Genomic DNA, 113,433 nt, shown 5'->3' on the forward strand with positions numbered 1-113,433 from the left:
ACGTCTTGCCATGGTCAACGTGGCCGATCGTGCCAATGTTAACGTGCGGCTTGTTGCGCTCAAACTTACTCTTTGCCATTTGAATGCTTCCTGTGAACGTAAAAGGTTGACGCGGCGAACCGGTTTAGTGCCGCCGTTTAAGGCTTTCGTAGAGATTGCGCAAGCCATAAATGCGCAAGGCCGGACGTGGGAGCCCCTGGCGTATCCAACGCGCGCTAAAGACGCGTGCCTTCAGCCCGAAACAATTGGCAAATACCAAAAGCCGGCCAGAATGAAGCATATATCTATCAATGAGATAACTGGAGCGGGTAGCGGGAATCGAACCCGCGTATTCAGCTTGGAAGGCTGCTGCTCTACCATTGAGCTATACCCGCGGCGGTTTTAGATCCAGGTGCGAAATGGTGGAGGGAGTTGGATTTGAACCAACGTAGGCTGAGCCAACGGATTTACAGTCCGTCCCCTTTAACCACTCGGGCATCCCTCCAGTATTTCGACCGGATCAAGCAACCAAGCTTACTAATCCCGAACCCGGCTGAGCTGGTTAAGCTCGGTGCGCCGCGATCCGTGGCGGCTATATGACGGGCCAAAACGGAGATGTCAACACGCGTCCTGTGGAAAATTTCCAAGTTTTTTCACCATCGGCGTGAGTGGCAAAGCCGGTCCTCATATCGCCGCTCATCCGAGAGCTAGTGCGACATCTCATTGTATGCGCGGATCGCTTTGACACTGTGGTCCCTAGTTCTCACGTTGCCTTCCCCCACAGCCGGCTCACAATCTTCATCTAGGTATTTTTTGGTTTTGCCTCGGATTTTCCGAAAACCGGTTCCCACTTTTCAGCCCAATGCTCTATAAGGCCGCATGAGCAAAGATAACCCCACCGATAAGTCCGACCGCGACAGCCATTACGCCACCCTGCGCCGCCAGGTGCGGGATGCGAAGCGTGAGCGCGGCGAAATTCCGACGCCCCAGCCGCAGAAGCGCCGCAAGTCCAATGCAGACTGGACACCGCCGCCTGTCGCCCCCGATCAGGTCTTCCTCTACGGCCTGCATACAGTGCGGGCAGCCCTCGGCAATCCCGAGCGCAAGCCGATAAAGCTGTCGCTCACTCAAAATGCACTGGTGCGGCTGGAAATTGGCCCAGTCGAAGCCCTGCCCTTCCCCGTCGAGATCGTCACGCCACAGGATCTCGACAAGCATCTGGGTCCTGAAGCGATCCATCAAGGCGTGATGCTGGAAACCAAGCCGCTGCCAACGCGCCGGCTCGAGGCCCTGAAGGAAAGCCCGCTGATCCTGGTGCTCGATCAGGTCACCGATCCGCACAATGTCGGAGCGATCATGCGTACGGCCGTTGCCTTCGGTGCTGGCGCCGTCATCACCACAATGCGCCATAGCCCGACCGAATCAGGTGTGCTGGCCAAATCTGCTTCCGGCGCGCTAGAGCTGATCCCGTACATCCAGATTACCAATCTTTCGGACGCACTGGGCGAATTGCACAAACTCGGCTTCGTGTCGCTCGGACTTGATTCGGAAGGGCCGGAGGCACTGGAAGACAGCTTCAGCGGCGAGAAGTTAGCATTGGTGCTGGGGTCGGAGGGCAAGGGCCTTCGTCAGAAGACCCGCGATACCGTGAACGCACTGGCGCGACTGGATATGCCCGGCGAAATCAAGTCGCTGAACGTCTCGAATGCCGCGGCCATCGCGCTCTATGCCTCGCGCCAATATCTGCTGCGCAAGAGCTAAGCTGACATAGTTAGTCCCGGCAATCAAAGGCCGGGACCAAACACTCACGCCTTCTTAAGGAACTCTGTGCGCAGCACCAAGCCCTTGATCTTGGCATGGCGGCAGTCGACCTCATCAGGATTATCGGTGAGATGAATGCCCTTGATGATAGTGCCGCGCTTTATCGTCTCTGATGTACCCTTGACCTTGAGATCCTTGATAAGAGTGACATTGTCGCCCTCTTGAAGGATGGTCCCGTTTGAATCCCTGACGTCCATTACCGTTCTCCATTTCGATAAATGGCGCTTATCTCTCCAAAGGACACGAGTCCAGCGGCCACGCTGTCGCGGGATGAGAGAAAAGTCGGAACCAATCCGGCAGGCATCGGTTTCTCTCAAGACAACAGTCAAAGGAGGATGATCATGCCAACGACAATCCCCGAAAAGCCCGAGGACACGACGCGAGGCCCGCAGGGCACGCCGGGCATTCCCGACCGCTCTCAGGACGGGGCCATCAAGCCACCCATCCAGGATGGAGACGACACAAAAAATCCGAACGATCCGGTGCCGACCCCACCGCTACTGCCGATTGGCGATCCTGCCGGCATGGCATGATCGTAAATACCACGACAAAAGATCCCCGGCACATGAGCGCCGGGGATTTGTTTAGGGATGACGCGCGTGTGGACAAGCTCGCTTTTCCGATGACTCGTAACCATGCCGCAAGCTTTACGTGGAATAAATGCCGCCGATCATGCTTCAAACGAAGCGCATGAGGGAGGCCTTGATGAGCGATAACGTCATAAAATTCCGCAAACCCGCACCACCGCCAAAACAGCCCCGGCCCGGCCTTCGCAAGCTGGTGATCGGCCTCTGTGTGGTCGCTGCGTTCGGGCTGGTTTGGGCTTACTTCGCTTTTGTGGCGCCGGGTGGACTGTAACGAGCAACTTTTTACGGGGGCAGCAGCATCTGCTGTTACATATCTGCATAACGTCAGATATGTCTGGAACCGCACCTCGTTAAATTAGATAATGACGACCATCTGGCGCGCTCCAATGGGACGAGATGCCATTTTGGTCGGCTTAGTTCTCAAAGCTTCTTTCTTACCAGGCATTTTTTTGTTCGGTCAGTCTCTCTCAATAACCCTGCTTGATTTCGATGCTACGTGCGACATCGTCGAACGCGGGTTTAAGCGTATCAAATTGGTCCTGGTCCGCTATAGCGGTCACGACGACACTGCGACCACTTGGCGCGATAGCAAGATACATCGCGAACTTTTTCGGTCGCGGAGGACCACCGACCTCTCCGTCATATGCACCGCTTAGGACAATCCCGGCAATTCCAGCGACAGTTGATTTCTCCCTGGCGTCAACATGCGCATTCACGTAGCGGCGCGGATCTACCAAATGGCTCTCGGCCACTTGTTCAAGAGTCTGCAGGTTGGCAACAGGCTGGACCTCATAGCTCACTATGATCCACGGCTGGATGTTTTCCGGATCAACATCTTTAGGACCAATGGTCATGCCAATGGAAGCACCACCATGAGCCGGGCCGAATCGAAAAGGAGCGACAAGCTTGAGGTCAAACGGCAATGCCGCGATCTGCTCCTCCAAGCTCACAGGCCCTCCCGCTCGCACGGACATCATCATTTTTTTCACAGCGGCTTCACTGTCTTTTGCGCTTAGAGATTGTGCGGTGACCAGAACCGTCTGCTGACCCTTGAAAAGTGCGGCCCACTTGGAGAAAGGGCCTTGCCTTCCCGTCAGCAACAGAAACTTTTCGCCGTTGTCGGCAGTCATTTCTTCAACTTGCTGCAGATCAATGTCCTCCTCAGCCAGAAGAGGTGCCAGTTCTTTTACAGGATTTTTTGCCGCCTGCATAAACTGCTCATAAACCTCAGGAGCAAGTTCATCCACCATGATGGCATCGCCATCATCGCCAATGAGACCCGCAAAACCAGCCGACGACTTCAGACCGTCCATTGGCACCAGGGAAACGCTGGTTCCTGGAATCCGTTGGAGATCATTCGCCATAACCGAAAAGGAGCACGCCAATAGCGCAATCGAAGCGATTACCAATGATGAAAAAAGAGTTTGGCGAGCGCAGATTTTCATTGGAAAATCCCTTTCAAGCGTTCCAAGAACGACACCTGCATACAAAGGGATCGGGACAAAAAGTTCGAAATACCGGCTTTAAAAGCCCGATACCCGTTTCTAGGACAAACCTAGGTGTCTGCTGATAATCCTGCCGAAATTCCCTGGACCAACAGGGTTACCGACTCCCATAAAATGGAGCCAACGTCAAACAATCATCACTCTATCGACATGTCGAGAAAAATGGTGCCCCCGGCAGGGTTCGAACCCGCGACCCCCTGATTACAAATCAGGTGCTCTACCAACTGAGCTACAAGGGCAATGGCGTCTGACTACCAGATTTTCCGTCGCTGTAAAGCAAAAAAGCCAAGAAAGCACTGCATTCGTTTCTACACGAAGGATCGGATGAAGGCTTGGCCATGGCAACGGCTTAAACAGCGAAAAGCCTTGGCGTGGGGCGGGTTTATCATGTACGAAGTAGGCCTCTTCAACAGGTTCTTTTGCATGGCGCGCTCCTTTCGGTCGCTTTCCTTTGTCGCAACAAATACGCCGGAGGCGCTCGCATCCCGTGAAGAGCTGATTCGCACTTACGGCTATACCCCGCCGGAAGAGGCTGATGTGCTTGTCGTGCTCGGCGGTGACGGCTTCATGTTGCAGAACCTGCATGACACGATGAATTCCGGCCGGCTGATTTATGGCATGAACCGCGGTAGCGTCGGCTTTTTGATGAACGATTACCGGGTGGACGACCTGCCGGAGCGAATCGCCATTGCGACCGAGAACGATTTTCATCCTTTGAAGATGACCGCCTATGGCGAAGACGGCAGCGAAACCATAGCGCTTGCCATCAACGAAGTTTCACTGCTGCGGCAATCCTATCAGGCGGCGAAACTGCGGGTTCTGATCGACGGTCACGAACGGCTCGACGAGTTGATCTGCGACGGATTAATGGTGGCGACGCCTGTCGGCTCGACCGCCTACAATCTCTCTGCCCACGGACCGATCCTGCCGCTCGACGCGCCGCTTCTGGCGCTGACGCCCGTCTGCCCCTTCCGGCCACGCCGTTGGCGCGGGGCGCTGCTGCCCGATCGGGTCAAGGTGTCTGTCGAAATCCTCGAAGAGCGCAAGCGGCCGGTCAACGCCGTCGCCGACAATATCGAGGTAAAGTCGGTGCTCAAGGTCGAGATCGAGCAAGCCAAAGACATCACAGCCCGCATTCTCTCGGATCCGGATCACTCCTGGTCGGAGCGAATCCTGGCCGAGCAATTCGCCAATTGACGATGATCCGCTGGAGGACGACAGCGCGATGAGAAAAAATCAGGCCTATCCGAGCGCTTACCGTCGTCTCACTTCAGCGCTTTTGTTGAGCGCCTGGGTGCTGAATGCAGCCCCTTCTATTGCCGGCGAGATCAATGTCATTCCTGCGACACTGACCTTCTTGATCAGTGGTGGCTATTGGGAAGATCCGGGCGCGGTGGCCAGCAACGGTATCGTCAAGAGCCCAACGGTCATTGACGATGCGAAAGATGGGCTGCGGCGCGGCTACTACCGGCTCTATGCTCTGCGCCAGCCCGACCGCACGGCGAAAGTCTATCTCAGCCAGGTCGCCACGTCGGATAAAGGGCTTGAGATCATCGATTCGGTGGAGTTGCAGGAAATCTCCGATTTGCACGCCTACGTCACCGACATCAGGAGTGAAGACCCATCCGGCGTTAACAGAGGCTTCGGCCTTTCGGCCACCGTCTATCTCAAGCGCGACCCACGCTCCAATGACCCCGAAAGCTGGTCGGTTGTCGTCGATGAGTTCGGCGATATCAGGGTCGAGCCGGAAAGCCATTGATGAGACCTCGTCAGGCACCGGTTGAAGCTTGCATCACACGTGGGAAATCGCTTGCTTGAACCCGTTCAAGCGGCCGACGATCAACTCCGCGTAGTCATCGAGGCCGATTTGCCGGTCTTCCACCTTCGTCAGCCCGCGAGAGACGGGCACCAGCAGATCACCGGGAAGCGCGCCTCGCAGGGCGTGGATGGCGCGCGGATCGCCGCCCTGAGCGCCCAGCCCCGGAGCAAGGATAATCGAGTGCGGCATGAATTGCCGAAGGCGGCGACCTTCCTCGGGAACGGTCGCACCAATCACCGCGCCGATTGGCCCGAGCTCGCCCGCCTTGCCTGAGGCAAAGCCGCCGATCAGCCCGGCCAGCCGGTCGGAAATCAGCTGATTGCCGGTCATTTTGTCCTGAAGCCAGCCGGCGCCGGGATTTGAGGTGCGGCAGAGCACGAAGAGGCCTTTGCCATAGGTGCTCGCCGCCTCGACGAAGGGCGTCAGCGTATCCGGCCCCATTAGAGGATTGACGGTCAGGCAATCAGCTTCGAAATCACCGCTGCCGCCATCGCGTTCCGGCACCAAATAGGCTTTGGCATAAGCTGATGCCGTTGCACCGATATCGCCACGCTTGGCGTCAAGAATCACGCCCATACCAGCCGCCCTCGCCTGCTGCATTGCCAAGGATAGGGCCTGCAAGCCAGCGAGCCCACAGGCTTCGAAATAAGCCGTTTGGAATTTGACGAAGCCGACATGGCCAGTGATCGTCTCGAGGACGAAAGATACGTAATCGCCGATCCAATCACCTTGCCCGTCGCCCCGCGCGAAAGCTTCGGGAATGTCGGCGAGTGACGGATCGATGCCTGCGACCAATTCGCCATACCGGTCGACATTATCGGTCACGATATCCACCCATGCCACCATGTCTTCGTCCCTTCGTTCAATCCGTTATCCAGTGGTCGTCAGCATCTGGAGCAGCGCATAAAAAAACCGCCTGCGACAGGCTCGCAGGCGGTTCATGACTTCCAAATCCGCAGCATGTCCATTTGGAGATGGGCTGCGATGGTCGTTCCATCAGTCGATATCCGAAACCAGATCAGCCTTGCCGCTGATTCGATGCGCCAGCGCCGCTTCCATGAAAGGGCTGACGTCGCCGTTCAGGACGTCGTCAGGCGCCGTGCTTTCGACGCCGGTGCGCAGGTCCTTAACCAGCTGATAGGGCTGCAGCACGTAGGAGCGGATCTGATGGCCCCAACCGATTTCGGTCTTGGAAGCTGCTTCGGCATTGGCCGCTTCTTCCCGCTTCTTCAGCTCGACTTCGTAGAGACGCGCACGCAGCATTTCCCAAGCCTTGGCCTTGTTCTTGTGCTGCGACCGTTCCTGCTGACACGATACCGCAATCCCGGTTGGGATGTGGGTGATACGCACCGCCGAGTCCGTCGTGTTGACGTGCTGACCGCCTGCGCCCGAGGACCGGTAGGTATCGATGCGGCAGTCACTTTCGTTGATGTCGATCTGAATCGAATCATCGACGACGGGATAGACCCAGATCGAGGAAAACGACGTATGGCGCCGGGCATTGCTGTCATAGGGCGAAATGCGCACCAGACGATGCACGCCCGATTCGGTTTTCATCCAGCCATAGGCATTGTGCCCCTTGATCAGGATGGTCGCCGATTTGATGCCGGCTTCTTCGCCGTCATGGACTTCAAGCAACTCGACCTTGAAGCCACTGCGCTCGGCCCAGCGGGTATACATGCGCAACAGCATGTTGGCCCAGTCCTGGCTCTCCGTGCCGCCGGCGCCTGAATGGACTTCGACATAGGTGTCGTTGCCATCGGCTTCGCCAGACAGCATGGCCTCGACCTGCAGTTTGCCGGATTCGGTTTTCAGGGCTTTGAGGCCGTCCTCGGCCTCCTTGACGATGCTCTCGTCGCCCTCTTCCTCGCCCATCTCGATCAGCTCGATATTGTCCTGCATCTGCTGTTCGAGGCGGCGTACGCCGGCAATGCTGTCTTCCAGCTGCTGGCGCTCGCGCATCAGCTTCTGGGCCTCATTGGCGTCGTTCCAGAGGTTCGGGTCCTCTGCCTTGTTGTTCAACCAGTCCAGTCGTCTCAGCGCCTGATCCCAGTCAAAGATGCCTCCTCAGCAGGCTTATGGCCTGCTTGATTTCGTCGACGACATTTTCGATTTCGTTACGCATTGGTGCTTCTCGGGTCCTTCTCGGAAACCTGTCTTTTTAGATTGTGTCCGGTGCATAAAGGCCGCCGTCCCGGAAGTAAAGCCAGGACGGCGGCCAATAAAGAGATGCGATCAGAACAGGCCGGGGGTTCCGGACTGGACGGCCTGATTGACCTGCGGCGAGCTTTTCATGATCTCGTCCGGCTGCATATTGCTGTCCATACCGATGACGGACAGACTGTCGGCGGGACCGGTGCCGGGCTTGAAGGCCTCGACGATCGTATCGGGATCACCCTCGACAGCAGCCATGCCGGTCTTGCGGTTGACGGCGATCATCTGCATGCCATCAGGTACCTTGAACTTGCTCGGCGGCGTGCCTTTGACGGCGGTCTGCATGAATTCGTTGAACACAGGCGCGGACATCGAGCCGCCGGTCGCACCACGGCCCATAGGGGTCGGGTTGTCGTAACCGATGTAAACGCCAGCGACGATATTCGGTGTAAAGCCGACAAACCAGGTATCCTTGGCATCGTTGGTCGTGCCGGTCTTACCGGCGACGTCACGGTCCAGCTTGATCTTGCCGTAGGCGGTACCGCGCTGGATAACGCCCTGCATCATCGAAGTGATCTGATAGGCGGTCATCGGATCAAGCACCTGCAGTCGGTCATCGGCAACCACAGGCTCGTCCTGGTTATGCCAGTCCGGCGCATTGCAGCCTTCGCAGACACGCTCCTCATGCTTGAAGATCGTCTTGCCGTAGCGATCCTGGATCCGGTCGATCAGGGTCGGCTTGATCTGTTTGCCGCCGTTAGCAATGACGGCATAAGCCGAGACCATGCGCATGACAGTGGTTTCACCGGCGCCAAGCGACATCGACAGCACCGGCTGCATGTGATCATAGATCCCGAAACGCTCGGCATATTCGGCGACCAAGTTCATGCCCATGTCATTGGCAAGTCGAACCGTCATCAGGTTGCGCGAATGCTCGATGGCAAAGCGCAGCGTTGCCGGGCCAACAGAGCCGCCGCCATCGTTCTGCGGCCGCCAGACCTCGCCACCGGACACGAACTCAACAGGCGCGTCGAGCACCACGGACGCAGGTGTATAGCCGCTATCGAGAGCCGCTGCGTAAACGAAGGGCTTGAAGGACGAACCGGGCTGGCGCATCGCTTGGGTCGCGCGGTTGAATTCCGACTGTGCATAAGAGAAGCCACCGACCAGGGCCAGAACACGGCCGGTATGCGGGTCCATAGCGACGAAACCGCCCTGCACTTTCGGTGGTTGGCGCAGCCGATAATTGGTGGAGGTCTCACCGCCAATGCGCTCGGCATAGACGACGTCACCAGGCTGCAATACGCCGTCGGGAGACTTCGCGGTCTTACGGTCGCCACGGCCGGAGCGATAGGCCCAGTCCATGGCATCCGCCTTGATCGTGCCGCGCAAGCGCTCCGGCACAACCTTGCCAGCGCCGTCGCGATCCGGCTTCAAGCCGATCTGGACGTCGGTTTTCGACGTCGAGAGAACAACGGCGACTTCCCACTCGGGAACGTCACCAAGGCTCGGCACGTCGGCCAGCGGCACGCCCCAGTCCGAGCCCATATCGATATGAGTGACCGGGCCGCGATAGCCGCGCCGCTCGTCATAGCTGAGCAGACCGTCCTGCAGCGCCTTGCGTGCGGCGACCTGCAAATTCGGATCGAGCGACGTGCGCACCGACAAGCCGCCCTCATAGAGCGCCTTGGTGCCATACTTGTCGACGATTTGACGACGGACTTCTTCGGCAAAGTAGTCAGAGGCAAAGACATTGCCGCCGCCACGTCTCAGGTTGACACCAAGATCTTCCTTCTTGGCGGCTTCGCCATCGGCCTGACTGACGAAGCCGTTTTCCACCAGCCGGTCGATAACCCAGTTTCGGCGATCGAGCGCAGCCTGGGTATGGCGATAGGGATGGTAATTGGCAGGGCCTTTGGGCAACGATGCGAGATAGGCGGTTTCGGCGATCGTCAGTTCCGTTACCGGCTTGTCGAAGTAGGTCAGAGAGGCCGCAGCGATGCCGTAAGAATTCAGCCCGAAGAAAATCTCGTTGAGATAGAGTTCGAGGATCTTGTCTTTGGAATAGGCTTGCTCAATGCGGAAGGACAGGATCGCTTCCTTGATCTTGCGGTCCATGGTCTGGTCGGACGACAGAAGGAAGTTCTTGGCGACCTGCTGGGTGATGGTCGAGGCACCAACCGGACGGCGGCCGGAACCGAAATTCTGCAGGTTGACGAGAATGGCGCGGCCGAGACCCCAGAGATCGACGCCAGGATGGGTGTAGAAGTTCTTGTCTTCCGCCGACAGGAAGGCTGCCTTGACCCGGTCAGGAATGGCCTGGATCGGCAGGAACAACCGGCGCTCATGGGCATATTCGGCAATCAGCGCGCCATTGCCGGCGTGGACGCGAGTCATGACCGGAGGCGCGTAACGGCTCAACACCTCGTAATCAGGCAGATCCTTGGTTACGGTGGTCAGATAGACGGCCGCAACAGCAGCCGCGGCCAGCGCGGCTACGGATGCCAATCCGAAAAGATATCCAATCAGTCTTATCATCGTGAAACTACCGGCAATCGCTTTCGGGACGCATGCGCCTGTCTAGTCTTCGTTTGTCTTTACGGAAAACCGGCAACCACTTTTCCCTGACAAACTCTATCGAACATCGCTCATGTGCTAGGCTCATGTGCTGGCGTTTTGCACACGACGCCGCCAAATACAAGGGAGGAGCCACATCGAACTCCTTTGCCCCGCTATTATCAGGTGTTCTTTCGACAATGTGCGGAAAATAGGGCCATTGTCGTATTCCGCACAGCTTTGGCGATCAACTTTCGTTCCAGCGTCTTGCGGTTCCGCAAGTATGCCGCCATTTCAAATTACTCACCCGCCCTTGGCCACCAACGGCTGCCGATAGGTTTTAACCGCGTCGGCGATCAGGCGCACCACCTTGGTGCGCCAAGCGGGCTCGAGCAGCAGTTTCTCATCCTCCTTGTTGGAGAGAAATCCGAGTTCGAGCAGCACTGAGGGCACATCCTGCGCCTGCAACACGCGGAAGCCGGCGAAACGGTGCGGATTGTTGATCAGATTGACCTGGCCTTCGAAAGATTTGACCACGGATGTTGCGAGCGCGATGGAAAAGGCCTGCGTCTCGCGCCGGGTGAGATCGGCGAGGATATCGGAAACCTCCTGCGGCTCAGCCGATGCATCGACGCCGCCGACTTCGTCCGACTGGTTTTCGCGGGCAGCGGCGGCTTCGGCCAGATGGTCGGATGCCTTGTCGGAAATCGTGTAGACGGTGGCGCCGCGAATATTGGACTGTCCCAGCATATCCGCATGCAGCGAAATGAACAGATTGGCACCCTTTTGCCGCGCCAGTGTCACCCGCTGCGACAGAGACAGGAAACTGTCGTTATCGCGCGTCAAGAAGGCTTTCACGCCCTTCTGGCGGTTGAGTTCTGCGGCCAGTGCCTTGGCGAAGGCCAACGTGACGGTCTTCTCAGGGGTATTGGTGGTTTTGCCTATTGCACCTGTGTCGATGCCGCCATGGCCAGCATCGACGGCGATCAGAAAATCGCCATCGGTCGCGGGCGCGGCCTGCTCGATGCGCGGGCTCTTACCGCTCGCGCCATTGTAGGCGTCCGCATCCCAGGCCTGAACGGCGACCAATTTGGTGAATGTGTCTGCGTCCGTCATTTCAGCGTCAAGAATCAGACGGAAGCCCCGCCCCTCCTCGTTTTTCTTGACATCGGTCAGCACAAGCTTCGCCGGCCGGGCAAGAGTTAGCACCAGCCGCGAATGGGCTGCATCGATCGAGCCGAAGCGGATGTCCCGGTAAAGGCCGCGTGCGGCAAGATCTGCCGCAGGAAAGGAAAACACTGTCGCCGGCAGTTCCACGACGATGCGATCGGGATTGGCGATATAGCGCACCGTTGCGTCGGGCTTGTCGTCGAAGTCCATCACGATACGGGTACGAGCATCGTCACCGGCAATGCGCGCCGCAAAAGCCGCCGAACGCTCCGCCGATGAAGCCGAAAAAGCTCCAGCCCATAACGCGAGACAGGCAATCAGGAGGCGGCCGACCATCGCGCCCATGGATGAGAATGCGGCATTTCTTCTGCCGGACACTGTTCTCTTCACGCCATTCCTCTCACGCAAACCGTTCCACATCGTAACGGTCACAATGCCTCGAACCATCGGCGAATCCGCTTCTGATACAGAGCGAAACAACCCAGGACTGTCTCAATCCAACACCTTAAACCGAATTCGAAGTAGGCCCCTCACCCATTGCCACCGCTCGCCACCACCCGCAAGTGCAGCAGTTCTAATCTATTGGTCTTATCAATATTATGGCCCGGCGGGCTTTGCCGCTTGCCAATGTGACACAGACGACATACAACACAAATAAGGGTTAAAATTGTCGACGGGATAGAGTCTTCCGACGGCTGCCAACCATTACCGGACCTGGCGCCATTTGTCTGATTTTTCATCCGCCGCCAAGGCATTTTTGTCCCGAAACTGAATCGTCCAGCCGGATTGTCCGGCGAAATACGGGGTGGGAGACCACCAACCGCTCATTTGAGCATTCATTGGGTCTTATCAAGAGACCTTTGTCATTGTCGCTTTTGTTTTGGTATTTGATGTCGTTGCAGCAGCCTTTGTCCGATGTCGTCCGCCTTGAGGCCCTTCGTGGCCTGCGTGCTGACGGACTGCTGCCAGGCAAACTACCTCTGACGAGAGCACCGATATCCGGCGCATCGCTTACGAGATCAGCCCCGCTTGGCCTGCGGCCTGCGGCATTGCTCGCTACCGGTCGCGCCGAGGAGCAGAGCTTACATGGCAGACAAAATGCTAATAGACGCGTCTCACGAAGAAGAGACGCGCGTCGTTGTCGTTCGCGGTAACAGGATCGAAGAATTCGATTTTGAGTCCCAGCACAAGAAACAGATCCGAGGCAATATCTATCTGGCCAAGGTGACCCGGGTCGAGCCCTCGCTACAGGCCGCCTTTGTGGATTACGGCGGCAACCGCCACGGCTTCCTGGCTTTTGCCGAAATTCACCCCGACTACTATCAAATCCCTCTCGCTGACCGTCAGGCTTTATTGAAAGCCGAAGCCGAAGAGCATGGCCGCCATGACGATGGCGATTTCGAGCCGGCCCGCAGCCAGGATCCTGGCCAGAGCGATCAGCCCGTCATTGCCGATCCGGCAGAATTTGCCAACGAAGCAGAGGAAGTGGCAGGCCTTGCCAATCGCCAGTCGAGCGAAGATCACGCAGAAGTAAGCGAAAGCCAGCCTGCTGCCGTTGAAGCCGCCGCTGAGCCGGAAGCTGATGCTGCCGCAAAGCCGAAGGCCCGCCGCCCCCGCAAGCCGCGCAAGAAGGCTGGCGAGACTGAAGCATCCGCAGAAGCGGAAGCCCAGGCGCCGGTCGCAGCAGAAGAGGCCCCGGCCGCCGTTGAAAGCGACGAGACACCGGATGAAGGATCGAATGGCGGCAGCATGGCTGCCATGGTCGATACCGACTCGATTTCGGAAGAAGCCGATAGCCGTCATCGCAACGATGACGATGATGATGACGACGACGATGACGGCGAGAAGGAAGAGATCGAATCCGTTGGCGCCGAAGACGCCATGGAAGAGGTTCCTGACCGCGTTCGCCGCACGCCGCGCAAACAGTACCGCATCCAGGAAGTCATCAAGCGCCGGCAGATCCTGCTGGTGCAGGTTGCCAAGGAAGAACGCGGTAACAAGGGCGCGGCGCTGACAACCTATCTGTCTCTCGCCGGCCGTTACTCGGTGCTGATGCCCAATACCGCCCGTGGCGGCGGCATTTCACGCAAGATCACCAACCCCGCCGACCGCAAGCGGTTGAAGGAAGTGGCACGCGATCTGGAAGTGCCGCAGGGCATGGGCGTGATCTTGCGCACCGCCGGCGCCAACCGCACCAAGGTCGAAGTCAAGCGCGACTTCGAATATCTGATGCGCCTTTGGGAAAATGTCCGCACCCTGACGCTGAATTCCACTGCACCTTGCCTGGTCTATGAAGAGGGATCGCTGATCAAGCGGTCGATCCGTGACCTCTACAACAAGGATATCAGCGAAATCATCGTGTCCGGTGAAGAAGGCTATCGTGAAGCGAAAGACTTCATGAAGATGCTGATGCCGAGCCATGCCAAGGTGGTTCAGCCTTACCGCGATATTCATCCGATCTTCTCGCGCTCGGGCATCGAGGCGCAGCTCGACCGGATGCTGCAGCCGCAGGTCACGCTGAAGTCGGGCGGTTACATCATCATCAACCAGACGGAAGCTCTCGTCGCAATCGACGTCAACTCCGGCCGGTCGACCCGCGAATATTCCATCGAAGACACGGCGCTGCAGACCAATCTGGAAGCGGCGGAAGAAGTGGCTCGCCAGTTGCGCCTGCGCGACTTGGCCGGTCTTATCGTCATCGACTTCATCGACATGGAAGAAAAGCGGAATAACCGCTCTGTCGAGAAGAAGCTGAAGGATTGCCTGAAGAACGACCGTGCCCGCATCCAGGTCGGCCGTATCTCACATTTCGGCCTGCTGGAGATGTCGCGCCAGCGCATCCGCGCCAGCGTGCTGGAATCGACCACCCAGACCTGCCCGCACTGCTCGGGCACGGGCCTGATCCGCTCGCAGTCGTCGGTTGCCCTGCATGTTCTGCGCGGCATCGAGGAATATCTGCTGAAGAGCACGACGCACGACATCACCGTGCGGACCCTGCCGGAAACGGCGCTCTACCTGCTCAACCACAAGCGCGGCACCATCGTCGATTACGAAAACCGCTTCGGTGTGGCTATCGTCATCGACTCCGACAGCAGCGTCGGCCACCAGCATTTCGCCATCGATAAGGGCGAGCCGGTTGCCAATCCGGTTCGGATCGAAACGCTGATGCCGTTGATCAGCGAGCCGGAAGAGGAAGACCCGATCATCGAGATCGAGGAAGAGGAAGACGAGGATGTCGTCGCGACCTCTGCTCCGCAGGCTGAAAAAGTTGCGGGCAACAAGGATGCATCGGCTTCGGAAGATGGAAATCGCAAGCGCAAGCGCCGCCGCCGTCGTCGTGGCAAGAATGGCAATGGTCAGGGCGAAGGTAATGGTGACGGTCATTCCGATGGCTATCAAGCCGATGCCAGCAAGAATGACGAAGAAGGCGATGAAGGCGACGACGAGGCCGATGATGCGGCTGAAGAGCGCGACGACAGCGTCGAGGCATCGGAAGGCAGCGAAGGCCAGCGCCGTAAGCGCCGTCGCCGCGGCAAGCGTGGCGGTCGTCGCGGTCGTGACGAAAATGGCGTCAACGCCGATGCCGATGGCAGCGACAATGATGTCGAGGGTGGCGATGACGCTGAAGACGCAGACGGCGAGACGGTCGTTGCTGACGCAGCCAATAGCGTAACGGAAGCGCCGGAGGTCGTCGTTGCGGCCGAAGCGCCAGTTGCTGAGGAAGCTGTTGCAGCCAAGCCGCGTCGGTCCCGCAAGGCAAAGGCTCCGGCGAAAGCAGAAGTCTCTGAACCGGCTGAAGTGGTTGTTGAGACTGTTGCTGCCGCCGAACCTGTGCTCAGCGTCGAAGCTGAGCCTGTCGCAGAAAGCGCTCCTGTAGAGGCAGCGAATGAACCCGTAAACCAGCAGGCACCGGCGCCGGAAGCTGTCGCAGAAGAGCCGGCTGCACCGCCCGCTGATACGGTGGAATCAACGGCCGATAAGCCCGTCCGTGCCAACCGTTCCTCGAATGTCAGTTCATCTGAGCCGGTCGTCACCTCGGTGACCTCAGGTGACGAAGCGCCGAAGCCCAAGAAGGGTGGCTGGTGGCAGAAGCGCGGCTTCCTATAAGCCACGCGTTTCAATCCGATCTTAAATGACACACGGCCACGCTCTGCGTGGCCGTTTCTGTTTATCGCCCCTGGTTCGGTGATTTATTGTCCGCGGGCAGCTAATTGGAATGCAAACCAAGCATAACGCCCGGAGCGATGCGGACTCGCACGGAGGCGGAAAAACTACCACCTAGCCGCCTCTTCCTTCAGTGGCAGCGGCTAACGTTATCCGTCAAACCACCATGGGCCGGCTTCGGTGCATAATCAAAGTCGGCTGGTCTCGATAGCTGGCATCGCAGCGCTTGCTGAAACCATTCTTTTCCGCAACACGGATCGATGCCTGATGCTGCGGATCGAACAGGCAGACCGTTAGGTCACCCGGAAAAATCCGGTCGCCCCAGGCGAGCACCGCTGCGACCGCCTCCGTGGCAAAGCCTTTGCCATGGGCTTCCGGCGCCAAGACCCAGCCGATTTCGGGAATGCCGTCGAGTGGCGGCGTGATCTCGCGCTTGTAATCGGCAAAGCCGACATCGCCGATATAGGTCCCAGTCTGGCGATCCTCGACTGCCCAATACCCGAAACCCAGCGCTTGCCAATGGCCCATATAGGCGAGTAACCGCGTCCAGCTTTCATTGCGGGTCGACGGTCGGCCGGAAATGAACCGCACAACGCGCTCGTCCGCCCAGATGCGGGCCAACGTGTCGAAATCGTCGCGGCGATGGCCCCGCAATCTGAGCCTATCCGTTTGAAGTTCCGGCACGGCAACGGGCTGCTGTCGGGTCTGCATCGCGGGTTCTCCTGTTATCGTCTCTGGTGAGAGCGATGACTGCGTGTTGACGGCTGACGGCCTCGGCGATCCCGTTCAGACTTTGATTCAAGCGCTTACCATCTTGATTCCGCGGGAGCCGCCAAGTCTTTGAAAACGCGCTAGGTTAAAGCATCGAATCCAAAATCAGCGTCGGTACAATGCTCTAACGTTTTATTTGCGCATCGGATGTTTGCGAAAGCCGGTTCCCACTTTTCGGTCCGATGCTTTAGCGAAGCCAGTCTGCAATCCTACCTGTCGCCTGCTGCATATCCTCAAGCGTGCCGGCATAGGAGATGCGCATGGCGCGATGACCTTCCAGCGGATCGAAATCGAGGCCTGGCGTGGCGGCAACGAAGGTCTCGGCCAGCAATCGCCTGGCGAAATCCATACTGTCATTGGTGAAACGGCTGACATCGACATAAGCGTAGAAGGCACCGTCGAGCGGCGACAGCAGTGGCAAGCCCAGTTCCGGCAGGCGGGTCGCCAGAAAATCCCGATTGGCACGGCAGGCGGCGCGGTAGTCTTCCAGTTCGGATCCGGCATCGAGCGCTGCACAAGCGGCGATCTGCGACAGTTCCGGTGCCGATATATAAAGGCTCTGGGCGACGCATTCGACGCCGCGCACCAGCGCTTCGGGCAGCACCATCCAGCCGATCCGCCAACCCGTCATCCGGTAATATTTCGAGAAGGAATTGATGACGATGGCGTTTGGCGCGAATTCGACGGCACTCGCCTCCTCCGCGCCATAGGTCAGGCCGTGATAGATCTCGTCAGAGATGAAGGCGATGCCGTTGTCGTCGCACCAGAGCGCCAGTTGCTGCAGCGCGGCGCGTCCCGTGACCGTGCCGGTCGGATTGGCGGGGCTTGCCAGAAGCACGCCCTTCAGCCGCACGCCGGCAGCCTTTGCCGCGCGCTCGAGACTGTCAGGCGTCAATGTATAATTGGTCTCAGGCCCGACCGGCACTTCGATCACGACAAGGCCGAGCGCCTTCAGGATGTTGCGATAGGCGGGATAGCCGGGCCTTGCGATTGCCACCGCATCACCGGCCTCAAACAGGGCGAGGAAGGCAAGGTTGAAGCCCGCCGAAGAGCCTGTGGTCACCATGATCCGTTCCGGCGCCACCGAAGCACTGTGGCGGCGCTGGTAATAGGCAGACAGCGCCTGGCGCAGATCGACGCGGCCAAGCGCATCGGTATAGCCGATCTGTCCGGCCCTAAGGGCCGTTTCAGCGGCCTTGATTGCCTTCTCTGGCGCCGGAGCGCCGGGCTGGCCGACCGCGAGCGAAATCACGGGGTGGCCCGCTGCCTTCAGGCGATTGGCCTCGGCCAGGATATCCATGGCGTGAAATGGTTCGACGGCACTACGGGTAGAGAGCATGACCAAGGCACTGTGTCTTTCTTTTAAGTAAAGGCTGCAAAGGCGGGTCGCGCCCGACATTTGCCGTATTGCATCCCCTATCACAATGGCGAGAGCCGGGCGGCAGCGCGTTTTTCACGCTTTTCCCGGCAAACAAAAGAATTAACCTGTGTCAGGCGTTTCCAAAGTCGTGGATGGTGAATATCGTCAAGCCGGACTGGACTGAAACGTCCGTGACTGTCAAAACGCAAGCCTTGAGCTTGTCGATCGCCCGGGCATCACGCAATTGGCCCGTTGCCATAAGAGGCCTGCGGCCATATGAGGCCCGTCGCTATAAGAGGATTGAGATGAAGACATTGTTGATGCGCACCACCATGCTTGCTGCGCTGCTGGCCTGCACAGGCTTCACCTCCTCTGCCTATGCGCTGGACGACAAGCAGAAGCAGGAAATCGGCGCCTTCATCAAGGAATACCTGATCGCCCATCCCGAAATCATGCTTGACGTGCAAGATGCCCTGCAGAAGAAGCAGGAAGAGGCCCGCGCTGGCCAGGCCTCCGCCGCCATTGCCGCAAACAAGGCGGAAATCTTCAACGGTAAGGACGACATTACGCTCGGCAACCCCAAGGGTGATGTCACCGTCGTCGAATTCTTCGACTATAATTGCGGCTATTGCCGGCATGCGCTCGCCGATATGGATACGATCGTCGAGAGCGACAAGAATATACGCTTCGTGCTGAAGGAATTCCCGATTCTCGGGCCGGATTCCGTTGCCGCCCACCGGGTAGCCGACGCATTCCGCAAGCTCGCCCCTGAAAAATACAGCGAGTTTCATCATGCCGTTCTCGGCGGCAGCGGCCGTGCAACTGAAGACAGCGCCATCGATGCCGCTGTGACGCTCGGTGTCACCGAAGCCGCGATCCGCAAGGAAATGGCTGACAGCCCCAACGACAACTCCGTCAAGAAAACCTATCTTCTTGCCCAGGATCTCGGCATCAATGGCACGCCTGCCTATATCGTCGGTGACGAGCTGATATCAGGGGCAATTGGCGCCGATGCACTGCAAGATAAGATCAAGAAGGTGCGCACGAGCCTTCAGGCCTGTGGCAAATCAACCTGCTGAATCTACCAGATAGTCGCGATATACAGCTGATTTTACAGTGTAGCCATTGAGAGAAAGGCGCAAAGGGCTTTTCCTCGACCCTATGCCGGTTTATAGGAGGCGGTCGAAAACGCGACGGAATAGCGATGAGCAGAACAATTTTCGTGCTGAACGGGCCAAATCTGAATGCGCTCGGCAAGCGCGAGCCTGGGATTTACGGCGGCAAGACTCTGGCCGACATCGAGGCGGATTGCATCCGGCTTGGAACGGAACTCGGTCTTGCTGTGGAATGTCGCCAGAGCAATCACGAAGGCACTTTGGTCGACTGGCTGCATGAAGCCGGCGATCGGGCGGTGGGCGTAGCGCTCAATGCCGGTGCCTATACGCATACGTCGATCGCCTTGCACGACGCCATGCGGGCCATCGCCGTTCCGGTGGTCGAAGTGCATATCTCGAATGTCCACGCGCGCGAAGAATTCCGGCATACCTCAATGATAGCGCCCGCCGCCAAGGGGGTCATATGCGGCTTTGGTCCGTATTCGTACCTCCTGGCGCTGCATGCGCTTGATAACCTCACACGATAAAACAAGAAATTCAGGGACAACCTCCATGGCAGCAGAGAAGAAAACCGGCATCGATCAGGCGCTTATCCGCGAGCTGGCCAATATCTTGAACGAAACCGATCTCAGCGAGATCGAAGTGGAGCAGGATGCGATGCGGATTCGCGTGTCGCGGGCCGCACCGCAGATGGTTGCCATGCCGCAGATGCAGTACGGCGCACCCTATGGTGCACCGGCCCCTGCCCCTGCCCCAGCCGCCGCTCCTGCCGTTGCAGCACCTGCCGCACGCGACCTTTCGAAGGCCGTCACCGCACCGATGGTCGGCACGGTCTACATGTCGCCGGCGCCGGGCTCTGCACCGTTCATCACTGTCGGCGCCACGGTCAAGGAAGGCCAGACGCTGCTGATCATCGAAGCCATGAAGACCATGAACCAGATCCCTTCGCCCCGCTCCGGCAAGATCGTCGAAATCCTGATCGACGATGCAAGCCCGGTCGAATACGGCGAAGCAATGGTCATAATCGAGTAAGCCGATGCCAGCCATTTCCAAGATTCTCATCGCCAATCGCGGCGAAATTGCCCTGCGCGTGCTGCGCGCCTGCAAGGAACTCGGCATTGCTTCCGTCGCCGTGCATTCCACTGCGGATGCCGATGCCATGCATGTGCGGCTTGCTGACGAGAGCGTCTGCATTGGCCCGCCGCCCTCGCGCGACAGCTATCTGAACATTCATCAGATCGTCGCGGCCTGCGAAATCACCGGGGCGGATGCCGTCCATCCCGGCTACGGCTTTCTTTCGGAAAACTCCAAGTTCGCCGATATTCTGGACGCCCATGGCATTACCTTCATCGGGCCGACCGCCGACCATATCCGGCTGATGGGTGACAAGATCACCGCCAAGGAAACGGCAAAATCGCTCGGCATCCCCGTCGTTCCGGGTTCTGCCGGCGAAGTGAAGCCGGAAACCGCGCTGGAAATCGCCCGCGAAATCGGTTTCCCGGTTCTGATCAAGGCCACCGCCGGCGGCGGTGGACGCGGCATGAAAGTGGCGCGCACCGAAGAAGAACTGTCGGAAGCCGTTTCGACCGCCCGCTCTGAAGCGGCAGCCGCCTTTGGCAATGACGCTGTCTACATGGAAAAATATCTGGGCAAGCCCCGGCATATCGAAGTGCAGGTGTTCGGTGACGGCGAAGGCAACGCCATCCACCTCGGAGAACGCGATTGCTCGCTGCAGCGCCGTCACCAGAAGGTGCTGGAAGAGGCCAACTCACCGGCGCTCAACCACGAGCAGCGGATGAAGATCGGCCAGGTCTGCGCCGACGCGATGAAGAAGCTAAAATATCGCGGCGCGGGCACGATCGAATTCCTCTATGAAAACGGCGAGTTCTATTTCATCGAAATGAACACCCGTCTTCAGGTCGAGCATCCCGTGACTGAAGCCATTACCGGCATCGACCTGGTCTATGAACAGATCCGTGTCGCTTCCGGCCAGGGGCTCTCGGTTAGCCAGGAGGATGTCGTGTTCCGTGGCCATGCCATCGAATGCCGCATCAATGCGGAAGATCCGCGCACGTTCACGCCGTCGCCAGGCACAATCACCCATTTCCATGCTCCGGGCGGGCTTGGCGTGCGGGTGGATTCGGGCGCCTATGCCGGCTATCGCATTCCGCCCTACTATGACAGCCTGATCGGCAAGCTGATCGTGCATGGTCGTACTCGCGAAGAATGCATGATGCGTCTGCGCCGGGTTCTCGATGAATTCGTCATTGACGGGATCAAGACGACCCTGCCATTGTTCCAGGATCTGATCAACAATCCGGATATTGCCAAGGGCGATTACGACATCCACTGGCTGGAACACTATCTGGCAGAGACGTCCCCGAAATGAGGTAGGAAAATGGGTCGGCGCCGCGGCAGGGATACAAGTATTACACCCGATGTCCTGCTGCGCGCCTACTCGATCGGCCTGTTTCCCATGGCCGAATCCAGCGACGATCCGGAGCTTTTCTGGGTCGAGCCTGAACTGCGGGGCATTATTCCGCTCGACACCTTCCATTACTCGAAGAGCCTTGCGAAGACGATCCGGCAAAAGCCGTTCGACATCCGCTTCGACACCGCTTTCGAGCAGGTTCTCGACAAATGCGCTGAACCAGCGCCGGACCGCCCCAGCACCTGGATCAACCAGACCATCCGCGATCTCTACACCTCTCTGTTTCGCATGGGCCATGCCCACAGCGTCGAAGCCTTTGAAGGCGACGAACTGGTCGGCGGACTCTATGGGGTATCACTTGGCGGCGCATTTTTCGGTGAGAGCATGTTTTCGCGGCGGTCAAACGCTTCCAAGATTTGCCTTGTCCATCTCGTGGAAAGGCTGAAGCAGCAGGGCTTCGTGCTGCTCGACACGCAGTTCACCACCGAGCATCTGAAGACCTTCGGCGCTATCGACGTGCCGAAGACCGAATATAGCCGGATGCTGCAGCAGGCCATGATGATAGAGCACCGTCCGTTCCTGCTGGCTGGAGAGACGAACCAGGCCATCTAACAGGTCCTTTATGTCACGCTAGAGTGCCGTTCAGCTCGTTTGGCTGCTGGTGCCCGGCCGCTAACGCGATCTTGAAGCATCTTCGCCCTAGCCTTACATATAATCACTAGGACGGCAAAGTCAGCGCCCTGGCGCGTGCTGTGCGGCGACGGAGGACGACCTTCGTTAGATCGGATGATAGAGCGGGACGACCCGATTGTGGAGACAATCATGAATTGGGTCTATCTGACTTTAGCAGGACTTCTGGAAATCGTCTGGGTGATCGCGATGAAGCAATCGAACGGCTTCACGCGGCTTGTTCCGAGCTTGGTGATGGCGGTGGCTATGGCAGGCTCTTTCAGCCTTCTTGCCTTGGCAATGCGCAGCCTGCCGCTCGGAACTGCTTATGTTCTTTGGACAGGGATCGGCGCAGTTGGCGCCTTTACGGCCGGCATTGTTCTATTTGGCGATAGCTTGTCTGCAAGCCGCGTTATCGCCGCCGCGCTTATCGTGACCGGCATGGCCATTCTGAAAATGTCCTGATGTAGGCAGCATACTACTTTACCGGCGGCTTCGGCACGTCTGACGTCTGCTTGCAGTCCTTCAACCACACGTCATAGATCGGATGCTCAATAGCGTTCAACGCCGGGCTGTCGGCAAACATCCAGCCGGAAAAAATTTGGCGGATACGGCGATCAAGAGTGATCTCATCGACCTGGACGAAAGCATCGACATGCTGGGCTTCAGTCTCGTCGCGGGAATAGCAAGCCTTTGGCGTCACCTGCAGGGCGCCGAACTGTACCGTCTCATTGATATAGACGTCGAACTCGGTGATCCGGCCGGTGATTTTGTCGAGCCCGGAAAATACCGCAACGGCATTGGAGATACGAGCAGCATCGGCGGGTGCCGTCGCCATGGTCGAGAGTGCGACAGTCACGCTGGACACGGCCACAATTGCTCGCAACACCCTTTTCGCCTGTCTCACAGATCGTATTCCTGTCGTTTCCGGCTATTCATCGATCATGCAGTTCCGACGTAGGGATTGCTCGAAAGCCTATTGCCCTGCCCTGTCGGATAGCCGATCACGGCAGAGATATGATCACTCATTGCGGGAACTCTATGGCCAAAAACCGGAAAAGGCGCAGCATGGGAGATTACCCTTGCGCGCCTGTTGTTCCGTCTCAGTTACCAGGCGTCCAGGCGTCGTAGTCGCCGGTGACACGCGGGCGCTCGCCAGTGGCAGCAATCGAACCCTGCGGACGATAGGCCAGGGCAGAACCGGTGAGGTTCGCCTGATGCGGCTTTTCCCATTCGCGGGCAACGTAGTTGTCCTTGGTCGGCGGCACATCAGTGCGGTGGTGCATCCAGCCATGCCAGCCGGGCGGGATCGCCGATGCATCGGCGTAGCCGTTATAGACAACCCAGCGGCGCGGCAGGCCGAAACTGCTCATGCCACCTTCGTAATAGATATTGCCCTCGGCGTCTTCGCCGACGCGCTTGCCCTGGCGCCAGGTGAAAACACGGGTTCCGACGGTCTGACCGCTCCACCAGGTGAAAATCTGCAACAGAAGCTGCTTCATGTCTTATCCTCGGCTCCGCCTTGAGGCGGCTTTCAATTGTCTCTCGCTTATGACGCCTCGATTGGCGCTTGTCCAGAGTTTTGGACCCAAAGCCCTGTTCATTTCAGCTTGAACTTGAAGCCGAAATGGCTCTTTTTAAAGCCCAGCCGCTCATAAAAGCGATGGGCGTCCAGCCTTGCGGCATTGGATGTCAGCTGGACCTGAGCAAGGCCGCGCTCCCGCGCCTGCTCAAGGCAAAATCGGATCATGGCAGCACCGATCCCCTGCCCCCGGCAGTCCGGCCGCGTCTGCACAGCCTCGACGATCATGGAAGAAGAGCCGCGCCCCGACAGCGTAGTGGTGATCATCGTCTGGAACGTGCCGACCACCTCTCCGTCACGCTCGGCCACATAAAGCGTCTGGCTGTCCGATGTCGCTATACGGCGGAAGGCGGCGAGATATTCGGGAAAGGCCTGCGGATCGCTGGTGTCGCCATGGCCACCAAGCTCATCGGCAGCAAAAAATCCGATGATGGTGGCGAGATCCTCTTCCCCCGCTTGGCGAATCGACAGCTCGGTCATACCGGACATCCTGTTTAGAATGGACCGGAGAGAACATTCACCAGCGGCTTTTCCATGATCATCGCCTCGATACCGCTGCCGGCAGCGCCACAATTCTTGGTCATATCGACCTCGACGAAGCCATGCCTGGCATAGAAGGCGATGGCATTGGCATTCTTCGCCTCGACTTCCAGCCGCAGGATCTCCGCGTCGGGAAAGCAGGTTTCCAGCTCGGTGAGGATGTCGGTGCCGATCCCCTGCCGCTGCAGGTCCGGGTGAATGTAGAGTTGGTGCAGCATGGCGGTCTTGGCCATATTGTCGGCCATGGCGGCAAAGCCCATGCCGCCGATGCGCTTGCCATCGTCGGCGACGAGAAACTCGCCGCCCTTCTTGGCCAGCCGCGCCTTCAGCGCGGCCGCCGAATGCCAGGTATCGATGATCTTCTGCACCTTCGGCACGCCATACAGGCCGTCATAGGTGGCATGCCAGGTCTGCGCCAGCAGCATCCGCACCTTTTCCAGATCGCGATCATTGGCGGTGCGGACGAAGAACATTGCTTATTCCTCCAGGCCGAGCTTTGCCTTGACGAGGGCCTGCACCGCCTGCGGATTGGCCTTGCCACCGGTGGACTTCATGACCTGGCCAACGAACCAGCCGGCCAGCGTCGGCTTGGCCAGGACTTTGGCGACCTGATCGGGGTTGGCGGCGATGATCTCGTCAACAGCCTTTTCGATGGCGCCGGTATCCGTGACCTGTTTCATGCCACGGCTTTCGACGATTTCAGCCGGGTCGCCGCCCTCGTTGAAGACGATTTCGAACAGGTCCTTGGCGATCTTGCCGGAAATGGTTTCGGCCTTGATCAGGTCGATGATGCCGCCAAGCTGGGCGGGAGAAACAGGAGTCTCTTCAATGCCTTTACCGGCTTTGTTCAAGGCGCCCAGCAAGTCGTTGATAACCCAGTTTGCAGCGGTCTTGCCGTCGCGACCGGCAGCGACAGCCTCGAAATAGTCGGCAATCGCCTTCTCGGACACCAGAACCGAGGCGTCGTAGATCGATAGGCCAAGCTCGGCCACGAAGCGGGCCTTCTTGTCGTCTGGCAGTTCCGGCAGGTCTTTCTTCAGGGCATGCACGAAGGCATCGTCGAATTCGAGCGGCAGCAGGTCCGGATCGGGGAAGTAGCGATAGTCATGCGCGTCTTCCTTGGAGCGCATCGAGCGGGTCTCGCCCTTGTTGGGGTCGAACAGCCGGGTTTCCTGGTCGATGGAGCCGCCGTCCTCAAGGATGGCGATCTGGCGGCGGGCCTCATATTCGATGGCCTGACCGATGAAGCGGATGGAGTTGACGTTCTTGATTTCGCAGCGCGTGCCGAAACCCTCCCCCAGGCGGCGCACGGAGACGTTGACGTCGGCGCGCATCGAGCCTTCGTCCATATTGCCGTCGCAGGTGCCGAGGTAGCGCACGATGGAACGCAGCTTGGTCATATAGGCCTTGGCTTCGTCGGACGAGCGCATATCCGGTTTGGAGACGATTTCCATCAGCGCCACGCCGGAGCGGTTGAGGTCGACATAGGACATGGTCGGATGCTGGTCATGCATCGACTTGCCTGCATCCTGTTCCAGATGCAAACGCTCGATGCCGATCTCGATATCCTCGAAATTGCCCTGCCGGTCGGGGCCCAGCGAAATGATGATCTTGCCTTCGCCGACGATCGGGTCCTTGAACTGCGAGATCTGATAGCCCTGCGGCAGGTCGGGATAGAAATAGTTCTTGCGGTCGAAGATCGAGCGCTTGTTGATCTTGGCCTTGAGGCCAAGACCGGTGCGCACCGCCTGCTTGACGCATTCTTCGTTGATAACAGGCAGCATGCCGGGCATGGCGGCATCGACCAACGACACGTTGTCATTCGGGGCATTGCCGAATGTGGTGGAGGCGCCGGAAAACAGCTTGGACTGGCTCAAGACCTGGGCATGGACTTCCATGCCGATGATCACTTCCCAATCGCCGGTGGCGCCGGGAATCAGGCGTTTAGGGTCCGGGGTGCGCGTATCGACAAGGGTCATGACATGCTCTTTTCAGATCCATTCCGGTGGCCGTGAGCGCAAGGCGCTCTGCCTGACGAAATGCATATATGGAAGGGGCCGGAGCGGTCGGCGACCTCGAAGAAACGCTGCGCTCCGACTGTGATTTTCAGCTTCCGGGTTAAAACAATTGCAGCCGAGGCGCAAGTCGCGGCATCACCCTGTCATCAGGCTATTCTCGGTCCATTCATCTTAGCTAACGCCTCCAATAGGGCAAAATCGCATCGCTCCTTGCAAATTGCCGGGTAAAGCCACGACAACAGCCCTGCAAGGCGGATGACGCGCCAGGGAAAACAGGCTATGGGGGCGGCTGAAAACACGTTTGGAACCCCTAGATGACCGCGTCCATACCCAGTTTTGCCGTTGTCGTGCCGATGAAGAACGAAGCCGACAATATCGACCTCATGATCAGCGAGATCGAAGCCGCCTGCCAGGGTGCCGATTTCGAGGCGATTTTCGTCGACGACGGTTCGACGGATGCGACGCTCGCCCGACTGAAACAGGCGGCCTCGGTCAAGCCCTGGCTGCGGGTGCTGCACCATCCTAAGTCCGGCGGCCAGTCGGCGGCGGTGCATTCAGGCGTGAAGGCGGCGCGCGCACCCGTCATCTGCACCATGGATGGCGATGGCCAGAATCCGCCTGCGGAAATCCCGCGCCTCGTCGCCCCGCTGCTCGATGCCGCAGCTGCACCCGATCTCGGGCTGGTGGCCGGCCAGCGCGCCCGTCGGCAGGATACGCTGTCGAAAAAGCTTGCTTCGCGCTTTGCCAACGGCATCCGCCAGCGTATCCTGAAGGACAACACCCGCGATACCGGCTGCGGGCTGAAGGCATTCCGTCGCGACGCCTTTCTCGACCTGCCGTTCTTCAACCACATGCACCGCTATCTGCCGGCGCTGTTTTCGGCCTACGGCTGGGGCGTAGCGCATGTCGATGTCAGCCATCGCCACCGCCATGCCGGCACATCCAATTACAACAATCTGCAGCGGGCCCTGGTCGGCATCCACGACCTGATCGGCGTCAGTTGGCTGATCAAGCGGCGCAAGACCGTTCGCCCGCAGGATATCGGACCCTCATCTCATGAATGATCTTCTCGCCTATTTCAAAATCCACGACACCGCCGACCTGATCTGGCTGGGGCTGGGTGTTGTCGCACAGCTGATGTTCTCGCTGCGCTTCATCATCCAGTGGCTTGTCTCGGAAAAGCAGAAGCGCTCGGTCATTCCCGCCGCCTTCTGGTGGTTTTCGGTGATTGGCGGTATCATGCTGCTGGCCTATGGCATTCATCGTGGCGAGCCGATCATCATGCTCGGTCAGGGTCTGGGCATCGTCGTCTACATCAGAAACCTGATGCTGCTGCATCAGGGTCGCAAGACAGACCTGCCTTCCGAAACCAAGTCCTGAGCAGGTCACACCGATGCAGATCACCCTTCGCACCAGCCTCCTGCTGATATCAGCCATTACGGTCTACCGGATCGTCATGCTGCATTTCGACGGCACCGACCTGTTTGTCGATGAGGCGCAATACTGGCTGTGGTCGACCCATCTCGATTTCGGCTATTATTCCAAGCCGCCGATGATTGCCTGGGTGATCCATCTTTTCACGGCAATCGGCGGCGGAAGCCAGGATATCTTCTGGATCCGCGTGGCAAGCCCGCTTTTCCACATGGCAACCGCCATGCTGCTGATCCCGGCCACGACAAGGCTGACCGGATCACAACAGGCCGGCGCCTGGACCGGCTTGAGCTATGCGACCCTTCCCGGCGTGGCGCTGTCGTCGGTGTTCATGTCGACAGATACGATCCTGTTTCCCTTCCTGGCGCTGACGCTGCTCTGCTATTCGCATCTGATCGAGCGGCGCTCAATGGGTTATGCTGTGCTGATGGGCGTTGCCATCGGCTGCGGCACGCTTTCCAAATACGCAATGTTGTATTTCGCGGGAACTGCGATCATTGCCGCCATCGCCCTCCCGAAGGCGCGGATCGCGCTGCGTGATGCCGCACTGGCTGCGGTTGCTACGGTCGTCGTGATCGCTCCAAACATTTGGTGGAACGCCACCCATGGCGGTGCGACCCTGAAGCACACGTCGGAAAATGCGGACTGGCACGGGCTGAACTTCAAAGTCGGTAAGGCCGTCGAATTTATCGGTAGCCAGTTCGGCGTGGTCGGCCCAGTTTTGTTTGCGGCGCTGCTGATCGTCTTCTACCGGCTGGTACGGGGCCGAGCTTCAACCACCGAAAAACATCTGTTCATTCTGTCCTGGCCGATCATCCTTGCTATCATCTTCCAGGCGCTGATGTCGCGTGCCTATGCGAACTGGGCGGCCACCGCCTATGCGGCAGGCACAATGCTGGCGGTCTATTATCTGCTGAAGGCTTCGCCGCGGGCCCTCACCGCTTCGCTGGTTATCAACGGCATCATTGCCCTTCTCTTCCCGCTGCTGACGACCATCCCGCGCGACGTGACGCTGCCGAACGGCCAATCAGTGCTTGCCCGCTATCTCGGGCGCTCCGATCTCAGCTGGGCCATCGCCAGCACCGCGGCCCGGGCCGGCACCGCAACTGTCGTGGCAGACAATCGCGATATCCTGGCCGATCTCTTCCACACGTTGCGTGACGAGCCCTTCACCATAAAAGCCCGCACATCAGGTGGATTTCCGCGCAATTATTATGAGCAGGAATTTCCGCTGACCTCTGCGATGGGCAATGAGACTGTGCTTTATGTGACCGGCGCCAATCTTGTATGCCAGGGGTCGGTCGTCGATCCTGTGGCGGATCTAACGCCGAAGGACGGCTATCTCGCAGGCCGCAAGCTGAAAGCCTATGCGGTGCCGGCAAGCTGCCTCACCAACCAGGTGACCTGATTGTTGGCGACGGCTTATTCGAAGCCGCCGCCCGGGCCATAGGTATAGTTGCGTTTCGCAACGAGCCGCTTCGACATACCGACCGTCTCAACATCGCGGTCGAGCTTGGGATTGTAGACCACCGACAGCCAGTGGACGCTATAGCCATGGTGCTCAAAGAAGCCGACTGCCTGGCGGTTGCGGGCATGGGTTTCCAGATGTGCCTCATCGAAGCCGAGATGGACAATATCTTCTTCGATGGAGGCCAGCAGTGCCTTGCTGTAACCCCGGTTCTGATAATCCGGATCGATCCAGAAGTCAGAAATCTTGTCATCGAGATTTTCCCGCGCCGCCCAGCCAACAGGATGACCGGCATGCTCGACGACCGAGATGGAAATCAGATGGGACCGGGTGAAATTGGTAAAGGCGCTGCGGGCATTGTCGACCATAGTCCGCGTTTCGCCGACAGGGATCATCGCCTGTTCCCAAGCGCGAAAGCCGATATCGGCCAAGATGCCTGCCTCTTCGGAATGCGCGCTGCGAATCGTCGCCATCGGCTCCTCACATTGGTGATCGCCTGAGTAGAGCATTGGCAAGGCATCAAGACCAGAGGGTTAATATTTTATAAACATCTTGCTTGACAGCGGCAGCGGATGGCGTCGACAGGCAATCAATAGAGCAGACGCCGCAGCCGCACCTTGGGAATTTCCAGCCCCATGATGCTATCGCGCTCCATGCCCTGCCAGAGAAACTGGAAGCCGCAGCTTTTGTAGAGCGCCTGAGCCGCGAAATTGTTCTGGTGGGTGGAAATCCGCGCCTGCTTGACCCCCTCGCCCCGCATGGTGTCGCACAGGTGCTGGACAAGCGCCCGGCCGATGCCGCGTCGCTGCCATCGCGGTGCGATCCAGATGTCGCTTATTTCGTCTACAGATGTTTCGCGCGCGCCCCAGCCTGCAACGACGCCATCGACGTCTGCCACCGCGATCTGAAGCGCCGGCGCAAAGGGAAAGCGCAGGAAGGCCGCCTTGACCTTCTGGGCAATGGCGGGATTGGTCATCACCCGGTCGAGCGGACCGGTGGATTGCCAGCTTTCCCAGCCGACCAGACCGACCGCATCGCGGTCGGCCTCGGCCATGGGCCTTAGGATCAATGGGGTCTTACCACCACTTTGGGGCGGTGAATTTTCCGGCGGCCTGTTCGATGACATGGGCGGTCTTGAAAAGCGTTTCTTCTTCGAAGGGCTTGCCGATCAGCTGCAAGCCAAGCGGCAGACCCTTGGCATCCAGACCGGCGGGAACCGAGAGACCCGGCAGACCGGCCATGTTGAGCGTCACCGTGAAGATATCGTTCAGATACATTTTCACGGGATCGGCTGCCATGTCCTGGTCGCCAATCGGGAACGCAGAAGACGGAGTGATCGGCGTCAGGATCGCATCCACACCGCCGTCGAACACCTGCTCGAAGTCGCGCTTGATCAGGGTGCGGACTTTCTGGGCGCGCAGGTAATAGGCGTCGTAATAGCCGGCGGAGAGCACATAGGTTCCCATCAGGATACGGCGCTGCACTTCCTTGCCGAAGCCGGCGGCGCGGCTCTTTTCGTACATTTCGGCAATGTCCTTGCCGTCGACACGCAGGCCGTAGCGCACGCCGTCGTAACGGGCGAGGTTGGACGAGGCTTCGGCTGACGCCACGATATAATAGGCCGGCAGCGCATATTTCGTGTGCGGCAGGCTGATATCGACGATTTCGGCACCGGCGTCCTTCAGCCAGGCAATGCCCTTCTGCCAGAGCGCTTCGATCTCTTCCGGCATGCCATCAACGCGATATTCCTTGGGAATACCGATCTTCATGCCCTTGATCGACTGGCCAACTGCGGCCTCATAATTGGGGGCGAGCAGATCGACGGAGGTCGTGTCCTTCTCATCGATGCTGGCCATGGACTTCAGCAAGATAGCAGCATCGCGTACATCGCGGGCGATCGGGCCGGCCTGGTCGAGCGACGAAGCATAGGCGACGATGCCCCAGCGCGAGCAGCGACCATAGGTGGGCTTGATGCCGACGGTGCCGGTAAAGGCGGCCGGCTGGCGGATCGAGCCGCCAGTATCGGTGGCGGTGGCGCCAGCGCAAAGCTGGGCTGCAACGGCGGCAGCCGACCCACCCGACGAGCCACCGGGCACAAGCTTTTCCGTCGAACCCTTGGCGCGCCACGGGTTAACAACAGGGCCGTAGTGGGAGTTTTCGTTGGACGAGCCCATGGCGAATTCGTCCATGTTGAGCTTGCCCAGCATGACGGCGCCGTCGTTCCAGAGGTTCTGGGTGACCGTCGATTCGTATTTCGGCTTGAAGCGGTTCAGGATGTTCGAGCAGGCCTGGGTATGGACGTCGCGAGTGGCGAACAGGTCCTTGACGCCGAGCGGAATGCCTTCCAGCGCGCCGGCCTTGCCGGAGGCGAGCCTTGCATCCGACGCCTTGGCCATGTCGCGGGCGATCTCAGGCGTCACCGTCACATAGGCATTGATCGCATCATTGGCCGCCTCGATGGCGCCGAGATAGGCGTCGGTCAGTTCAACGGCAGTAATGTCCCCGGCAACCAGCTTGTCGCGGGCTTCGGCAATGGTGAGACTGGTGAGTTCGCTCATGATGAATTCGCTTTACGGTTTGGCGCAGTAAAATGGACGGGTCGCTTGGGACAGAGGTTCTGACGAACCTAGATGCCTATTCGACGACCTTCGGCACCAGGAAGAAGTGACGATCAGTTTCCGGCGCGTTGGCGACGATATCATCGGATTTGCCGCCATCGGTCACGGCGTCCTTGCGCTTGCGCATTTCCATCGGCATGACCGAGGTCATCGGCTCGACGCCATCGACATTTACTTCCGACAATTGTTCGACAAAGCCGAGAATGCCATTCAATTCGCCCATCACCCGCTCGGCCTCATCCTCGGGCAAAGCAATACGGGCAAGTTTGGCGACACGCTTGACGGTGGCGAGATCAACGGACATCGGCATTCTCCAGATCGATTATCAGACCGCTATAATGGCCCGACCGCGCCGGCGCAACGGGGAGGAGTTGCCGCAAACGTATTTTCACCTCCCGGAGGATCGCTCCGGGAGGTGGCGGGCCAAGGCCGGATCATAAGAAACAAGTTTAGAGCGACAGCGTCTCACCCGGCTTCGGAGCCTTGACCTCAGTCTTGGAGCCGTCCATGCCCGCGACGAACTTTTCCGGTGTCTGGTCGATGATCGGGAAGGTGCCGTAATGGGCGGGGATCGCCGTCTTGAAGTTGAAGAAGCGCTGGCAGGCCAGCGCCGCCACCGCACCACCCATGGTGAAGCGGTCGCCGATCGGCACGATTCCGATATCGGGCTGATGCAATTCGTTGATCAGCGCCATGTCGGAGAAGATGTCGGTATCGCCCATATGCAGCAGCGAGGCCTCATCTTCGAAATGCAGCATCAGGCCATTGGCATTGCCCAGCGCGTGCGACACGCCGTCTTCGGTGATCTGCGCCGAGGAATGCAGGGCATTGGTGAAGGTGGCGGTAAAGCCGCCGAGATTAATGGTCCCGCCGGTATTGCCCATCTCGATCTTAGAGACGCCCTTGGAGCCGAGCCAGGCGGCAAGATCGGCATTGGCCAGCACCACGGCACCGGTTTCCTTGGCAATCGCAACGGTATCGCCGACATGGTCGCCATGGCCGTGAGTCAACAGAATATGGGTGACACCCTTGCTGACATCCTTCAGGTCCTGCCCGGCAAAACTGGCGTTATGGGTGAGAAATGGATCGATCAGGATGGTGGCCTTGGCGGTTTCAAGCCGGAAGGCAGCATGTCCAAGCCAGGTGAGCTTCATGGATTATCCTTTACGCTATGATGAAAATGATTTGACCGCCAAGACATATGGCATAAGCAGCACAAGAAAAGGCCTTCGCGGCTGACATACCCAGTCCAATTAACACAATGGCTTGAACACAGCATTCACAGTTGAGAGACGACATGACGGTTCTGACCATCGAAGATCTGGCGCAAAGCCTGCAACCGGGCCAGGCGGTGGCCGGCCTCGATCTCGGCACCAAGACCATTGGGCTTGCGATGTCTGACCTCGGCCGCCGGTTTGCCTCGCCGCGCACGGTGATCAAGCGGGTGAAATTCACCAAGGACGCAGAAGTGCTGCTGGCTTTTGCCGCCAAGGAGAAGGTCGCCGCCTTCATCATCGGCCTGCCGATCAACATGGATGGCTCGTCGGGGCCGCGCGTACAGGCGACCCGCGCCTTCGTGCGCGCCATGAGCGAAAAGACCGATATTCCCTTCGCCTTCTGGGACGAGCGGCTATCGACAGTGGCGGCGACACGAGCCCTTCTGGAAATGGATGTGTCGCGGGCCAAGCGCGCCGAACGAATCGATTCGGCGGCGGCGAGTTTTATCCTTCAGGGTGCGCTGGACAGGCTCTCGGGTCTCGCCGCAACGCCCTGAAGCTGGCGGGCTTTCCACCAGGCGGCAATCTGCTTGCGGCGGCGAAAGGCAACGAGGCTGAACAGCACCGTGCTATCAACCGCGATGGCGCGCATTACAAGCGGCGGAATGCTTTCCGGCGCGATGCCGAGCACATTGCCATAGATGGCAAAGACCAGATCATGGGTTTTGCGGGTCAGCATGAAGAAGCCGAAGCTCATGTCGTTGAGCGAAAGATAATACCAGCTGCCGAGCAGCAGGATCGGCCCGGCCCAGAAGAGTAGCAGATACTTCATGCTGGCCTCCCCCTGGATGCCGCACCCGGAGCGAGGGACAACCAACCAAGCACGCGCTCAAGCAGGTCGTCCGGCGCCTTCAGCACCAGCCAATTCACCGCCGCCATGGCGCTGAGCACCAGCGCCGGCACCGTAATGTCAAGCGCGAGAGCGGCAAAGAACGCCATCATGACGCCGAGTGCCGCATATTTCCGAAGGCCAGTCATCATCGCCGCCCCTGTTGGTTTCCTTAACCAGCAGAGTTAACGCTTACTGAATGCCGCACAATCGAAAGCTTTTGTTAAGGTTAATTTTGAGGGATGGGGCTGTGGATAGAGCGTCCCCGCATCAAGCGGACCGCAAGGTCTAGTCCCTACCCAATCATCTTTGTTAATTTTAGCTCGACAGTGCCGTATCCGAAGGTGCTGCCGGCCTGCACGCTGACGTCGAGCTCAACAGGCCCTTCAAGTTTGATTTTTTTGATGAGTCGATATGTGAACGACACACTCTTCAAGCACGCTCGCTCGCAGGATCTCATCTTGCAAAACAGGCATTTTTCCACGATTGACGATGCCATTCAGGAAGCGTTCCTACAATCTTCCCTTCTCTTCTTATAGTGCAACGGCAGCTCTGGCTTGGCCACCATTGCTCAAGGGCAGCATAATAAGCTTCATTCGTTAGGAACCAATTTTTTAGATATCTCTTTTCAGTGACGCTTTAAAGCCTCCATTCAACACGTCTGAAATATTCTATTATCGACATGAGAACGAATATAACAAATACGGCAATGGACAAAAGACGCGGCAGACCGTTCAATTCAGCGCGACAGAGAGCGTTCACCACGGTGTACATCATGATCCCAATTAGAAATGACGGTGCTATCCATCGGGATTCCTGGGTCGAAATTCGCTCTTGCGCATTTTTGGGATTATTAATTTTCACTAAAAACGGACTAATTTTGTAATCTATTGTTTTCGTACGGACCACGAACATAATAACCAGGCAAATTAATAGATACATTGGGAGGAAGAAGCCACCGGTGTATAAAAGAGCGGAAAAAACTCCGGGCATATACAGGACGCAGATCAGACCACAATATCTCCAGCGCAACTGCGGAAATCCTTGAGATTCATTGCAGAGGTTATTCATTTTACTGGTTCCGTGGGCTTTATTCCAACGCACTATCAAACGAGATTTTCGCCGACCCGCAAAGCTGTAAATGCGTCTCAGTCCACCGCCGGATAGAGCAGATCGATCAGATACCGGCTGTCGAATCGCGCATCGAGCACGCCATAGGTATTGCGCCAACCGCCCGTCAGCCGAGTTTCCAGGAACGCATCGGCGATCTTGCCGGCGCCCATGCGGTAAAGCTCGGCGGCGGCGGCGGCGAGTGCCATCTGCTCGACCAGCAGGCGAGCGGCACCTTCGTCGCGTTCGCAGAGCGCCATGGCGGCGCGCAGCACTTCGACGGTCTTGCGGCCGGAGGGGCCGAGATCGCGCTCCAGCTCGGCAAAGACCATTTCAAACAGGTCGCGGCCACGGGCCAGCACCCGCAGCACATCCAGCGCCATGACATTGCCGGAGCCTTCCCAGATCGCGTTGACCGGCGCCTCGCGGTAATGGCGGGCGATCGCCCGTTCTTCGACGTACCCGCTGCCACCGATCGATTCCATGGCTTCATAGATCAGCGGCGGTGCCATCTTGCAGACCCAATATTTGACGACAGGCGTCATCACCCGCGCATAGGCCGCATCGGCAGGGCTGTCCTTGGCGCGGTCGAAGGCTTCGGCGAGACGGAAGGAGAGCGCGGTCGCCGCGGCCACGTCCAGCGCCATGTCGGCCAGAACCCGTGTCATGATCGGCTGATCGACCAGCTTCTTGCCAAACACTGCACGACCGCGCACGTGGTGGACGGCCTCTGCCATCGAGGCGCGCATGATGCCGGCAGAGGCGAGCGCGCAATCGAGCCGCGTCAGTGTCACCATTTCGAGGATCGTGCGGATGCCACCGCCGGGCTCACCGAGCAGGAAGCCGAAGGCATCGGTAAATTCCACCTCGGAGGAGGCATTGGAGCGGTTGCCGATCTTGTCCTTCAGCCGCTGGAACTGCAGACCGTTGGCCGAGCCGTCTTCAAGCAGGCGCGGCACCAGGAAGCAGCCCACGCCCTCCTGCATTTGCGCCAGCATGACGAAACCATCGCTCATCGGCGCCGACATGAACCATTTGTGGCCGGAGAGCCGGTAGATCCCCTCGCCCACCCGTGTGGCGGTAGAGATATTGGCGCGCACATCGGTGCCGCCCTGCTTTTCCGTCATGCCCATGCCGATGGTGATGGCGGATTTCTGCATGGCCGGACGGTTGGAACTGTCATATTTACGCGAAAGGATCTTCGGCGCCCATTCCTTCTGAACCCGTGGCGAGGACATCAGCGCTGCCACTGAAGCGCTGGTCATGGTCAGCGGGCAGAGATGCCCGCATTCCAACTGCGATGTGAGATAGAAGCGCACCGCGCGCGCCTTATGATCCTGGCCACGCGCATCCGGCAGATTTTCCCAGACGGAAGAATGCAGGCCCGTTGCCATGGAGCGGCGCATCAGCGCATGCCAGGCGGGATGGAATTCGACCACGTCCAGCCGCTCGCCCCGCGGCCCGTGGGTGCGCAGTTCCGGCGGATTGTGATTGGCCATGCGGGCCAGTTCCTGGGCCTCGTGCGAGGTGACGTAACGGCCAAGCGTATCGTATTCGTCGCGCAGGTTGCGGCTGAGACCATTGGTGATATCGACCACCAGCGGGTCGGTGCGGAAGGCATTGACGCCGGACCAGGGCCTGGGCTGATTGAGTTCCAGCAATTTGTCTTCCGTCCGGCTCATGCGCGTTCCAATATCGACTTGTTTTTTCTTGGGGCAGTATGCCGCAAATGGGGCGTGCCTCACCGTCTTTAACACGTTTGCGCGCATTTGCGACAGCAGTGGCCGGAGCGTTCCGCCAAAACGGGGGACAAAGGCCAAGAGTGCGCGGAAAGAGGGCGCAGACACGCTTGCTCCGCCCACCGGCAGTCTTTATAGACCGCGCGACCACCTTCGGAGGACATGCGCATGGTCTTCTTTCCCCACCGCCATCTGATTGGCATCAAGGGCCTCACGGAAGCGGATATTACCTATCTGCTCGATAAAGCTGACGAAGCGGTAAAGATCAGCCGCCAGCGCGAGAAAAAGACCTCGACGCTCAGGGGCCTTACCCAGATCAATCTGTTTTTCGAAGCCTCGACCCGCACGCAATCGTCGTTCGAACTGGCCGGCAAGCGGCTGGGCGCCGACGTGATGAACATGTCTGTCGGCAATTCCTCCGTCAAAAAGGGTGAAACGCTGATCGATACGGCGATGACGCTGAACGCCATGCGCCCCGACGTACTGGTCGTGCGCCATGCCTCGGCCGGTGCCGCAGCGCTGTTGTCGCAAAAGGTCGCCTGCGCGGTCATCAATGCCGGCGACGGCCAGCATGAACATCCCACCCAGGCCCTGCTCGACGCGCTCACCATTCGCCGCGCCAAGGGCAAGCTGGCACGCATCACGGTGGCGATCTGCGGCGACGTGCTGCATTCACGCGTCGCCCGCTCCAACATTCTGCTACTGAATGCCATGGGCGCCCGCGTCAGGGTCGTCGCCCCCTCGACGCTGTTGCCATCTGGCATCGCCGAAATGGGCGCTGAAGTCTTCACCGACATGAAAGAGGGTCTGAAGGACGCCGATGTCGTGATGATGCTGCGCCTGCAGCGCGAGCGCATGTCCGGCGCCTTCGTGCCGTCGGTGCGCGAATATTTCCACTTCTACGGTCTGGACGCCGAAAAGCTGAAGGCAGCCAAGGAAGACGCGCTGGTCATGCATCCCGGCCCGATGAACCGCGGCGTCGAGATTGCCTCAGACGTGGCGGACGGGCCGCAGAGCGTGATCGAGAGCCAGGTGGAAATGGGTGTGGCCGTTAGGATGGCCGTCATGGAAACCCTGCTCGTGTCTGACAACAACGGCCCGCGCACTTGAGGACGATGACCATGAACAAGCCGCTCGTCATCAACAATGCCCGCATCATCGACCCCTCGCGCAAGCTGGATGAAACCGGCACGATCATCGTCGGCGCCGATGGCTGCATTCTCGCCGCTGGTGCCGATGTCCGCAACCAGGGCGCCCCGGAAGGTGCCGACATCCGCGACGCCAGGGGCCTTGTCGCGGCACCGGGTCTGGTCGATGCACAGGTCTTCGTCGGCGAGCCCGGCGGTGAACATCGCGAAACGCTGGCGTCTGCCGGCAAGGCGGCTGCCGCTGGCGGCGTGACCTCCTTCATCATGATGCCGGACACCGACCCCGTCATCGATGACATTGCGCTGGTCGAATTCATCAAGAATGCCGCGCGCGCCAAATCGCCCGTCAATATTTATCCGGCTGCGGCGCTGACCCGTGGCCTGCATGGCACTGAGATGACCGAGATCGGCTTGCTGCAGCAGGCAGGTGCCGTTGGCTTTACCAATGGCCGCCACGGCCAGGACGATACGCTGGTGCTGCGCCGGGCCATGACCTATGCGCGGGAATTCGACGCCGTCATCGCGCTTGAGCTCAAGGAAAAATATCTCGGCAACGGGGTGATGAACGAAGGCCTGTTTGCCAGCTGGCTCGGTCTCTCCGGTGTGCCAAGAGAAGCCGAACTTATCCCACTGGAGCGCGATCTGCGCATCGCGGCGCTGACCCGCGCCAAATATCATGCCGCCAAGATTTCGGTGCCCGAGTCGGTCGAGGCGATCAAGCTGGCCCGCAGCCGCGGCGCCCGCGTGACGTCAGGCATTTCCATCAATAATCTCAGCCTCAACGAAAACGACATCGGCGAATACCGGACATTCTTTAAACTGTCGCCGCCGCTCAGGCTGGAAGACGACCGGCTGGCGATGGTCGAGGCACTCGCCAAGGGCGATCTCGACATTATCGTCTCCGCCCATGATCCGCAGGATGTCGATACGAAGCGCCTGCCGTTTGGCGATGCCGCCGATGGCGCAGTCGGACTTGAAACTTTGCTGGCCGCGGCTCTGCGTCTTTATCATGCCGGCCAAGTGCCGCTGATGCGGTTGATCGATGCCATGTCGACCCGGCCCGCCGAAATCTTCGGGTTAGACGCCGGCACGTTGAAGCCAGGTGCGAAGGCCGATATCGTGCTCATCGACCTCGACGAACCGTGGCTGGTGGCCAAGGATGCCCTGCTGTCGCGCTCCAAGAATACGCCTTTCGAGGATGCCCGTTTTTCCGGCCGCGCCGTCGCCACCTATGTGGCCGGCACCCCGGTGTTTTCGCTTTGATCTGCTTTGACAGGATGACAGGAGCCGGCCAATGACCAGCCTCGATTACAGCCAGGTGAGCGTTATCGCCCTGATCGCATCGCTTGCGATCGGCTATCTGCTCGGCTCCATTCCCTTCGGCCTGTTGCTCACCCGGATGGCCGGGCTTGGCGACGTGCGCAAGATCGGCTCCGGCAATATCGGCGCAACCAATGTACTGCGCACCGGCAACAAGAAGCTGGCGGCGGCCACCCTGCTGCTCGACGCGTTCAAGGCAACGGCAGCGGCCCTCATCGCCCAGAAGCTGTTCGGCTCCGACAGCGTGCATCTGCCCGGCCTGCTCGGCGGCTTTGCCGCCTTCATCGGCCACCTATTTCCTGTCTGGCTCGGCTTCAAGGGTGGTAAGGGTGTCGCGACCTATATCGGCACGTTGCTCGGCATTTTCCCGCTGATGGTGCTGGTGTTTGCTATCGTCTGGCTGTCGATTGCCTTCCTGAGCCGCTATTCCTCGCTCTCAGCCCTGGTTGCAACCCTTGTCATTCCGGTTGCATTGTGGATACTCGGTCAGCCGGAAGCTGCTCTGGTGACCTCGGCCATGACCGTGATCACCTGGGGCAAGCACAAGGCGAATATTGAAAGATTGATTTCAGGCACCGAGAGCAAGATCGGTAAAAAAGGATAGGGACAATGTCGGCTGGCGGTTCGGGACGTTCGGGCATTACCCTGACGGATAAACAACGAACCGCCTGGCTGAGGCTGATCCGCAGCGACAATGTCGGCCCGGCCACTTTCCGCGACCTCATCAACAATTTCGGCACCGCCGAGCGCGCGCTGGATATGCTGCCGGAACTGTCGCAACGCGGCGGCGCCACACGCTCCATCCGCATCGCAACTTTGGCCGAAGCCGAGCGGGAACTGGAGTATGCCCGCAAATTCGGCGCCCGCTTTGTCGGTATCGGGGAGCCAGATTATCCGCCGGCGCTTCGCCAGATCGACGCCGCCCCGCCACTTCTCGCCATGAAGGGCCAAGGCAGCACCGCCATCCGCCCGTCAATCGGCATCGTCGGCTCGCGCAACGCCTCGATCAGCGGCGTGAAGATGGCCGCCCTTCTGGCGCGCGATTGCGGTGCGACCGGCTATACCATCACCTCGGGCCTCGCGCGCGGCATCGATGCCGGAGCGCATCGGGCAAGCCTGGATACCGGCACCATGGCCGCGCTGGCCGGCGGCCTCGACCGGCCCTATCCGCCCGAAAATGTCGACCTTCTGAAAGAGATCTGGGACGGCAAGGGGGTGGCTATCAGCGAAATGCCCTTCGGCTGGGAGCCCCGCGCCCGCGATTTCCCGAGACGCAACCGTTTGATTGCAGGAACCTCACTTGGGGTTGTGGTGATCGAGGCAGCCAGCCGGTCCGGCTCATTGATTACGGCGCGACTGGCTGCCGATTTCGGACGTTTGGTGTTTGCCGTGCCCGGGTCGCCGCTCGATCCGCGCTGCCACGGCACCAATGCCTTGTTGAAAAATGGTGCGACAATTACGACGGAAGCCCGGGATATTCTCGAGGCGCTGTCACCGCTGAGCAGCATCGATCTGTTTTCGAGGCCGCAGGTTGAAGAGCCGGCCTATGAAGAGAGCGAGATCTTCAATCAGCCCCCCGGAGAACAGGACCGCAGCCGCATCATCGATGCGCTGGGAGTAACGCCTGTTGAGATCAACGATATCATCAGGCACACCGGACTTGCGGCGTCGGCGGTCTATCTCGTCATCCTGGAACTGGATATTGCCGGTCGTCTGCACCGCCATCCCGGCGGGCTGGTGTCACTGGCGCCGGCCGATTGAACAGCCGCGGCATCGCCGGAAACCTCTTTTAATTCAAAGTGACCGCTTTCCGCCTGCCCCGGCGCGATGGGGCTTGATGCGGCGCTGAAGATCGCCGGCTTCCTCATAAGCCATCTCGATGAGATAACAGAGCATCTGCGCCCCTTCGCGCTCGGCAACCAATCGCATTTCGCCGAGCATCTGGCGGATATAGGCGATGCTCTCCCGGCTGTGAAATTCCGTATCGCCATTGCCCGTCATCGCGTGTTTCCTGCTGGAAAATACAACCTTAATATGTATATTCGCTACCTATGCAACACATGATACAGAAATCATTTATGATTGCAATACCATTTTAAAAAACCTAAGGTTGTGGTCACGTGTAATCGATAAAATGCGGGAGGGGACTTGACCACGACGCAATCCCTGTCCATGTCGAACCATCGATGCTTGAACCCTCGCCAGAATCGACGCCATATGCAACAAACGGGGCCATATTCAGAGAAGCAGAATGAATGTAGTCGTTGTCGAATCCCCAGCCAAAGCCAAGACGATCAACAAGTATCTCGGACCGGGATACACGGTGCTCGCCTCCTTCGGCCATGTCCGCGACCTGCCTGCAAAGGACGGTTCGGTGCTGCCCGACCAGGATTTCGAAATGCTGTGGGAAGTCGACACCGCCTCTGCCAAGCGGATGAAAGACATCGCTGATGCGATGAAGGGAGCCGACGGCCTGTTTCTCGCGACCGACCCGGATCGCGAGGGTGAAGCGATTTCCTGGCATGTGCTGGATCTTCTGAAAAAGAAGCGGGTGATCGGCGACAAGCCGGTGAAGCGCGTTGTGTTCAACGCCATCACCAAGAAGGCCGTGCTCGATGCCATGGCCGCCCCACGCGATATCGACGTCGATCTGGTCGATGCCTATCTGGCCCGTCGCGCCATGGACTATCTGGTTGGCTTCAATCTTTCGCCGGTCCTATGGCGCAAGCTGCCCGGCGCCCGCTCCGCCGGCCGTGTGCAATCGGTTGCCCTTAGACTGGTCTGCGACCGCGAAAACGAAATTGAGCGCTTCGTCTCCGAAGAATACTGGAACCTGTCGGCCCTGTTGAAGACGCCGCGCGGCGACGAATTCGAGGCGCGTCTCGTTTCCGCCGACGGCAAGCGCCTGCAGGCACGGGGCATCGGCAATGCCGAGACCGCCAACCGGCTGAAGGCGCTGCTCGACGGCGCGCAATATGTGGTGGAATCGGTCGAAGCGAAGCCCGTCAAGCGCAACCCGTCGCCGCCCTTTACAACTTCCACGCTACAGCAGGCCGCGTCCTCCAAGCTCGGTTTTTCCGCGTCCCGCACCATGCAGGTGGCGCAGAAGCTTTATGAAGGCGTCGATATCGGTGGCGAGACCGTCGGTCTGATCACCTATATGCGTACTGACGGCGTGCAGATGGCGCCTGAAGCCATCGACGCTGCCCGTGCCGCAATTACCCAGCAATTCGGCCCGCGCTACATGCCGGAAAAGCCGCGCTTCTACTCCACCAAGGCCAAGAATGCCCAGGAAGCGCACGAAGCCGTGCGCCCGACCGATTTCAACCGCACGCCCGACCAGGTGCGCCGCTATCTCGACGCCGACCAGCTCAAGCTCTATGATCTGGTCTGGAAGCGCGGCATCGCCAGCCAGATGGCGTCGGCCGAAATCGAGCGGACCACGGCGGAAATCCTTGCGGACAAGGCGGGCGAAAAGGCCGGCCTGCGTGCCGTGGGCTCCGTCATCCGCTTCGACGGTTTCATTGCCGCCTATACCGATCACCGCGAAGAAGGGGAAAAGACCGAGGAGGACGACGAGGATGGTCGCCTGCCCGAGATCAACGCCCGCGAGGCTCTTGCCAAGCAAAAGGTCAATGCCAGCCAGCATTTCACCGAGCCGCCACCGCGCTACTCGGAAGCCACGCTGATCAAGAAGATGGAAGAGCTCGGCATCGGCCGTCCCTCTACCTATGCCGCGACGCTGAAAACATTGAGCGACCGCGAATATGTTGTTATCGACAAGCGTAAGCTTATCCCCGAAGCCAAGGGCCGGCTGGTCACGGCCTTCCTGGAAAGCTTCTTCACCCGCTATGTCGAATATGATTTCACCGCAGATCTCGAGGAAAAGCTCGACAAGATCTCGGCTGGCGAGCTGAACTGGAAGGACGTGCTGCGCGAATTCTGGCAGAATTTCTTTGCCCAGATCGAGGGCACCAAGGAGTTGCGCGTCACCAACGTGCTCGACGCCCTGAACGAGGCTCTGGCCCCGCTGGTCTTCCCGAAGCGTGAGGACGGGTCCGATCCGCGCATCTGCCAGGTCTGCGGCACCGGCAATCTGTCATTGAAGCTCGGCAAATACGGCGCTTTCGTCGGCTGCTCCAATTATCCGGAATGCAATTTCACCCGTCAGCTCACCGCCGAAGGCGGCACGGAGGCGGAAGCGCTCGGCAACGAGCCGAAAGCGCTTGGTGAAGATCCTGCGACCGGCGAGCAGATCACGCTGCGCTCGGGCCGGTTTGGCCCCTATGTTCAGCGCGGTGACGGCAAGGAGGCGAAGCGCTCTTCGCTGCCGAAGGGCTGGTCGCCAACCGATATCGATTTTGAAAAAGCGCTGTCGCTACTCTCTCTACCGCGCGAAGTCGGGCTTCACCCGGAAACCGGCAAGCCGATCAGCGCCGGCCTCGGCCGCTATGGGCCTTTCGTGCTGCACGACGGCACCTATGCCAATCTCGAGGGCATCGAGGATGTGCTGACCATCGGCCTGAACCGAGCCGTGACCGTGCTTGCCGAAAAGCAGAGCAAGGGTCCGGGCGGACGCGGGCGTGGCACACCGGCGGCGCTGAAGGAAATCGGCGACCATCCCGATGGCGGCGCGATCACTGTGCGTGACGGGCGCTACGGCCCTTATGTCAACTGGGGCAAGATCAACGCGACCATTCCAAAGGGCATGGACCCGCAAAGCGTGACGATGGAACAGGCGATTGCCCTGATCGTCGAGCGTGCCGCCAAGGATGGGACCAAGGCCAAGCCTGCCAAGAAGGCACCGGCGAAGAAGACGGCGGCCAAGGCCGCCGCCGGCGATGGAGACGAGGCAAAGGCTGCAAAGCCGAAGAAGGCAGCTGCCAAACCCAAAACAGCAAAGACGACGGCAGCAAAGTCCAGTGCCGCCAAGCCAAAAGCCAAAGCGGCATCGAAAACAGAGAAGGCCTGACCCTTGAGCAAAACCCCGCGAACCGACACCCGCAGCCTCACCAACAGAACGCGGAAGGCGGAACGCGCGGCGCAGCAGGCGGCAGAAAAGAACGAGACCGTGATCATTCACGGTGCGGTGCCGCCACGCGACATCCTGATCCAGTTCATCACTGACAATCCCGACCGGGCCTCCAAGCGCGAGATCGCCAAGGCCTTCGGGCTGAAGGGAGAAGCGCGCGTCGAGCTGAAGGAAGCGCTGCGGGCACTGGAAGACGACGGCTTGGTCACCAAGAACCGTAAGTCGCTGAGCCGTCCCGGCGCCCTGCCGCCGGTGACCTTGCTCGACATCACCACCCGTGACAAGGACGGCGAGTTGATCGGCCGCCCGGCGGAATGGCCCGAAGAGCTGGGCGCGGCGCCAGCTGTGGCCATTCGCCAGTCGAGCGCCGACCGCGCCAAGGGTAAGGCCCCCGTCGGTGGGCTGGGCGACCGGGTTCTTGCAAAGATCTTCCCGTCCAAGGACAGGGCTGGTCCGGCCTATACTGCCCGGATCATCAAGGTGATCGACAAGCGGCGCGGCGCGCTGCTCGGCGTCTACCGCGAAATGGCCGGCGGCACCGGTGGACGGCTCATGCCGATCGAGCGGCGCGGTGAGGAAATGGTGATCGAGGCTGACGATGTCGGCGATGCCCGTGACGGCGACCTTGTGGAAGTCGAGGTCGGCCGGGTCTCATCCCGCCTTGGCCTTGCCCGCGCCAAGGTGCTCTCGGTTATCGGCTCGGTTGCCTCGGAAAAGGCGATCTCGATGATCGCCATCCATGCCCAGGGAATTCCCCATATCTTCCCGCCGTCGGTGCTTGACGAGGCGGAGGCTGCCAAGCCCGCCTCGATGGCCCATCGCGAGGATTGGCGCCACCTGCCGCTTGTTACCATCGACCCGCATGACGCCAAGGATCACGACGATGCCGTGCATGCCGAGCCGGACCCCTCGCCCGACAATCCCGGCGGTGTGATCGTCACAGTCGCCATTGCAGATGTCTCCTACTATGTCCGCGCGAAGTCGGCGCTGGACAGCGAGGCGCTGAAACGCGGCAATTCCGTCTATTTCCCCGATCGGGTGGTGCCGATGCTGCCGGAGCGGATCTCCAACGATCTCTGCTCGCTGCGCGAAGGCGTCGATCGGCCGGCGCTGGCGGTGCGCATGGTGTTTTCCCATGAGGGTCGCAAGGCGAGCCACACCTTCCACCGGATCATGATGAAGAGCGCGGCCAAGCTGTCCTACCAGCAGGCTCAGGCCGCCATCGACGGCAAGCCCGACGACAAGGCCGGGCCGCTGCTGGAGCCGATCCTGAAGCCGCTCTGGGCCGCCTATGCGATCCTGAAGACGGGTCGGGACCGCCGCCAGCCGCTGGAGCTTGATATGCCCGAGCGCAAGATCGTGCTGAAGCCCGACGGTACGGTGGATCGCGTCTTCGTGCCCGAGCGGCTCGACGCCCACAAGCTGATCGAAGAAATGATGATCCAGGCCAATGTGGCCGCGGCCGAAACGCTGGAAAAGAAGCGCCAGCCGCTGATCTACCGCATCCACGACACGCCGACGCTTGCCAAGCAGGAAGTGCTGCGCGAGTTTCTGGCCACCATCGGCTTTTCGCTGGCCAAGGGCGGCAATCTGCGCTCGAATTCCTTCAACGGCATTCTGGCAAAGGCGCTGGATACCCCGCATCAGATTATCGTCAACGAGATGGTGCTGCGCTCGCAGAGCCAGGCGATTTATAGCCCTGAGAATATCGGCCATTTCGGCCTCAACCTGATGAAATATGCGCATTTCACCTCGCCGATCCGTCGCTACGCTGACCTGATCGTGCATCGCGCGCTGGTGGGCACGCTGGGGCTTGGCGAAGGCGGCATCACGCCGGCCGAAGAGGCCTCTCTTGCCGATATCGCTGCCGAGATCTCCACCTTCGAGCGCCGCGCCATGGCGGCCGAGCGCGACACGATCAACCGGCTGATCGCCCACCATCTTGCCACCCGGATCGGTGACGAATTCGATGGCCAGGTCTCCGGCGTTACCAAATCAGGCCTGTTCATCTCGCTGCCGCAATTTGGCGCCGACGGCTTCATCCCCGTCTCGACGCTTGGCCGGGACTATTTCGTCTATGACGAGGCGCATCAGGCGCTGACCGGTGATAAGACCGGGCTTGGCTATCAGCTAGGCGATAGCGTCAGCGTCAAGCTGGTCGAAGCCGTGCCGCTGGCCGGTGCGCTGCGCTTTGAAATCCTCAGCGAGGGTAAGAAAATGCCAACCGGCATCCGCTCGTTCCACAAGGCGACGCGGCGCAAGACGCCAGGCACGCGACCGCCGCGCGGCCGGCGATAAGCGCGTTTGAACCGGGTTCTTGCTGCAATATAAGAGATTGCGCGCAAATGCCGCGCTGAAATGCGGGTTTCGCCATCCCATCTTTAGTCAGTTCCGCGTACAGCGCCGTGCGTTTTATAAACGCACTAAGGACGCTGTAACGCTTTAAATCTGCTGCATAATTTTCTCCTTAAATCGATACCGATTTAAGGAATTATGCAGTAGGATTGACGAAAGTTCAGGAGGAACCGGCATGCCTGCCACTGAAACACCCGATGTCATCCGCTTTGGCGGCGGCAAGGACGAGGCGCGCCCGCTTGGGCGGTCCATCCTGCGCGGCCTGATGTGCACCTGCCCCGCCTGCGGCTCCGGCAAGCTGTTCAACAGCTTCCTGCGACCAGTAGAGCGCTGCAGCGTCTGCGACGAGGATCTGTCGCATCAACGTGCAGACGATCTGCCACCCTATATCGTCATCATGATCGTCGGCCATGTGTTGCTGGGCGGTTTCATGATGACGGATATGGTTTTCGTGCTGTCGACCTGGACGCATCTGGCGATCTGGACGCCGATTGCCATTCTGGTGTCACTGCTGATCATCCAACCGGTGAAAGGCGGCGTGGTGGGCCTGCAGTGGGCGCTGCGCATGCACGGCTTCAGCGGCGAGCCGGAGGTGATCGAAGACTATGACGAGCGTTACCCTCCGCAATAAGCCCGGATCACCGATCCTCCCAAGGATGAGCAAAGTTGTTTTTCACCGGCAGGCCTCAAACCGGTTTCGATTTTTGCCGTAATGGAGTAAAGGGCGCGGGAGAACTGTCGCAATCTCAAACCTATGCGACCGTTACCGCCCTGGCATGACGCCTTGCGCTCGTTTCTGTTTCCGCGCACTGCGTGTAATTTACGTCTGAGGATCTTCCATGTCTGACACCAGAGACCCTGTTACAGGACATCGCGAAGAAATCCATTGGCCGTCGCTGATCGCAGCCGTCTCGTCGATCTCGGCCGTGGGTATTGCCATCGGGCTCGGTTTGCCGCTGCTCAGCATCATCCTGGAAAAGCGCGGCATTCCTTCGACCCTGATCGGGCTCAATTCGGCCATGGCCGGCGTTGCGGCGATGATCGCCGCGCCGATCACCACAAGGCTCGCTCATCACTTCGGTGTGGCCCAGACGATGATCTGGGCGGTGCTGCTGGCGGCGCTGGGCGCGCTTGGCTTCTACTATGCTGAAGCCTTCTGGATGTGGTTCCCGCTGAGACTGGTGTTTCATGGCGCAACCACAACGCTGTTCATCCTGTCGGAATTCTGGATCAATGCCGCCGCCCCACCCTCGCGGCGCGGCTTGGTGCTGGGCATCTATGCGACGGTGCTCTCGGTTGGCTTTGCCGCAGGACCGCTGTTGTTTTCCATCGTCGGCAGCGAAGGCGTGCTGCCATTTGCCATTGGCGCCGTTGCAATCCTGATGGCCGCCATTCCGATCTTCATTGCCCGCAATGAGAGCCCGGCGCTCGATGAGAAGCCGGAGATGCATTTCCTCCGCTATATCTTCCTAGTGCCGACGGCGACAGCTGCCGTCTTCGTGTTCGGGGCTGTCGAAGTGGGCGGGTTGTCGCTCATGCCCGTCTATGCGACGCGCATCGGCTTCAGCGAGTCTCAATCCGCCCTATTGCTGACGGTTATGGGCATCGGCAATATGGCCTTCCAGATCCCGCTCGGCATGCTCTCCGACAAGCTTAAAGATCGCCGCACGCTGCTGGGTGCGTTGGCAACCGTCGGCCTTGCCGGTTCGCTGCTGTTGCCGCTGATCTCGCATAGCTGGATCGCCATGGCCGTGATCCTGCTGTTCTGGGGTGGATGCGTCTCCGGCCTCTACACGATCGGGCTCAGCCACCTCGGCTCGCGACTCACGGGATCCGACCTTGCGGCGGCCAATGCAGCCTTTGTCTTTTGCTATGCAGTGGGCACCGTTGCCGGTCCACAAGTAGTGGGTGCAGCCATCGACATGGGCGGAAACGCCGGTTTTGCATGGTCTATTGCCGGCTTCTTTGCATTATATGTGGTTCTTTCCGTCGCACGCTTGTTTTTCAAGGCCGCGCGGGGTTGACTTTTCGGCGGCGATTTGTAGTTTCCGCCCAGATTTGCCGTGGGCCTCGAAGGTCGTCACGGCTTGTGTTATTCAGGTAAGGCAGGACGACCATGGCTAAGGCTACAACCATCAAGATCAAGCTGCTGTCGACAGCCGATACGGGTTTCTTCTACGTCACCACCAAGAACAGCCGTACGATGACGGACAAGATGACGAAGACCAAGTACGACCCGATCGCTCGCAAGCACGTCGAGTTCAAGGAAACCAAGATCAAGTAATCTTGGTTGTCCTAGAGACATCGGAAAGCGCGCCCTCATCCGGCGCGCTTTTTTCGTTTGTAACGTAGGTGGCCACTCTCGGCATGTTGCGCCAGCGGTAGTGGCTTTTGCCAGGGGACCTTGTTCAAAGCTCGACTCTGGATTGATATTGCGTTCAGGACACAGATTTGGCTCCGATGTTGAGCTTTCCTTGCCAAGACAATCACAGCTCGCCCTGCCCTGACAAGCAAAGCCCCATCGACTTGCTCTGGTGGCAAACGCAAAACGCCGCCTCCAGGCTGGAGACGGCGTTTGAAACGGGGGTCGGCGGGCATGCAATAACGGCACGAGGAACCGCTTGATAATCGCACGCCTGCCGACCAACCCCACGACCCAGGAGATGCGGCGGACCTGAGCACCATGGGGTATTGCTGAATTTTATGCTTGTCGTCTTACTATCCCTCTCCTCCAGCCCGAACACGAGCATAAGGCGAGGACATGCAATCTATACAACGTGTAATGCGTGAACGATGTAGGCGTTCATTACACCTCTTCAACTGCAAGGCGCTGTAGTTGTCCTAACCTTGCGCATGTTAGTGAAAAAATCAACAATTTCTTAACTGTTGCATTTTCTCAGTGTTAGCATGGTTAAAATCTGTCCAGAGGCATTGCGACACGACACATAGAATTAACGAGATAAACAGGCAAGTATTTTCTTGGAATTCGGGCAGTTATCAGCATTCCCATCACTTTAATTAGGTCTTCTAAATCTCGGCCTCTTAATATAAATCGAATAATCAGCCTTCACTTCGAGTAAAACGAAGACATTCACCCCTAATTATTGATGGTATTTTAAAATATTCGAATGGCCTAAAAGCGAGTCGATCCTTCTCATAGAGATTTACCTCACGCTCACAACCTGTCTTTCGACGCGCTGGAATTGACGGCCATCCACAGCCGTTAACGGGCACTTCAACGCAAGCGACCGCTAGATGTAGATGGGGGAAGTATAAAACGGTGGATAATTTCCAAAACGCGCATCGAGCGCTGAACCGGAGCCACAGCTGCCGTCGTCGCAACCAGAGAAACGGTCGCTACTGACCGCACCAGTTACAGGGCACAACCAACGACAATCTAAGCAGGCTCAGGCCGCTGTCATCACCACGCGGTTACGGCCATCCGTCTTGGCTTGATAGAGGGCGCGGTCGGCATTGCGCAACAGCTGCTCGGGTGTTGTCGTGTCCGGGCCGCTGGAGGCGATACCAATGGACGCGGTGATCGAAATTTCGGCGCCGCCTTGTAGCCGGAAAGGTCTCTGCTGGATCATCTCGCGAAGTCGCTCGCCAACAGCGGCAGCCATGTCCAGAGACGTATCGGGCATGACAACGACGAATTCTTCACCGCCATGGCGGCAGGCGAGATCTGCACCCCGCACTGTGGCGCGAATGCGAACTGCGAATTCTCTAATCACGTCATCGCCGGCCTCATGGCCATAGGTATCGTTTACCTGCTTGAACCGGTCGATATCCACGAGGCAAATCGACAGCGGCCGCTTGCGCACTGCCGCCCGCTCGAACAGGACCCGGAAATGGTTGTCGAGATAGCGGCGATTGTGGAGGCCGGTCAGCACGTCAGTCACAGCGAGTTCAATGGTCTGCTGCACACTGTTGCGAAGCCGGTCGTTGTAGCGCTTACGCCGCAACTGGGTCAGCGTGCGTGCCAGCAGTTCATTCGGATCGACGGGACGCACGATGTAATCGTTTATGCCGAGATCAAGCGCCCGCACGATCATGGTATCCTCGCCCTGGTCGGCGATCAGCAGCACGGGGATGAAACGGGTGCGCTCCAGCGAGCGCAGTTGCGAGCAAAGCCGGAGCGGATCGTAATCCTCCAGCGCGCCGCTGACGATAACGAGGTCGAAATTGTTTTCCGCCGCCTCGAACAGCGCCGCTTGGGCATCGGACATTGCGGTAATTTCGGCCACCGGCTTCAAAGCCTTGATGATCCGCTCCTGCGAGCTTGCACGGCTATCGACCAACAGGACCTGGCCAATCTCCTCCAACCGGCTTTCCAGGTTGTCAACGCCGGCTTTCTGGGCAGCTTCGGCCCGCATACGCAATTCGTCGCTCAGCGTCTTCAGCCTCACCAGGCTCTTGACGCGGGAAATAAGCTGCAGGTCCTTCACGGGTTTGGTCAAAAAGTCATCAGCGCCCGCCTTCAGGCCCCGCACCCGGTCTGAGGGCTGGTCGAGCGCGGTCACCATGACGACAGGGATATGGGCGGTACGCGGGTTTGACTTCAGCCTCTCGCAGACTTCGAAACCATCGAGGCCGGGCATCATCACATCGAGAAGCACGACATCGACCTGGGTGCGTTCGCAGATATCGAGCGCCTTGAACCCATCCTCTGCCGTCAAAACTTCGAAATATTCCGCAAGCAGCCGGGCTTCCAGCAGCTTCACATTGGCCGGGATATCGTCAACGACAAGAATTCGGGCTGTCATCAGCCGCTACTCCCCAAGGCGGGCCGGAACGCGCACAGCCGGCCCCACACAGACATGGCGCCGTTTGGTCAAACGACGCTTCGATTTATCCCATAACTATCCGAGCTGACCAGTGCGGACAAGCAGCGGCTCAAGCGTCGCCAAGATAGGTCTTGATCGTCTCCAGAAACTTCGGCACGGATATAGGCTTGGACACATAGGCCTCACAGCCACCCTGACGTATCCGCTCCTCATCGCCCTTCATCGCAAAAGCGGTGACGGCAATGACAGGGATGACGTGCAACTCGCTGTCCTGCTTCAGCCATTTGGTGACTTCCAGGCCGGAAACCTCGGGCAGCTGGATATCCATCAGGATCAAATCAGGATGATAACGGCGCGCAAGTTCCAGCGCTTCCATGCCGTTGCGGGTCTGGATGGTCGTATAGCCCGATGCTTCGATCAGATCACGAAACAGCTTCATGTTCAGTTCGTTATCTTCAACGATCATGACCTTCTTCGGCATTTTCAATCCTTGCTTTCCCGCCCTCCATAGTGGAAGACAGGAGTAACAGACATAAAGATTCATTCTTTTGCGAAAGCGAATTTATCGGAATTTGGTTGAGAAAAAGGTAATTCCTGACACATTTCGAGACGAGTTTATTAAGTCGAACAGGAGCGGTAGCGGCACGTGCAAGACAAGACGATCAAGACTGTGACCAAGGACCATGCGGAGCAGACGGCTGTCGCGGTTCTGGCCTGGCTCGCCGGAGAGCCTGACATGCTGGCCCGGTTTCTGTCACTCACCGGGGTCGAGCCCGGTCAGGTGCGTGATGCCGTCAACAATCCCGATTTTCTTGCCGGCCTCCTGGACTTCCTGATGCAGCATGAGCCGACTTTGCTCGATTTTTGCAACGCGACCCAGACACCACCTCAGGATGTAATATCAGCCTATCACGTCTATGTCAGGCCTGCACTCGATTCCGGAGAGATCTGATGGGAGAAATCGTCGATTTCGACCACATCCGCCTTACCGACCGACCATTGCTGATCAGCGACGTAGATGATGTCGTGCTGGAGTTTCTGGCGCCATTCGAGTCCTATCTCAGCAGTCTTGGACACAAGTTGCTGCCGAAGTCCTTTCGCCTTCACGGTAACATCGTTTCGGCCATCAATGACCAGGTGCTGGAAGACACGGTGGTAACCGAGCTGCTGCTGACGTTTTTTGAGCGCCAGGAAGAATGGCAGACGCCGTTTGGCGATGCCGTCGGCGTGCTGCACAAGATCGGCACGCTCGCCGACGTGGTGTTTCTAACCGCTATGCCGCCGGCCTTCACTGCCCAACGCCGGCGCCTGCTTGATAAGCTTGGCCTCGACTTTCCACTGCTGGCCACCGAGAGCCCGAAAGGACCCGTCGTCAAGGCGCTACACGGTGACCGCCCCCTGCCCTTCGCGTTCATGGATGACATGGCGCATAACCTGCATTCCGTTGGCGATCATGCGCCTGGCTGCCTGCTGGTACAAATCGGCCCGCAATCGGAAATCCATCGTCATGCGCCGCCGCCCGGTCCGCATGTGCTGCGCGCAGCCGACTGGCACGATGCCAGCGAGCGAGTGCTCAAGCATTTCGAGGCCCGTGTCTAAAGCCTGGGATGGCAACATTGGCCACCTCTAACCGTTGTGGACGCTGAACGGTCGCCGCTTGCGAGCTCGCAAAACCGGGCCTATGGTTGAAATGTTCAACTTATGTTCCGGCACCAATCCATATGTCTGCGCAGCCGCACCTCCGTTCCGGCTTCTGTCGTGATTGCCTTTCGCTACTGGCCGAAGGCAAGCGTCGTTGCACGGCTTGCGGCAGCCCACGTCTCGTTTATCACCCTGAACTGTTTCGGCTGACGCTTGCCCATATCGACTGCGACGCCTTTTATGCCTCGGTCGAAAAGCGCGACAATCCTTATCTCGTCGACAAGCCGCTGATCATCGGCGGTGGCAAGCGCGGCGTTGTTTCCACCGCCTGCTATATCGCCCGCATTCACGGCGTCCGTTCGGCCATGCCGATGTTCAAGGCGCTGGAGGCCTGCCCGCAGGCCGTGGTCCTTCCACCTGATATGGAAAAATACGCACGTGTTGGCCGGCAGGTGCGGGCGATGATGGAGGAGCTGACGCCGCTGGTGCAGCCGATATCGATCGACGAGGCCTTTCTCGAGCTGTCGGGCACGGAAAAGCTGCATCACGCGCCGCCGGCGCTGGTGCTGGCGCGCTTTGCCAGACGGGTGGAGAGCGAAATCGGGATTACAGTCTCGGTCGGCCTGTCCTACTGCAAGTTCCTCGCCAAAGTCGCCTCAGATCTGCAGAAGCCGCGCGGTTTTTCTGTCATCGGTGAAGCAGAGGCGCTCGATTTTCTAGCGCCGCGCCCCGTCACCACCATCTGGGGTGTCGGCAAAGCCTTTGCGGCGACGCTGGAAAAGGACGGCATACGCACAATCGGCCAATTGCAGATCATGGAAGAAAGCGACCTGATGCGCCGCTATAGCAGTATGGGCCAGCGGCTGGCGCGGCTTTCGCGTGGCATTGACGACCGGGAAGTACATATCAACGAACCGGCCAAAAGCATTTCGGCCGAAACCACCTTCTTCGACGATATCTCGTCGCACGAGGACCTCGTGCCGCATCTGCGCAAGCTCTCGGAAAAGGTCGCCTGGCGGCTGAAAAAGCAGGACCTCGCTGGCCATACCGTAGTGCTGAAGCTAAAGACCGCCGATTTCAAGCTGCGCACCCGCAATCGCCGGCTGGAGGATCCGACGCGGCTCGCCGATCGGATTTTCCGCACCGGCATGCAGTTGCTGGACAAGGAGACCGACGGCACGAAATTCAGGCTGATCGGCATCGGCGTCAGCGATTTTGCCAGCCCGGACCTCGCAGACCCTCCGGATCTCGTCGATCCCGATGCTGCCAGACGCGCCAAGGCTGAAGCCGCAATGGACCAGCTGCGGCTGAAATTCGGCAAGGGCATGATCGAGACAGGCTTCACATTTGGCGGTGTTAAAAAGCCGGCTCCGTAGAGCGGCGCTTACTAGGAAGACGATTGAGACCAATGCTGCCATCGTCGGTTATCCGGTCAACAAGACGTGATGCCTGTGTGGCGGGTAAGCAATCGTTAAAGTTCGCTGCGTAATTTAACAGCCAACTATCGCATCTTTGCAGCGACTTGTTTGGCGGCTTCGCCCTTTACATCCGCGCCGGTTTCAGGCGCGCATCCTCACTTGCAGATAAGGGGCACCATGATGGTCCGCGCCGTTTTCCGATCGATGATCCTGTCCGCCTCGACGCTTGCCCTGACTGCGGCGCTCTCGCCGGCCAATGCCAGCGATGGATCGACGCTGCAGATCATCGTGTCGAAGCAGACGCAATCTCTGACCGTCTACGACGGCGACAAGGCGCTTGTCTCTTCGCGGGTATCGACCGGCAAGGACGGGCATGCAACGCCCTCAGGCGTTTTCGCGATCATCCAGAAGACCAAATATCACGAGTCCAACCTCTACTCGAACGCGCCGATGCCCTGGATGCAGCGCATCACCTGGTCCGGCGTCGCTTTGCACGAATCCAATAGCGTGCCGAACCGACCCGCCTCACATGGCTGCGTGCGCCTGCCTGGTCAGTTTGCCCGCGAGCTTTATGGCATGACCCGCCTCGGCGCCCATGTGATCATCACCGATGCTCCGGTGGCGCCACGGCAGATTGAGCACCCTGCCCTGTTCAGCCCGCACCCGGCCGCAGACGTGCCGCAGCTACTATCCGATGCCCGCTTGAGGGGTGCAGGCAGCGCAGCAGGTCCGCAGCCGGTGGAAGTGGCAATGGTGGAACTGCCCAGAGCCAAGCCTCAGGCGATAGCATCAGAGCCTCCACTCAGTATCCTCGTAACCCTGCGTGGCGAGCGTGAGACCATTCACGATGCGCAATTGCTGCTGCAGGATATGGGTTTTGATACTGGTGGCTCTGATGGCTATACCGGGCCGCTGACCCGCGCGGCTATCCAAGGCTTCAAGCGCTGGAAGGGCATGGCCCTGAAAGGTCCGCTGGTCACACCCGACTTCCTCGCCCGGCTCTACGAAAGCGCCGGCAAGCCCATGCCGCCGGCGGGCCAGATCTATGTGCGCCAGTCGTTCAAGGCGGTTTTTGACGCCCCTGTTGTGATCGACCAGCCGGAAAAGCCGCTCGGCACGCATTTCTTCACCGCAAGCCTCGCCTCATCCGAAGCAAAGGCCCATTGGCAGGTCACGAGCCTGGAGTCCGCCCCGTCCAATCCGGCAAATACGCCAGCCTCAGGATCAATCGTCACCATCGGCGGCAAGCAGGCTAGCGCAGAAGACGGCCTGACGGCCGTGCTGGATCGCATCCATATTCCCGACGATATCCGTGAACGGATTGAGACCAAGATGGCAAGCGGAACAGCGCTGACGATCACCGACCGCGGCCTCAGCCCCGATACGATCGACGGGACAGATTTCATCACCATGTTGCCCAACCGGTCCTGACCGATCAAGACAACCGCATCTTTGCGACTTCAGTCAAAAGACACGCTAAACCAGTTCGACATCCACCACACCGGGCGCCGAACGCATCGCGGCGGCGATTTCTGGGGTGATGCGGAAGCGTTGGTTCAGCTCGACCTCGATTTCGCGGCGGCCATCCTCCTTGATCACAACAAAGGAGACGAGGCCGTCGCCCTTGGTGTTGAGATGGGCGGCGAGCGCCCGCAGAGGACCGGAATCGCGCAGATAGACGCGCAGGGTCTTTTGCATCTGAAGCGACTTTTCCTCGAGCGATTGCGCCGTCTGGATACGCAGGCCGATGCCTTCCGGCCGCTCTTCAGCGGCAACGGTGATGACAAGCGATTTGCCTGACTCGAGCAGGTCGCGATACTGGTTCAGGCCCTCGGAAAACAGCACGGCCTCATATTGCCCTGACGCATCCGACAGCGTGACGATACCCATCTTGTTGCCTGTGCGGGTCTTGCGCTCCTGCTTGGAGATCACCGTCCCGGCAAGACGGCCGGCTGTAGCACCCTGGCGCACGGCGCCGGAGAAATCGGCAAAATTCTGTACCCGCATCTTTTCGAGCAGCGGCTTGTAGGTGTCGAGCGGGTGGGCCGAGAGATAGAAGCCGAGCACCTGGAATTCGCGCATCAGCTTTTCCGATGGCAGCCAGGGCGTATAGGTCGGGAAGGAAATCCGCTCCGGCCCTGTGGCGGCACCCGAACCGAACATATCGGACTGGCCGCTGACGGCATTTTCCTGAGCGCGCTGGGCATAGCCGATGATCCGGTCCATGCCGGCTACCAGTTCGGCGCGGTCTCGACCGAAGCAATCGAAGGCGCCGGCAAAGATCAGGCTCTCAAACACCCGCCGATTGATCTGCTTGGGATCGATGCGCAGGCAGAAATCCTCGAGATCGGCAAACGGCTTGTCGCCGCGCACCGCCACGATATGCTCGACGGCAGCATCGCCGACGCCCTTGAGGGCCGCTAACGAATAATAAATCCGGCTCGGTCCCGTCTGGAAATGCCGGAAAGAGGTCTGCACGGACGGCGGTACGACTTCGATGCCAAGCCTGCCGGCATCCTGGCGGAAGTCCACCAGCTTTTCGGTATTGGCCATATCGAGCGTCATCGACGCCGCCAGGAACTCGACCGGATAATGCGCCTTCATATAGGCCGTCTGGTAGGAGACAATCGCGTAGGCAGCCGCATGCGACTTGTTGAAGCCATAATTGGCGAATTTCGCGAGCAGGTCGAAGATATTGTCGGCCTGCGGCTTGGAGACTCCGTTCTTGACCGCGCCATCGACGAAACGGGCGCGCTGCTTGTCCATCTCCTCCTTGATCTTCTTACCCATGGCGCGGCGCAGAAGATCGGCTTCGCCGAGCGAATAGCCTGACAGGACCTGGGCCACCTGCATGACCTGTTCCTGGTAAACGATAACGCCCTGAGTTTCCTTGAGGAGATAGTCGATGGTCGGATGGATCGACTCGATCTCTTCCTCGCCATGCTTACGGGCATTGTAGACCGGGATATTTTCCATCGGGCCCGGACGATAGAGCGCGACCAGCGCGATAATGTCCTCGATACAGTCAGGCCGCATGCCGATCAGCGCCTTGCGCATGCCGGCACTTTCCACCTGGAACACGCCGACCGTCTCGCCGCGCGAGAGCATCTGATAGGTCTTCTCGTCGTCGAGCGGAATGGTGGCGAGGTCGATTTCGATATCGCGCAATTTGCAAAAATCAACCGCGGTCTTCAAAACCGTCAGGGTCTTCAAGCCCAAAAAGTCGAATTTCACCAGGCCGGCCTGCTCGACCCATTTCATGTTGAACTGGGTGACAGGCATGTCGGAGCGCGGATCACGATACATCGGGACCAGCTTGGACAGCGGCCTATCCCCAATCACGATCCCCGCAGCATGGGTCGAGGCGTGACGATAAAGCCCTTCGATTTTCTGGGCGATATCTAGCAGGCGGCCGACAACAGGCTCCTTATCGATCTCTTCCTGAAACTTAGGTTCTTCTTCAATCGCCTTGGACAAGGGCGTTGGATTGGCCGGATTGTTCGGCACCAGCTTACAGATGCGGTCCACCTGACCATAAGGCATTTCCAGCACGCGGCCGACGTCGCGCAGGGCGGCGCGCGCCTGGAGCGAACCAAAGGTAATGATCTGCGCCACCTGTTCGCGCCCGTATTTGCGCTGCACGTAGCGGATTACCTCTTCGCGGCGATCCTGGCAGAAGTCGATATCGAAGTCGGGCATCGAAACGCGCTCAGGATTGAGGAAGCGTTCGAACAGTAGCGAAAACCTGAGGGGGTCGACGTCGGTAATCGTCAAGGCATAGGCGACCAGCGAACCCGCACCCGAACCACGGCCCGGGCCCACCGGAATGTCCTGGCTCTTTGCCCATTTGATGAAGTCGGCAACGATCAGGAAGTAGCCGGGGAATTTCATTCGCTCGATAACACCAAGCTCGAAGTCCAGCCGCTCGCGATACTCCTTTTCCTCATAGCCCGGCGCCATGCCGAGCTTGGCGAGGCGCTCGTCCAGGCCTTCGATGGCCTGCCGGCGCAGTTCGCCCGCCTCGGCGCGCCCCGCCTCTTCAGGATCGTCACTGGCGCCGGTAAAGCGCGGCAGGATCGGGCTGCGGGTATCGAGAACGAAGGAGCAGCGGCTGGCTATTTCGACGGTATTTTCAAGCGCTTCCGGGAGATCCCTAAACAGGACCTGCATTTCCTTGCGGCTCTTCAGATAATGGTCCGGCGTCAGCCGAAACCGCCGGTCGTCGGAGACGATGGCGTTATGGGCGACCGCCATCAGCGCGTCATGGGCATCGTAATCGTCGCGGCTCGGAAAGAAAGCCTCGTTGGTGGCAACCAAGGGTATATCATGCTCGTAAGCCAGAGCGACCATTCGGCTTTCGTGCTGGCGGTCGTAGCCCTGCTGCCGCTGCAATTCGATATAGAGCCGGTCGCCGAACAGGGACTTTAGCGCCATCAACCGCGCCAGCGCCTGTGCCTGGTGTCCGTCCTTGACCGCCAAATCGACAGGGCCGCCACTTGCGCCAGTTAGCGCGATCAGGCCTTCGGTGCCGATCTCTTCCAGCCACGACATCGAGATATGCACGGACTGGCTGTTATCACCCTGAAGATAGGCGCGGCTGACGAGATCGACCAACCGTTCGTAACCACCGGCATCCGCCGCCAGAAGCACGATGGCCGGATATTTGGCGACAAAACCATTGCCGCGTTTCTCCTCGCCCGCATCTTCCATGTCGATCGACAACTGGCAACCAATGATCGGCTGCAAACCGTCGCCCAGTGCCTTCTGGGAGAACTCGAGAGCAATGAAAAGATTATTGGTATCGGTGATGGCAATGGCGGGCTGCTGGTCGGCTAGGACCTTGCCGAGGATCTTCTTGAGAGGCAGTGCCCCCTCAAGCAGCGAATAGGCCGAATGGACCCGCAGATGTATGAAGCCTGGCCCATTTTCCTTGATATCAAGACCGCCAGCCGCCGCTTCACCCATCGTCTTCATCCTGCCTTGATGTCATCGTCCTCGAACATACCGCAATCGAAAGACCCAGCCATAGGACGGGTTTTTAACGATGCGGGCCATGCCGGTGACCGATTCCATTCTCTTCTGTCCGGGCAGCTATGTCCAGAAGGAAGGAGGGCCTGCGCGCTCCTATCCCCTTGAAGCTGACCTCATGGAAGAGGCCTGGGACAGTGCGGCTGCGGGCAGGCCCACTCAAAAAGCCAGAGCGAGAACCGTCAGACTTGCGATGAAAACAGCAAGCGATGTGAATGCGGCGATGTCATGCAAAATATCATTCATAGCTCACTCCTGTTCGGTTATGTTGTTATTTTGTTCTCCTTTTGTTTGATCGTCAACAGAAATTTTACACAATGAGAACAAACAGACAAAACGCGCCGGTCGATTGACCGGCGCATTCATGTTAACCAATTAATTTCAAATAATTATTTAGAGTTCCAGATCGACGATCCGGCCGTCCTGCAAGGTGACACAGCGGTCCATGCGCATCGCCAGTTCGTGGTTATGCGTGGCGATCAGCGCAGCAAGTCCAGACTGACGCACCAAGGCTTCCAGGGCGGAAAACACGTAAGCCGCGGTTTCCGGATCGAGATTGCCGGTCGGCTCGTCAGCGAGCAGCAGCAGCGGCGCGTTGGCAACGGCGCGGGCAATCGCCACGCGCTGTTGTTCACCACCGGAGAGTTCGGCTGGTCGGTGCGTGCCGCGATGGCCGATCCGCATGTAGTCCAGCAGAGCCTTGGCGCGTTTGCTGGCTTCCGGAATAGTCAAGCCGGCGATCATCTGCGGCATCATGATGTTTTCGAGCGCGGAAAACTCCGGCAGCAGATGATGGAACTGGTAGACGAAACCAATGCTGCTGCGGCGCATGGCCGTGCGGCCTTCCTCGGAAAGCTCGTTGCAGCGGGTGCCACCGATTACGACGTCTCCGTCGCTCGGATGCTCGAGCAGGCCGGCAATGTGAAGAAGCGTCGACTTCCCGGTGCCCGACGGGGCAACCAACGCCACAGTCTCGCCCTCATACAGCGTCAGCCCGGCCCCCTTGAGGATACTCAGCTTTGTCTCACCCTCGCCGTAGCTGCGCGAAACATTGGAAATTTCAAGAACAGGATTCTTCGCCATGGATACGCTGTTTCCTATTCGTAACGCAGGGCTTGCACGGGATCGAGCCGGGCGGCGCGCCACGCCGGAAAGATCGTCGCGATGAAGGACAGCGTCAGCGACATGATGATGACAGAGACCGTCTCGCCCAGGCTCATGTCGGCCGGCAGTTTGCTGAGGAAATAGAGCTGCGGATCAAAGAGCACAGTACCCGATACCCAGGAGAAGAAGCCGCGGATCGATTCGATGTTCAGACAGACGAGCACGCCGAGCGCTACGCCAGCAAAGGTACCGGCAATGCCGATGGCTGCGCCGGTCATGAAGAAGATCCTGAGAATCGAGCTGGAACTCGCCCCCATGGTCTTCAAAATGGCAATGTCGCTGCTCTTGTCCTTCACCAGCATGATCAGGCCGGAAATGATGTTCAGCGCCGCAACGATGACGATCAGCGTCAGGATCATGAACATCACATTGCGCTCGACTTGAAGGGCTGAGAAGAAGGTTTGGTTGCGCTGGCGCCAGTCGCTGATGAAGACTTGCCGTCCCGCTGCAGCCTCGACCTTAGGCCGCAACTCATCGATATCATCAGGGTTACTGACGAACAGTTCGATCGACTGCACCAGGCCCTCGGCATTGAAATAGAGCTGCGCCTCTTCGAGCGGCATATAGATGATCGAGCTATCGTACTCGGACATGCCGATCTCGAACGTGCCTGAAATCTTGTAGGATTTCACCCGCGGGTTAACACCCATGGGCGTCACATCGCCCTCCGGCGAGACGAGCGTGATGGAATCGCCGGCCTGCAGGCCGAGATCATTGGCCATGCGAGACCCAATAAGCACGCCCTGCCCCGATGTGAAGCCAACCATATCGCCGCTCTTGATATTGCCGGCGACTTCCTTGAGCTTCATCAGATCGTCGGAACGGATGCCTCGCACAAGCGCGCCGGTACCGGCGCCGCCCTTGCCGGAAGCAAGCGTCTGGCCCTCGACCAGCGGCAGGGCCATGGTGACGCCGGGAACTTCGGCGAATTTCTTGGCAAGTTCGGCATAATCGGTAAACGGACTGTCGACCGGCTGTATGATCATATGCCCGTTTATGCCGAGGATGCGCGAGATCAGCTCGGTGCGGAACCCGTTCATCACAGCCATGACGATGATAAGGGTTGCGACGCCGAGCATGATGCCGACAAAGGAAAAGCCGGCGATGACCGAGATCACGGCCTCCTTGCGCCGGGCGCGCAGATAACGCCAGGCGACCATGCGCTCGAATGCGGAAAACGGCTTGGAAGAGGCCGCTGCCACGGCTTCGCCTACCGTAGAGCTTCCAGTTTCACTGCTCAATCTTGCCTCCTGGCGTCGCTCAGCCCGCTATGCGGTTGATGGCGGCCTCGATGGTCATGGTTTCCCGCTCGCCAGTCTTGCGGTTCTTGATCTCGACTTCGCCATTGGCAACCGAGCGCGGACCGACGATCACCTGATAGGGAACGCCAATCAGATCCGCGAGCGCGAATTTCGCGCCGGCGCGGTCGTCGGTATCATCGAGAAGAACGTCCTTACCGGCCTTTGCGAGCGCCGCATACAAAGTGTCGCATGCGCCGTCGCAGCTAGCATCCCCAGCCTTCATGTTGATGATGATAGCATCGAAAGGCGCGACGGACTCGGGCCAAATGATGCCATTCTCATCATGAGAAGCTTCGATGATGGCCGGAACAAGGCGTGTCGGACCAATGCCGTAGGAGCCCATGTGCACAAGGTGTTCCTTACCATCGGGCCCCTGGACCTTGGCGCCCATCGGCTCGGAGTATTTGGTGCCGAAATAGAAGATGTGACCGACTTCGATCCCTCGTGCGGAAATGCGTGCGTCCTCTGGCATGGCGCCATAGGCAGTTTCGTCATGCATCTCAGACGTGGCAGCATAGTCCGACGTCCAATCTTCGAAGATAGCCTGTAGACCGGCCACGTCATCGAAATCGGTATCGGCGGCCGGAATGGCCCGGTCGAGGAAGCTCTTGTGGCAGAACACTTCCGACTCGCCGGTGTCGGCGAGAATGATGAACTCGTGGCTATGATTACCGCCGATCGGGCCAGTGTCGGCGCGCATCGGGATGGCGCGCAGGCCGAGCCGTGAGAAGGTCCGCAGGTAGGCCGTGAACATCTTATTGTAGGAGTGGATGGCGCTTTCCTTGGTCAGGTCGAAGGAATAGGCGTCCTTCATCAGGAATTCGCGCGAACGCATCGTGCCGAAGCGCGGACGGATCTCGTCACGGAACTTCAACTGTATGTGATAGAGGTTCAGCGGCAGGGTCTTGTAGGACTTGACGTAGGACCGAAAGATATCCGTGACCATTTCCTCATTGGTCGGGCCGTAAAGCATCGGACGATCCTGGCGGTCCTTGATGCGCAGCATTTCCTTGCCGTAGTCGTCGTAGCGACCGCTTTCCTGCCAAAGCTCGGCGGATTGCAGCGTTGGCATCAGCAACTCGACGGCGCCGGCGCGGTTCTGCTCTTCGCGAATGATCGCATTGACCTTGTCCAGCACCCGCTTGCCCAACGGCAACCAGGAATAAATACCCTGCGACTGCTGGCGGATCATGCCGGTGCGCAGCATAAGCCGATGGGAAACGATTTCCGCTTCCTTGGGATTTTCCTTGAGGATGGGCATAAAATAGCGGGAGAGGCGCATACCGACTTCCATTGGTGTGGCGAGCCGCGTTGAAGCGGAATCAGCCGTATATCTGGTTTTTCTTGAAGCCTTCTAACCGTTTCGCTCACGGAAGAAAACCCGCCCCCGGCTTTTGTCAACGACAGTGAAAGGAAACGGCAGCGATGCCCGACATCGGGACCGACTTAAGCCTCCGCTCCACACCAAAATTCGCTGGCACGTCACAACTGGGACCATCACCTCGCCACAATTTCGCCGCTCCTCATCATCGTGAAAACCAGCCATATCAGCCTGTTTTGAGGGCAAATACAAAGCGCGTTGGGCATTCGCTCAGAGGGCAACCATGTCAAAATATTGACAAATCAGCAAAAATTACCCGACCGCGCCTTCTTTTTGGAAAGCTGTAACAAAAATGCAAAAAGTTGATGACAAGTGTTCCTTGTTGAGCTAGCTTACGCTCACAAAACAGGCAGAAAGCTTAAATTTCTGTCGAATTCGCGGTAAAGTCTTGGGAGGATCAGATCTTAGGCGCGGTTACTCGCAGCCCCTTAATTGGTGAAAGGTCACGCGACATTTGTACAAACAAGGTCTTCGGACCTTGTTTTTTTTTGCCTAACTGTTTGCTTGGCAGCTGCTCGCTATGCTTTGCCTGTGCTTATCGCAACTGTCGATGCACGGAGGGCGCTAAGCCATCCGCCGTCAAAATTATCTGATATCGGGCATGATGTGAGGCAGGTCAGCGAAGCTGAAACCGAAATAGGCGGAACTCAAGTTCCAGCCGAAAAAGATCACCGCCGCAACCAGCGTATTGAGAGCCATGACCCGCCAGAAGCGGAATCGCGCTGGCGCGCTCGCCATCGTGCCAGGTACGATCTGCTGATCATCCTCTTGGGTATGCGTGCAAAAAGGCAGGACCGCAAACAGCGTGATCCACCAGAGAATGAAATAGATCGCTCCACCGGTCACCCAGGACATCGGCTCTCCTCCTTGCAGTCAATTGCTCCCTTCTGATCATAGAGGGCAAAGGCGTGCATTCTGTCCATGTGGCATAGTGCCATCGCACGAACAACCGTGCTGAAACCGTGGCAGACTTGCTCCGGCCTCTCAGACCTGTTCCAGCTCGATCAGCGTACCGAAAAAGTCCTTGGGATGCAGAAACAGCACCGGCTTGCCGTGGGCGCCGATGCGCGGCTCGCCGTCGCCAAGCACGCGCGCGCCCTGCCCCGTCAAATGCGCGCGGGCAGCTTTGATGTCTTCGACTTCGTAGCAGATATGATGGATGCCACCGGACGGGTTCTTGTCGAGAAAGGCCCGGATCGGCGAGGTCTCGCCAAGCGGCTCCAGCAGTTCGATCTTGGTATTGGGAAGCTCGACGAAGACAACGGTCACACCATGTTCCGGCAAGGCCATGGGCGACGAAACCTTGGCTCCGAGTGTGCCTGAATAACATTCGGTTGCCGCCGCCAGATCCGTGACGGCGATGGCGACATGATTAACGCGACCAAGCACTTCTCAGCTCCCCATGCCATCGGCCTCTGCGGACCTCAGCCCGCGGAGGCCTTTTATAAAGCCGCCCTCTCCTCAGGCCGCAGACCGTCAAACCTTGTTGACGAAAACCGTGACCACAGGCTTCTTTCCCCAGCATTCGTTCGCGGTGGACCGAACCGCACGGCGAATGCTTTCCTGAAGCGCGCCAAGGTCCTTGCGACGGGCACGCGGAATGCTTTCGACGGCGCTGAGCACTGCGTCGTACAGTACATCTTCCATATCGTCGCCTTCGATGTCCTCAGCAGGCAAGCCAATCGCCACGATCTCCGGATCGTCGCGGAAATCGAAACGCTCGTCCAGGATTACGTTGACCGAGACATGACCGGCGAAGGAGAGCTTCCGGCGTTCGCCGATGCCCATTTCCTCGAAATTCCCGATCAGCTTGCCGTCCTTGAAGATCCGGCCATGCGGTGCTTCACCGATTACCTCGGCAGGGCCAGGGGCCAGACGCAGGATATTGCCATTGCGCACCTTCGGCACCTGAGGGATGCCGGCCTGCTGCGCGAGCAACTGCTGAGCGCTCAGATGCGCGGCTTCGCCATGCACAGGTACAAGGATCTGCGGCCGCGTCCACTCGTACATCTGCAACAGTTCGTTGCGACGCGGATGGCCGGAGACATGCACAAGCGCATCACCATCGGTGACGATTGACACACCCTGCTCAATCAAGCCGTTCTTGATATCATTGATCGGCTTTTCATTGCCGGGAATGGCGCGCGAGGAAAACACCACCGTGTCGCCCTTGGCGAGTGCGACATTGCGCATTTCGTCGCGCGACAGCTTGGCCAGCGCCGCGCGGGACTCGCCCTGGCTGCCGGTGAGGATCACGACGATCTTGTCGCGCGGGATGTAGCCGTATTCGTCCTCAGCGATGAATGGCTTGACGCCTTCCATCAGCCCGACATCACGGGCCACGGCCACGACACGCTTCAAGGAGCTGCCGAGCAGCAACACTTCACGGCCGGCGGCGTCCGCCGCCTGAGCGATCGAGCGGATACGTCCGACATTGGAAGAGAAGGTGGTGATCGCCACACGGCCTTCCGCAGATGAAATGATCTTGCGCAGACCTTCCGAGACTTCCTGCTCCGACGGCGACACGCCTTCGCGCATGGCGTTGGTGCTGTCGCACATCACAGCCAGCACGCCCTCATCGCCAAGCGCCCGGAAGCGGGCCTCATCGGTCAGCGGACCAAGCGACGGTGCGTGGTCGATCTTCCAGTCGCCGGTATGGATAACATTGCCGAGCGGCGTACGGATCACCAGCGACATCGGCTCGGGGATCGAGTGGTTGACGTCAGAGGCCTCGACCACGAATGGACCGACATGCACTTTGTCACCGGGCTTGAACGGCGTCACCGGGATCTCGGCGCGCGTGCCCTCGTAATTGCGTTTGGCTTCCAGCATGCCGGCGGTGAAGCCGGAGGCATAGACCGGCACATTGAGGCCCGGCCAGATATCGTTCAACCCGCCATAATGGTCTTCATGGGCATGGGTGATGAAGATCGCCTTGAGGTTGTTCTTCTGGCTGCGCAGAAAGCCGATATCGGGCAGAACAAGATCGACGCCCGGCAGATCGGGACCTGGGAAGGTCACACCGCAATCCACCATGATCCATTGCCGCTGCTTCGGCGGGCCAAAGCCGTAGAGCGCCAGGTTCATGCCGATTTCACCTACGCCGCCCAGCGGCAGAAATACCAATTCGTCTGTCTTTGTCATTCTTTCCTTGGCCCATTCGGCTCGAAAAACACATCACCCGCCGCAACTGGCGTGATGCCTAGCGAGCCCCTGTCGAGCAATAGTATCCCTTTATCATCGATTCCCGAAAAGACACCGGAAATCGAACGATCCGGCAGATTGACGGTTATTTTCTCACCAATACCGCAAGCCACATGGCGCCAGCGCCGCATCACGTCAGCAACGCCGCGACCTTGGTCCCAAAGCGCTAATGCGTCGGCCATGGCAATGAAAAGGTGGCTGAAAAACTCGTCCGGCGTCACCGAAGCGCCATGCTCTTGCAGCGAGGCGGTCGGATACGGCGTTTCTGACGGCTTGAAGCGGATATTGACGCCGATGCCGATCACCAGCGCATGGCGACCATCAAGCAGGCGCTCGGCTTCGAGCAGAATGCCCGAGGTCTTGGCGCGGCCGATCAGCACGTCGTTCGGCCATTTGATTTCAAGTGGAGGGCTGCCAGGCGGCAGCACAGCTGAAATGGCGTCATGCACAGCAACGGCAACGGCCAGCGGCAAGGACGCGAGGTCGGCGAGCGGCGCCGGATCGATCAGAAGAAGTGAACTGTAGAGATTTCCGGGTTCGGAGGCCCATAATCGCCCTCGGCGACCTCGCCCGCCTGTCTGGCGATTGGCGGTCAGCCAGAGATGGCCGGGATCGCCTTCCCGCGCCCTGATAAGGCATTGCTGGTTCGTGGAATCCACCTCGTCCAGCGCGAGATGTCGGAAGGCGTCGAGCGCCTTCCGACGATGGGTAGCATAGTCGCTCAATGGAACAGCGTCGCCGCCGCTGCCGATGCAGCACTGCCGATTGGGCCACCGATCAGCACATAGGCGATGACGAACAGGCCGGACAGGCCAAACACCACGCGCAAGGTGGCTGACGTTGCCGCAAACTCGATCTTCGCGTCATCGAACCACATCACCTTCACGATGCGAAGATAGTAGTAGGCACCGATGACGGATGCGAGAACGCCGATGATCGCCAGAGCGTAGAGATGCGCCTGGATGGCCGCGAGGAAGACGAAATACTTCCCGAAGAAGCCAGCCAGCGGCGGAATGCCGGCCAGCGAGAACATCAGCGCCGTCAGCACGAAGGCCATGAACGGACGGGTCTGCGACAGGCCGGCGAGATCGTCGACGGTCTCCAGCATTTCGCCGGTCTTGGTGCGCATGGCCATGATGCAGGCAAAGGTGCCGAGGTTCATGATCAGGTAGATGAGCATGTAAAGCAGCACGCCCTCGATGCCTTGCTGCGAACCGGCGGCGAGACCGACGAGTGCGTAGCCCATATGACCGATCGAGGAATAGGCCATCAGGCGCTTGATATTACGCTGACCGATAGCGGCGACGGAACCCAGAACCATTGAAGCAATCGCGATGAACACAACCACCTGCTGCCATTCAGCCGTGATCGGCTGGAAGGCTTCGATGACGATGCGCACGAAGATGGCCATTGCGCCGACTTTAGGGGCTGCGGCAAGGAAGGCGGTAACCGGGGTCGGAGCACCTTCGTACACGTCAGGCGTCCACATGTGGAACGGCACGGCGGAGATCTTGAAGGCAAGACCAGCAAGCACGAAGACCAAACCGAAAATCAAGCCGAGATTGCTATGGCCAGCGGCAAGAACAGCAGCGATCTTGTCGAATTCGACATTGCCGGTGAACCCATAGACCAGCGACATGCCATAGAGCAGCATGCCTGACGACAGCGCGCCGAGCACGAAATACTTCAGGCCAGCTTCCGACGAGCGGGCGCTATCGCGGTTCATGGCGGCGATGACGTAAAGCGCCAGCGACTGCAGCTCGAGCGACAGATAGAGCGAGATCAGGCTGTTGGCCGAGATCATCAAGAGGATGCCGAGCGTTGCCAGCACCAGCAGGACCGGGAACTCGAACTTGTCGAGATCATTGGCCTTGGCAAGACCTGTGGCCATGACCATGGTCACGATCGAGCCGATCAGCGCCAGAACCTTCATGAACCGGGCATAACCATCGGAAATATAGGCGCCGCCGAAGGCAAGGCCATCGGCCGGCAGAAGCAGGATCCACGCGCAGGCAACGGCGAGCAGCGCCACCGCCAGACCGGTCACCAACGACGCCTTGTTGGTGAACACGCCGATCATCAGCAAGACAAGCGCGCCAACCGCAAGCATAAGCTCCGGCGTGACGAGATGCAGGCTTGCAAGGAGAGTTTCAGCATTCATATCCAATGATCCTGTCGTCAGTTCACCAGGAGCGCAACATTTTGCGCAGCCTGCAGAGCGGCGGTGTAGTGATTGAGAAGCGCATCGACCGAAGCCGTCGTCACATCAAAGATCGGGGCCGGGTAGACGCCGAACAGGATGGTGAGCGCGATCAGCGGATAGAGCGTGACCTTTTCCCGGAAGGACAGATCAAGCAGCGCCTTCAGGCTTTCCTTGTCGAGCGCACCGAAGATCACCCGGCGATAGAGCCAGAGAGCATAGGCAGCCGACAGGATCACGCCGGTCGCGGCAAACAACGCTACCCAGCTATTGGCCCGGAAGGCACCGATCAGCGTCAGGAATTCACCGATGAAACCCGACGTGCCCGGCAGGCCGACATTAGCCATGGTGAAAATCATGAAGGCCAACGCGTATTTCGGCATGTTGTTGACGAGACCGCCATAGGCAGCGATTTCGCGGGTATGCATGCGGTCGTAGATCACGCCAACGCAGAGGAACAGCGCACCGGACACAAAGCCGTGGCTGATCATCTGGAACACGGCGCCCTGCAACCCTTGCGTATTTGCCGCGAAGATACCCATGGTCACGTAGCCCATGTGGGCGACGGAGGAATAGGCGATCAGCTTCTTCATATCTTCCTGCATCAGCGCCACCAGCGAGGTGTAGATGATGGCGATGACTGAGAGCGCGAAGACGGCAGGGGCGAAATAGTCCGAAGCCAGCGGGAACATGGCAAGCGAAAAGCGGATGAAACCATAGCCGCCGAGCTTCAGCATGATACCGGCCAGAATGACTGAACCTGCCGTCGGTGCCTGAACGTGGGCGTCAGGGAGCCAGGTATGCACCGGCCACATCGGCATCTTCACCGCGAAGGAGGCGAAGAAGGCCAGCCAAAGAACCATCTGGAGATGAACCGGGAACTTGTGGGCAAGCAGCGCCGGAATATCCGTCGTGCCGGCATCCCAATACATCGCCATGATGGCGAGCATCATCAGAACCGAGCCAAGCAGCGTATAGAGGAAGAACTTGTAGGAGGCGTAGACGCGGTCCTTGCCACCCCAGACACCGATGATGATGAACATCGGGATCAGGCCGGCTTCGAAGAACACATAGAACAGCACGATGTCGAGCGACACAAACACGCCGACCATCATCACTTCCAGGATGAGGAAGGCAATCATGTATTCCTTGATCCGCTTTTGAACCGAGGTCCAGCTGGCGAGAACGCAGAAGGGCATCAGGAACGCGGTCAGCACCACGAAGAGCATGGAAATGCCGTCGACGCCCAGGTGATAGGCGATGCCGGTACCGAGCCAGGCGTGATTTTCCACCATCTGGAAGCCCGGGTTGGCGTTATCGAAGCCGATCCAGACGAAAAGCGAGACGATGAAAGTGGCAACCGTGGTCAGCAGCGAAATGTTCAGCACATTCCGCCGACCCGACGGGGTATCGCCATTCATCAGCAGCAGCAGGGCAACCCCGACCAGTGGCAGGAAGGTGACCGTTGAAAGAATTGGCCAATCGGTCATCAGATCGAACTCCCGAGCATCATCCAGGTAATAAGGGCGGCGATCCCGAGCAACATCGCGAACGCATAGTGGTAGAGATAGCCGGACTGCAGGCGAACGACCCGCTGGGTCAGGCCGGCGACACCGGCGGCAACGCCGTTCGGGCCGTAGGCGTCGATGGTGGCAACGTCGCCCTTCTTCCACAGGAACCGGCCGAGCGCCTTGGCCGAACGGACGAAGAGGAAGTCATAGAGCTCGTCGAAATACCACTTGTTGAGCAGGAATTGGTAGAGCAGCCACTGGCTTTCGGCCAGCTTCTTCGGCGTTTCCGGGGACTTGATATACATGTACCAAGCAGTCACCAGACCAACCAGCATGGCCACGAACGGGCTGAGCTTGACCCAGGTCGGCACATGATGGACCGCATGTAGGATCTCGTTATGCTCGCTGGTAAACAGCGCGCCCTTCCAGAACTCAGCATAGGCTTCGCCAAAGAAGTAATCGTGGAAGATGAAGCCTGCAAACAGCGCACCAGCCGTCAGGATGTAGAGCGGTACCAGCATGACCTGCGGCGATTCGTGCACGTGATGCATGACCTCGTGCGAGGCGCGCGGCTTGCCGAAGAAAGTCAGGAAGGCCAGACGCCAGGAGTAGAAGCTGGTGAACAGCGCGGCAATGACCAGCAGCGCGAATGCGAAGGTCGAAACACCCGTGCCGGCAGCAAAGGAGGATTCGATGATCGCGTCCTTCGAGAAGAAGCCCGCGGTGCCGATCAGCGTGCCGGGAATGCCAACGCCGGTCAGCGCCAGATTGCCGATGGTCATGGCCCAGAACGTGACCGGGATATGCTTACGCAACCCGCCCATGTGGCGCATGTCCTGTTCGCCATCGACAGCATGGATGACCGAGCCGGCGCCAAGGAACAGCAGCGCCTTGAAGAAGGCGTGGGTGAAGAGATGGAACACGGCAGCGCCGTAAGCGCCGACGCCGAGCGCCACGAACATGTAGCCGAGCTGCGAACAGGTCGAATAGGCGATGACGCGCTTGATATCGTTCTGCACCAGACCGACGGTGGCCGCGAAGAAGGCGGTGATCGCACCGACGATGGTAACGACGGTCAGCGCATCAGGAGAGAGTTCGAACAGCGGCGACATTCGGGCAACGAGGAAGACGCCGGCGGTGACCATGGTTGCGGCGTGAATCAGCGCCGAAACCGGGGTTGGGCCTTCCATGGCGTCCGGCAGCCAGGTGTGCAGCAGGAACTGCGCCGATTTACCCATGGCGCCCATGAACAGCAGCAGGCAGGCCGCAGTAACCGCATGGCCCTTGTCCAGATGCATGCCGAACAGGGTGATGACAGCATCCCCTACCGGTGCGCCTTCAGCCGGCAGATAGGTCTGGGCCGAAGCGAAGATCGTTTCGAAATTGACCGACCCGAACAGCACGAAGACGGTGGAGATGCCAAGGATAAACCCGAAGTCGCCGACGCGGTTGACAATAAACGCCTTCATGGCGGCAGCCGTTGCCGAAGGCTTCTTGAACCAGAAGCCGATCAGCAGGTAGGACGCAAGACCCACGCCTTCCCAGCCGAAGAACATCTGCACGAGATTATCCGAGGTCACCAGCATCAGCATGGCGAAGGTAAACAGCGACAAATAGCTGAAGAACCGCGGCCGATGCGGATCGTGATGCATGTAGCCGATCGAATAGAGATGGACCAGCGTCGAGACGCTGTTGACCACGACCAGCATGACAGCCGTGAGCGTGTCGATGCGAAGCGCCCACTCGACGTCGATGCCGCCGACCTGGATCCAGCGCAGCACCGGCACCTTGATCAGCTCGGAATGGCCGAAGCCGACCGAGATGAACACGTACCAGGACAGGGCTGCCGCCAGGATCATGAAGCCTGTCGTGATAAATTCCGAAGCCTTGGCACCGATCTGGCGGCCAAACAGGCCTGCGATGATCGAGCCGAGCAGCGGAAGAAAGACGATTGTCTTATACAGAAGCATAGCCGTATCAGCCCTTCATCATGTTGACGTCTTCAACCGCGATCGATCCGCGGTTGCGGTAGAAGACAACGAGGATAGCAAGGCCGATCGCAGCTTCCGCAGCCGCGACGGTCAGGATGAACAGGGCGAAAACCTGGCCGACGATGTCATTGAGGAATGACGAGAACGCCACCATGTTGAGGTTTACCGCCAGAAGAATGAGTTCCACCGACATCAGGATGACGATGATATTCTTGCGGTTGAGGAAGATACCGAAGACGCCGAGCATGAACAGGATCGCGCTGACGGTGAGATAGTGGGAAAGTCCGATTTCCATTGTTCGTTTCCTTGAAATCCCTTGCCTTCAGCTTAAAGGCCCTGGCCGGGCTTGACCTTGACCACCTTGATGGCGGTTGCCGGGCCGCGCGCCACCTGCCGTGCGATATTCTGCCGTTTGATATGCTGGCGATGACGCAGCGTCAGCACGATGGCGCCGATCATGGCCACCAGCAGCACCAAGCCGGCGATCTGGAAGAAGAAGACATAATTGGTATAGAGCACGTCGCCCAGGGCCGCCGTGTTCTGGCGCTGAGCCAAGGCCGGGATCGGCATGGCAATCGCCTGTTTGGCTGCCGGCGAGATAGCCGAGCCGCCAATCACGAAGATCAGTTCGGCTGCAACCACGGCGCCTATCAGGGCAGCGAGGGGGCCATATTTCGACGCCCCTGCCCTCAGTTCGGTGAAGTCGATATCGAGCATCATCACCACGAACAGGAAGAGCACCGCCACCGCGCCGACATAGACGACCAGGAGGATCATCGCCAGGAACTCGGCCCCCGTCAGCATGAACAGACCGGCCGCGTTGACGAAGGTGAGGATGAGGAACAAAACCGAGTGAACCGGATTGCGTGACGAAATAACCATGAACGCCGACGCAACCGCGACAAAGGCGAAAAGGTAGAAAAAGATTGTCTGAAGACCCATGATGGTGCCTTTTCATCTTCCCCAGGAGCGCGGCGCGCGCCGTGTCCTTGAAATGCGACAGGCGTCAAGCGCACCCGTCAGACATTTCGTTTCAATTTCAAACCAAGACGGCCGGATAGCCAGCCGTCACCGGTTTCCTCAAAAGCAATCAGCGATAGGGAGCGTCCTGCGCGAGATTGCGCGCAATTTCCCGCTCCCAGCGGTCGCCATTGGCCAGAAGCTTGGCCTTGTCGAAGTAAAGCTCTTCGCGGGTTTCCGTCGAGAACTCAAAATTCGGACCCTCGACAATCGCATCAACCGGGCAGGCTTCCTGGCAGAAGCCGCAATAGATGCATTTTACCATGTCGATATCGTAACGGACCGTACGGCGGGTGCCATCGTTGCGGCGCGGGCCGGCTTCGATGGTGATCGCCTGGGCAGGACAGATCGCTTCGCACAGCTTGCAGGCAATGCAGCGCTCTTCGCCATTGGGATAGCGGCGCAGGGCGTGCTCTCCGCGGAAGCGCGGACTGACGGGACCTTTTTCGAACGGATAGTTCACGGTCGCCTTCTGCTTGAAAAAGTAACGCATCGACAGGAAGAATGCGTTGACGAACTCTTTCAGGAACAGCGAGCGGACAGCCTGGGAGACATTTGCCATCTTCAAACTCCAATTCTGCTGATTTCGGCGGGACGCATGATCATGCCCAGCCCGTCAGTTTCAGCACGAATGCAACAATAACCACCATGGCCAGCGACAGCGGCAGGAAGACCTTCCAGCCCAGGCGCATCAACTGGTCGTAACGGTAGCGCGGAACGATCGCCTTGGTGATGCCGAACATGAAGAACACCATCGTCGCCTTGAGCACGAACCAGATGATCCCGGGAACCCAGTTCAGCACAGGAACGTCCAGCGGCGGCAGCCAGCCACCCAGGAACAGGATGGTCGTCAGAGCGCACATCAACACGATGGCTGCATATTCGCCGAGCATGAACATCATGTACGGCGTCGAGCCATATTCCACCATGAAGCCGGCAACCAGTTCAGATTCCGCTTCCGGCAGGTCGAAGGGCGGACGGTTGGTTTCAGCCAGCGCCGAGATGAAGAAGATCACGAACATCGGGAACAGCGACAGCCAATGCCAATCCAGCAGCGAAGCCGGCATGCCAAGCATGGTGCCGAGGCCATGGTGCTGCGAGTTGACGATGTCGGTCAGGTTGAGCGAACCGGCGCATAGCAGAACCGTGACGATGACGAAGCCGATAGACACTTCGTAAGACACCATCTGAGCGGCAGAGCGCAACGCACCGAGGAACGGATATTTCGAATTCGACGCCCAGCCGCCCATGATGATGCCATAGACTTCAAGCGAAGAGATCGCAAAAACATAGAGAATGCCGATATTGATATTGGCAATCACCCAGCCCTGGTTAAGCGGAATGACCGCCCAGGTGGCAAGCGCCAAGGTCACGGCGACCAGCGGCGCCAGAAGGAAGACGCCCTTGTTGGCACCAGCCGGAATGATCGGCTCCTTCAGCATGAACTTCAAAAGGTCGGCGAAGGACTGGAAAAGCCCCCAGGGACCCACCACATTCGGACCACGGCGCAACTGCACCGCCGCCCAGATCTTGCGGTCTGCGAGAAGGATATAAGCGATGAACACCAGAAGGCAGACCAGCAGCAGCAGGGACTGGCCGATCATGATGGCCGTCGGCCACACATAGGTAGAAACGAAACTGTCCATGATCCCTTGCCCTTACTCTGCCGCAGCCTTGAAATTGTTGCGGGCCAGCGCCGAACATTCGGCCATCACCGCAGACGCGCGTGCAATCGGGTTTGTCAAATAGAAGTCTTTGATCGGCGACGCAAACCCGGATTGGGTCATGTTACCGCCTTTTTTCGCCAGCGCTTCGATTTCGCCGGAATTGCCGGCAGCGATCTCGTCGAGGTCAGCGAAATGCGGATAGGCCTGATAGAGCTTCTGGCGCAACTGGACGAGCGAATCGAACGGCAACTTCTTGCCGAGCACGTCAGACAGCGCACGCAGCACAGCCCAATCCTCACGCGCATCGCCCGGAGCAAAGCCAGCACGGTTGCCCTGCTGTACGCGGCCCTCAGTGTTAACCCAGGTACCCGACTTTTCCGTATAGGCGGCAGCCGGCAGAATGACATCGGCATTCTGGGCACCATTGTCGCCATGCGAACCGATATAGACAGTGAGCTTTGCGGTCTTGGTCGACAAATCGAGTTCGTCCGCGCCGAGCAAGAAGAGGACATCCATGGATGTCAGCATCTCAGCGGCCATCTTGCCCCCCTGCCCCGGCACGAAGCCGAGATCGAGACCGCCTACGCGCGACGCTGCGGTATGCAGAACACCGAAACCATTCCAGCCTTCGCTGACAGCACCGACTGAAACAGCCAGCGCTGCGGCCTGGGCCAGCACGGCTGCGCCATCGCCCCGGGTGAGAGCGCCCTGGCCGACAATGATCACCGGCTTGGAAGCGCCCTTCAGGGCATCAATGAAGCTGTTCTTGCCGGCGGCCAGATCAGCCAGCGTGTCGGAACCGGCGCCCAGATAGCTGTAGTCATAGCGCAGATCGGCATTTTCGCCGATCACACCGATCGGGAACCCGCCCCGGCGCCAGCGCTTGCGGATGCGAGCATTCATGACGGAGGCTTCGAGGCGCGGGTTGCAGCCGATCAGCAGCAGCGCATCGGCATCTTCAATGCCTTCAATTGTCGAGTTGAGGATATAGGAAGATCGGCCAAGCGACGGATCGAGCGCCGTGCCATCCTGGCGACAATCATAGCTCGTCGAGCCGAGAGCAACCAGCAGTTCCTTCAGCGCATACATTTCCTCGACCGAGGCGAGATCGCCGGCGATCGCGCCAATCTTCGAACCATTGGTGGCGCCAACGGCCGCCTTGATTTCGGTGAAGGCTTCCGGCCAGGTCACAGGCTGCAAACGGCCGCCACGGCGCACGTAAGGCCGGTCGAGACGCTGGGTCTTCAGTCCGTCCCAGATGAAGCGGCTCTTATCGGAAATCCACTCTTCGTTGATGCTGTCGTTGACGCGTGGCATGACGCGCATGACTTCGCGACCACGGGTATCGACCCGGATCGCCGAGCCGAGCGCGTCCATGACGTCGATCGATTCGGTCTTGCCGAGTTCCCACGGACGGGCCGTGAAGGCGAAAGGCTTGGAGGTGAGCGCGCCGACCGGGCAGAGGTCAACGACGTTGCCCTGCAGTTCCGAGGTCATCGCCTGCTCGAGATAAGTCGTAATCTCGGCATCTTCACCACGACCGATCAAGCCAAGTTCGGCAATGCCGGCGACTTCTGTGGTGAAACGGACGCAGCGCGTGCAGTGGATGCAGCGGTTCATAACCGTCTTGACCAGCGGGCCAATATACTTGTCTTCAACGGCGCGCTTATCTTCACCATAGCGCGAGCTATCGATGCCAAAAGCCATGGCCTGGTCCTGCAAATCGCATTCGCCGCCCTGGTCGCAGATTGGACAATCGAGCGGATGGTTGATCAGCAGGAATTCCATAACGCCTTCGCGAGCCTTCTTGACCATCGGCGTGTTGGTGTAAACTTCTGGCAGTTCGCCGTTTGGGCCACCGCGGATGTCGCGTACGCCCATGGCGCAGGAGGCCGCCGGCTTCGGCGGGCCACCCTTCACCTCGACAAGGCACATGCGGCAATTGCCGGCCACAGAGAGCCGCTCGTGGAAACAAAAACGCGGAACTTCGGCACCCGCTTCCTCGCATGCCTGAAGCAGCGTGAAATGATCGGGAACCTCGATCTCCTTACCGTCGACTTTCAGCTTTGCCATATTCGCCTTCCTGTCTCACGTCGATCGCAGCCGCGGCTCATTTGAGGCCGGCCAGGAAAATCGCCACGGATTTTCCGCTACGCATGTCTCAGTTCTAGAGTGCTTCACTGTCGCCGACCATGCGCCTCAGTCGGACAGCAAAACGGCAAAGCACCCAAATTCTTGCGGTGGAACTTTCTTCCACCTTGCGGATCGACCTCACCAAGAAGGCAAACGATACGCTGTAAAATCCTGTTTCGAAATCTTGAACGCCTTGGCCTATTCGGCCTCAGACGCCCTTCAACTTCCGCGCCTGACCAATCCAGTCGTCGCGGATGATCCGGCCATCGAGGCCAAGCTCAGCATCAATCCGCTTGGCATCTTCGGGCGACCAGGCGACGATATCGCCATAACTCCGGACACCGAGATTGCCCAGCAGTTCTTCCATCTTCGGTCCGATGCCTCCGATGGCCTTCAAATCGTCCTTCTTGCCACGCCGACGGGCCGGGGCTGCCAGCTTTGCGGCCGGCGCTGTAGCTTGCTTCGGCTCGGCCTTTGCCTTGCTTTCGGCAATCTTGGCCGGGGCAGGCTTTGCAGCGTTAGGCTGTTTTGTCCTGATAGCCTGACGGCGCTTGGCCAACGGTGCCTCAGCCACTGCAATCTCGCCAGCAACGGCCTTAACCGGCTTTGGCGCGGACTGAACGGCAGATTCGGCTTTTACAACAGGCGCAATGGTATTGTCCGGCTCGGTCTCCGCAGGCTGATCCTCCGCAGGCTGATCGGCTGAACGGCGCCGGGCCGAAGCCTCCATCGCCGTCTGCATCGAGCCAAGCATCACACCCGTCATTTGTGAGGCAAAACCGAAACCGAGGGCCGTGGCTGCCGCAAAAGCCGCAATGGGGTTGGCGACCAGCGGATTGCTCATGAGCGCATGCAGAGACGACGATTCAGCTTCGGCGCCATGGTTGGCATCCGACTTGACCGATCCGTCTGTTTCCATCCGCTTTGAACCCTCGCTCATCGCCTCACCCTCCTTTATTCGGCGGCCATGACCGCACCATGATCCATGGCCTTGCGGGTATATTCGTCAATCCGAGCTTCGATTTCCGGCCGGAAATTGCGGATCAGACCCTGAATAGGCCATGCAGCCGCATCACCCAGCGCACAAATCGTGTGGCCCTCGACCTGCTTGGTCACCTGGAACAGCATGTCAATTTCGCGCTTCTGAGCATTGCCCTTGACCATCCGCTCCATCACCCGCCACATCCAGCCGGTGCCTTCGCGGCAAGGTGTGCACTGGCCGCAGCTCTCATGCTTGAAGAACTGTGACAAGCGCGCAATCGCCTTGATGACGTCAGAGGACTTGTCCATGACGATAACAGCAGCCGTACCGAAGGACGACTTCACGTCGCGCAACCCGTCGAAATCCATCGGGCAATCGATAATGTCTTCCGCCTTCACGATTGGGCATGATGCGCCGCCGGGAATGACAGCGAGAAGATTGTCCCAGCCGCCGCGGATACCGCCGGCATGACGCTCGATCAGTTCACGGAAACTGATGCCCATAGTCTCTTCGACCGTGCAGGGCTTGTTGACGTGGCCTGACACCATGAACAGCTTGGTGCCGACATTGTTGGGACGGCCAAAGGACGAGAACCAGCCGGCGCCACGGCGCAGGATGGTCGGCGCCACGGCAATCGACTCGACATTGTTGACAGTCGTCGGGCAGCCATAGAGGCCCATATTGGCCGGGAACGGAGGCTTCAGGCGTGGCTGGCCCTTCTTACCTTCAAGGCTTTCCAGCAAGGCGGTTTCTTCGCCGCAGATATAGGCGCCGGCGCCGTGATGAACGTAAATATCATAATCCCAGCCGAGCTTGTTGTTCTTGCCCAGCAATCCGGCGTCGTAGCACTCATCGATCGCTGCCTGCAGTGCTTCGCGTTCGCGCATATATTCGCCACGCACGTAAATGTAAGCGGCATGGGCGCCCATGGCGAAACCGGCAATCACACAGCCTTCCAGCAGCGTGTGCGGATCATGGCGCATGATTTCGCGGTCTTTGCAGGTGCCGGGCTCTGATTCGTCGGCATTGACCACCAGGTAATGCGGGCGGCCGTCGCTTTCCTTTGGCATGAACGACCATTTCAGACCAGTCGGGAAGCCGGCGCCGCCACGGCCGCGCAGGCCCGAGGCCTTCATCTCGTTGATGATCCAGTCGCGACCCTTTTCAAGGATCTGCTTGGTTCCATCCCAGTGGCCGCGGCTCATCGCGCCTTTCAGGGATTTGTCCTTGAGGCCGTAGATATTGGTGAAAATGCGGTCCTTATCCTGTAACATCGCTCACCCCTTGGCCTTATCGGCATTATCGCCGGAAACTTTGGCATTCTCGGTCGCTGCCGGCTTGTCGGTGGCCGGCGTCTTCAGCTTCGGATCAGTCACAGGCGTATCGGTAGCCGGACGCGCCGCATTTGATGGCGGTACGGAAGCCTCATCCTGGCCGGTCTGGCCTTCGCCCCAGCGCACCGGCTTGATCTCTTCGGTCAGGCTGGTCAAACCGCCCTCAGGCGCTGAATACACGCGGTCGATCTGCGGACCGGGCTTGACCTCGGCGCCGTTGCCGGCTTCGAAGGCATCGATGATTTCTTCCAGGCGTTCCGGCGTCAGGTCCTCATAGGCGTCCTTGAAAATAATCACCATCGGTGCATTGACGCAGGCGCCCTGACACTCGACTTCTTCCCAGGACAGCGTGCCGGATGCATTGCGCTCCAAGGGCTCGGAATGGATCTTCTTCTTGCAGACCTTCATCAGCTCTTCGGAACCGCGCAACATGCAGGGCGTGGTGCCGCAGACCTGGATATGCGCCTTGGTGCCGACAGGCTTCAGCTGGAACTGGGTATAGAAGGTCGCCACTTCCAACACGCGGATATAGGGCATGTCGAGCTTGTCGGCGACGAATTCAATCGTCGCCTTGGTGACCCAGCCATCCTGCTCCTGCGCCCGCATCAACAGCGGAATGACCGCCGATTGCTGGCGCCCTTCAGGATATTTGCGAATGGTTGCTTCGGCCCAGACAGCATTCTCTTCGCTGAATGCGAAGGATGCAGGCTGAAATTGATCTTCGGCTAAACGACGAACGGACATACTTCCTCACGCCTTATCTCAGTTTTTGAACAGAAGACCGGAATGCATGACAGCATCCAGGCCCGCGTTCAGATTGTCCTTTTCGGGGACGCCAACGAGCAGTGCGGCAGAGAGCCCACCTGCCGCCTGATAGCCAGGCGGCGTGGCGGGACAGTGCCGACCGATCCGTCCAGACCGCAGTGCACCATGCGCGCCTGCAACCGAGGTTGCAAGAGCGACACGAGGCTGACGGTCGGAAGGGATCTGCTGCATCAGCGGTCCACCTCACCAAACACGATATCGAGCGAGCCCAGCACCGCGGTCACGTCGGCCAGCTGATGGCCGCGCGACATGAAATCCATCGCCTGAAGATGCACGAAGCCTGGGGCGCGGATCTTGCAGCGGTAGGGCTTATTGGTGCCATCGGCGACCAGATAGACCCCGAACTCGCCCTTCGGCGCCTCGACGGCGGCATAGACTTCGCCGGCCGGAACGTGGAAGCCTTCGGTATAGAGCTTGAAGTGATGGATCAGCGCTTCCATCGACCGCTTCATCTCGCCACGCTTCGGCGGTACGACCTTACCATCTACAGACGAGACCGGACCGACGCGCGCATCGCCGAGCAGGCGATTGCAGCACTGCTTCATGATCTTCACAGCTTCGCGCATTTCCATCATGCGGATCAGGTAACGGTCATAGCAGTCGCCGTTCTTGCCGACGGGAATGTCAAATTCGAGATCCGAATAGCACTCGTAGGGTTGCGAGCGACGCAGATCCCACGCAGCGCCCGAACCACGCACCATTACGCCAGAGAAGCCCCATTTCCAGGCATCTTCCAGACTGATGACGCCGATATCGACGTTACGCTGCTTGAAAATACGGTTTTCGGTCAGAAGGCCTTCGATATCGTCAAGCACCTTCAGGAACGGATCGCACCAGGCGGCGATATCTTCGACGAGCTGCGGCGGAATGTCCTGATGGATGCCACCTGGACGGAAATAGGCGGCATGCATGCGCGCGCCGGAGGCACGCTCATAAAACACCATCAGCTTTTCGCGCTCTTCGAAGCCCCAGACCGGCGGCGTCATCGCGCCCACGTCCATCGCCTGGGTGGTGACGTTCATGATATGCGACAGGATGCGGCCGATTTCGGAAAACAGAACGCGGATCAGCTGACCGCGGATCGGGATCTCGAGACCAAGCAGTTTTTCAACGGCCAGGCAGTAAGCGTGCTCCTGGTTCATCGGCGCGACATAGTCGAGCCGGTCGAAATAGGGCAGCGCTTGCAGATAGGTCTTTGCTTCGATCAGCTTTTCGGTGCCGCGATGCAGCAAGCCGATATGCGGATCGACGCGCTCGACAATTTCACCGTCCAGCTCCAGCACCAGACGCAGAACGCCGTGGGCCGAAGGATGTTCGGGGCCGAAATTGATCGTGAAGTTACGAACGGAATGTTCAGTCATGATATTGCCTTCCGCCCCTTACTTCGCTGCTTTTTCATCGCCGGGCAGCACGTAATCCGTGCCCTCCCAAGGCGAGAGAAAGTCGAAACTCCGGAATTCCTGCTTCAATTCGACAGGCTCATAAACCACGCGCTTGACCGTGTCATCATAGCGAACTTCGACAAAGCCGGTCAGGGGGAAATCCTTGCGCAGCGGATGCCCTTCGAAACCATAATCGGTCAACAAACGGCGCAGGTCCGGGTGGCCGGTGAACATCACGCCGTAGAGATCCCAGGCTTCGCGCTCGAACCAGTCGGCGCCGGGAAACAGCGGACAGATCGACGGCACCGGCTTGTCTTCGCTGGTGGTCAGCTTGACGCGGATGCGATGGTTCTGCTTCGGCGCCAGGAAATGGTAGACCACTTCGAACCGCTCGACGCGCTGCGGGTAGTCAACGCCGCAGACGTCGACAATGTTGATGAAGCCGCAGCGGGCGTCATCGCGCAGGAATTTCACCAGCGCGACCAGATTTTCGGCAGTCGTCGTGACCGTCAGCTCACCATAGGCGACATCGCTGGACAGTACGAGACCGCCGCTGGTGTCGGTGATGTGGGAAGCAAGGGCCTGAAGGGCTTCGCTCATCTTGTCTGTCCCTCGCCTTAGCGCTCGATGGTGCCGGTGCGGCGGATTTTCTTCTGGAGCAGAAGCACGCCGTAAAGAAGCGCTTCTGCCGTGGGGGGACAGCCCGGCACATAGATGTCGACAGGCACGACCCGGTCACAACCCCGAACAACGGAGTAGGAATAGTGGTAATAGCCGCCGCCATTGGCGCAGGAGCCCATGGAAATGACGTAACGCGGCTCCGGCATCTGGTCGTAGACCTTACGCAGCGCGGGCGCCATCTTGTTGGTCAGCGTACCGGCCACGATCATCACGTCGGACTGACGCGGCGAGGCGCGCGGAGCAACGCCGAAGCGCTCCATATCGTAACGCGGGCCAGATGCCTGCATCAGGCCTTCAACGGCGCAGCAGGCCAGACCGAACTGCATCCACATCAGCGAGCCGGTACGAGCCCAGGTGATCAGCGCCTGGGTGGAGGTGACGAGAAAGCCCTTGTCGGCCAGCTCGTCATTGATCTCACCGAAAAAGGCGCTGTCATTGCCAATGGGCTTGCCGGTGGCAGGGTCCAGAATACCCTTTGGCTGCGGAGCAACCAAGGTCTGGTTATTGGTCGGGCTCACTCCCATTCCAGGGCTCCCTTCTTCCATTCATAGATAAAGCCGATGGTCAGCACGCCGAGGAACACCATCATCGACCAGAAGCCAAACCAACCAATCGCACCGAAGGACACGGCCCAAGGGAACAGGAAGGCAACTTCCAGATCGAAAATAATGAAGAGAATCGACACGAGGTAGAATCGGATATCGAACTTGATGCGCGCATCGTCGAAGGCGTTGAATCCGCACTCATAGGCCGAAAGCTTTTCCGAGTCGGGCGCCTTGAACGCAACCGCGAAAGGCGTCACCAGAAGCGCGATACCAATCACCATCGCAATCCCGATGAAAACCACGATCGGAAGGTAGGAACTGAGGAGTTCAGTCATCGTATCCATCCTTGCTTGTCAGAACGCCGGGCGGCGTCCGTGGCTCACAGCCGACAAGCCAAAAAGACTGTTGCAACGAGCCGTTGGTTACCGCAGCCAGAGCCCGTGCGCAAGTGCGCTAGCCGCATTTCGCACATGCACACAAAGACTTTAACAACAGCACACTACGCTGCTATCGAGCACTTTGGATCTATAGCGGAAAACCGTTTCGGAGGAAGTAAAGAATGGCGCGAGTGACGGGGCTCGAACCCGCGACCTCCGGCGTGACAGGCCGGCACTCTAACCGACTGAGCTACACCCGCGCATTTTTGATGCCGTATCAAGGACATCTGAATGGAAACCATTCATTTTCAGACACATGGACCAGGATGGCGCGAGTGACGGGGCTCGAACCCGCGACCTCCGGCGTGACAGGCCGGCACTCTAACCAACTGAGCTACACCCGCATTTTCCTGGTGGGAAGCTTGCTTCCCCGCTTATCGAGCGTCATGTGTCGTTCGATGAGCGGCTAACTATGTTGTTCGTCGGTAGGTGTCAAGCAGCATTGAAAACAAAATCGTGACAGAGCGATTTTTCCTTGTTGATGATCCCCAGGACATGGATGAAGGCTTGCAACCCTCCCCTCAACCGGTCGGACACTGCCCCCATATGACCGTGCGGAACCGCACCCGTGGATGCACGCCAGTCTGTCGACAGTCACCCAACCTATTTAACTCCCAGCCTGGTCTTAACGTCTTCCTTATCCACCGACCATTCGCGACTCGCCGTCGATTTCTTTGCGCTATGGGGCGACCCCAATTCTGGGCTGTGGATGAGTGAACCAGCCGCCAAGCCAAAAACCCTACAATCACGGCCCTTCCCCACCCACCGTCATCTACCCGTCGTAAAAAATGCAAAAAAACCAAAAAACCCTCTTGCGGTTTTTCGAGCGACCGAATAGATCACAGCCACCGACGCGGCGGGCACGACCCGATGACGCGAAGGGCGATTAGCTCAGTTGGTAGAGCGCCTCGTTTACACCGAGGATGTCGGGAGTTCGAGTCTCTCATCGCCCACCATTTCCCCTTCACATACTTGTGCTTTTTGTTGGTTTGTTGTGCGCCTTGTCGTGCCGTTGGATATCCGAGCGGTTTACGCTCAAGTTCGCCTTCCCTTTCGGCTCGTGCATTTTCTCCGCCATCAGGCGGTCTTGGTTTGGGTTGATTTAATTTATCGGCTTTCGTGTTTGCACAAACGGCGACGCCATAAATTCGAGGGCAACGGCTCCGCGATGGAGGAGATTGCTTAGAATGAGACACAAAGCACTCGTGTTTTTGCTGCTGCTCAGCGGTAGCTCAATCGTTGATGTTTCCGAGGCCACGGCCGGTGAACGGATGGTCGTCCCGATTCACGCATTGGAGCGTCACGATATCGTGCGCTACTGGATCCCTGTGAAAATCGGAGCAAAAACAGTTGAGGCGCTCTTGGATACCGGTTCGACGGGACTTCATGTCATGGGCAGCACTGTCTCCAATCAAGATTATGCCCCGACGGGGCAGCAGATGCGCTACTCCTATTCAAACGGCCAGACGATACTAGGCGACGTCGCGGACGCCCAGGTATCTTTCGGGGATGCGGCCGAGACGAAGACGATCCCCGTTGACGTCATCAGAGACCTGACGTGCAACCAAACCGTCAAGCGTTGCCTGATGCCACTTCAGAAACGGCTTGAAGACCCAGGCCAACTTCTGGGGAAGGAAAACTATCAGGCCATTATCGGCGCGAGCATGCCCTCCCCTTCACTCAAGGCAACCGCTCCCAATCCGCTGGTCAGCTTCGGGGACGCCTGGATTATCAATTTACCGCGATCTGCCCAGACCGAAGGGCAACTCATCATCAACCCAACGGCCGATGATCTTTCGGGGTTCGTACGGTTTCCTGCGGCAGAGGGCCCAAACGAGGGTGGCGGTCGAGACAACCCTATCCACGGCTGCCTAACCATTGAAAAATCGCACAAGCCGTATTGTGGGCCGTTTGTTCTCGACAACGGCAATCCTAAAGTTCTCGTCATCGCACCAGAGCCGTTCCATGACTGGCGTCCAGGTACGAGGGCCACGATATCATTTGGCGACGATAGCACCCCTGCCCTGAAAGCCAGCTTCAGTGTCGGCAGCGATATGACTGATTCCTCGCGACTAGCCGTTGGACCTTTTCCAAATTTCCATCAGCCACCCACCAGAGTTCTCGTCGGCGTGGAGGCCTACAAACATTTTTCCGTACTTTATGATTACAAGAATAGTCAGATTGGCTTGAAGCGCCTCTAACCACCCTTCGCGAACATCAATCGCTCAGACACACAAAGGCCGCCGACAATGTCGGCGGCCTTTTCGATGATATGAAGCGCTGACAATTACTTCAGCTTGTACGCACCGAGGCCTGGGCGGTAGCTCTTGTCGTCGAGGAACTGTTTCAGGCCTTCGTCGCGGCCGCGGGTCTTGTCGAGCAGCAGCATCTGTTCCAGCTTGGCGTAGATGTAGTCGTCGGCCACGTCCCAGGGCATGTTGCGAACGCGCTTGAACGTGTCCTTGGCGGCCTTCATGGTGACGGGGTTCTTTTCCAGCAGGCTGGCGCAGAGTTTGCGCACGCGAGTCTCCAAATCGGCCAGCGGCACTGATTCGTTGACGAGGCCCATGTCGCGAGCCTTTTCGCCGCCAAAGGGCTCGCCGGTCATGATGTAATAGAGCGAATCGCGGTGGTTCATCACTTCGGCGACCGCGCGTGTGACGTTGCCGCCGGGCAGAATGCCCCAGTTGATTTCAGAAAGACCGAAGGTCGCCTCATTGGCGGCAATGGCGAGGTCGCAGGCGACCAGCGGATTGAAGGCGCCGCCGAAGCACCAGCCGTTGACCATGGCAACGGTCGGCTTTTCGAAATAGGTCAGGCGCTGCCACCAGCCACCGGACTGACGGCGGCTCTTGATGGTGGCACTGCGCGGCTTGTCGTCGTTGTCGCGGAAATATTGCTGCAGGTCCATGCCGGCCGACCAGGAGGTTCCCGCGCCGCGCAGCACGAGTACGCCGCAGCGGTCATCAGCTTCCAGCTCGTCAAGCACTTCAGCCATGCGGATATTGAGCTCCGGGTTCATGGCGTTGCGCTTTTCCGGCCGGTTGAAGGTCACGAAGGCGATCCGGTCTTCGATATCGACCAGAACGGTGTCGGAACCGGATTTTTCTGTAGCAGTCATGGATCAATCTCCTTAGGCGCCGGACGGTCCGGACGCAGATGTGGAACTGGATAGGTGTGAATAGGTCTGGCGCAGGATATGTTTCTGCACCTTGCCGGAAGCGGAGCGCGGTATGGTGTCGACGAAGACCACATGTTTCGGCCGCTTGTAGCTGGCGAGCCTCGACGCGCAATGGGTCTGGATGTCCTGGTCGCAGAGCGCAGCCTCGCCGGCGACGATCAGGGCAAGACCAACCTCGCCCCAGTCGGGATGCTCAATGCCCATAACCGCGACATCGGCAACGCCGGGATGGGCGGCAATCACGGCCTCGACTTCAGCCGGATAGACGTTTTCACCGCCGCTGATATACATGTCCTTCAACCGGTCGGCGAGATAGACGACGCCATCCTTCATGCGGGCAAGATCGCCGGTGCGGAACCAGCCATCGGTAAAAGCCGCCTCGGTCAGGTCGGGCCGGTTCCAATAGCCTTCGGTCACCGTCGGGCCGCGCAGCCAGATCTCGCCGATCCCGCCCTCCTCGACATCCAGCCCGTCAAAATTGACGATCCGGGCTTCAAGGAACGGCGCGGGAAAGCCGATGCTGCCGGGGTGGCGGGAAATCACCTCACGGTCGAGCGGCATGTGCAGGGCGGTGCCGCTTTCGCTCATGCCGTAACCGTTGACCAGGGGAATCCCGTCCTCCAGGAAGCGCTCGATCAGGACAGGCGGCAGCGGCGCACCACCGAGAAAAATCGCCTTCAGCCGGCGCAGGGCTGCCGGGTTCCAACTTGGCGAGGCGCGCAGCACTGCGGCGATCTGCGGCACGCCACAGTAATGGCTAACGCCGAGTTCTTCACTGGCCATGGTGGCGATCGTTCGTTCGGCCGCGAACCGATCGGAAATGATAAGCCTTGCGCCCATCACCATTGATGTGCGCGACAGCGCCACAAGGCCGATCGTGTGGAAGAAGGGCAAGTCGCACAACACCACCGAATCGGCCGTCACATCGCCAACAAAGGCGAAGTTCATCGCGGAAAAGAACAGATTGCGGGCGTTGAGCAGCACCCCTTTGGGACCACCCGTCGTGCCTGAGGTATAAAGAATGACACAGGTTTGATCGGCGGGGCCGTAGCTGGGCGTGGCAGGAGTTTGCTTGGCAGCCAGGCCGAGAAATCCGGCTGGCCCGGCCACCGGCATGGCCTTGATGGAGCCGCGATTGAGCGCTGAGGCAAATTCCTCGTCGTACAGGACCAGCGAGGGGAAACAGTCAGCCAGGATCAGCGTGATTTCTTGCGGACTCAAACGCCAGTTCAGCGGCACGAAAATCGCGCCGATCCGCTGGCAGGCAAAGCAAACGGCGAACTGGGCGATGGAATTGCGGCCGAGATAAGCGACCCGGCGCGGCCCGTCGGCCGATTCGCCCTGCTGTGCAAGCAGGTCCAGAAGTGCTGCGGCGCAACGGCCGATCAAACTGTCGAATTCGCCATAGGTCAGCGCGATGTCAGTTGCGGTTTCCAGCAGAGCCGGCCGGTCGGGACTGGTCCTGGCGCGGTAGCGGACAGGATCCTCCGCGACCATACCTGCAAAAGCGGCGGTGTCGCGCTTGTGGGCGCTGGTATCCGTGAGCATCGATCCTCCCTAACCGTTCTCCCGACGGCCAATTAGTATGTAATACATATTATATCATCCGGGCTTTCTGACAAGCGAAATTTGAAACTGACCTAAGCGATATACAAGATCGCAGTTTTCCTTGAATCGGTGAGGATTTATCAGCAAAAGGAATGATGGGCCGCTCACGGCCGCTTGCTCGCGCCGCTCAACCGCGGTCGCGACAAGGCAAAGCAGAAAGAGTGACAATGGACGCAGCCAACCAGCCCAACGAGGATCCGGACCAGCCGGAATTTTCCGGCACGCTTACCCTGGGTGGGCTGGAACAGGTGCTTGGCTTTCACCTGCGGCTCGCAAATGTGGCCGTCTTCCAGGATTTCCAGGCGACCATGTCAGGCCTGGCGCTGACGCCGAAGCAGTTTGCCGTGCTGGAACTGATCGACAACAATGCCGGCGCCAGCCAGATCGATTTTGCCCAGTGCCTGCGCATGGACAAGGCGACGATGATGGCGCTGGTCAACAAACTTGAAGGTCGAGGCGCAATCGAGCGGCGACCGTCGCAGGTTGATCGTCGCCGCCAGGAACTGTTCGTGACCGAAGAAGGCCAGCGGCTGTTGGTGGAGGCGAAGGCGCTGCGGCAGGGTCATGAGGCTCGGTTTACCGATAGGTTTTCCGAGGCTGAACTCGAGCAGTTGAAAGCCTTCTTGCGGCGCATCTATCAGGATGGACGTACTCTGCCCCGCCCTCCGGCATAATTTCCGTTTGGCTCCAGAGTCGGCCTCTCACGCTGACGATGCCAACTCTCTACTCTGCTCGATCTGCTGGCGCAGGCTCTTCTGGCGGTCGCTGTCGATGGTAAAGCCCCACATCAGCCAGATAGCTGCAAGCTTGAAGACGATCGGCAATCCCGCATAGAGCAAAGACAGGGCCGTGAGCGCCTCCCCGCTCTGCGCAGAGCCGAGATCCGACTTGAAGCCAGCCATGGCCAGCAGCGGAAAGACGATGCCCGAAGACAGCGCCAGCGCCAGCTTGGTGACGAAGCTCCAGGCGGCGAAGTAGAGGCCGGAGCGCTGTTCACCCGAGGCCACCGTATCCTCATCGATCACATCGGCCTGAATGGCTGGCGGCAACGCCAGATCAAAGCCCAGTAGCACCCCCGTTGCCACGCAGATGGCAAGGAAAGGTATGACGTTGCCCGCGCCAAGCAGCGCCGACAGGGCAAAGATCGCGCAGCTTGCCAGCATCGCGACACACCAGGCGCGGTGCTTGCCCAACCGCTTGGCGACAACCACGGCCAGCGGCACGCCAGCGACCGCCGACAGGAAGTAGGCAAACAGCAACGGACCTTGCCAGGCGCCGGCTTGAAGCCGCGCGGAGACGAAATAAAGAAACAGTGACGCCGGAATCGCATTGGCAAGCGAATTGACCAAGAACGCCGAAGCCAGCCGCAGGAAGGGGCGATTGCGGATCAGGAAGCGCAAGCCCTGACGCAGGTCGAGTCGCTTGCTCGAGAAATCCCGGGGTTCGGCCACGCGCCAGGCGGCCAAAGCACCGGTCAGCGGCAAGAGTAGCGCCACCATGAACGCCAGCAAGGTGAGATCCGGGACGGCGGCGGTTCCTTTCGCTTGGCCCAGAAACGGCAGGGAAATCGCCAGCAGCGTCCCAAGAAGCGTTGCCCCTTCCCGCCAGGCAGAAAGCCGCACACGCCCGTCATAGGATGTTTCCAACTCCGCGCCCCAGGCAGCATAAGGCAGGCTCGTCCAGGTGCTGCCGATCGACAGCAGCGAGCCCCAGAGCAGGAGATGCCCCAGCCCCGCTCCTTCGGGTGGATAAAACAGCATGAACGCGGAAAGCGCCGTCAATGGCAGAGATGTGGCAAACACCAACCGGCGGCGGCCGTAGCGGGCGGGAAACCGATCCGCCAGCCAGCCAATCAGTGGATCGGTCAGCGCATCCATGCAGCGGATGGCAAGCAGTGCCGCGCCGATGGCAGACAGCGCTATATCAAACCGCGTCGCATAGACCGAGGGGACGATGATGTAGAGCGGCAGTGCAATGGCTGCCAAGGGCATGGCCGGCAGGGAATAGAAGAACAGGGTCGTCGCTGACAGTGGCTTCATGCGGCGCCCGCCCTGCCCTTGCCGACAGCACCCTGTGCATTTGCCAGCCGACGCTGACCACGGCAGCGGTCCGAGCAAAACCGGACCTCATCCCAGCACCGAGCCCATTTCTTGCGCCAGGCAAAGGGCTGTTGGCATGCGCAGCACAGTTTGGTCGGAAGATCGGATTTTTTCATCATCGCTGCCCGGCATGTCAGAACCGGCAGCGGCCCTGATCAAAGTCTATACCGATACTTCGCGTGGAGTGCGGTTCTGGATCAGTCGCTATGGCATCGCATAGGGCCGTCTAGAAACGAAAAACCCGGCGGTGAAGCCGGGTCTCGTCTCGGAAGGACGTCTGGCAGATGGATCGGAATGCGATGCCGCCTGCCGAGCCGTTCCGATGGTCTTAGCTGTTTACAGCGTCCTTCAGGCCCTTGCCGGCCGTGAACTTAGGAACGTTGCGAGCCGGAATATCGACTTCAGCGCCGGTCGAAGGGTTGCGGCCCTTGGAAGCTTCGCGACGGGAAACCGTGAAAGCGCCGAAGCCGGCGAGGCGGATGTCGCCACCGTTCTTCAGTTCAGCCTGGACGGTGTCGAAGACGGCGTCTACGGCAGATGCGGCATCAGCCTTGCTGAGACCGGCCTTTTCGGAGACTGCGGTTACGAGTTCGGACTTGTTCATGTTTCCACCCTTTCTGTATGACATGAATGATAGCAATGCACCGGGAATGCTGACACATCCCCGCAGCAAGGAACCGCGACTGGCCCGGCGCAACGATGGCGTGGGTCAGGTGCTAAGCGATGCAAACCACCTATATTTGGCAGCGGTCGACATCCCTCAAAAATTCCAAGTCGGGCGGACAATACTCATGCCCATGCCCGTCGCAAGTGAAAAGCGCCGCAAATCGCCTGAAAAACAAGGCTTTTGACAATGTTTGCACAAAAAAGGCTGGCCCGAGGGCCAGCCTTTCGTCTGGTTTCCCGCCATTGCGGCAGGAAGGTGGCAAAGATGGCTCAGTGCGCCACGGTTGCGCCTGACTCGTCAACACCGTCAACAGTGCCAACAGCCGGCGTTTCCACGGTGCCGTCCCACTCGATCGGCTCGGGAACCCGAACCAGCGCATGGGCAATAACTTCGCCCATGCGAGATACAGGTACGATCTCCAGGCTGTTCTTGACGTTGTCAGGAATATCAGCCAGGTCCTTGGCGTTTTCTTCCGGGATCAGAACCTTCTTGATGCCACCGCGCAGGGCGGCGAGCAGCTTTTCCTTAAGGCCCCCGATGGGAAGAACCCGGCCACGCAGGGTAATTTCCCCCGTCATCGCCACATCCTTGTTAATCGGAATGCCGGTCATCACAGAGACGATAGCCGTTGCCATCGCGACGCCAGCCGAAGGACCGTCCTTCGGGGTGGCACCTTCCGGCACGTGGACGTGAATGTCCGACTTGTCGAAGCGCGGCGGCTCGATGCCGAAATCGACGGCGCGCGAGCGGACATAGGATGCCGCTGCCGAAATCGATTCCTTCATCACTTCCTTCAGGTTGCCGGTGACCGTCATGCGGCCCTTGCCCGGCATCATCACGCCTTCGATGGTCAGCAATTCGCCGCCCACTTCCGTCCAGGCCAGACCGGTGACGATACCGACCTGGTCTTCGCCCTCGGCTTCACCATGACGATAACGCGGTACGCCGAGATAATCGTTGATGGTGGCTGCCGTCACAGCAACCGACGTCGCCTTGCCCTTGATGATCTCGGTCACGGCCTTACGGGCGACCTTCATCAATTCACGTTCGAGACTGCGGACGCCGGCCTCGCGGGTATATTGCTGGATGATCGAGACGATCGCGTCATCCGACAACGAGAACTCTTCCGGACGCAGCGCATGTTCCTTGATCGCCTTCGGCAGCAGATGCCGCTTGGCGATCTGCAGCTTCTCATCTTCGGTGTAGCCGGCGATGCGGATGATCTCCATGCGGTCCATCAGCGGGCCGGGAATATTCAGCGTATTCGCGGTCGTGATGAACATCACGTTCGAGAGATCGTATTCGACCTCCAGATAGTGGTCCATGAACGTCGAGTTCTGTTCCGGATCCAAGACCTCCAGCAGAGCCGATGACGGATCGCCACGGAAGTCCTGGCCCATCTTGTCGATCTCGTCGAGCAGGAACAGCGGATTAGACCGCTTCGCCTTCTTCATCGACTGCACGACCTTGCCAGGCATGGAGCCGATATAGGTGCGGCGGTGGCCACGGATTTCAGCCTCGTCACGCACGCCGCCCAGTGCCATGCGGACATATTCGCGTCCGGTGGCTTTGGCGATCGAGCGGGCAAGCGAAGTCTTACCGACGCCAGGAGGGCCGACGAGGCATAGAATCGGCCCCTTCAGCTTGGTGGCGCGAGCCTGTACGGCCAGATATTCGACGATGCGTTCCTTGACCTTGTCGAGGCCGAAATGGTCCTCGTCCAGGATCTTCTCGGCAGCATTGAGATCGATCCGCACCTTGGACTTCTTGTTCCAGGGCAGGCCGAGCAACCAGTCGAGATAGTTGCGCACGACGGTGGCTTCGGCCGACATCGGGCTCATGTGCTTGAGCTTCTTCAACTCCGCATCAGCCTTGTCCTTGGCTTCCTTGGAGAGCTTGGTCTTGGCGATGCGGTCTTCCAGTTCGGCCATCTCGTCGCGGCCTTCCTCGCCGTCGCCGAGTTCCTTCTGGATCGCCTTCATCTGCTCGTTCAGGTAATATTCGCGCTGGGTCTTTTCCATCTGCCGCTTGACGCGGGAGCGGATGCGCTTTTCCACCTGAAGAACGGAGATTTCGCCTTCCATGAAGCCAAGCGCCTTTTCAAGGCGAGTCTTGACGCTCACGGTCTCAAGCATTTCCTGCTTTTCAGTGATCTTGATCGACAGATGCGAGGCAACCGTGTCGGCCAACTTCGAATAATCCTCGATCTGGCTGGCAGCGCCAACCACTTCCGGAGAGATTTTCTTGTTGAGCTTCACATAGTTTTCAAACTCGGAAACAACCGAGCGGCTCAGCGCCTCGATCTCGACCGGATCTTCTTCCGGCTCCGGCAAGGTTTCGGCATTGGCCTCATAGAAATCTTCGCGGCCGGTATAGCTGGATATGCGGGCGCGCGCCTTACCCTCGATCAGCACCTTCACGGTACCATCGGGCAGCTTCAGCAACTGCAGCACGTTGGCGACGGTGCCCACCTCGTAGATGGCATCAGACGACGGATCGTCGTCGCTTGCGTTAATCTGGGTGGCCAGCATGATCTGCTTGTCGGAGCCCATGACTTCTTCAAGGGCACGAATGGACTTCTCGCGCCCTACAAAGAGCGGCACGATCATGTGCGGGAACACCACGATGTCACGCAGCGGCAATACCGGATAGATATTGGTTTCGCCGGTGACAGAGGTCACTTTAGTCATTCCAGTTCCTTTCATCGTCCCGTTGCCGGGACCCAAATCCGCGCTCAAAAGCCGCGGGGGACATGGCCCTGTCTCACCTGTTTAGGTGGAGACCCAAGAGCGATAATTCAAGCCTTTGCGCCCTTAGAGCGTTTCCAAGTTCAACGGAAACACACCAACTTGATTTTCATACATTTTCCGGTGGGAAACCCATTCGTCATTTCCCTGGAAAATGCTCCAGCCACACCGTGGCGCAATCATTTGAGGCCTATTGCCAGCCTAGCCTCATAAAGCCGAAGGTCGAGACAAACCGACAAACACAAAAACAAACGATGTACGAGCGCGGCAGACGAACAACAGACAACCGGCTCAAACCGAGCATGGACGCAAGCTCATGGTCGCGAGACAAGACCGACCGCCGAACATTTGCGGAAACGCCCGCATCTTTGCCCGACAGCTTGGCCACACACGCCGCCGCTACCAAACGTGCTGCAAAAGCAGAACTGGCAGCAGGGTGTCCGCCGAATCTCTGCTGCGCACGAAGCACCTCACACAGTCATAAACTATTCAAAAACGCCTGCAAACCACTTCTACAACAGCCCCTGCCCGGCAGCATCCTTACCAGCGGAGATTCCCCGAAATGCAGAAGCCCGCACGAGGCGGGCTTCTAAACAATCTGATGGAACGGCCGCGTATCAAGCCGAAGCGTTGGCTTTTTCTTCCTGGCGATCCGCGTAGATGTAGAGCGGACGGGCAGAACCGCGCACCACTTCATCGGAAATTACCACTTCACGCACGCCTTCGAGTTCCGGCAGTTCGAACATGGTGTCGAGCAGGATCTTTTCCATGATCGAGCGCAGACCACGAGCGCCGGTCTTGCGGGTAATCGCCTTGCGGGCGATTTCGCGCAGCGCATCCTCGTGGAAGGACAATTCGACGTCTTCCATCTCGAAAAGACGCTGGTACTGCTTGACCAGAGCGTTCTTCGGCTCCGACAGGATCTGGATCAGCGCATCTTCATCCAAGTCTTCGAGCGTTGCCAGAACTGGCAAACGACCGATGAATTCAGGAATCAGGCCGAACTTAACCAGATCTTCCGGTTCCAGTTCGCGCAAGACTTCGCCGACTCGGCGATCTTCCGGCGACTGAACGGTCGCACCGAAGCCGATAGAGGTCTTTTCGCCACGGGCCGAAATGATCTTGTCGAGACCGGCAAAAGCGCCGCCGCAGATGAAGAGGATGTTGGTCGTGTCCACCTGCAGGAATTCCTGCTGCGGATGCTTGCGGCCGCCCTGCGGCGGAACCGAAGCCACGGTGCCTTCCATAATCTTCAGCAGAGCCTGCTGCACGCCTTCGCCCGAAACGTCACGGGTGATCGACGGATTGTCCGACTTGCGAGAAATCTTGTCGACTTCGTCGATGTAGACGATGCCGCGCTGCGCACGCTCGACATTGTAGTCGGCGGACTGCAGCAGCTTCAGGATGATGTTCTCGACGTCTTCACCAACATAACCGGCTTCCGTCAGCGTGGTCGCATCGGCCATGGTGAAGGGAACGTCGATAATGCGTGCCAGGGTCTGGGCGAGATAGGTCTTGCCGCAGCCGGTCGGGCCGACGAGCAGGATGTTCGACTTCGCCAGTTCCACATCGCCACCCTTGGAGGCATGCGACAGGCGCTTGTAGTGATTGTGGACGGCGACAGACAGGATCTTCTTGGCCTGCTTCTGGCCGATCACATATTCGTCGAGGATCTTGATGATGTCCTGCGGCGTCGGAACCCCGTCGCGCGACTTCACCATCGAGCTTTTGTTTTCCTCGCGGATGATGTCCATGCAGAGTTCGACGCATTCATCGCAAATGAATACCGTCGGGCCGGCAATCAGTTTCCGGACCTCGTGCTGGCTCTTGCCGCAGAACGAACAATACAGGGTATTCTTCGAGTCACCGCCGTTGCTTCCGCTGACCTTGCTCATAACTTTTTCCTTCCAGCACGCCGCGCCGCCGTCTAGCGGCTCGCGGTCTAGTCACGTCGCCAGGAACCGCCACCCGGCCGTCCGGACGCATTCGGTTCAGAGGTACTATTCAGCTCTCAAAAGTCACATTCGAAAGCTGACGGCAACGAGAACCTCTTCGAATATTCAGGCTATGTCATAAAAGCTCAACATAGCCTTAATAACTATTAGCGCTTTCACCGGGAGTTTAAACCCCCTGGATGGATCCAGCCTGATCTTTACGGCCGGATCCCCTTGGCAAAAGGTATCAAGAAGCCGTTACACCTTCGATTTCGGCGCGCGTGGTCAGGATCTTGTCGATCAGACCCCATTCCTTGGCTTCAGAAGATTCCATGAAATGGTCGCGGTCGAGGGTCTGCTCGACCTCCTCGAGGGTACGGCCGGTATGCTTGACGTAAACTTCATTCAGCCGGCGCTTCATCTTGATGATATCGCGGGCGTGGCGCTCGATATCCGATGCCTGACCCTGGAAGCCACCGGAAGGCTGATGCACCATGATGCGGGCGTTAGGCGTCGCAAAGCGCATGCCCTTTTCGCCGGCGGCAAGCAGCAGCGAGCCCATCGAGGCGGCCTGACCGACGCAAAGCGTGGCGACAGCCGGGCGAATGAACTGCATCGTATCGTAGATCGCCATGCCGGCGGTTACGACGCCGCCTGGCGAATTGATGTATAGATAAATTTCTTTCTTCGGATTTTCCGCTTCCAGAAACAGCAGCTGGGCGCAAACGAGCGACGCCATATGATCCTCGACCGGGCCGGTGAGGAAAATGATGCGCTCTTTCAACAGACGCGAGTAAATATCGTAGGAGCGTTCGCCCCTATTGGTCTGCTCCACAACCATGGGCACGAGGGCCATGGCGGTATCAACTGGATTTCTCATGTCCGTCCTTCTCACCCCATCCCCTATGCCCATCTGGCCCTATGCCTGGCTGGGCTGCGGGAATCAATTCAAATGCTGTCAATCCCTACATAGAGTGTTCGCCCCCAACACTTCAAGACGCGAGCACGCTATATCCTTAATCGCTTGCGAGCATGCAGCCTTGCATTCTCGCTGTTTCAGCCTCTAGCGCCTGCCCGCCGCGGCTGAGTGATGCATGTCTCCCACAGAAACCGGGTTATATGGTGAACAGTAGGTGACGAGAACAATGGGCGTTTGCAACCAAAGGGAAAAACCGCGTATGATCGCCAAAAGTTCATTCATGCTTCGGCCCGATCGATATATAGCGACGGCGACACCAACCCGATAGTGATAAAAGGTCGACGACTTTGCTCGACATCAAGACCGCCTTTCTGATGTGGGGAACCCAGGCCATTACGCTGGCGGTCCTGCTGATCACCATATGGCTGCGCAACCGGCGGCAGGGTTACTACGCCTATATGGCCATAGGATTTGCCTGTCATGGCGTTGGTGCCATGCTGATTGCCTTGCGTGCAGACCTGCCGCCAATGCTGGCGATCTATGGTGGCAATTTTCTGGTCCTGTCCGGTTTTTGTTTCTGGATTACTGCACTCAGGCTGTTTTCCGGCCGCAAGCCGGCTCGTTGGGTTGTGGTGCCGCTGCTGCTCTGGATCGGGATATTGATGGTGCCGGGGATAAGCCAGACTTACGCACTACGGCTCGCCGCACACCAATTCGCCGCCACGCTGTATTTCGTTATGCTAGCGATAACAGCTCTTACTTCTGATATTTCCTCGCAGAAATATCGGTATATGCTATCGGCTCTCTGGATGCTGCAGGCTCTGTCCAGTGTCGCCGTCGGCGTGACCAGTCTGATCGGCATGCCGGGCGATCGGCATGAATTGGCGCTGAGCGACTTTCTTGGCCTGTTCGTCATCGTTTGCCTGGTGACGACTATGGTGCTGCTGGCGCGCATCGTCATGGACCGCAACGAAGAGCAATTGAAGAAATTGTCGCGTACCGATCCGTTGACGGGGGCGCTCAATCGCCGTGGCCTTATTGAAACCTTAGACCAGATGAAACGGTCGGCGCCCAGGGACAGTCTGCTGGCGCTGCTCGTGTTCGACCTCGATTACTTCAAGCATATCAACGACACCTTCGGCCATCAGGCCGGCGACACCGTGCTGTCGTCCTTCGCCAAGATGGCCGAGGGGGTTGTCGGGAAAAGTGGTATCTTCGCTCGGTCGGGCGGCGAGGAATTTTGTGCCGTGCTGCCGGTAAAAGATCTGCGTCAGGCTGCGGCGGTTGCCGAGCGGATCCGCTACATGATCGCCTCAACGCCGGTTGCGACCAGCCAGGGTATCGTGCGGTTGACGACCAGCATCGGCCTGTCGGCAGTGTCTGCCGACGACTTCGACTTCGACACCGCCATGCGCCAGGCCGATCACGGCCTCTATACCGCCAAGGCCGATGGTCGTAACAGAACTGCTGTGGCCAGGGGTGAGACGGTATTTTGCCTGACGCCCAACGAAGAGCGAGGCACGCCAGCCGCCATCGACAGCGAGGCTGACCGGCAGGTCGCGGCGCTTCGCCGCCTTACCCAACGCTCGGCACCGCATCACGCGGAATGACGTTTCCCGCCCGGCTGTCTGGGCCGCAGGATCTGGAACAGGGCGGCCGACGGCGTCGGGATCCTGTGAGTTGCCAACCGTGCACGCTTCTTTTTCCCCTTGAATGGGATAGGGTTTAGGCGACAAATCAGCCAGGAAAGCGCAGCCGCGACACGATCATGCAGGACAGTTCATTTCTTTCGATCGACCCGGTCGAGCGGTCGGTCAGCCTCGATGCCGGCCACCCGGGTTTCTATCAGGCGCCGAACCCCGTCTATGCCGCGCTGCATGCGCAGACGCCGACATTCTACTGGCGCGAGCAGCGGCAATGGTTCTTTACCGGCTATGACCTGGTCAACAGCCTGCTGCGCGACAAGAGGTTCGGCCGGCAGATCCTCCATATAGCCTCACGCGAAGACCTGGGCGTGCCGGAGCCGCTGGCCCATACAAGGCATTTCGACAAAGCCGAGGAATGGTCATTGCTGGAACTGGAGCCGCCCGAGCACACGCGGCTGCGCACCCTCGTCAACCGCGCCTTCGTCTCGCGCCATGTCGAGAAGATGAGCGGTGAAATCACCGATCTCGCCAACCGGCTGATCGACGAGTTTGAGCCGAGGGGAGAGACGGAACTGCTGTCGTCTTTCGCAGACATCATTCCAGTGACGATGATTGCGCGGATGATCGGCATTCCCGATGCGATGGGACCGCAATTGCTGAAATGGTCGCACGACTATGTCGGCATGTATATGTTCAAGCGCAGCCGTGCCGATGAGGAAGCGGCCGATCGTTCGGCCCGCGAATTTGCCGAGTATATCAGCAGCGTCATTGCCGAGCGCCGCCGTGAGCCCCGCGACGATCTGCTGAGCCACATGATCCATACCGAGCACAAGGGTCAATTTCTGACCGAGGAAGAGCTGATCTCGACGACCATCGTGCTGCTCAATGCCGGCCATGAAGCGACCGTCCATCAGATCGGCAACAGCGTGCGGATCATTCTCGAAGAGGGGCTTACAAGTGGGCTCGATCCGGCGGACCTCTTTAGGGATGCTGGCACCACCGAGCGCACGGTGGAGGAATGCCTGCGCATCTGCGCGCCCGTGCATATCTTTCAGCGCTATTGTCTGGAGGCCTGCGAGATCGATGGGGTGACGCTGGCGCGTGGCGACAAGATCGGCCTGATCCTGGCGGCGGCTAATCTCGATCCGCGCAAATTCGAAAATCCCCTCACCTTCAAGGCTGAGCGCAACGAGGGCGCCAATCTCTCCTTCGGCGCCGGTATCCATTTCTGCATCGGTGCGCCGCTGGCGCGGCTGGAGCTGAACATCGTGCTGCCGCTGCTGTTCAAGCGACTGCCCGGGCTGAAGCTTGCCGCTTCACCCCAGGTAAAGGATGTCTATCATTTCCATGGACTAGAGCGGCTGGACCTGACCTGGTGAGCTTCAAATTCTGATGACATAGTCCTTGCGAGTCGTTTCAAGGACTTCCCAGGTTCCGTTAAAGCCAGGCCGCAGCACCAGGCGGTCGCCTACCCTTAGGTGAACCGGCTCGCCACCGTCTTCGGTGACGACAGAATAGCCTTCGAGAATGTGAAAATACTCCCACTCGTCATAGACGATCCGCCATTTGCCCGGCGTCGATTGCCAGACGCCGGCATAAATGCCGCCCTCTGCTTCCTCGACATTCCAGGTGGTGAAGCGCGGGTCGCCGCTGATCAACCGGTCGGGCGCCGGAGCGCCCTCCTCCGGTTCAACGGCAGCGAGATCGAAGGTTTTGCTATGGCTCATGGGCTGCGACAGCTCCCTTAAGTTTTCGACAGGGCTTGGGCCAGATCGGCGATGATATCGTCCGGATCCTCGATGCCCACGGAAAGCCGCACGACGTCAGGCCCGGCACCGGCCGCCGTCTGCTGTTCGGGTGTCAACTGCGCATGGGTCGTCGAAGCGGGATGAATGACGAGCGACCGGGTGTCGCCGATATTGGCGAGATGGGAGAAGAGCTGCAGCCCCTCGACCAGCGCCTTGCCGGCCTCATAGCCGCCCTTGACGCCGAAGGTGAACACCGCTCCGGCACCCTTCGGCGCGTAGCGCTGCTGCAGCGCGTGGTTGGGGTCGTCGGCAAGGCCGGCATAGCGCACCCAGGCAACCTTTTCGTGGCTCTTCAGCCAATGGGCAACCTTCAGCGCGTTGTCGCAATGACGCTGCATGCGCAGCGGCAGGGTCTCGATACCGGTCAGCAGCAGGAAGGCATTCATCGGCGCAATCGCCGGGCCAAGATCGCGCAGGCCAAGCACCCGGCAGGCGATGGCGAAGGCCATATTGCCGAAGGTCTCGTGCAGCACGACATTGCTGTATTCGCTGCGCGGCTGCGACAGAGTCGGGAATTTATCCGATTGCGACCAGTCGAACGTGCCGCCATCGACGATCACGCCGCCCATGGAATTGCCGTGACCACCCAGAAACTTGGTGGCGGAATGCACGACGATATCGGCACCGTGTTCCAGCGGCCGCACCAGATAAGGGCTGGCCATGGTGTTGTCGACGATCAGCGGCAGGCCATGACGGCGGGCGACTTCAGCGATAGCGGCGATATCGACGAAGGTGCCGCCGGGATTGGCAAGGCTCTCGATGAAGATCGCCCGGGTCCGGTCGTCGATTTCAGCCGCGAAACTGTCGGGATTATCGGTATCGGCCCAGCGCACCTGCCAGCCGAAATTCTTGAAGGCATGGCCGAACTGGTTGATCGAGCCGCCGTAAAGCTTCTTTGCCGCGACAAAGTTGTCGCCGGGCTGCATCAGCGTATGGAACACCAGCATCTGCGCCGCATGGCCGGAGGCAACCGCCAGCCCAGCCGCACCACCCTCAAGCGCGGCTACTCGCTCCTCCAGCACGCCCTGCGTCGGGTTCATGATCCGGGTGTAGATATTGCCGAACTGCTTCAGGCCAAACAAGGCGGCCGCGTGGTCGGCGTTTTCGAAGACATAGGCCGTCGTCTGGTAAATCGGCGTCGCGCGCGCGCCGGTCGTCGGGTCCGGCTGGGCGCCAGCGTGAACGGCAAGCGTGGCAAAACCCGGATTATTATTGGCCATGGTATCCTCCGTTGAAACAATGAGCAGAAGCATAACAGCCGTGTTCACGGAATCCATGACACGTCGTTCTAAATTTGCCGCGTCATCCGGTAAGGTTGCATTCTCCTGATGACCTGGATTGGCAAAACCGGATCGATTGTCATCACGGCTCATTGCGCACGTTGCTTCATGCAGCGCCGAATCCTGACTGCGGATTCTCCAGGAGCAGCGTCAGCCGACCAGCCGTGGATATTCAATAGCCGGGCAGCGGTTCATCACCATCTTTACACCGGCGGCCTCAGCCTTTGCTGCTGCCTGGTCATCGCGCACACCAAGCTGGGCCCATATGACCTTAGGTGGCGCTGGCAAGCCAAGCGCCTCGTCTACGACGCCATCAAGATATTCGGACGCGCGAAAGACATCGACCATGTCGACGGGCTCGGGAAGATCGGCCAGCGTCGCATAGACCGTCCGGCCAAGGATTTCTTTTCCGGCCTGGCCCGGATTGACCGGAAACACGGTGTAGCCGCGTTGCATCAGGAAATGCATGACCCCATGGCTCGGTCGCGCCGGATTGGGTGAAGCACCGGTCAGGGCAATGGTCTTCACGGTCTTCAGGATGTCCCTGAGATAGGCTTGGTCGTAGGTCTCATGCTGCATGGCGGTTTCTTCCTCATCTAGAGCATCGGCCGAACGTAGGAACCAGCTTTCGGATAATCCCGATGCGAGAACATAAGCCTAGACCATCGCACTGGTTCCAATTTGAGCACAATGCCTCGAATACCGTGCGCCATACACGGCGCACAAAGGTTCCCTGTAGCCCATTAAATCTAATGCGACGTCGCTTGGAACTTCGCATCTTCTTGATTGTAGGAAGCCTTGCCCCAAATCAAAAGAGGGGCGAGAGATGTGACGAGACAAAGGCTGGCGCGAACTGCCTTTTTGATGGAGATCCTGACATGAAACCGATGATACGGCTGGCATTCTGCGTCGCTGTCTCCCTCTGGGGCAGCAGTGCAATGGCCATCGAACGTTACAATTCTACAAGCCTTGCCTGTGAAAACGTCCGCCAGATTCTCAGAAGCCAGGGCGCGGCCATCCTTCGCTACCCTTCAACGCGGGTACCTGGACTGCCGCTTTACGACCGCTATGTCCGTAACAGCAATTCCTGCTCGCCTGGCGATTATGCCGAAAGAGCAACCGTGCCGACGCGTGACAATCCGGCTTGCCCGGTCTTGAACTGCAAACCGGTGGAAGACCTGCAGGACACCGGCTTCATGCGGTTCGTTCCGCATTACTCGCTTTGATGGTCGCAGCCGCCTGTGTCCTACAGCGCCGTGCGCCACATATGGCGTACAAAGGTTCGCTGTAGCGCACAGGCGGCTACGAAGTTTTCATTAAACCAGTTTCGATTGAGAAATCACGGCAGCATTGCATCAGGCGGCGCTGTGCACCGGGCGTCCATGATGGGTGACGGCATAGACCAGGGGATATTCCGCCACCAAGGCCCGGTTCATTACCACATCGATGCCAGCCGCTTCGGCCTTGGCGGCAGCTTCGTCATGGCGAATGCCGAGTTGCGTCCATATCGCTTTGGGCCGGGCTGGCAGGGCCAATACTTCATCGACGATGCCGGGGAGAGCATCGGACCGGCGAAAGACGTCGACGAGATCAATCGGCACCGGCACTTCGGCGAGAGATCCGTATACCGTGCGGCCCAGGATGGTCTGGCCTGTGAGCGCTGGATTGATCGGAAAAACCTGATAGCCCTTGCCTTGCAAAAAACCGAGGACCCAGTGGCTCGGCCGGTCGTCCTTCGACGAAGCGCCAACCAGCGCGATCGTATGGGTTTGGCTTAAAACCTTGCAGAGGTAGTCTTCGGAATAATGGTCGTGGTTCATGGCTCGTCCTTCCCGCCGCCAAGCGGCTTCGATACGCAACCCGTCCTAATGTCCCTGGTGAGACAATAGCAAAATCGGTTTAAGATTTCGGCAAGGCGCATATGTCCCGCAATGAGGCATCCGCCATGTGTGGCGGCACTCTAAGCATCCTCCATTTTCAGCAGAAGCATGGCGAATCTCCTCTCCAAGTGCATGAGTTTATCCTTTGCAATTCCGCCAGGATGCAACCTTGAGACGCAAATCAATGATAGCGCTGACGGCAGCCCAGCCACCTCGGCGTCAATTTGACGGTTCACATTCATGTTATCGCTGTCATTAGAACGTGCTTTTAAACAACAATTCGAAGCACGCTGTGATGCACATCACACGACAAACGATCGATGGCAATTTGTTCGTTTTTTGTTCGTATTTTGTTCTCGCGCATTTTAGCACTCCAAAACATTGAATTGTCCAACGATTACAATTGGTTTTTAAGCAGCATCATTCCGCATGGAACGATTTTTTCGCTCGAAATTTCAATCGATTTGATTTGGGGGCACGTACTTCATATGGGCTGCATGACGCCTAAAGACTGCACTTTTTCCTATGCGCGACATAAATAACAACCTTGTCGAGTATGAATAATATCTGATGTCTTCAACATCAAACTAAAAAGGGTGCGTCGAAATGAGACAGTCCATGCTGGACTCACCTTGCTACCGCAGGGTGGTCACTGCAAAACCGCGCCTCTTTACCTCTCCCACCTATTCGTGCTGAACACTCTGCCAAGGTTCCAACGCCGGGAGGAGGCAGGAATGACGGATGCTATGGGCGAACAAATGACGGTGGCGGATGTCGAGCGCTTTCTCGAAACCGCCTTTCCCCAACTGGAGGGAGCCAAGGAGGCTGGACACGATAGCCAGGAAGGCGACAGGCGGCATTACACTGTCGTCAGCGTCGGGCCGGCGACGGCGACCATGCGGCTCGATCCAGGCATCCGGCATCTGCGGCCGGGCGGCACCGTTTCAGGCCCTTCGTTGTTTACCCTTGCCGATGTGGGCTGCTGGGTCGCAATCCTTGCGCAGATCGGCCCGCAGGAAATGGTGGTGACGACCAACCTAACGATTAATTTCCTGCGCCTGCCCAAGCAGAAGCCTGTCGATTGCGACTGCCGGATCCTGAAACTCGGCCGTCGCCTTGCTGTTGTCGAGGCCCTGATGCACCAAGGTAATCCAGCAGAGCCCGTGGCTCATGCCACCGGCACCTATTCGATTCCACCGGCAAACGGACGGTGAAATCGGATAAAGCGGGCGGACGTTGGCCCGTAATACGCAACAAAAATTGCGGTAAAATAATACCACATATTTAAAACTTTGTTTTTTAACATATATTCTAAGGTCGGTCCATTTTAACGACCCTTGACCGATCCGGAGGCCACGACTATAAAGCCGCCAGCTTGCGGCCCTTCTGGACCGCATTCTTTTTGCGCCGATTTCAGATCATCGCAAAACAAGCAACAAGAAACGCCCGTCCGGTTCACCGTGACCGACAGGGTCCAATAGAAAGACTGAAACCATGTCTACCTTCGTTCAGAAGCCTGCCGAGGTGGAGAAGAAGTGGATCATCATCGACGCCGAAGGCCTCGTTGTTGGTCGCCTCGCCACCGTTATCGCCACCTATCTGCGTGGCAAGCACAAGGCCACCTACACCCCCCACGTTGATGATGGCGACAATGTCATCGTTATCAATGCGGAAAAGGTTGTCCTGACCGGCAAGAAATACACCGACAAGACCTATTACTGGCACACCGGCTATCCGGGTGGCATCAAGGAACGCACGGCGCGCCAGATCATCGAAGGCCGCTTCCCCGAGCGCGTTCTCGAAAAGGCTGTCGAGCGCATGATCCCGCGCGGCCCGCTCGGTCGTCGCCAGATGAAGAACCTGCGCGTTTACGCCGGTTCCGCACACCCCCATGAAGCCCAGCAGCCCGTCGCTCTCGACGTCGCCAAGCTGAACAGCAAGAACGTAAGGAGCGCCTAAGTATGGCTGACCTCTCTTCCCTGAAGGATCTCGGCACTGCGCAGGAAGCTTCGGCTCCGGTTCACGTCCGCAAGGTCGACGCTCAAGGCCGCGCCTATGCGACCGGCAAGCGTAAGAACGCCATTGCCCGCGTATGGGTCAAGCCGGGTACCGGCAAGATCACCGTCAACGGCCGTGACTTCCCAGTTTACTTCGCTCGTCCGGTTCTGCAGATGATCCTGCAGCAGCCCGTCGTTGCAACTTCGCGCGTTGGCCAGTTCGACATCGTCGCAACTGTCACCGGTGGCGGTCTCTCCGGCCAGGCCGGTGCAGTTCGTCACGGCATCTCGAAGGCACTGACCTACTTCGAACCGGGCCTGCGCTCTGTTCTGAAGAAGGGTGGCTTCCTGACCCGCGACAGCCGCGTTGTCGAGCGTAAGAAGTACGGTAAGGCCAAGGCCCGCCGGTCCTTCCAGTTCTCCAAGCGCTAATCGCGCATTGGGGCTACGACTATCGAAAAGCGGGGCGCAAGCTCCGCTTTTTTCGTTATGGGGCCCATCATCGATTTGAATTGGTGCCGCAAGGCGGCAGACCTTATTGTGTCGTCAACCAGCCCCACTCCCATGGAATTCCTGATGTCGGACTTTGCCAACTTGCCCGCTCCACCCTACTATGTCGTATGCTTTTCCTCATGCAGGAGCGAGGTGGACAACGGCTACGGTGACATGGCCGAGACCATGGTCGAACTCGCCAGCCGGCAGCCGGGTTTTCTCGGTGTCGAATCGGCACGTGAGGCCACCGGCTTCGGTATCACCAACTCCTACTGGACCGATGAGGCATCGATCCGCGCCTGGAAACAGGTGGTGGATCATCTCGCCGCGCAGCGCCAAGGTCGCGCCGAATGGTATAACCATTACGAAGTGCGCGTTGCCAAAGTCGAGCGATCCTACAGCTTTGCGAAAGCCCCATGATCCATGGTGCCGGCCGTGCCGTCATGCATCGTGAATGCATCGCGGCGTCGCAACAACTGGTCGGCGTCATGAGTTCATCGAAATACAATATCTGCATCATAGAGCCGGATGGCTTCAGGCATTCGATGGTGTTCCTGGAGATGGCGGAAGCCCTCGGTTATTCGCTGCGAGAACTCGGGCATCAGGCGGCGGTCAACATCAACGGTTTTGCCCATGATGCTGTCAATATCATCTTCAATGCCCATCTGCTGGCGCCGCAGGATATCGCCGATCTCAAGCCCGATACGATTATCGTCAATACTGAACCACTTGCCTCGGTCGACGCCCCGGTTCGAGAACGCATACTGACCTGGGCAAAGACCGGGCTGCAAATCTGGGACTATAGCCAATCCAATTTGGAGCTTCTTGACCAGATCGGTGGTCGGCCCGCCAAATGCCTACAACTAGGCTATCAGAAAGAGCTGGATCGCATTACTCCCGCCCCGGCTCAGGATGTCGATGTCCTTTTCTATGGCTCCACCAGCGACAGGCGCTCGGCGGTTTTCAAAGGCTTGCGAGAACGTGGCCTTGCCGTGAAGTGGCTGTTCAACGTCTATAGCTGCGAGCGGGACGCCTGGATCGCCCGATCGAAAGTCGTGATCAACATGCACTTCTTCGATGCGCAGATCTTCGAGGTCGTCCGGGTCTTCTATCTGCTGAGCAATGGCGTGCCTGTGGTTGGCGAAGTCAACGGACAGGCAACACAGATAGAAAACCGCTTCGCAGATGGCATCGTCGCCGCGTCCTATGGCGATCTGGTCGACGTCGCCGAACAGCTGGTGCGCGATCCCAAAAGGCTTGCCGAACAGCGCGCGATCGCCCGCGCCGCCATCATGCGCTATCCACAGGCGGCTTTTACCCAGCAACTTCTTTGAGGCAGGTCCACGGCCTAAAATATGCCGGTTGCCGTCACGCTCGGAATTCAAGATGATCAAGCGCCCCTATAACATCTGCATCGTCGAGCCTGTTGGATTCACCCATTCCATGGTTTTTCTGGAAGTGGCCGAGGCGCTGGACTATTCGTTGAAGGCGCTGGGCTATCCCACCGCCCTTTCCACCAACCGCATCGGCGGTGACGCGACCAACATCATCCTTGGCGCGCATCTCTTGCCAGTCAAAGACCTGAAGGCGCTTCCACCGGGAACCGTTATCGTCAACGCCGAGCCTTTGTCGGCGACAGAAGCGCTGATCCGCGACCGGGTTTTGGCCTGCCTCGATGCCGGGCTGGAAATTTGGGACTATAGCCCCGCCAATATTGAGTTTCTGAACAAGATCGGCGCTGGCCAGGCAGTGAAATACCTGCAGTTTGGCTATCAAAAAGAGCTGGACCGCCTGTCGCCTGCACCGGTGCAGGATGTGGATGTCCTGTTTTACGGCTCGATGAACGACCGGCGTGCCAAGGTGCTCTACGGCCTCCAGGATCGCGGCCTCGTCATCCAGCATCTGTTCAATGTTTATGGCACCGAACGCGATGCCTGGATTGCCCGTACCAAGGTGGTCTTGAACATGCATCTGCTGGAGTCGCAGATCTTCGAGGTCGTTCGGGTGTTCTATCTACTGATCAATGGCGTTGCCGTTATCGGCGAGGTCAATGGCCAGGAGACGCAGATCGAGCAGCGTTTTGCAGACGGCATTGTCGCCGCCCCCTATGAGGAGCTGATCGATGCGACGGAACGGCTGGTGCGCGATCCCAACAGGCTTGCGCGACAGCGCGCCCTTGCCCGCGCAGCCATCGCGCCGTTTCCGCAAGTTGGTTTCACGCAAAAGCTGCTTTGAGGGCAGCGCAGCCGCTTATCGCTCCTACGCATTTCCGGACGCAGGCTGGGTTCTACTTTTCGACACGATGCTCTAGGATCGACCTATCGAAGTGCGACGCGGATAATCTCTCTTGGCTGAAAAATCCATAGACCATGCCTTTACCTCAGCAAATCTGACAGAGGCGGCCACCGACCCCACTTATGCAGGTGCGCTGTCTTTCCTGCGCCGGCGCTACACCAAGCAGTTGGACGGTGTGGACACGGTCGTCTGGGGCATTCCCTTCGACGCCGCCACCTCCAACAGGCCAGGCGCGCGCTTCGGACCGCAGGCAATCCGTCGGGCGTCCGCTATCTTCGACAATGATCCGCAATATCCGTTTCAGCGCGATCTGTTTGCAGCCATGCCTGTCGTGGACTACGGCGACTGCCGACTGGACTATGGCAATCACTGGGACACACCCGCCACCATCGAGCGCGAAGCCGGCCATATTCTCTCCAAGGCCAATTTTCTGCTGACGCTGGGCGGCGACCACTTTATCACCTGGCCGCTCCTAAAGGCGCATGTCGCCAAACACGGCCCGCTGGCCATGGTGCAGTTCGACGCCCATCAGGACACTTGGTTTGACGATGGCAAGCGGATCGACCACGGATCTTTCGTCGGTCGAGCCGTCCGCGAGGGACTGATCGTACCGTCGCGGTCGATCCAGGTCGGTATCCGTACCCATGCGCCCGAAGACTGCGGCATCCGCATTCTCTATGGCCACGAGGTGGAGGATATGCGGGCCGCCAATATCGCCGCCCTGATCCTTGAACACACCGCTGGCCAGCCGGTCTACCTGACCTTCGATATAGACTGTCTCGACCCGGCCTTTGCGCCCGGCACCGGAACCCCGGTCGCCGGCGGGCCGTCGAGCGCAAAAATTCTGTCCGTACTGCAAAATCTTCATCCGCTCGACATACGAGGCGCAGATGTTGTCGAGGTGGCGCCGGCTTACGACCATGCCGATATCACCGCCATTGCAGGGGCGACAGTCGCCATGTATATGCTGGGGCTGCGCGCAGAACGACTGGCGCGTTCCAGTTGACATAATGATTCAAGAGGTTCGGGATCTGAATCCGCAAAGCCGGATAAGCTTCTGAAAAGAGAGGGTAAAATGACAGCGAAAATCTTCATTGATGGCGAACACGGCACAACCGGCCTGCAGATCCGCAGCCGCATGGCCGGCCGCCGCGATGTAGACCTGCTGTCGATCCCCGAAGCTGAGCGCCGCAATGCAGCCATGCGCGAGGACCTGCTCAACAGTGCCGATATCGCCATTCTCTGCCTGCCGGACGATGCCTCGAAAGAGGCCGTCTCCATGCTGGCCGGCAATAACAATGTTCGGATTATCGACACATCGACCGCCTTCCGCGTTGCGCCGGATTGGGCCTACGGCTTTGCCGAAATGGACAAGGCGCAGAGCGATAAGATCCGCTCCGCCCGTTGCGTTGCCAATCCCGGCTGCTACCCGACTGGCGCCATTGCGCTCATCCGGCCGCTGGTGGCTGCTGGCATTCTGCCTGCCGATTATCCGGTCTCGGTCAATGCCGTGTCCGGCTATACCGGCGGCGGCAAACAGTTGATTGCCCAGATGGAGGATGCCAGCCATCCCGAACACCTGACTGTCAACAATTACGTCTATGGCCTGAACCTCAAGCACAAGCATGTGCCGGAAATGAAGGCGCACGGCCTTCTGGCACGCGCACCGCTGTTTTCGCCTTCGGTCGGCCGCTTCCCGCAGGGCATGATCGTGCAAGTGCCGCTGTTCCTCGACAATCTCGCCGATGGTGCGACTATCGAAAGCGTGCATGCAGCACTTGTCGCGCATTACGCTGACCAGGACGTGGTGTCGGTCGTGTCGCTGGAAGACAGCGCCAAGCTCGCCCGCGTCGATGCCGAGGAACTGGTTGGCAAGGACACGATGAAGCTGTTCGTGTTCGGCAATGCCGGCACCGGCCATGTCAATCTGGTGGCGGTGCTCGACAATCTCGGCAAGGGCGCATCCGGCGCTGCCGTGCAGAACATGGACCTGATGCTGTCGGCCTGACAGACTGTGAGCCTATGACGAACAAGCTGAAAGCCCCTGCCCTTTCGCCTGATCTGGCGCATCGGTGGGGGCTTTCGCATATCAGGGCAATCGCTGACACCCCGAGCAGCCTCGTCTACCGCGCCTTACAAGGAGACCGGGCCGTTGTGGTCAAGGCGCTGAAACCCGAAGGGAGCGGCGAGCGACCGGGCCTCGGCTTCTTGCGCTGGCGCGATGGCCACGGCGCCGTGCGCATCCTTGATCAGGCGGATGATGTGGCCCTGCTGGAGGATGCGGGAACGCGGCTGTTGCGCAGTTATCACGGTGAGGCCGGCGACGAGGCGGCGACTGATATTGTCGTCGAGGTGCTCGAGCGGCTGCATGCGCCGTCTTCACTGCCAATGCCCACAGATCTTACGCCGCTTGATGTGCATTTCGCCGCTCTGTTCGAGCTGGAGAAGACACAGCTTGACGCTGACCTCGCCGATATCGTCCCCTGGTGCGCGGACCTTGCCCGCGCGCTAATCGCCGACCAGAGGGATATCAAGCCGCTGCATGGCGACATCCATCACGACAATATCATCGGCGGCGACAATGGCGCCTGGCTTGCCATAGACCCCCAAGGCCTCATCGGCGACCCCGCCTATGATGTCGCCAACATCTTCGGCAATCCGCTGCATGCAAGGGCATTGGTTCTAGACCCGGAACGGGCCTTGCGCCTCAGCCGTCGCTTTGCCTTGGTGCTGAACCGCACGCCGCGCACGATCCTGTCCTATGCGGCAGCCCATGCCGGGCTTTCCTGCGCCTGGACGCTTAAAGTATATCTGCCACAAGTGGATACCGGTTTTCTGTCCGGAAACGCGCAGAAGCAAAAAATTGGCCCACTGACACCGTCAGGCCAAGACAATCTCGGCGAAAGACTGGGCTTTGCGAGACTGGCACGGTCTATACTTCTTGAACAGTTTGTAGACTAAACGCGATCTCGTGCAGTACCGCGTTGCCATCTATGGTGGCAACAACACTGTAAGGAGCCCGCCGTGAACCAAACCCGCCTTCCTGTCTATTTCATTCCTCATGGCGGCGGCCCCTGGCCGTTCATGGAATTTCAGAGGGACGAGCAAGGCAAAGGGCCATGGGACGATTTGGCCGCTTTCCTGCAGGGCCTGCCAGCCGATCTAGGCGTGACGCCAAAGGCTATCCTGATCGTGTCAGGCCATTGGGAAAAAGAACCGATCGTCACCGTCAGCACGGCACCAGAGCCGGGCATGCTGTTCGACTATTATAACTTTCCAGCCCATACCTATGAGTTGTCCTATCCAGCCAAGGGCGATCCTGACATCGCCGCGCGGGTGCGCGAGCTTCTGTCGGCAGCGGGCATTCCATCCACCGAGGACGACCAGCGCGGCTTCGACCACGGCGTCTTCATACCGTTGATGGTCGCCTATCCCGATGCCGATGTGCCCGTGGTGATGCTGTCGCTGAAGGACACACTGGATGCCGAAACCCACTTCGTCATCGGCAAGGCGCTGGAAGCTTTGCGCGACGACAATGTGCTGATCGTCGCATCCGGCATGAGCTACCACAATATGCGGATGTTCCGCCGAACCGACCCGGACCATGTCGTGGTCGCAAAGCGGTTCGACGACTGGCTGACGGCGGCGGTGGAATTGCCCGACCCGCAAGCGCGTGCGGCAAAGCTCAGCCGCTGGCACGAAAACCCGGATGCCCTCGCCTGCCACGTGCCCGACCATGATCATCTCGTGCCGCTATTCGTGGCAGTCGGCGCTGCCGGCTTGGACCTTGGCCGGCAGGTGTTTAGCGGGCTTGCGTTCGGAAAGGCCTATTCAGGCTACCGGTTTGGATAGAGCACTTTCAGGAAAATTGGATACCGAACTCCGTCCGAAAATGCGCTGAAGCAAAAAGTCAGAGCGCTTCATTGGTTCTTAGAACCAGCGAAGCGCTCTAGTGGGTAGGCGCCGTAAAAGCCACGCAGATGCGCTACAGTAAAACCGAGCAGAACCAGCGCGCCGCCCTGATGGGCGAGCGCAGCATGCAACGGCACCTGCAGCAGGAGCGCGGTGATGCCAAGCGCCGCCTGACAGCAGACGATACCGAACAGCACGACGCTGCGCCGGGCATGGGTCGTGCCGGGTGCCGCCATGAGCGACGAGATCATGTGATAGAGCGCCACCAGAAACACGGTATAGGCGCCCATCCGGTGCACGAATTGCACCGTCTTCGGATTTTCAAAGAAATTCAGCCAGACGGGATGCTGGATCAGCAGATCGCCCGGCACCAGCGCGCCATCCATCAGCGGCCAGGTATTGTAGGACATGCCGGCATCCAGCCCCGCGACCAGCGCGCCAAGATAAATCTGGAACAGCACGAGGCAGAACAGCGCCAGCGCCCAGCGCTTCGATGTCCCGGTCGGGGCCGGATCGGCGCTATGGCGCTTCAGGCCCTGCATGACCCAGACGCAGGACGAAAAGATCAGGCAGGCAGTCACAAGATGGGTCGCCAGACGGTACTGGCTGACTTCGGTGCGCTCCGACAGACCCGAGGACACCATCCACCAGCCGATAAATCCTTGGAAGCCGCCAAGCGCGAGAATGCCGACCAAAGGCCAGGCAAGCCGCTTTTCAATTCGGCCGGTGACAAGAAAGAAAAACAGCGGCAGAGCGAAGATGGCGCCAATGGAGCGGGCAAGAAACCGATGCGCCCATTCCCACCAGAAAATCGTCTTGAAGTCGTCGACCGTCATGCCCTTGTTAACAAGCTCATATTGCGGAATCTGCTGGTAGAGCTTGAACTCCTCCTCCCATTCCCCCGCGCTGAGCGGCGGAATCACGCCATGGATCGGCTTCCATTGCGTGATGGAAAGGCCGGAATTGGTCAGACGCGTGGCGCCTCCCACCAGAACCAGCGCGAACAATGCAAGCACCACAACCCCTAGCCAGATACGGATGGCGCGGCGGTTACGGCTTTGCCGATCAAGGGTGGCGGCCGCCGGAATGGGCGACGCGGTGCTGGCTAGGGTCATGTCTCGTTCACTCCATGCTGGCGGCGCAGTGTCTTGGGCATCGGATCGTGAGCCGGAAACGGCTTGATGCCCTCAGTTTTTGTTTACGCATCGTATCATCCGAAAACCGGTTCTCACTTTTCGGCCCGATGCTCATGCATAGGGGAAGTGCTGCATGCCAATTGATTTGCATCAGCACCCGGTGCAAAACAAGGGCATAGGCTTTGCGACATCGCGTCGCGTGCAACCAGGATGCTAGCATGCCAGTCAGACTGCGCAAATTCATCGGCACAATTTTAATCATTGTGCTCGTTCTGCTCTACGCCATGCTGGCTGTGACCATAGCGACGCTAACGCTGGCGCAATCGCCCTGGTGGGTACATCTCCTTTATTTCCTGCTGTCCGGCGTGATCTGGGTGCTGCCGGCCATGTGGATCATCAAATGGATGGCTGGCCCGGCTGCGAAAAAATAAGTCGGTCTGTTGCAAGATCCTTAAATACAGACCCTATAAGCTTGCAGGGTGAAGACAGGACCGGAGACGGCAACGTGGCGATGATCGACCAGAAAGCGGCGGTGCAACCCGGAAGCAGCATTCAATATGCCGCCTCGTCCGCCGTAGCGCCCGTGCAGGTCTTCACCGCCATGGAGCCGCTGGAGAAAGACTGGCGCAGGC

General features: G+C 58.9%; 109 protein-coding genes, 6 tRNA genes and 1 pseudogene (1 of these 116 only partly in view). 49 read left to right on the forward strand and 67 right to left on the reverse strand.

The window, feature by feature from the left end; translation table 11 throughout:
- The 3 genes and pseudogenes from BJF91_RS25195 to BJF91_RS21450 form a co-directional block, all read right to left on the reverse strand.
- Window positions 1-79, reverse strand: a pseudogene (locus BJF91_RS25195) (GTP-binding protein); the annotation flags it as partial.
- A gap of 221 nt (window positions 80-300) precedes the next feature.
- Window positions 301-374: transfer RNA gene (locus BJF91_RS21445), tRNA-Gly, on the reverse strand.
- Window positions 375-399: 25 nt separating this feature from the next.
- Window positions 400-484: transfer RNA gene (locus BJF91_RS21450), tRNA-Tyr, on the reverse strand.
- 374 nt (window positions 485-858) lie between these two features.
- Between BJF91_RS21450 and rlmB the strand changes: the two genes are divergently transcribed.
- Window positions 859-1,740 (forward strand): 23S rRNA (guanosine(2251)-2'-O)-methyltransferase RlmB, encoded by an 882-nt coding sequence (rlmB, locus tag BJF91_RS21455; protein WP_075616591.1) that lies wholly within the window; start codon window positions 859-861, stop codon window positions 1,738-1,740.
- Window positions 1,741-1,784: 44 nt separating this feature from the next.
- Here rlmB and BJF91_RS21460 read toward each other — a convergent pair whose 3' ends face one another.
- A complete protein-coding gene (locus BJF91_RS21460; RefSeq protein WP_075616592.1) occupies window positions 1,785-1,997 on the reverse strand; it encodes an alkylphosphonate utilization protein in 213 nt (70 codons plus the stop codon).
- A gap of 144 nt (window positions 1,998-2,141) precedes the next feature.
- On the opposite strand from BJF91_RS21460, the gene BJF91_RS21465 reads away from it, so the two are divergent.
- Entirely contained in the window at window positions 2,142-2,333 is a 192-nt protein-coding gene (locus tag BJF91_RS21465) for a hypothetical protein (RefSeq protein WP_075616992.1), read from the forward strand.
- Window positions 2,334-2,505: 172 nt separating this feature from the next.
- On the forward strand, window positions 2,506-2,658 hold the full coding sequence (locus BJF91_RS25100) for a hypothetical protein (RefSeq protein ID WP_162843905.1): 153 nt from the start codon (window positions 2,506-2,508) through the stop codon (window positions 2,656-2,658).
- Window positions 2,659-2,854: 196 nt separating this feature from the next.
- Here BJF91_RS25100 and BJF91_RS21475 read toward each other — a convergent pair whose 3' ends face one another.
- Window positions 2,855-3,832 (reverse strand): hypothetical protein, encoded by a 978-nt coding sequence (locus BJF91_RS21475; protein WP_075616594.1) that lies wholly within the window; start codon window positions 3,830-3,832, stop codon window positions 2,855-2,857.
- Between the two features lie 223 nt (window positions 3,833-4,055).
- Window positions 4,056-4,131, reverse strand: a tRNA-Thr gene (locus tag BJF91_RS21480).
- Between the two features lie 184 nt (window positions 4,132-4,315).
- On the opposite strand from BJF91_RS21480, the gene BJF91_RS21485 reads away from it, so the two are divergent.
- Together BJF91_RS21485 and BJF91_RS21490 are read left to right on the forward strand one after the other, a co-directional pair.
- Window positions 4,316-5,089, forward strand: a complete 774-nt coding sequence (locus tag BJF91_RS21485; protein WP_075616993.1) for an NAD kinase — start codon at window positions 4,316-4,318, stop codon at window positions 5,087-5,089.
- A 28-nt stretch (window positions 5,090-5,117) separates the two neighbouring features.
- Window positions 5,118-5,651 (forward strand): hypothetical protein, encoded by a 534-nt coding sequence (locus tag BJF91_RS21490; protein ID WP_083943433.1) that lies wholly within the window; start codon window positions 5,118-5,120, stop codon window positions 5,649-5,651.
- Between the two features lie 33 nt (window positions 5,652-5,684).
- Here the strand turns inward: BJF91_RS21490 and pyrF are convergent, their stop codons facing one another.
- The 4 genes from pyrF to BJF91_RS21510 all read right to left on the reverse strand — a co-directional run bounded on the left by pyrF (window position 5,685) and on the right by BJF91_RS21510 (window position 11,927).
- Window positions 5,685-6,557, reverse strand: coding sequence for an orotidine-5'-phosphate decarboxylase (gene pyrF, locus BJF91_RS21495; protein ID WP_075616595.1), 873 nt, complete (start codon window positions 6,555-6,557; stop codon window positions 5,685-5,687).
- Window positions 6,558-6,707: 150 nt separating this feature from the next.
- A protein-coding gene (gene prfB, locus BJF91_RS21500) for a peptide chain release factor 2 (protein ID WP_139310813.1) occupies window positions 6,708-7,836 on the reverse strand; the annotation gives its coding sequence in 2 pieces (ribosomal slippage) (window positions 6,708-7,766 and window positions 7,768-7,836; 1,128 coding nt in all).
- 110 nt (window positions 7,837-7,946) lie between these two features.
- The gene (locus tag BJF91_RS21505) at window positions 7,947-10,403 is read right to left on the reverse strand and encodes a penicillin-binding protein 1A (RefSeq protein ID WP_075616597.1); all 2,457 of its coding nucleotides are present in this window, start codon (window positions 10,401-10,403) and stop codon (window positions 7,947-7,949) included.
- 321 nt (window positions 10,404-10,724) lie between these two features.
- A complete protein-coding gene (locus BJF91_RS21510; protein ID WP_075616995.1) occupies window positions 10,725-11,927 on the reverse strand; it encodes an N-acetylmuramoyl-L-alanine amidase in 1,203 nt (400 codons plus the stop codon).
- 750 nt (window positions 11,928-12,677) lie between these two features.
- On the opposite strand from BJF91_RS21510, the gene BJF91_RS21515 reads away from it, so the two are divergent.
- On the forward strand, window positions 12,678-15,698 hold the full coding sequence (locus BJF91_RS21515; RefSeq protein WP_075616598.1) for an Rne/Rng family ribonuclease: 3,021 nt from the start codon (window positions 12,678-12,680) through the stop codon (window positions 15,696-15,698).
- Window positions 15,699-15,911: 213 nt separating this feature from the next.
- Here BJF91_RS21515 and BJF91_RS21520 read toward each other — a convergent pair whose 3' ends face one another.
- Both BJF91_RS21520 and BJF91_RS21525 read right to left on the reverse strand, forming a co-directional pair.
- Complete coding sequence (locus BJF91_RS21520; RefSeq protein WP_075616599.1) at window positions 15,912-16,466, reverse strand: GNAT family N-acetyltransferase; 555 nt, start codon at window positions 16,464-16,466, stop codon at window positions 15,912-15,914.
- 247 nt (window positions 16,467-16,713) lie between these two features.
- Entirely contained in the window at window positions 16,714-17,865 is a 1,152-nt protein-coding gene (locus BJF91_RS21525; protein ID WP_075616600.1) for a pyridoxal phosphate-dependent aminotransferase, read from the reverse strand.
- Between the two features lie 326 nt (window positions 17,866-18,191).
- On the opposite strand from BJF91_RS21525, the gene BJF91_RS21530 reads away from it, so the two are divergent.
- The 6 genes from BJF91_RS21530 (at window position 18,192) to BJF91_RS21555 (ending at window position 22,566) form a co-directional block, all read left to right on the forward strand.
- Window positions 18,192-18,965 carry a DsbA family protein gene (locus BJF91_RS21530; protein ID WP_075616996.1) on the forward strand — a complete coding sequence of 258 codons (774 nt, stop codon included), beginning with the start codon at window positions 18,192-18,194 and terminating at the stop codon, window positions 18,963-18,965.
- Window positions 18,966-19,090: 125 nt separating this feature from the next.
- Window positions 19,091-19,528, forward strand: a complete 438-nt coding sequence (gene aroQ, locus BJF91_RS21535; protein WP_075616601.1) for a type II 3-dehydroquinate dehydratase — start codon at window positions 19,091-19,093, stop codon at window positions 19,526-19,528.
- A 25-nt stretch (window positions 19,529-19,553) separates the two neighbouring features.
- On the forward strand, window positions 19,554-20,033 hold the full coding sequence (gene accB, locus BJF91_RS21540; RefSeq protein WP_075616602.1) for an acetyl-CoA carboxylase biotin carboxyl carrier protein: 480 nt from the start codon (window positions 19,554-19,556) through the stop codon (window positions 20,031-20,033).
- Window positions 20,034-20,037: 4 nt separating this feature from the next.
- Complete coding sequence (gene accC, locus BJF91_RS21545) at window positions 20,038-21,390, forward strand: acetyl-CoA carboxylase biotin carboxylase subunit (protein ID WP_075616603.1); 1,353 nt, start codon at window positions 20,038-20,040, stop codon at window positions 21,388-21,390.
- 9 nt (window positions 21,391-21,399) lie between these two features.
- The gene (gene aat / locus BJF91_RS21550) at window positions 21,400-22,044 is read left to right on the forward strand and encodes a leucyl/phenylalanyl-tRNA--protein transferase (RefSeq protein ID WP_075616604.1); all 645 of its coding nucleotides are present in this window, start codon (window positions 21,400-21,402) and stop codon (window positions 22,042-22,044) included.
- 210 nt (window positions 22,045-22,254) lie between these two features.
- Entirely contained in the window at window positions 22,255-22,566 is a 312-nt protein-coding gene (locus tag BJF91_RS21555; RefSeq protein WP_075616997.1) for a DMT family transporter, read from the forward strand.
- A 13-nt stretch (window positions 22,567-22,579) separates the two neighbouring features.
- Here BJF91_RS21555 and BJF91_RS21560 read toward each other — a convergent pair whose 3' ends face one another.
- From BJF91_RS21560 to gatB, 5 genes are all read right to left on the reverse strand, one after another.
- Window positions 22,580-22,939, reverse strand: a complete 360-nt coding sequence (locus BJF91_RS21560) for a DUF2155 domain-containing protein (protein WP_234911346.1) — start codon at window positions 22,937-22,939, stop codon at window positions 22,580-22,582.
- 265 nt (window positions 22,940-23,204) lie between these two features.
- Window positions 23,205-23,603, reverse strand: a complete 399-nt coding sequence (locus BJF91_RS21565; RefSeq protein ID WP_075616606.1) for an NADH:ubiquinone oxidoreductase subunit NDUFA12 — start codon at window positions 23,601-23,603, stop codon at window positions 23,205-23,207.
- A gap of 98 nt (window positions 23,604-23,701) precedes the next feature.
- Window positions 23,702-24,163: a GNAT family N-acetyltransferase gene (locus BJF91_RS21570; RefSeq protein ID WP_234801694.1), complete on the reverse strand. Its 462-nt coding sequence runs from the start codon at window positions 24,161-24,163 to the stop codon at window positions 23,702-23,704.
- A gap of 14 nt (window positions 24,164-24,177) precedes the next feature.
- Complete coding sequence (locus BJF91_RS21575; protein ID WP_075616608.1) at window positions 24,178-24,696, reverse strand: GNAT family N-acetyltransferase; 519 nt, start codon at window positions 24,694-24,696, stop codon at window positions 24,178-24,180.
- A 3-nt stretch (window positions 24,697-24,699) separates the two neighbouring features.
- Window positions 24,700-26,202, reverse strand: a complete 1,503-nt coding sequence (gatB, locus tag BJF91_RS21580; RefSeq protein ID WP_075616609.1) for an Asp-tRNA(Asn)/Glu-tRNA(Gln) amidotransferase subunit GatB — start codon at window positions 26,200-26,202, stop codon at window positions 24,700-24,702.
- Window positions 26,203-26,555: 353 nt separating this feature from the next.
- Between gatB and BJF91_RS21585 the strand changes: the two genes are divergently transcribed.
- From BJF91_RS21585 to BJF91_RS21595, 3 genes are read left to right on the forward strand one after another with little or no spacing between them, the layout of a single operon-like run.
- Entirely contained in the window at window positions 26,556-27,305 is a 750-nt protein-coding gene (locus BJF91_RS21585) for a glycosyltransferase family 2 protein (RefSeq protein ID WP_075616610.1), read from the forward strand.
- Window positions 27,298-27,621, forward strand: coding sequence for a lipid-A-disaccharide synthase N-terminal domain-containing protein (locus BJF91_RS21590; RefSeq protein WP_075616611.1), 324 nt, complete (start codon window positions 27,298-27,300; stop codon window positions 27,619-27,621). Before BJF91_RS21585 ends, BJF91_RS21590 begins: the two co-directional genes overlap by 8 nt.
- A 13-nt stretch (window positions 27,622-27,634) precedes the next feature.
- Window positions 27,635-29,080 carry an ArnT family glycosyltransferase gene (locus BJF91_RS21595; protein WP_083943434.1) on the forward strand — a complete coding sequence of 482 codons (1,446 nt, stop codon included), beginning with the start codon at window positions 27,635-27,637 and terminating at the stop codon, window positions 29,078-29,080.
- Window positions 29,081-29,094: 14 nt separating this feature from the next.
- On the opposite strand, the gene BJF91_RS21600 is transcribed toward BJF91_RS21595, so the two are convergent.
- The 5 genes from BJF91_RS21600 to BJF91_RS21620 all read right to left on the reverse strand — a co-directional run bounded on the left by BJF91_RS21600 (window position 29,095) and on the right by BJF91_RS21620 (window position 32,912).
- Complete coding sequence (locus BJF91_RS21600) at window positions 29,095-29,613, reverse strand: GNAT family N-acetyltransferase (protein ID WP_075616612.1); 519 nt, start codon at window positions 29,611-29,613, stop codon at window positions 29,095-29,097.
- A 116-nt stretch (window positions 29,614-29,729) separates the two neighbouring features.
- A complete protein-coding gene (locus BJF91_RS21605) occupies window positions 29,730-30,266 on the reverse strand; it encodes a GNAT family N-acetyltransferase (protein ID WP_083943435.1) in 537 nt (178 codons plus the stop codon).
- Window positions 30,217-31,698: an Asp-tRNA(Asn)/Glu-tRNA(Gln) amidotransferase subunit GatA gene (gatA, locus tag BJF91_RS21610; RefSeq protein ID WP_075616614.1), complete on the reverse strand. Its 1,482-nt coding sequence runs from the start codon at window positions 31,696-31,698 to the stop codon at window positions 30,217-30,219. Before gatA ends, BJF91_RS21605 begins: the two co-directional genes overlap by 50 nt.
- A 76-nt stretch (window positions 31,699-31,774) precedes the next feature.
- The gene (gene gatC, locus BJF91_RS21615; RefSeq protein WP_075616615.1) at window positions 31,775-32,062 is read right to left on the reverse strand and encodes an Asp-tRNA(Asn)/Glu-tRNA(Gln) amidotransferase subunit GatC; all 288 of its coding nucleotides are present in this window, start codon (window positions 32,060-32,062) and stop codon (window positions 31,775-31,777) included.
- A 145-nt stretch (window positions 32,063-32,207) separates the two neighbouring features.
- Window positions 32,208-32,912: a metal-dependent hydrolase gene (locus BJF91_RS21620; protein ID WP_075616616.1), complete on the reverse strand. Its 705-nt coding sequence runs from the start codon at window positions 32,910-32,912 to the stop codon at window positions 32,208-32,210.
- A gap of 143 nt (window positions 32,913-33,055) precedes the next feature.
- On the opposite strand from BJF91_RS21620, the gene ruvX reads away from it, so the two are divergent.
- A complete protein-coding gene (gene ruvX, locus BJF91_RS21625) occupies window positions 33,056-33,532 on the forward strand; it encodes a Holliday junction resolvase RuvX (protein WP_075616617.1) in 477 nt (158 codons plus the stop codon).
- On the opposite strand, the gene BJF91_RS21630 is transcribed toward ruvX, so the two are convergent.
- The 3 genes from BJF91_RS21630 to BJF91_RS21650 form a co-directional block, all read right to left on the reverse strand.
- Complete coding sequence (locus BJF91_RS21630) at window positions 33,487-33,807, reverse strand: DUF6105 family protein (RefSeq protein ID WP_075616618.1); 321 nt, start codon at window positions 33,805-33,807, stop codon at window positions 33,487-33,489. The genes ruvX and BJF91_RS21630 overlap by 46 nt on opposite strands.
- Window positions 33,804-34,016, reverse strand: a complete 213-nt coding sequence (locus BJF91_RS21635; RefSeq protein WP_075616619.1) for a hypothetical protein — start codon at window positions 34,014-34,016, stop codon at window positions 33,804-33,806. The genes BJF91_RS21630 and BJF91_RS21635 overlap by 4 nt, the downstream gene beginning before the upstream one ends.
- 996 nt (window positions 34,017-35,012) lie before the next feature.
- A complete protein-coding gene (locus tag BJF91_RS21650) occupies window positions 35,013-36,656 on the reverse strand; it encodes an acyl-CoA dehydrogenase family protein (protein WP_075616622.1) in 1,644 nt (547 codons plus the stop codon).
- 225 nt (window positions 36,657-36,881) lie between these two features.
- On the opposite strand from BJF91_RS21650, the gene BJF91_RS21655 reads away from it, so the two are divergent.
- Genes BJF91_RS21655 through dprA form a run of 4 tightly spaced genes read left to right on the forward strand, consistent with a single transcriptional unit; the run spans window position 36,882 to window position 40,942 of the window.
- Window positions 36,882-37,823, forward strand: coding sequence for an aspartate carbamoyltransferase catalytic subunit (locus BJF91_RS21655; RefSeq protein WP_075616623.1), 942 nt, complete (start codon window positions 36,882-36,884; stop codon window positions 37,821-37,823).
- A gap of 11 nt (window positions 37,824-37,834) precedes the next feature.
- Window positions 37,835-39,124, forward strand: a complete 1,290-nt coding sequence (locus tag BJF91_RS21660) for a dihydroorotase (protein ID WP_075616999.1) — start codon at window positions 37,835-37,837, stop codon at window positions 39,122-39,124.
- A gap of 31 nt (window positions 39,125-39,155) precedes the next feature.
- Window positions 39,156-39,785 (forward strand): glycerol-3-phosphate 1-O-acyltransferase PlsY, encoded by a 630-nt coding sequence (gene plsY / locus BJF91_RS21665; protein WP_075616624.1) that lies wholly within the window; start codon window positions 39,156-39,158, stop codon window positions 39,783-39,785.
- Window positions 39,786-39,790: 5 nt separating this feature from the next.
- On the forward strand, window positions 39,791-40,942 hold the full coding sequence (dprA, locus tag BJF91_RS21670; RefSeq protein WP_075616625.1) for a DNA-processing protein DprA: 1,152 nt from the start codon (window positions 39,791-39,793) through the stop codon (window positions 40,940-40,942).
- Between the two features lie 33 nt (window positions 40,943-40,975).
- Here dprA and BJF91_RS21675 read toward each other — a convergent pair whose 3' ends face one another.
- Window positions 40,976-41,182 carry a hypothetical protein gene (locus tag BJF91_RS21675; protein WP_075616626.1) on the reverse strand — a complete coding sequence of 69 codons (207 nt, stop codon included), beginning with the start codon at window positions 41,180-41,182 and terminating at the stop codon, window positions 40,976-40,978.
- A gap of 250 nt (window positions 41,183-41,432) precedes the next feature.
- Between BJF91_RS21675 and topA the strand changes: the two genes are divergently transcribed.
- From topA to rpmG, 5 genes are all read left to right on the forward strand, one after another.
- Complete coding sequence (gene topA, locus BJF91_RS21680) at window positions 41,433-44,153, forward strand: type I DNA topoisomerase (protein ID WP_075616627.1); 2,721 nt, start codon at window positions 41,433-41,435, stop codon at window positions 44,151-44,153.
- 3 nt (window positions 44,154-44,156) lie between these two features.
- Window positions 44,157-46,511 carry a ribonuclease R gene (rnr, locus tag BJF91_RS21685; protein WP_075616628.1) on the forward strand — a complete coding sequence of 785 codons (2,355 nt, stop codon included), beginning with the start codon at window positions 44,157-44,159 and terminating at the stop codon, window positions 46,509-46,511.
- A 232-nt stretch (window positions 46,512-46,743) separates the two neighbouring features.
- Window positions 46,744-47,199 carry a DUF983 domain-containing protein gene (locus BJF91_RS21690; RefSeq protein WP_075616629.1) on the forward strand — a complete coding sequence of 152 codons (456 nt, stop codon included), beginning with the start codon at window positions 46,744-46,746 and terminating at the stop codon, window positions 47,197-47,199.
- A 208-nt stretch (window positions 47,200-47,407) separates the two neighbouring features.
- The gene (locus tag BJF91_RS21695; protein ID WP_075616630.1) at window positions 47,408-48,592 is read left to right on the forward strand and encodes an MFS transporter; all 1,185 of its coding nucleotides are present in this window, start codon (window positions 47,408-47,410) and stop codon (window positions 48,590-48,592) included.
- 92 nt (window positions 48,593-48,684) lie between these two features.
- A complete protein-coding gene (gene rpmG, locus BJF91_RS21700; RefSeq protein WP_015915679.1) occupies window positions 48,685-48,852 on the forward strand; it encodes a 50S ribosomal protein L33 in 168 nt (55 codons plus the stop codon).
- Between the two features lie 1,123 nt (window positions 48,853-49,975).
- Here the strand turns inward: rpmG and BJF91_RS21705 are convergent.
- Together BJF91_RS21705 and BJF91_RS21710 are read right to left on the reverse strand one after the other, a co-directional pair.
- Entirely contained in the window at window positions 49,976-51,334 is a 1,359-nt protein-coding gene (locus BJF91_RS21705; RefSeq protein WP_075616631.1) for a PleD family two-component system response regulator, read from the reverse strand.
- A gap of 130 nt (window positions 51,335-51,464) precedes the next feature.
- Window positions 51,465-51,836, reverse strand: a complete 372-nt coding sequence (locus tag BJF91_RS21710; RefSeq protein WP_075616632.1) for a response regulator — start codon at window positions 51,834-51,836, stop codon at window positions 51,465-51,467.
- A gap of 165 nt (window positions 51,837-52,001) precedes the next feature.
- On the opposite strand from BJF91_RS21710, the gene BJF91_RS21715 reads away from it, so the two are divergent.
- The 4 genes from BJF91_RS21715 (at window position 52,002) to BJF91_RS21730 (ending at window position 55,845) form a co-directional block, all read left to right on the forward strand.
- Window positions 52,002-52,307, forward strand: a complete 306-nt coding sequence (locus tag BJF91_RS21715) for a DUF3572 domain-containing protein (RefSeq protein ID WP_075616633.1) — start codon at window positions 52,002-52,004, stop codon at window positions 52,305-52,307.
- Window positions 52,307-52,954, forward strand: a complete 648-nt coding sequence (locus BJF91_RS21720; protein WP_075616634.1) for a hypothetical protein — start codon at window positions 52,307-52,309, stop codon at window positions 52,952-52,954. The genes BJF91_RS21715 and BJF91_RS21720 overlap by 1 nt, the downstream gene beginning before the upstream one ends.
- Window positions 52,955-53,076: 122 nt before the next feature.
- Window positions 53,077-54,372, forward strand: coding sequence for a DNA polymerase IV (locus BJF91_RS21725; protein ID WP_075616635.1), 1,296 nt, complete (start codon window positions 53,077-53,079; stop codon window positions 54,370-54,372).
- A 219-nt stretch (window positions 54,373-54,591) separates the two neighbouring features.
- Window positions 54,592-55,845 (forward strand): L,D-transpeptidase family protein, encoded by a 1,254-nt coding sequence (locus BJF91_RS21730; protein ID WP_075616636.1) that lies wholly within the window; start codon window positions 54,592-54,594, stop codon window positions 55,843-55,845.
- Window positions 55,846-55,890: 45 nt separating this feature from the next.
- On the opposite strand, the gene dnaE is transcribed toward BJF91_RS21730, so the two are convergent.
- Entirely contained in the window at window positions 55,891-59,379 is a 3,489-nt protein-coding gene (gene dnaE, locus BJF91_RS21735; RefSeq protein WP_075617000.1) for a DNA polymerase III subunit alpha, read from the reverse strand.
- An 88-nt stretch (window positions 59,380-59,467) separates the two neighbouring features.
- Here dnaE and BJF91_RS25105 point away from each other — a divergent pair, with 88 nt between their 5' ends.
- Window positions 59,468-59,737 carry a hypothetical protein gene (locus tag BJF91_RS25105; protein ID WP_162843906.1) on the forward strand — a complete coding sequence of 90 codons (270 nt, stop codon included), beginning with the start codon at window positions 59,468-59,470 and terminating at the stop codon, window positions 59,735-59,737.
- A 98-nt stretch (window positions 59,738-59,835) separates the two neighbouring features.
- Here BJF91_RS25105 and BJF91_RS21740 read toward each other — a convergent pair whose 3' ends face one another.
- From BJF91_RS21740 to BJF91_RS21860, 25 genes are all read right to left on the reverse strand, one after another.
- A complete protein-coding gene (locus tag BJF91_RS21740) occupies window positions 59,836-60,525 on the reverse strand; it encodes an ABC transporter ATP-binding protein (protein ID WP_075616637.1) in 690 nt (229 codons plus the stop codon).
- A 14-nt stretch (window positions 60,526-60,539) separates the two neighbouring features.
- Window positions 60,540-61,847, reverse strand: a complete 1,308-nt coding sequence (locus BJF91_RS21745; RefSeq protein WP_075616638.1) for a lipoprotein-releasing ABC transporter permease subunit — start codon at window positions 61,845-61,847, stop codon at window positions 60,540-60,542.
- A 19-nt stretch (window positions 61,848-61,866) separates the two neighbouring features.
- Window positions 61,867-63,189 (reverse strand): proline--tRNA ligase, encoded by a 1,323-nt coding sequence (proS, locus tag BJF91_RS21750; protein ID WP_075616639.1) that lies wholly within the window; start codon window positions 63,187-63,189, stop codon window positions 61,867-61,869.
- Window positions 63,190-63,873: 684 nt separating this feature from the next.
- The gene (locus tag BJF91_RS21755; RefSeq protein WP_075616640.1) at window positions 63,874-64,143 is read right to left on the reverse strand and encodes a DUF1467 family protein; all 270 of its coding nucleotides are present in this window, start codon (window positions 64,141-64,143) and stop codon (window positions 63,874-63,876) included.
- 129 nt (window positions 64,144-64,272) lie between these two features.
- The gene (gene mce / locus BJF91_RS21760; protein WP_075616641.1) at window positions 64,273-64,677 is read right to left on the reverse strand and encodes a methylmalonyl-CoA epimerase; all 405 of its coding nucleotides are present in this window, start codon (window positions 64,675-64,677) and stop codon (window positions 64,273-64,275) included.
- Between the two features lie 87 nt (window positions 64,678-64,764).
- Window positions 64,765-66,432: a ribonuclease J gene (locus BJF91_RS21765; protein ID WP_075616642.1), complete on the reverse strand. Its 1,668-nt coding sequence runs from the start codon at window positions 66,430-66,432 to the stop codon at window positions 64,765-64,767.
- Complete coding sequence (locus tag BJF91_RS21770) at window positions 66,429-67,217, reverse strand: biotin--[acetyl-CoA-carboxylase] ligase (protein WP_075616643.1); 789 nt, start codon at window positions 67,215-67,217, stop codon at window positions 66,429-66,431. The genes BJF91_RS21765 and BJF91_RS21770 overlap by 4 nt, the downstream gene beginning before the upstream one ends.
- The gene (gene nuoN, locus BJF91_RS21775) at window positions 67,214-68,653 is read right to left on the reverse strand and encodes an NADH-quinone oxidoreductase subunit NuoN (protein ID WP_075616644.1); all 1,440 of its coding nucleotides are present in this window, start codon (window positions 68,651-68,653) and stop codon (window positions 67,214-67,216) included. The genes BJF91_RS21770 and nuoN overlap by 4 nt, the downstream gene beginning before the upstream one ends.
- Window positions 68,654-68,670: 17 nt before the next feature.
- A complete protein-coding gene (locus BJF91_RS21780; RefSeq protein ID WP_075616645.1) occupies window positions 68,671-70,182 on the reverse strand; it encodes an NADH-quinone oxidoreductase subunit M in 1,512 nt (503 codons plus the stop codon).
- On the reverse strand, window positions 70,182-72,173 hold the full coding sequence (nuoL, locus tag BJF91_RS21785) for an NADH-quinone oxidoreductase subunit L (RefSeq protein ID WP_075616646.1): 1,992 nt from the start codon (window positions 72,171-72,173) through the stop codon (window positions 70,182-70,184). The genes BJF91_RS21780 and nuoL overlap by 1 nt, the downstream gene beginning before the upstream one ends.
- A gap of 7 nt (window positions 72,174-72,180) precedes the next feature.
- The gene (nuoK, locus tag BJF91_RS21790) at window positions 72,181-72,489 is read right to left on the reverse strand and encodes an NADH-quinone oxidoreductase subunit NuoK (protein ID WP_027486185.1); all 309 of its coding nucleotides are present in this window, start codon (window positions 72,487-72,489) and stop codon (window positions 72,181-72,183) included.
- A gap of 32 nt (window positions 72,490-72,521) precedes the next feature.
- Window positions 72,522-73,136 carry an NADH-quinone oxidoreductase subunit J gene (locus BJF91_RS21795; RefSeq protein WP_075616647.1) on the reverse strand — a complete coding sequence of 205 codons (615 nt, stop codon included), beginning with the start codon at window positions 73,134-73,136 and terminating at the stop codon, window positions 72,522-72,524.
- A 148-nt stretch (window positions 73,137-73,284) separates the two neighbouring features.
- A complete protein-coding gene (gene nuoI / locus BJF91_RS21800) occupies window positions 73,285-73,776 on the reverse strand; it encodes an NADH-quinone oxidoreductase subunit NuoI (RefSeq protein ID WP_075616648.1) in 492 nt (163 codons plus the stop codon).
- 40 nt (window positions 73,777-73,816) lie between these two features.
- A complete protein-coding gene (gene nuoH, locus BJF91_RS21805) occupies window positions 73,817-74,860 on the reverse strand; it encodes an NADH-quinone oxidoreductase subunit NuoH (protein ID WP_075616649.1) in 1,044 nt (347 codons plus the stop codon).
- A gap of 12 nt (window positions 74,861-74,872) precedes the next feature.
- Complete coding sequence (gene nuoG, locus BJF91_RS21810; RefSeq protein ID WP_075616650.1) at window positions 74,873-76,954, reverse strand: NADH-quinone oxidoreductase subunit NuoG; 2,082 nt, start codon at window positions 76,952-76,954, stop codon at window positions 74,873-74,875.
- 268 nt (window positions 76,955-77,222) lie between these two features.
- Window positions 77,223-77,954 carry a 5' DNA nuclease gene (locus BJF91_RS21815; RefSeq protein WP_139310815.1) on the reverse strand — a complete coding sequence of 244 codons (732 nt, stop codon included), beginning with the start codon at window positions 77,952-77,954 and terminating at the stop codon, window positions 77,223-77,225.
- Window positions 77,955-77,968: 14 nt separating this feature from the next.
- The gene (gene nuoF / locus BJF91_RS21820) at window positions 77,969-79,270 is read right to left on the reverse strand and encodes an NADH-quinone oxidoreductase subunit NuoF (RefSeq protein WP_075616651.1); all 1,302 of its coding nucleotides are present in this window, start codon (window positions 79,268-79,270) and stop codon (window positions 77,969-77,971) included.
- 3 nt (window positions 79,271-79,273) lie between these two features.
- On the reverse strand, window positions 79,274-80,074 hold the full coding sequence (gene nuoE, locus BJF91_RS21825) for an NADH-quinone oxidoreductase subunit NuoE (protein WP_075616652.1): 801 nt from the start codon (window positions 80,072-80,074) through the stop codon (window positions 79,274-79,276).
- An 18-nt stretch (window positions 80,075-80,092) separates the two neighbouring features.
- Complete coding sequence (locus BJF91_RS21830; RefSeq protein ID WP_075616653.1) at window positions 80,093-80,326, reverse strand: hypothetical protein; 234 nt, start codon at window positions 80,324-80,326, stop codon at window positions 80,093-80,095.
- On the reverse strand, window positions 80,326-81,516 hold the full coding sequence (locus BJF91_RS21835; RefSeq protein ID WP_075616654.1) for an NADH-quinone oxidoreductase subunit D: 1,191 nt from the start codon (window positions 81,514-81,516) through the stop codon (window positions 80,326-80,328). Before BJF91_RS21835 ends, BJF91_RS21830 begins: the two co-directional genes overlap by 1 nt.
- A gap of 18 nt (window positions 81,517-81,534) precedes the next feature.
- The gene (locus BJF91_RS21840) at window positions 81,535-82,137 is read right to left on the reverse strand and encodes an NADH-quinone oxidoreductase subunit C (RefSeq protein WP_075616655.1); all 603 of its coding nucleotides are present in this window, start codon (window positions 82,135-82,137) and stop codon (window positions 81,535-81,537) included.
- Window positions 82,138-82,154: 17 nt separating this feature from the next.
- Complete coding sequence (locus tag BJF91_RS21845) at window positions 82,155-82,742, reverse strand: NuoB/complex I 20 kDa subunit family protein (RefSeq protein WP_075616656.1); 588 nt, start codon at window positions 82,740-82,742, stop codon at window positions 82,155-82,157.
- A complete protein-coding gene (locus tag BJF91_RS21850) occupies window positions 82,733-83,098 on the reverse strand; it encodes an NADH-quinone oxidoreductase subunit A (protein WP_075617002.1) in 366 nt (121 codons plus the stop codon). Before BJF91_RS21850 ends, BJF91_RS21845 begins: the two co-directional genes overlap by 10 nt.
- A 225-nt stretch (window positions 83,099-83,323) precedes the next feature.
- Window positions 83,324-83,400, reverse strand: a tRNA-Asp gene (locus BJF91_RS21855).
- A gap of 67 nt (window positions 83,401-83,467) precedes the next feature.
- Window positions 83,468-83,544 (reverse strand) — tRNA-Asp (locus tag BJF91_RS21860).
- 536 nt (window positions 83,545-84,080) lie between these two features.
- Between BJF91_RS21860 and BJF91_RS21865 the strand changes: the two genes are divergently transcribed.
- Together BJF91_RS21865 and BJF91_RS21870 are read left to right on the forward strand one after the other, a co-directional pair.
- Window positions 84,081-84,156 (forward strand) — tRNA-Val (locus BJF91_RS21865).
- Window positions 84,157-84,387: 231 nt separating this feature from the next.
- The gene (locus BJF91_RS21870) at window positions 84,388-85,401 is read left to right on the forward strand and encodes a pepsin/retropepsin-like aspartic protease family protein (RefSeq protein WP_075616657.1); all 1,014 of its coding nucleotides are present in this window, start codon (window positions 84,388-84,390) and stop codon (window positions 85,399-85,401) included.
- A gap of 86 nt (window positions 85,402-85,487) precedes the next feature.
- Here BJF91_RS21870 and BJF91_RS21875 read toward each other — a convergent pair whose 3' ends face one another.
- Both BJF91_RS21875 and BJF91_RS21880 read right to left on the reverse strand, forming a co-directional pair.
- A complete protein-coding gene (locus tag BJF91_RS21875; RefSeq protein ID WP_075616658.1) occupies window positions 85,488-86,321 on the reverse strand; it encodes a p-hydroxycinnamoyl CoA hydratase/lyase in 834 nt (277 codons plus the stop codon).
- Window positions 86,322-86,333: 12 nt separating this feature from the next.
- Entirely contained in the window at window positions 86,334-87,929 is a 1,596-nt protein-coding gene (locus BJF91_RS21880) for an AMP-binding protein (protein WP_075616659.1), read from the reverse strand.
- A gap of 227 nt (window positions 87,930-88,156) precedes the next feature.
- Between BJF91_RS21880 and BJF91_RS21885 the strand changes: the two genes are divergently transcribed.
- A complete protein-coding gene (locus BJF91_RS21885) occupies window positions 88,157-88,663 on the forward strand; it encodes a MarR family winged helix-turn-helix transcriptional regulator (RefSeq protein WP_075616660.1) in 507 nt (168 codons plus the stop codon).
- 27 nt (window positions 88,664-88,690) lie between these two features.
- Here BJF91_RS21885 and BJF91_RS21890 read toward each other — a convergent pair whose 3' ends face one another.
- The 3 genes from BJF91_RS21890 to hupB form a co-directional block, all read right to left on the reverse strand.
- Complete coding sequence (locus BJF91_RS21890) at window positions 88,691-90,028, reverse strand: MFS transporter (protein WP_075616661.1); 1,338 nt, start codon at window positions 90,026-90,028, stop codon at window positions 88,691-88,693.
- On the reverse strand, window positions 90,025-90,207 hold the full coding sequence (locus BJF91_RS21895; protein WP_208610950.1) for a DUF2256 domain-containing protein: 183 nt from the start codon (window positions 90,205-90,207) through the stop codon (window positions 90,025-90,027). Before BJF91_RS21895 ends, BJF91_RS21890 begins: the two co-directional genes overlap by 4 nt.
- A gap of 209 nt (window positions 90,208-90,416) precedes the next feature.
- The gene (gene hupB, locus BJF91_RS21900; RefSeq protein WP_075616662.1) at window positions 90,417-90,692 is read right to left on the reverse strand and encodes a DNA-binding protein HupB; all 276 of its coding nucleotides are present in this window, start codon (window positions 90,690-90,692) and stop codon (window positions 90,417-90,419) included.
- Between hupB and BJF91_RS21905 the strand changes: the two genes are divergently transcribed.
- Window positions 90,691-90,939, forward strand: a complete 249-nt coding sequence (locus tag BJF91_RS21905; protein ID WP_075616663.1) for a hypothetical protein — start codon at window positions 90,691-90,693, stop codon at window positions 90,937-90,939. The two genes, hupB and BJF91_RS21905, sit on opposite strands and share 2 nt — an antisense overlap.
- 85 nt (window positions 90,940-91,024) lie before the next feature.
- Here the strand turns inward: BJF91_RS21905 and lon are convergent, their stop codons facing one another.
- The 3 genes from lon to clpP form a co-directional block, all read right to left on the reverse strand.
- The gene (gene lon, locus BJF91_RS21910) at window positions 91,025-93,445 is read right to left on the reverse strand and encodes an endopeptidase La (RefSeq protein WP_075616664.1); all 2,421 of its coding nucleotides are present in this window, start codon (window positions 93,443-93,445) and stop codon (window positions 91,025-91,027) included.
- A 674-nt stretch (window positions 93,446-94,119) separates the two neighbouring features.
- Entirely contained in the window at window positions 94,120-95,397 is a 1,278-nt protein-coding gene (gene clpX, locus BJF91_RS21915; RefSeq protein ID WP_075616665.1) for an ATP-dependent Clp protease ATP-binding subunit ClpX, read from the reverse strand.
- Between the two features lie 286 nt (window positions 95,398-95,683).
- On the reverse strand, window positions 95,684-96,316 hold the full coding sequence (clpP, locus tag BJF91_RS21920) for an ATP-dependent Clp endopeptidase proteolytic subunit ClpP (protein WP_075616666.1): 633 nt from the start codon (window positions 96,314-96,316) through the stop codon (window positions 95,684-95,686).
- 386 nt (window positions 96,317-96,702) lie between these two features.
- Between clpP and BJF91_RS21925 the strand changes: the two genes are divergently transcribed.
- On the forward strand, window positions 96,703-97,965 hold the full coding sequence (locus BJF91_RS21925) for a GGDEF domain-containing protein (RefSeq protein ID WP_075616667.1): 1,263 nt from the start codon (window positions 96,703-96,705) through the stop codon (window positions 97,963-97,965).
- 158 nt (window positions 97,966-98,123) lie between these two features.
- The gene (locus BJF91_RS21930; RefSeq protein WP_075616668.1) at window positions 98,124-99,380 is read left to right on the forward strand and encodes a cytochrome P450; all 1,257 of its coding nucleotides are present in this window, start codon (window positions 98,124-98,126) and stop codon (window positions 99,378-99,380) included.
- A 3-nt stretch (window positions 99,381-99,383) separates the two neighbouring features.
- On the opposite strand, the gene BJF91_RS21935 is transcribed toward BJF91_RS21930, so the two are convergent.
- The 3 genes from BJF91_RS21935 to BJF91_RS21945 form a co-directional block, all read right to left on the reverse strand.
- On the reverse strand, window positions 99,384-99,728 hold the full coding sequence (locus BJF91_RS21935) for a cupin domain-containing protein (RefSeq protein ID WP_075616669.1): 345 nt from the start codon (window positions 99,726-99,728) through the stop codon (window positions 99,384-99,386).
- 17 nt (window positions 99,729-99,745) lie between these two features.
- Window positions 99,746-101,029 carry an O-acetylhomoserine aminocarboxypropyltransferase gene (locus BJF91_RS21940; RefSeq protein WP_075617004.1) on the reverse strand — a complete coding sequence of 428 codons (1,284 nt, stop codon included), beginning with the start codon at window positions 101,027-101,029 and terminating at the stop codon, window positions 99,746-99,748.
- A 210-nt stretch (window positions 101,030-101,239) separates the two neighbouring features.
- Window positions 101,240-101,668, reverse strand: coding sequence for a CoA-binding protein (locus BJF91_RS21945; RefSeq protein ID WP_075616670.1), 429 nt, complete (start codon window positions 101,666-101,668; stop codon window positions 101,240-101,242).
- Window positions 101,669-101,976: 308 nt separating this feature from the next.
- On the opposite strand from BJF91_RS21945, the gene BJF91_RS21950 reads away from it, so the two are divergent.
- Window positions 101,977-102,315: a hypothetical protein gene (locus BJF91_RS21950; RefSeq protein ID WP_075617005.1), complete on the forward strand. Its 339-nt coding sequence runs from the start codon at window positions 101,977-101,979 to the stop codon at window positions 102,313-102,315.
- A gap of 129 nt (window positions 102,316-102,444) precedes the next feature.
- Here the strand turns inward: BJF91_RS21950 and BJF91_RS21955 are convergent, their stop codons facing one another.
- Window positions 102,445-102,909 carry a CoA-binding protein gene (locus BJF91_RS21955; RefSeq protein ID WP_075616671.1) on the reverse strand — a complete coding sequence of 155 codons (465 nt, stop codon included), beginning with the start codon at window positions 102,907-102,909 and terminating at the stop codon, window positions 102,445-102,447.
- A gap of 794 nt (window positions 102,910-103,703) precedes the next feature.
- Here BJF91_RS21955 and BJF91_RS21960 point away from each other — a divergent pair.
- The 10 genes from BJF91_RS21960 (at window position 103,704) to BJF91_RS22005 (ending at window position 111,605) form a co-directional block, all read left to right on the forward strand.
- On the forward strand, window positions 103,704-104,183 hold the full coding sequence (locus tag BJF91_RS21960; RefSeq protein WP_139310816.1) for a PaaI family thioesterase: 480 nt from the start codon (window positions 103,704-103,706) through the stop codon (window positions 104,181-104,183).
- Window positions 104,184-104,463: 280 nt separating this feature from the next.
- Window positions 104,464-104,928 (forward strand): 50S ribosomal protein L13, encoded by a 465-nt coding sequence (rplM, locus tag BJF91_RS21965; RefSeq protein WP_075616672.1) that lies wholly within the window; start codon window positions 104,464-104,466, stop codon window positions 104,926-104,928.
- 2 nt (window positions 104,929-104,930) lie between these two features.
- The gene (gene rpsI / locus BJF91_RS21970; protein ID WP_075616673.1) at window positions 104,931-105,398 is read left to right on the forward strand and encodes a 30S ribosomal protein S9; all 468 of its coding nucleotides are present in this window, start codon (window positions 104,931-104,933) and stop codon (window positions 105,396-105,398) included.
- A 132-nt stretch (window positions 105,399-105,530) separates the two neighbouring features.
- Window positions 105,531-105,878 (forward strand): antibiotic biosynthesis monooxygenase family protein, encoded by a 348-nt coding sequence (locus tag BJF91_RS21975; protein ID WP_208610951.1) that lies wholly within the window; start codon window positions 105,531-105,533, stop codon window positions 105,876-105,878.
- On the forward strand, window positions 105,875-106,792 hold the full coding sequence (locus BJF91_RS21980) for a CgeB family protein (RefSeq protein WP_234801695.1): 918 nt from the start codon (window positions 105,875-105,877) through the stop codon (window positions 106,790-106,792). The genes BJF91_RS21975 and BJF91_RS21980 overlap by 4 nt, the downstream gene beginning before the upstream one ends.
- Before the next feature lie 52 nt (window positions 106,793-106,844).
- The gene (locus BJF91_RS21985) at window positions 106,845-107,693 is read left to right on the forward strand and encodes a CgeB family protein (RefSeq protein ID WP_075617009.1); all 849 of its coding nucleotides are present in this window, start codon (window positions 106,845-106,847) and stop codon (window positions 107,691-107,693) included.
- Between the two features lie 112 nt (window positions 107,694-107,805).
- Window positions 107,806-108,759: an agmatinase gene (gene speB, locus BJF91_RS21990; protein WP_075616674.1), complete on the forward strand. Its 954-nt coding sequence runs from the start codon at window positions 107,806-107,808 to the stop codon at window positions 108,757-108,759.
- Window positions 108,760-108,828: 69 nt separating this feature from the next.
- The gene (gene argC / locus BJF91_RS21995) at window positions 108,829-109,761 is read left to right on the forward strand and encodes an N-acetyl-gamma-glutamyl-phosphate reductase (protein ID WP_075616675.1); all 933 of its coding nucleotides are present in this window, start codon (window positions 108,829-108,831) and stop codon (window positions 109,759-109,761) included.
- Between the two features lie 14 nt (window positions 109,762-109,775).
- Window positions 109,776-110,714: an aminoglycoside phosphotransferase family protein gene (locus tag BJF91_RS22000; RefSeq protein ID WP_139310817.1), complete on the forward strand. Its 939-nt coding sequence runs from the start codon at window positions 109,776-109,778 to the stop codon at window positions 110,712-110,714.
- 63 nt (window positions 110,715-110,777) lie between these two features.
- Entirely contained in the window at window positions 110,778-111,605 is an 828-nt protein-coding gene (locus BJF91_RS22005) for a DODA-type extradiol aromatic ring-opening family dioxygenase (RefSeq protein WP_075616676.1), read from the forward strand.
- Window positions 111,606-111,673: 68 nt separating this feature from the next.
- Here the strand turns inward: BJF91_RS22005 and BJF91_RS22010 are convergent, their stop codons facing one another.
- Window positions 111,674-112,780 (reverse strand): COX15/CtaA family protein, encoded by a 1,107-nt coding sequence (locus BJF91_RS22010; RefSeq protein WP_075616677.1) that lies wholly within the window; start codon window positions 112,778-112,780, stop codon window positions 111,674-111,676.
- 239 nt (window positions 112,781-113,019) lie between these two features.
- Here BJF91_RS22010 and BJF91_RS22015 point away from each other — a divergent pair, with 239 nt between their 5' ends.
- Entirely contained in the window at window positions 113,020-113,232 is a 213-nt protein-coding gene (locus BJF91_RS22015; RefSeq protein ID WP_075616678.1) for a DUF2842 domain-containing protein, read from the forward strand.
- Between the two features lie 80 nt (window positions 113,233-113,312).
- A protein-coding gene (locus BJF91_RS22020) for a GNAT family N-acetyltransferase (RefSeq protein WP_075616679.1) crosses the window boundary here: on the forward strand, window positions 113,313-113,433 show its beginning. Its footprint extends 1,097 nt past the window's final position; the window shows 121 of its 1,218 coding nt (coding positions 1-121); its start codon is at window positions 113,313-113,315; its stop codon lies beyond the right edge, outside the window.

Source organism: Gillisella taibaishanensis (genome assembly GCF_001938985.1).
Lineage (GTDB): Bacteria > Pseudomonadota > Alphaproteobacteria > Rhizobiales > Rhizobiaceae > Allorhizobium > Allorhizobium taibaishanense.

Bases quoted from the DNA above. Each gene is read 5' to 3' on its own strand.
- rlmB (WP_075616591.1), top strand. From the start codon at position 859: ATGAGCAAAGATAACCCCACCGATAAGTCCGACCGCGACAGCCATTAC.
- BJF91_RS21460 (WP_075616592.1), bottom strand. From the start codon at position 1,997: ATGGACGTCAGGGATTCAAACGGGACCATCCTTCAAGAGGGCGACAAT.
- BJF91_RS21465 (WP_075616992.1), top strand. From the start codon at position 2,142: ATGCCAACGACAATCCCCGAAAAGCCCGAGGACACGACGCGAGGCCCG.
- BJF91_RS25100 (WP_162843905.1), top strand. From the start codon at position 2,506: ATGAGCGATAACGTCATAAAATTCCGCAAACCCGCACCACCGCCAAAA.
- BJF91_RS21475 (WP_075616594.1), bottom strand. From the start codon at position 3,832: ATGAAAATCTGCGCTCGCCAAACTCTTTTTTCATCATTGGTAATCGCT.
- BJF91_RS21485 (WP_075616993.1), top strand. From the start codon at position 4,316: ATGGCGCGCTCCTTTCGGTCGCTTTCCTTTGTCGCAACAAATACGCCG.
- BJF91_RS21490 (WP_083943433.1), top strand. From the start codon at position 5,118: ATGAGAAAAAATCAGGCCTATCCGAGCGCTTACCGTCGTCTCACTTCA.
- pyrF (WP_075616595.1), bottom strand. From the start codon at position 6,557: ATGGTGGCATGGGTGGATATCGTGACCGATAATGTCGACCGGTATGGC.
- BJF91_RS21505 (WP_075616597.1), bottom strand. From the start codon at position 10,403: ATGATAAGACTGATTGGATATCTTTTCGGATTGGCATCCGTAGCCGCG.
- BJF91_RS21510 (WP_075616995.1), bottom strand. From the start codon at position 11,927: ATGGTCGGCCGCCTCCTGATTGCCTGTCTCGCGTTATGGGCTGGAGCT.
- BJF91_RS21515 (WP_075616598.1), top strand. From the start codon at position 12,678: ATGGCAGACAAAATGCTAATAGACGCGTCTCACGAAGAAGAGACGCGC.
- BJF91_RS21520 (WP_075616599.1), bottom strand. From the start codon at position 16,466: ATGCAGACCCGACAGCAGCCCGTTGCCGTGCCGGAACTTCAAACGGAT.
- BJF91_RS21525 (WP_075616600.1), bottom strand. From the start codon at position 17,865: ATGCTCTCTACCCGTAGTGCCGTCGAACCATTTCACGCCATGGATATC.
- BJF91_RS21530 (WP_075616996.1), top strand. From the start codon at position 18,192: ATGAAGACATTGTTGATGCGCACCACCATGCTTGCTGCGCTGCTGGCC.
- aroQ (WP_075616601.1), top strand. From the start codon at position 19,091: ATGAGCAGAACAATTTTCGTGCTGAACGGGCCAAATCTGAATGCGCTC.
- accB (WP_075616602.1), top strand. From the start codon at position 19,554: ATGGCAGCAGAGAAGAAAACCGGCATCGATCAGGCGCTTATCCGCGAG.
- accC (WP_075616603.1), top strand. From the start codon at position 20,038: ATGCCAGCCATTTCCAAGATTCTCATCGCCAATCGCGGCGAAATTGCC.
- aat (WP_075616604.1), top strand. From the start codon at position 21,400: ATGGGTCGGCGCCGCGGCAGGGATACAAGTATTACACCCGATGTCCTG.
- BJF91_RS21555 (WP_075616997.1), top strand. From the start codon at position 22,255: ATGAATTGGGTCTATCTGACTTTAGCAGGACTTCTGGAAATCGTCTGG.
- BJF91_RS21560 (WP_234911346.1), bottom strand. From the start codon at position 22,939: ATGGCGACGGCACCCGCCGATGCTGCTCGTATCTCCAATGCCGTTGCG.
- BJF91_RS21565 (WP_075616606.1), bottom strand. From the start codon at position 23,603: ATGAAGCAGCTTCTGTTGCAGATTTTCACCTGGTGGAGCGGTCAGACC.
- BJF91_RS21570 (WP_234801694.1), bottom strand. From the start codon at position 24,163: ATGACCGAGCTGTCGATTCGCCAAGCGGGGGAAGAGGATCTCGCCACC.
- BJF91_RS21575 (WP_075616608.1), bottom strand. From the start codon at position 24,696: ATGTTCTTCGTCCGCACCGCCAATGATCGCGATCTGGAAAAGGTGCGG.
- gatB (WP_075616609.1), bottom strand. From the start codon at position 26,202: ATGACCCTTGTCGATACGCGCACCCCGGACCCTAAACGCCTGATTCCC.
- BJF91_RS21585 (WP_075616610.1), top strand. From the start codon at position 26,556: ATGACCGCGTCCATACCCAGTTTTGCCGTTGTCGTGCCGATGAAGAAC.
- BJF91_RS21590 (WP_075616611.1), top strand. From the start codon at position 27,298: ATGAATGATCTTCTCGCCTATTTCAAAATCCACGACACCGCCGACCTG.
- BJF91_RS21595 (WP_083943434.1), top strand. From the start codon at position 27,635: ATGCAGATCACCCTTCGCACCAGCCTCCTGCTGATATCAGCCATTACG.
- BJF91_RS21600 (WP_075616612.1), bottom strand. From the start codon at position 29,613: ATGGCGACGATTCGCAGCGCGCATTCCGAAGAGGCAGGCATCTTGGCC.
- BJF91_RS21605 (WP_083943435.1), bottom strand. From the start codon at position 30,266: ATGTCATCGAACAGGCCGCCGGAAAATTCACCGCCCCAAAGTGGTGGT.
- gatA (WP_075616614.1), bottom strand. From the start codon at position 31,698: ATGAGCGAACTCACCAGTCTCACCATTGCCGAAGCCCGCGACAAGCTG.
- gatC (WP_075616615.1), bottom strand. From the start codon at position 32,062: ATGTCCGTTGATCTCGCCACCGTCAAGCGTGTCGCCAAACTTGCCCGT.
- BJF91_RS21620 (WP_075616616.1), bottom strand. From the start codon at position 32,912: ATGAAGCTCACCTGGCTTGGACATGCTGCCTTCCGGCTTGAAACCGCC.
- ruvX (WP_075616617.1), top strand. From the start codon at position 33,056: ATGACGGTTCTGACCATCGAAGATCTGGCGCAAAGCCTGCAACCGGGC.
- BJF91_RS21630 (WP_075616618.1), bottom strand. From the start codon at position 33,807: ATGAAGTATCTGCTACTCTTCTGGGCCGGGCCGATCCTGCTGCTCGGC.
- BJF91_RS21635 (WP_075616619.1), bottom strand. From the start codon at position 34,016: ATGATGACTGGCCTTCGGAAATATGCGGCACTCGGCGTCATGATGGCG.
- BJF91_RS21650 (WP_075616622.1), bottom strand. From the start codon at position 36,656: ATGAGCCGGACGGAAGACAAATTGCTGGAACTCAATCAGCCCAGGCCC.
- BJF91_RS21655 (WP_075616623.1), top strand. From the start codon at position 36,882: ATGGTCTTCTTTCCCCACCGCCATCTGATTGGCATCAAGGGCCTCACG.
- BJF91_RS21660 (WP_075616999.1), top strand. From the start codon at position 37,835: ATGAACAAGCCGCTCGTCATCAACAATGCCCGCATCATCGACCCCTCG.
- plsY (WP_075616624.1), top strand. From the start codon at position 39,156: ATGACCAGCCTCGATTACAGCCAGGTGAGCGTTATCGCCCTGATCGCA.
- dprA (WP_075616625.1), top strand. From the start codon at position 39,791: ATGTCGGCTGGCGGTTCGGGACGTTCGGGCATTACCCTGACGGATAAA.
- BJF91_RS21675 (WP_075616626.1), bottom strand. From the start codon at position 41,182: ATGACGGGCAATGGCGATACGGAATTTCACAGCCGGGAGAGCATCGCC.
- topA (WP_075616627.1), top strand. From the start codon at position 41,433: ATGAATGTAGTCGTTGTCGAATCCCCAGCCAAAGCCAAGACGATCAAC.
- BJF91_RS21690 (WP_075616629.1), top strand. From the start codon at position 46,744: ATGCCTGCCACTGAAACACCCGATGTCATCCGCTTTGGCGGCGGCAAG.
- BJF91_RS21695 (WP_075616630.1), top strand. From the start codon at position 47,408: ATGTCTGACACCAGAGACCCTGTTACAGGACATCGCGAAGAAATCCAT.
- rpmG (WP_015915679.1), top strand. From the start codon at position 48,685: ATGGCTAAGGCTACAACCATCAAGATCAAGCTGCTGTCGACAGCCGAT.
- BJF91_RS21705 (WP_075616631.1), bottom strand. From the start codon at position 51,334: ATGACAGCCCGAATTCTTGTCGTTGACGATATCCCGGCCAATGTGAAG.
- BJF91_RS21710 (WP_075616632.1), bottom strand. From the start codon at position 51,836: ATGCCGAAGAAGGTCATGATCGTTGAAGATAACGAACTGAACATGAAG.
- BJF91_RS21720 (WP_075616634.1), top strand. From the start codon at position 52,307: ATGGGAGAAATCGTCGATTTCGACCACATCCGCCTTACCGACCGACCA.
- BJF91_RS21725 (WP_075616635.1), top strand. From the start codon at position 53,077: ATGTCTGCGCAGCCGCACCTCCGTTCCGGCTTCTGTCGTGATTGCCTT.
- BJF91_RS21730 (WP_075616636.1), top strand. From the start codon at position 54,592: ATGATGGTCCGCGCCGTTTTCCGATCGATGATCCTGTCCGCCTCGACG.
- dnaE (WP_075617000.1), bottom strand. From the start codon at position 59,379: ATGGGTGAAGCGGCGGCTGGCGGTCTTGATATCAAGGAAAATGGGCCA.
- BJF91_RS25105 (WP_162843906.1), top strand. From the start codon at position 59,468: ATGCCGGTGACCGATTCCATTCTCTTCTGTCCGGGCAGCTATGTCCAG.
- BJF91_RS21740 (WP_075616637.1), bottom strand. From the start codon at position 60,525: ATGGCGAAGAATCCTGTTCTTGAAATTTCCAATGTTTCGCGCAGCTAC.
- proS (WP_075616639.1), bottom strand. From the start codon at position 63,189: ATGCGCCTCTCCCGCTATTTTATGCCCATCCTCAAGGAAAATCCCAAG.
- BJF91_RS21755 (WP_075616640.1), bottom strand. From the start codon at position 64,143: ATGTCCTGGGTGACCGGTGGAGCGATCTATTTCATTCTCTGGTGGATC.
- BJF91_RS21765 (WP_075616642.1), bottom strand. From the start codon at position 66,432: ATGACAAAGACAGACGAATTGGTATTTCTGCCGCTGGGCGGCGTAGGT.
- nuoN (WP_075616644.1), bottom strand. From the start codon at position 68,653: ATGAATGCTGAAACTCTCCTTGCAAGCCTGCATCTCGTCACGCCGGAG.
- BJF91_RS21780 (WP_075616645.1), bottom strand. From the start codon at position 70,182: ATGACCGATTGGCCAATTCTTTCAACGGTCACCTTCCTGCCACTGGTC.
- nuoL (WP_075616646.1), bottom strand. From the start codon at position 72,173: ATGCTTCTGTATAAGACAATCGTCTTTCTTCCGCTGCTCGGCTCGATC.
- nuoK (WP_027486185.1), bottom strand. From the start codon at position 72,489: ATGGAAATCGGACTTTCCCACTATCTCACCGTCAGCGCGATCCTGTTC.
- BJF91_RS21795 (WP_075616647.1), bottom strand. From the start codon at position 73,136: ATGGGTCTTCAGACAATCTTTTTCTACCTTTTCGCCTTTGTCGCGGTT.
- nuoI (WP_075616648.1), bottom strand. From the start codon at position 73,776: ATGGCAAATGTCTCCCAGGCTGTCCGCTCGCTGTTCCTGAAAGAGTTC.
- nuoH (WP_075616649.1), bottom strand. From the start codon at position 74,860: ATGGACAGTTTCGTTTCTACCTATGTGTGGCCGACGGCCATCATGATC.
- nuoG (WP_075616650.1), bottom strand. From the start codon at position 76,954: ATGGCAAAGCTGAAAGTCGACGGTAAGGAGATCGAGGTTCCCGATCAT.
- BJF91_RS21815 (WP_139310815.1), bottom strand. From the start codon at position 77,954: ATGAGCGAGGGTTCAAAGCGGATGGAAACAGACGGATCGGTCAAGTCG.
- nuoF (WP_075616651.1), bottom strand. From the start codon at position 79,270: ATGTTACAGGATAAGGACCGCATTTTCACCAATATCTACGGCCTCAAG.
- nuoE (WP_075616652.1), bottom strand. From the start codon at position 80,074: ATGTCCGTTCGTCGTTTAGCCGAAGATCAATTTCAGCCTGCATCCTTC.
- BJF91_RS21830 (WP_075616653.1), bottom strand. From the start codon at position 80,326: ATGCAGCAGATCCCTTCCGACCGTCAGCCTCGTGTCGCTCTTGCAACC.
- BJF91_RS21835 (WP_075616654.1), bottom strand. From the start codon at position 81,516: ATGACTGAACATTCCGTTCGTAACTTCACGATCAATTTCGGCCCCGAA.
- BJF91_RS21840 (WP_075616655.1), bottom strand. From the start codon at position 82,137: ATGAGCGAAGCCCTTCAGGCCCTTGCTTCCCACATCACCGACACCAGC.
- BJF91_RS21845 (WP_075616656.1), bottom strand. From the start codon at position 82,742: ATGGGAGTGAGCCCGACCAATAACCAGACCTTGGTTGCTCCGCAGCCA.
- BJF91_RS21850 (WP_075617002.1), bottom strand. From the start codon at position 83,098: ATGACTGAACTCCTCAGTTCCTACCTTCCGATCGTGGTTTTCATCGGG.
- BJF91_RS21870 (WP_075616657.1), top strand. From the start codon at position 84,388: ATGAGACACAAAGCACTCGTGTTTTTGCTGCTGCTCAGCGGTAGCTCA.
- BJF91_RS21875 (WP_075616658.1), bottom strand. From the start codon at position 86,321: ATGACTGCTACAGAAAAATCCGGTTCCGACACCGTTCTGGTCGATATC.
- BJF91_RS21880 (WP_075616659.1), bottom strand. From the start codon at position 87,929: ATGCTCACGGATACCAGCGCCCACAAGCGCGACACCGCCGCTTTTGCA.
- BJF91_RS21885 (WP_075616660.1), top strand. From the start codon at position 88,157: ATGGACGCAGCCAACCAGCCCAACGAGGATCCGGACCAGCCGGAATTT.
- BJF91_RS21890 (WP_075616661.1), bottom strand. From the start codon at position 90,028: ATGAAGCCACTGTCAGCGACGACCCTGTTCTTCTATTCCCTGCCGGCC.
- BJF91_RS21895 (WP_208610950.1), bottom strand. From the start codon at position 90,207: ATGATGAAAAAATCCGATCTTCCGACCAAACTGTGCTGCGCATGCCAA.
- BJF91_RS21905 (WP_075616663.1), top strand. From the start codon at position 90,691: ATGTTTCCACCCTTTCTGTATGACATGAATGATAGCAATGCACCGGGA.
- hupB (WP_075616662.1), bottom strand. From the start codon at position 90,692: ATGAACAAGTCCGAACTCGTAACCGCAGTCTCCGAAAAGGCCGGTCTC.
- lon (WP_075616664.1), bottom strand. From the start codon at position 93,445: ATGACTAAAGTGACCTCTGTCACCGGCGAAACCAATATCTATCCGGTA.
- clpX (WP_075616665.1), bottom strand. From the start codon at position 95,397: ATGAGCAAGGTCAGCGGAAGCAACGGCGGTGACTCGAAGAATACCCTG.
- clpP (WP_075616666.1), bottom strand. From the start codon at position 96,316: ATGAGAAATCCAGTTGATACCGCCATGGCCCTCGTGCCCATGGTTGTG.
- BJF91_RS21930 (WP_075616668.1), top strand. From the start codon at position 98,124: ATGCAGGACAGTTCATTTCTTTCGATCGACCCGGTCGAGCGGTCGGTC.
- BJF91_RS21935 (WP_075616669.1), bottom strand. From the start codon at position 99,728: ATGAGCCATAGCAAAACCTTCGATCTCGCTGCCGTTGAACCGGAGGAG.
- BJF91_RS21940 (WP_075617004.1), bottom strand. From the start codon at position 101,029: ATGGCCAATAATAATCCGGGTTTTGCCACGCTTGCCGTTCACGCTGGC.
- BJF91_RS21945 (WP_075616670.1), bottom strand. From the start codon at position 101,668: ATGCAGCATGAGACCTACGACCAAGCCTATCTCAGGGACATCCTGAAG.
- BJF91_RS21950 (WP_075617005.1), top strand. From the start codon at position 101,977: ATGATACGGCTGGCATTCTGCGTCGCTGTCTCCCTCTGGGGCAGCAGT.
- BJF91_RS21955 (WP_075616671.1), bottom strand. From the start codon at position 102,909: ATGAACCACGACCATTATTCCGAAGACTACCTCTGCAAGGTTTTAAGC.
- BJF91_RS21960 (WP_139310816.1), top strand. From the start codon at position 103,704: ATGACGGATGCTATGGGCGAACAAATGACGGTGGCGGATGTCGAGCGC.
- rplM (WP_075616672.1), top strand. From the start codon at position 104,464: ATGTCTACCTTCGTTCAGAAGCCTGCCGAGGTGGAGAAGAAGTGGATC.
- rpsI (WP_075616673.1), top strand. From the start codon at position 104,931: ATGGCTGACCTCTCTTCCCTGAAGGATCTCGGCACTGCGCAGGAAGCT.
- BJF91_RS21975 (WP_208610951.1), top strand. From the start codon at position 105,531: ATGGAATTCCTGATGTCGGACTTTGCCAACTTGCCCGCTCCACCCTAC.
- BJF91_RS21980 (WP_234801695.1), top strand. From the start codon at position 105,875: ATGATCCATGGTGCCGGCCGTGCCGTCATGCATCGTGAATGCATCGCG.
- BJF91_RS21985 (WP_075617009.1), top strand. From the start codon at position 106,845: ATGATCAAGCGCCCCTATAACATCTGCATCGTCGAGCCTGTTGGATTC.
- argC (WP_075616675.1), top strand. From the start codon at position 108,829: ATGACAGCGAAAATCTTCATTGATGGCGAACACGGCACAACCGGCCTG.
- BJF91_RS22000 (WP_139310817.1), top strand. From the start codon at position 109,776: ATGACGAACAAGCTGAAAGCCCCTGCCCTTTCGCCTGATCTGGCGCAT.
- BJF91_RS22010 (WP_075616677.1), bottom strand. From the start codon at position 112,780: ATGACCCTAGCCAGCACCGCGTCGCCCATTCCGGCGGCCGCCACCCTT.
- BJF91_RS22015 (WP_075616678.1), top strand. From the start codon at position 113,020: ATGCCAGTCAGACTGCGCAAATTCATCGGCACAATTTTAATCATTGTG.